Source organism: Mycobacterium farcinogenes (assembly GCF_019739075.1).
Taxonomy (GTDB): domain Bacteria; phylum Actinomycetota; class Actinomycetes; order Mycobacteriales; family Mycobacteriaceae; genus Mycobacterium; species Mycobacterium senegalense.
The window spans coordinates 3,950,119-4,062,914 of record NZ_CP081673.1 but is presented as its reverse complement, the minus strand read 5'-3'; the positions used below and the strand labels follow the sequence as shown (position 1 = coordinate 4,062,914).

Annotated in this window: 112 protein-coding genes and 5 tRNA genes (2 of these 117 only partly in view); 70 read left to right on the top strand and 47 right to left on the bottom strand. The window is 67.8% G+C overall.

Features of this window, described 5'->3' with window-relative positions:
• Positions 1–196: the 5' end (the start) of an acyl-CoA dehydrogenase family protein gene (locus tag K6L26_RS19285; RefSeq protein ID WP_221851204.1), read on the bottom strand. It extends 818 nt beyond the left edge of the window; the window shows 196 of its 1,014 coding nt (coding positions 1–196); the start codon lies at positions 194–196; its stop codon lies off the left edge, out of view.
• Between the two features lie 74 nt (positions 197–270).
• On the opposite strand from K6L26_RS19285, the gene K6L26_RS19280 reads away from it, so the two are divergent.
• Positions 271–1,368 carry an acyl-CoA dehydrogenase family protein gene (locus K6L26_RS19280; protein WP_019345465.1) on the top strand — a complete coding sequence of 366 codons (1,098 nt, stop codon included), beginning with the start codon at positions 271–273 and terminating at the stop codon, positions 1,366–1,368.
• A gap of 9 nt (positions 1,369–1,377) precedes the next feature.
• Here K6L26_RS19280 and K6L26_RS19275 read toward each other — a convergent pair whose 3' ends face one another.
• A complete protein-coding gene (locus tag K6L26_RS19275) occupies positions 1,378–2,256 on the bottom strand; it encodes an IclR family transcriptional regulator (protein WP_019345464.1) in 879 nt (292 codons plus the stop codon).
• Between the two features lie 143 nt (positions 2,257–2,399).
• On the opposite strand from K6L26_RS19275, the gene K6L26_RS19270 reads away from it, so the two are divergent.
• Positions 2,400–3,467: an acyl-CoA dehydrogenase family protein gene (locus K6L26_RS19270; RefSeq protein WP_085141336.1), complete on the top strand. Its 1,068-nt coding sequence runs from the start codon at positions 2,400–2,402 to the stop codon at positions 3,465–3,467.
• Between the two features lie 5 nt (positions 3,468–3,472).
• On the opposite strand, the gene K6L26_RS19265 is transcribed toward K6L26_RS19270, so the two are convergent.
• The gene (locus tag K6L26_RS19265) at positions 3,473–4,264 is read right to left on the bottom strand and encodes an SDR family NAD(P)-dependent oxidoreductase (protein ID WP_064894459.1); all 792 of its coding nucleotides are present in this window, start codon (positions 4,262–4,264) and stop codon (positions 3,473–3,475) included.
• Between the two features lie 5 nt (positions 4,265–4,269).
• On the bottom strand, positions 4,270–5,046 hold the full coding sequence (locus K6L26_RS19260) for a glucose 1-dehydrogenase (protein WP_019348521.1): 777 nt from the start codon (positions 5,044–5,046) through the stop codon (positions 4,270–4,272).
• Positions 5,047–5,304: 258 nt separating this feature from the next.
• Between K6L26_RS19260 and K6L26_RS19255 the strand changes: the two genes are divergently transcribed.
• Complete coding sequence (locus K6L26_RS19255) at positions 5,305–6,951, top strand: flavin-containing monooxygenase (RefSeq protein ID WP_047038159.1); 1,647 nt, start codon at positions 5,305–5,307, stop codon at positions 6,949–6,951.
• A gap of 114 nt (positions 6,952–7,065) precedes the next feature.
• Here K6L26_RS19255 and K6L26_RS19250 read toward each other — a convergent pair whose 3' ends face one another.
• Both K6L26_RS19250 and ppgK read right to left on the bottom strand, forming a co-directional pair.
• Positions 7,066–8,547, bottom strand: coding sequence for an RNA polymerase sigma factor (locus K6L26_RS19250; protein WP_174683016.1), 1,482 nt, complete (start codon positions 8,545–8,547; stop codon positions 7,066–7,068).
• 167 nt (positions 8,548–8,714) lie between these two features.
• Positions 8,715–9,536: a polyphosphate--glucose phosphotransferase gene (gene ppgK / locus K6L26_RS19245; protein ID WP_047038165.1), complete on the bottom strand. Its 822-nt coding sequence runs from the start codon at positions 9,534–9,536 to the stop codon at positions 8,715–8,717.
• Positions 9,537–9,690: 154 nt separating this feature from the next.
• Between ppgK and K6L26_RS19240 the strand changes: the two genes are divergently transcribed.
• A complete protein-coding gene (locus tag K6L26_RS19240) occupies positions 9,691–10,524 on the top strand; it encodes an inositol monophosphatase family protein (RefSeq protein WP_019344624.1) in 834 nt (277 codons plus the stop codon).
• On the opposite strand, the gene cei is transcribed toward K6L26_RS19240, so the two are convergent.
• The gene (gene cei, locus K6L26_RS19235) at positions 10,498–11,148 is read right to left on the bottom strand and encodes an envelope integrity protein Cei (protein WP_019344625.1); all 651 of its coding nucleotides are present in this window, start codon (positions 11,146–11,148) and stop codon (positions 10,498–10,500) included. The genes K6L26_RS19240 and cei overlap by 27 nt on opposite strands.
• 165 nt (positions 11,149–11,313) lie before the next feature.
• Between cei and K6L26_RS19230 the strand changes: the two genes are divergently transcribed.
• Positions 11,314–11,616, top strand: coding sequence for a DUF4193 domain-containing protein (locus K6L26_RS19230; protein WP_019344626.1), 303 nt, complete (start codon positions 11,314–11,316; stop codon positions 11,614–11,616).
• Between the two features lie 63 nt (positions 11,617–11,679).
• Here the strand turns inward: K6L26_RS19230 and K6L26_RS19225 are convergent, their stop codons facing one another.
• A complete protein-coding gene (locus K6L26_RS19225) occupies positions 11,680–12,159 on the bottom strand; it encodes a DUF3093 domain-containing protein (protein WP_036389865.1) in 480 nt (159 codons plus the stop codon).
• Positions 12,160–12,184: 25 nt separating this feature from the next.
• On the opposite strand from K6L26_RS19225, the gene dut reads away from it, so the two are divergent.
• On the top strand, positions 12,185–12,649 hold the full coding sequence (gene dut / locus K6L26_RS19220) for a dUTP diphosphatase (RefSeq protein ID WP_019344628.1): 465 nt from the start codon (positions 12,185–12,187) through the stop codon (positions 12,647–12,649).
• Positions 12,649–13,434, top strand: coding sequence for a DUF3710 domain-containing protein (locus tag K6L26_RS19215; RefSeq protein WP_221851202.1), 786 nt, complete (start codon positions 12,649–12,651; stop codon positions 13,432–13,434). Before dut ends, K6L26_RS19215 begins: the two co-directional genes overlap by 1 nt.
• Before the next feature lie 7 nt (positions 13,435–13,441).
• On the opposite strand, the gene K6L26_RS19210 is transcribed toward K6L26_RS19215, so the two are convergent.
• Positions 13,442–14,161, bottom strand: coding sequence for an alpha/beta fold hydrolase (locus K6L26_RS19210; protein ID WP_036387939.1), 720 nt, complete (start codon positions 14,159–14,161; stop codon positions 13,442–13,444).
• A 134-nt stretch (positions 14,162–14,295) separates the two neighbouring features.
• Between K6L26_RS19210 and K6L26_RS19205 the strand changes: the two genes are divergently transcribed.
• Both K6L26_RS19205 and K6L26_RS19200 read left to right on the top strand, forming a co-directional pair.
• Complete coding sequence (locus tag K6L26_RS19205) at positions 14,296–14,667, top strand: OB-fold nucleic acid binding domain-containing protein (RefSeq protein ID WP_019344631.1); 372 nt, start codon at positions 14,296–14,298, stop codon at positions 14,665–14,667.
• A 98-nt stretch (positions 14,668–14,765) separates the two neighbouring features.
• A complete protein-coding gene (locus tag K6L26_RS19200) occupies positions 14,766–15,368 on the top strand; it encodes a DUF3159 domain-containing protein (RefSeq protein WP_043368204.1) in 603 nt (200 codons plus the stop codon).
• Here the strand turns inward: K6L26_RS19200 and K6L26_RS19195 are convergent.
• The gene (locus K6L26_RS19195; protein ID WP_019344633.1) at positions 15,365–16,033 is read right to left on the bottom strand and encodes a potassium channel family protein; all 669 of its coding nucleotides are present in this window, start codon (positions 16,031–16,033) and stop codon (positions 15,365–15,367) included. The genes K6L26_RS19200 and K6L26_RS19195 overlap by 4 nt on opposite strands.
• The gene (locus K6L26_RS19190; protein ID WP_085980373.1) at positions 16,033–16,707 is read right to left on the bottom strand and encodes a potassium channel family protein; all 675 of its coding nucleotides are present in this window, start codon (positions 16,705–16,707) and stop codon (positions 16,033–16,035) included. The genes K6L26_RS19195 and K6L26_RS19190 overlap by 1 nt, the downstream gene beginning before the upstream one ends.
• A gap of 97 nt (positions 16,708–16,804) precedes the next feature.
• On the opposite strand from K6L26_RS19190, the gene K6L26_RS19185 reads away from it, so the two are divergent.
• Positions 16,805–18,808: an APC family permease gene (locus tag K6L26_RS19185; RefSeq protein ID WP_221851200.1), complete on the top strand. Its 2,004-nt coding sequence runs from the start codon at positions 16,805–16,807 to the stop codon at positions 18,806–18,808.
• Positions 18,805–20,034, top strand: coding sequence for a class I SAM-dependent RNA methyltransferase (locus K6L26_RS19180; protein WP_221851199.1), 1,230 nt, complete (start codon positions 18,805–18,807; stop codon positions 20,032–20,034). The genes K6L26_RS19185 and K6L26_RS19180 overlap by 4 nt, the downstream gene beginning before the upstream one ends.
• Before the next feature lie 27 nt (positions 20,035–20,061).
• Here the strand turns inward: K6L26_RS19180 and K6L26_RS19175 are convergent, their stop codons facing one another.
• A complete protein-coding gene (locus K6L26_RS19175) occupies positions 20,062–21,147 on the bottom strand; it encodes a GGDEF domain-containing protein (protein WP_036387933.1) in 1,086 nt (361 codons plus the stop codon).
• A gap of 188 nt (positions 21,148–21,335) precedes the next feature.
• On the opposite strand from K6L26_RS19175, the gene nhaA reads away from it, so the two are divergent.
• Positions 21,336–22,628 carry a Na+/H+ antiporter NhaA gene (gene nhaA, locus K6L26_RS19170; protein ID WP_076215495.1) on the top strand — a complete coding sequence of 431 codons (1,293 nt, stop codon included), beginning with the start codon at positions 21,336–21,338 and terminating at the stop codon, positions 22,626–22,628.
• A 27-nt stretch (positions 22,629–22,655) separates the two neighbouring features.
• Positions 22,656–24,569, top strand: coding sequence for a 1-deoxy-D-xylulose-5-phosphate synthase (dxs, locus tag K6L26_RS19165; RefSeq protein WP_076215493.1), 1,914 nt, complete (start codon positions 22,656–22,658; stop codon positions 24,567–24,569).
• On the opposite strand, the gene K6L26_RS19160 is transcribed toward dxs, so the two are convergent.
• Positions 24,566–25,072 (bottom strand): phosphate-starvation-inducible PsiE family protein, encoded by a 507-nt coding sequence (locus tag K6L26_RS19160; protein ID WP_076215492.1) that lies wholly within the window; start codon positions 25,070–25,072, stop codon positions 24,566–24,568. The genes dxs and K6L26_RS19160 overlap by 4 nt on opposite strands.
• Before the next feature lie 88 nt (positions 25,073–25,160).
• Between K6L26_RS19160 and K6L26_RS19155 the strand changes: the two genes are divergently transcribed.
• The gene (locus K6L26_RS19155) at positions 25,161–26,060 is read left to right on the top strand and encodes an alpha/beta fold hydrolase (RefSeq protein WP_019346537.1); all 900 of its coding nucleotides are present in this window, start codon (positions 25,161–25,163) and stop codon (positions 26,058–26,060) included.
• A gap of 3 nt (positions 26,061–26,063) precedes the next feature.
• On the opposite strand, the gene K6L26_RS19150 is transcribed toward K6L26_RS19155, so the two are convergent.
• Together K6L26_RS19150 and K6L26_RS19145 are read right to left on the bottom strand one after the other, a co-directional pair.
• Positions 26,064–27,314, bottom strand: a complete 1,251-nt coding sequence (locus K6L26_RS19150) for an HRDC domain-containing protein (RefSeq protein ID WP_019346536.1) — start codon at positions 27,312–27,314, stop codon at positions 26,064–26,066.
• 1 nt (position 27,315) lies between these two features.
• The gene (locus K6L26_RS19145) at positions 27,316–27,897 is read right to left on the bottom strand and encodes a DUF3000 domain-containing protein (RefSeq protein WP_221851198.1); all 582 of its coding nucleotides are present in this window, start codon (positions 27,895–27,897) and stop codon (positions 27,316–27,318) included.
• 111 nt (positions 27,898–28,008) lie between these two features.
• On the opposite strand from K6L26_RS19145, the gene hemE reads away from it, so the two are divergent.
• The 3 genes from hemE to hemQ are packed head-to-tail and all read left to right on the top strand — an operon-like array spanning position 28,009 to position 31,122.
• Complete coding sequence (gene hemE / locus K6L26_RS19140) at positions 28,009–29,070, top strand: uroporphyrinogen decarboxylase (RefSeq protein WP_221851196.1); 1,062 nt, start codon at positions 28,009–28,011, stop codon at positions 29,068–29,070.
• Positions 29,067–30,422, top strand: a complete 1,356-nt coding sequence (locus K6L26_RS19135) for a protoporphyrinogen oxidase (RefSeq protein WP_085141328.1) — start codon at positions 29,067–29,069, stop codon at positions 30,420–30,422. Before hemE ends, K6L26_RS19135 begins: the two co-directional genes overlap by 4 nt.
• A 4-nt stretch (positions 30,423–30,426) precedes the next feature.
• Positions 30,427–31,122 carry a hydrogen peroxide-dependent heme synthase gene (gene hemQ / locus K6L26_RS19130; protein ID WP_019346532.1) on the top strand — a complete coding sequence of 232 codons (696 nt, stop codon included), beginning with the start codon at positions 30,427–30,429 and terminating at the stop codon, positions 31,120–31,122.
• 97 nt (positions 31,123–31,219) lie between these two features.
• Here hemQ and msrB read toward each other — a convergent pair whose 3' ends face one another.
• Entirely contained in the window at positions 31,220–31,636 is a 417-nt protein-coding gene (gene msrB, locus K6L26_RS19125; protein WP_019349076.1) for a peptide-methionine (R)-S-oxide reductase MsrB, read from the bottom strand.
• A 57-nt stretch (positions 31,637–31,693) separates the two neighbouring features.
• Positions 31,694–32,440: a helix-turn-helix transcriptional regulator gene (locus K6L26_RS19120; protein ID WP_221851195.1), complete on the bottom strand. Its 747-nt coding sequence runs from the start codon at positions 32,438–32,440 to the stop codon at positions 31,694–31,696.
• Between the two features lie 89 nt (positions 32,441–32,529).
• On the opposite strand from K6L26_RS19120, the gene K6L26_RS19115 reads away from it, so the two are divergent.
• The gene (locus K6L26_RS19115; protein WP_036387915.1) at positions 32,530–33,102 is read left to right on the top strand and encodes a class I SAM-dependent methyltransferase; all 573 of its coding nucleotides are present in this window, start codon (positions 32,530–32,532) and stop codon (positions 33,100–33,102) included.
• Here K6L26_RS19115 and aftC read toward each other — a convergent pair.
• From aftC to K6L26_RS19100, 3 genes are read right to left on the bottom strand one after another with little or no spacing between them, the layout of a single operon-like run.
• Positions 33,094–34,386 carry an arabinofuranan 3-O-arabinosyltransferase gene (aftC, locus tag K6L26_RS19110; protein WP_221853429.1) on the bottom strand — a complete coding sequence of 431 codons (1,293 nt, stop codon included), beginning with the start codon at positions 34,384–34,386 and terminating at the stop codon, positions 33,094–33,096. The two genes, K6L26_RS19115 and aftC, sit on opposite strands and share 9 nt — an antisense overlap.
• A gap of 33 nt (positions 34,387–34,419) precedes the next feature.
• On the bottom strand, positions 34,420–36,000 hold the full coding sequence (locus K6L26_RS19105; protein ID WP_047038240.1) for an alpha/beta hydrolase: 1,581 nt from the start codon (positions 35,998–36,000) through the stop codon (positions 34,420–34,422).
• A 60-nt stretch (positions 36,001–36,060) separates the two neighbouring features.
• On the bottom strand, positions 36,061–36,831 hold the full coding sequence (locus K6L26_RS19100; protein ID WP_036387913.1) for a pyrimidine reductase family protein: 771 nt from the start codon (positions 36,829–36,831) through the stop codon (positions 36,061–36,063).
• Between the two features lie 34 nt (positions 36,832–36,865).
• On the opposite strand from K6L26_RS19100, the gene zapE reads away from it, so the two are divergent.
• Entirely contained in the window at positions 36,866–37,903 is a 1,038-nt protein-coding gene (gene zapE, locus K6L26_RS19095) for a cell division protein ZapE (RefSeq protein ID WP_019348890.1), read from the top strand.
• Here the strand turns inward: zapE and K6L26_RS19090 are convergent.
• Genes K6L26_RS19090 through K6L26_RS19075 form a run of 4 tightly spaced genes read right to left on the bottom strand, consistent with a single transcriptional unit; the run spans position 37,900 to position 40,208 of the window.
• The gene (locus K6L26_RS19090; RefSeq protein WP_064894458.1) at positions 37,900–38,421 is read right to left on the bottom strand and encodes a GNAT family N-acetyltransferase; all 522 of its coding nucleotides are present in this window, start codon (positions 38,419–38,421) and stop codon (positions 37,900–37,902) included. The two genes, zapE and K6L26_RS19090, sit on opposite strands and share 4 nt — an antisense overlap.
• Positions 38,418–38,951 (bottom strand): hypothetical protein, encoded by a 534-nt coding sequence (locus K6L26_RS19085; protein ID WP_064894401.1) that lies wholly within the window; start codon positions 38,949–38,951, stop codon positions 38,418–38,420. Before K6L26_RS19085 ends, K6L26_RS19090 begins: the two co-directional genes overlap by 4 nt.
• Positions 38,952–38,996: 45 nt before the next feature.
• Entirely contained in the window at positions 38,997–39,422 is a 426-nt protein-coding gene (locus K6L26_RS19080; protein WP_221851193.1) for a PPOX class F420-dependent oxidoreductase, read from the bottom strand.
• A gap of 39 nt (positions 39,423–39,461) precedes the next feature.
• Positions 39,462–40,208, bottom strand: a complete 747-nt coding sequence (locus K6L26_RS19075) for a Clp protease N-terminal domain-containing protein (protein WP_019348886.1) — start codon at positions 40,206–40,208, stop codon at positions 39,462–39,464.
• Positions 40,209–40,377: 169 nt separating this feature from the next.
• Between K6L26_RS19075 and K6L26_RS19070 the strand changes: the two genes are divergently transcribed.
• Positions 40,378–41,721 carry a sensor histidine kinase gene (locus tag K6L26_RS19070; protein WP_036389861.1) on the top strand — a complete coding sequence of 448 codons (1,344 nt, stop codon included), beginning with the start codon at positions 40,378–40,380 and terminating at the stop codon, positions 41,719–41,721.
• 2 nt (positions 41,722–41,723) lie between these two features.
• On the opposite strand, the gene K6L26_RS19065 is transcribed toward K6L26_RS19070, so the two are convergent.
• From K6L26_RS19065 to K6L26_RS19055, 3 genes are read right to left on the bottom strand one after another with little or no spacing between them, the layout of a single operon-like run.
• A complete protein-coding gene (locus tag K6L26_RS19065; RefSeq protein ID WP_036387906.1) occupies positions 41,724–42,095 on the bottom strand; it encodes an ArsR/SmtB family transcription factor in 372 nt (123 codons plus the stop codon).
• Positions 42,040–43,314, bottom strand: coding sequence for an MFS transporter (locus tag K6L26_RS19060; RefSeq protein WP_245008615.1), 1,275 nt, complete (start codon positions 43,312–43,314; stop codon positions 42,040–42,042). The genes K6L26_RS19065 and K6L26_RS19060 overlap by 56 nt, the downstream gene beginning before the upstream one ends.
• A gap of 53 nt (positions 43,315–43,367) precedes the next feature.
• Positions 43,368–44,030 carry a FadR/GntR family transcriptional regulator gene (locus K6L26_RS19055; RefSeq protein ID WP_019342849.1) on the bottom strand — a complete coding sequence of 221 codons (663 nt, stop codon included), beginning with the start codon at positions 44,028–44,030 and terminating at the stop codon, positions 43,368–43,370.
• A 139-nt stretch (positions 44,031–44,169) separates the two neighbouring features.
• Between K6L26_RS19055 and K6L26_RS19050 the strand changes: the two genes are divergently transcribed.
• Positions 44,170–45,330: a CynX/NimT family MFS transporter gene (locus tag K6L26_RS19050; protein ID WP_051752505.1), complete on the top strand. Its 1,161-nt coding sequence runs from the start codon at positions 44,170–44,172 to the stop codon at positions 45,328–45,330.
• Positions 45,331–45,406: 76 nt separating this feature from the next.
• Positions 45,407–46,543, top strand: a complete 1,137-nt coding sequence (locus tag K6L26_RS19045) for a TDT family transporter (protein WP_245008614.1) — start codon at positions 45,407–45,409, stop codon at positions 46,541–46,543.
• A gap of 64 nt (positions 46,544–46,607) precedes the next feature.
• On the opposite strand, the gene K6L26_RS19040 is transcribed toward K6L26_RS19045, so the two are convergent.
• Positions 46,608–47,555 (bottom strand): LysR family transcriptional regulator, encoded by a 948-nt coding sequence (locus K6L26_RS19040; protein WP_064894457.1) that lies wholly within the window; start codon positions 47,553–47,555, stop codon positions 46,608–46,610.
• 266 nt (positions 47,556–47,821) lie between these two features.
• Between K6L26_RS19040 and K6L26_RS19035 the strand changes: the two genes are divergently transcribed.
• Positions 47,822–48,880, top strand: coding sequence for a 3-deoxy-7-phosphoheptulonate synthase (locus K6L26_RS19035; RefSeq protein ID WP_221851192.1), 1,059 nt, complete (start codon positions 47,822–47,824; stop codon positions 48,878–48,880).
• Here the strand turns inward: K6L26_RS19035 and K6L26_RS19030 are convergent.
• The 4 genes from K6L26_RS19030 to K6L26_RS19015 all read right to left on the bottom strand — a co-directional run bounded on the left by K6L26_RS19030 (position 48,877) and on the right by K6L26_RS19015 (position 52,974).
• Positions 48,877–49,689 (bottom strand): hypothetical protein, encoded by an 813-nt coding sequence (locus K6L26_RS19030; RefSeq protein WP_036387898.1) that lies wholly within the window; start codon positions 49,687–49,689, stop codon positions 48,877–48,879. The two genes, K6L26_RS19035 and K6L26_RS19030, sit on opposite strands and share 4 nt — an antisense overlap.
• Positions 49,690–49,805: 116 nt before the next feature.
• A complete protein-coding gene (locus K6L26_RS19025; protein ID WP_221851190.1) occupies positions 49,806–51,389 on the bottom strand; it encodes a PPE family protein in 1,584 nt (527 codons plus the stop codon).
• Positions 51,390–51,627: 238 nt separating this feature from the next.
• Complete coding sequence (locus tag K6L26_RS19020; RefSeq protein ID WP_221851188.1) at positions 51,628–52,284, bottom strand: biliverdin-producing heme oxygenase; 657 nt, start codon at positions 52,282–52,284, stop codon at positions 51,628–51,630.
• Between the two features lie 123 nt (positions 52,285–52,407).
• A complete protein-coding gene (locus K6L26_RS19015; RefSeq protein WP_221851186.1) occupies positions 52,408–52,974 on the bottom strand; it encodes a TetR/AcrR family transcriptional regulator in 567 nt (188 codons plus the stop codon).
• A gap of 209 nt (positions 52,975–53,183) precedes the next feature.
• Between K6L26_RS19015 and K6L26_RS19010 the strand changes: the two genes are divergently transcribed.
• From K6L26_RS19010 to K6L26_RS18920, 19 genes are all read left to right on the top strand, one after another.
• Positions 53,184–53,951 (top strand): AfsR/SARP family transcriptional regulator, encoded by a 768-nt coding sequence (locus K6L26_RS19010; protein ID WP_131805791.1) that lies wholly within the window; start codon positions 53,184–53,186, stop codon positions 53,949–53,951.
• Between the two features lie 187 nt (positions 53,952–54,138).
• A complete protein-coding gene (locus tag K6L26_RS19005) occupies positions 54,139–54,363 on the top strand; it encodes a hypothetical protein (RefSeq protein ID WP_019342859.1) in 225 nt (74 codons plus the stop codon).
• 114 nt (positions 54,364–54,477) lie between these two features.
• Positions 54,478–56,172 (top strand): phage tail sheath C-terminal domain-containing protein, encoded by a 1,695-nt coding sequence (locus K6L26_RS19000; RefSeq protein WP_221851184.1) that lies wholly within the window; start codon positions 54,478–54,480, stop codon positions 56,170–56,172.
• A gap of 21 nt (positions 56,173–56,193) precedes the next feature.
• Positions 56,194–56,565, top strand: coding sequence for a hypothetical protein (locus K6L26_RS18995; protein ID WP_019342861.1), 372 nt, complete (start codon positions 56,194–56,196; stop codon positions 56,563–56,565).
• 8 nt (positions 56,566–56,573) lie between these two features.
• Entirely contained in the window at positions 56,574–57,719 is a 1,146-nt protein-coding gene (locus K6L26_RS18990; RefSeq protein ID WP_064894393.1) for a hypothetical protein, read from the top strand.
• Positions 57,716–58,393, top strand: a complete 678-nt coding sequence (locus tag K6L26_RS18985; RefSeq protein WP_064894392.1) for a hypothetical protein — start codon at positions 57,716–57,718, stop codon at positions 58,391–58,393. Before K6L26_RS18990 ends, K6L26_RS18985 begins: the two co-directional genes overlap by 4 nt.
• Positions 58,393–59,412 (top strand): hypothetical protein, encoded by a 1,020-nt coding sequence (locus K6L26_RS18980; RefSeq protein WP_221851182.1) that lies wholly within the window; start codon positions 58,393–58,395, stop codon positions 59,410–59,412. The genes K6L26_RS18985 and K6L26_RS18980 overlap by 1 nt, the downstream gene beginning before the upstream one ends.
• Complete coding sequence (locus tag K6L26_RS18975) at positions 59,409–60,065, top strand: phage baseplate assembly protein V (RefSeq protein WP_019342865.1); 657 nt, start codon at positions 59,409–59,411, stop codon at positions 60,063–60,065. The genes K6L26_RS18980 and K6L26_RS18975 overlap by 4 nt, the downstream gene beginning before the upstream one ends.
• Entirely contained in the window at positions 60,065–60,466 is a 402-nt protein-coding gene (locus K6L26_RS18970) for a PAAR domain-containing protein (RefSeq protein ID WP_019342866.1), read from the top strand. The genes K6L26_RS18975 and K6L26_RS18970 overlap by 1 nt, the downstream gene beginning before the upstream one ends.
• 4 nt (positions 60,467–60,470) lie before the next feature.
• A complete protein-coding gene (locus tag K6L26_RS18965) occupies positions 60,471–61,016 on the top strand; it encodes a GPW/gp25 family protein (protein ID WP_052773228.1) in 546 nt (181 codons plus the stop codon).
• Positions 61,013–62,737 (top strand): baseplate J/gp47 family protein, encoded by a 1,725-nt coding sequence (locus K6L26_RS18960; RefSeq protein WP_221851181.1) that lies wholly within the window; start codon positions 61,013–61,015, stop codon positions 62,735–62,737. Before K6L26_RS18965 ends, K6L26_RS18960 begins: the two co-directional genes overlap by 4 nt.
• Complete coding sequence (locus tag K6L26_RS18955; protein WP_076212477.1) at positions 62,734–64,002, top strand: hypothetical protein; 1,269 nt, start codon at positions 62,734–62,736, stop codon at positions 64,000–64,002. The genes K6L26_RS18960 and K6L26_RS18955 overlap by 4 nt, the downstream gene beginning before the upstream one ends.
• A gap of 14 nt (positions 64,003–64,016) precedes the next feature.
• Positions 64,017–64,520, top strand: a complete 504-nt coding sequence (locus K6L26_RS18950) for a hypothetical protein (protein WP_221851179.1) — start codon at positions 64,017–64,019, stop codon at positions 64,518–64,520.
• A gap of 28 nt (positions 64,521–64,548) precedes the next feature.
• Entirely contained in the window at positions 64,549–65,502 is a 954-nt protein-coding gene (locus K6L26_RS18945; protein ID WP_076212476.1) for a hypothetical protein, read from the top strand.
• A gap of 3 nt (positions 65,503–65,505) precedes the next feature.
• Positions 65,506–66,990, top strand: a complete 1,485-nt coding sequence (locus K6L26_RS18940; RefSeq protein ID WP_221851178.1) for a hypothetical protein — start codon at positions 65,506–65,508, stop codon at positions 66,988–66,990.
• Between the two features lie 9 nt (positions 66,991–66,999).
• Entirely contained in the window at positions 67,000–67,902 is a 903-nt protein-coding gene (locus K6L26_RS18935) for a hypothetical protein (protein WP_221851176.1), read from the top strand.
• Entirely contained in the window at positions 67,899–69,476 is a 1,578-nt protein-coding gene (locus tag K6L26_RS18930) for a hypothetical protein (protein WP_221851174.1), read from the top strand. Before K6L26_RS18935 ends, K6L26_RS18930 begins: the two co-directional genes overlap by 4 nt.
• Positions 69,476–72,754 (top strand): hypothetical protein, encoded by a 3,279-nt coding sequence (locus K6L26_RS18925; RefSeq protein ID WP_221851172.1) that lies wholly within the window; start codon positions 69,476–69,478, stop codon positions 72,752–72,754. Before K6L26_RS18930 ends, K6L26_RS18925 begins: the two co-directional genes overlap by 1 nt.
• Positions 72,755–72,761: 7 nt before the next feature.
• Complete coding sequence (locus K6L26_RS18920) at positions 72,762–78,542, top strand: RHS repeat protein (RefSeq protein ID WP_221851171.1); 5,781 nt, start codon at positions 72,762–72,764, stop codon at positions 78,540–78,542.
• Between the two features lie 28 nt (positions 78,543–78,570).
• On the opposite strand, the gene K6L26_RS18915 is transcribed toward K6L26_RS18920, so the two are convergent.
• Positions 78,571–78,643: transfer RNA gene (locus K6L26_RS18915), tRNA-Gly, on the bottom strand.
• Between the two features lie 134 nt (positions 78,644–78,777).
• Here K6L26_RS18915 and K6L26_RS31895 point away from each other — a divergent pair.
• Positions 78,778–80,439 carry a serine/threonine-protein kinase gene (locus K6L26_RS31895; protein ID WP_221851169.1) on the top strand — a complete coding sequence of 554 codons (1,662 nt, stop codon included), beginning with the start codon at positions 78,778–78,780 and terminating at the stop codon, positions 80,437–80,439.
• A gap of 99 nt (positions 80,440–80,538) precedes the next feature.
• On the opposite strand, the gene K6L26_RS18905 is transcribed toward K6L26_RS31895, so the two are convergent.
• The 4 genes from K6L26_RS18905 to K6L26_RS18890 form a co-directional block, all read right to left on the bottom strand.
• Positions 80,539–80,613 (bottom strand) — tRNA-Val (locus K6L26_RS18905).
• A gap of 17 nt (positions 80,614–80,630) precedes the next feature.
• Positions 80,631–80,704 (bottom strand) — tRNA-Cys (locus K6L26_RS18900).
• Between the two features lie 31 nt (positions 80,705–80,735).
• Positions 80,736–80,808, bottom strand: a tRNA-Gly gene (locus tag K6L26_RS18895).
• Positions 80,809–80,917: 109 nt separating this feature from the next.
• Positions 80,918–81,277, bottom strand: coding sequence for a DUF6636 domain-containing protein (locus K6L26_RS18890; RefSeq protein ID WP_019346620.1), 360 nt, complete (start codon positions 81,275–81,277; stop codon positions 80,918–80,920).
• Between the two features lie 262 nt (positions 81,278–81,539).
• Between K6L26_RS18890 and K6L26_RS18885 the strand changes: the two genes are divergently transcribed.
• Together K6L26_RS18885 and K6L26_RS18880 are read left to right on the top strand one after the other, a co-directional pair.
• Positions 81,540–81,614, top strand: a tRNA-Val gene (locus K6L26_RS18885).
• Between the two features lie 261 nt (positions 81,615–81,875).
• A complete protein-coding gene (locus tag K6L26_RS18880) occupies positions 81,876–84,254 on the top strand; it encodes a Tex family protein (protein WP_221851167.1) in 2,379 nt (792 codons plus the stop codon).
• Positions 84,255–84,257: 3 nt separating this feature from the next.
• Here the strand turns inward: K6L26_RS18880 and K6L26_RS18875 are convergent, their stop codons facing one another.
• On the bottom strand, positions 84,258–84,977 hold the full coding sequence (locus tag K6L26_RS18875) for a TVP38/TMEM64 family protein (RefSeq protein ID WP_221851165.1): 720 nt from the start codon (positions 84,975–84,977) through the stop codon (positions 84,258–84,260).
• A gap of 28 nt (positions 84,978–85,005) precedes the next feature.
• Positions 85,006–85,362, bottom strand: a complete 357-nt coding sequence (locus K6L26_RS18870) for a MerR family transcriptional regulator (protein ID WP_221851163.1) — start codon at positions 85,360–85,362, stop codon at positions 85,006–85,008.
• A gap of 57 nt (positions 85,363–85,419) precedes the next feature.
• Here K6L26_RS18870 and K6L26_RS18865 point away from each other — a divergent pair, with 57 nt between their 5' ends.
• Positions 85,420–86,289 carry a polysaccharide deacetylase family protein gene (locus tag K6L26_RS18865; RefSeq protein WP_221851161.1) on the top strand — a complete coding sequence of 290 codons (870 nt, stop codon included), beginning with the start codon at positions 85,420–85,422 and terminating at the stop codon, positions 86,287–86,289.
• A gap of 12 nt (positions 86,290–86,301) precedes the next feature.
• Here K6L26_RS18865 and K6L26_RS18860 read toward each other — a convergent pair whose 3' ends face one another.
• Together K6L26_RS18860 and K6L26_RS18855 are read right to left on the bottom strand one after the other, a co-directional pair.
• Complete coding sequence (locus K6L26_RS18860) at positions 86,302–87,324, bottom strand: ketopantoate reductase family protein (RefSeq protein WP_245008613.1); 1,023 nt, start codon at positions 87,322–87,324, stop codon at positions 86,302–86,304.
• Positions 87,321–88,253, bottom strand: coding sequence for a LysR family transcriptional regulator (locus K6L26_RS18855; protein ID WP_221851159.1), 933 nt, complete (start codon positions 88,251–88,253; stop codon positions 87,321–87,323). The genes K6L26_RS18860 and K6L26_RS18855 overlap by 4 nt, the downstream gene beginning before the upstream one ends.
• A 298-nt stretch (positions 88,254–88,551) precedes the next feature.
• Here K6L26_RS18855 and K6L26_RS18850 point away from each other — a divergent pair, with 298 nt between their 5' ends.
• The 3 genes from K6L26_RS18850 to K6L26_RS18840 all read left to right on the top strand — a co-directional run bounded on the left by K6L26_RS18850 (position 88,552) and on the right by K6L26_RS18840 (position 91,333).
• Positions 88,552–89,493, top strand: a complete 942-nt coding sequence (locus K6L26_RS18850) for a TauD/TfdA dioxygenase family protein (protein ID WP_221851157.1) — start codon at positions 88,552–88,554, stop codon at positions 89,491–89,493.
• Between the two features lie 86 nt (positions 89,494–89,579).
• Entirely contained in the window at positions 89,580–90,377 is a 798-nt protein-coding gene (locus tag K6L26_RS18845) for an NADPH-dependent oxidoreductase (RefSeq protein WP_221851156.1), read from the top strand.
• 155 nt (positions 90,378–90,532) lie between these two features.
• Entirely contained in the window at positions 90,533–91,333 is an 801-nt protein-coding gene (locus K6L26_RS18840) for an SDR family NAD(P)-dependent oxidoreductase (RefSeq protein WP_435405342.1), read from the top strand.
• Here the strand turns inward: K6L26_RS18840 and K6L26_RS18835 are convergent, their stop codons facing one another.
• Positions 91,334–92,398, bottom strand: a complete 1,065-nt coding sequence (locus tag K6L26_RS18835; protein WP_221851152.1) for an NAD(P)H-dependent amine dehydrogenase family protein — start codon at positions 92,396–92,398, stop codon at positions 91,334–91,336.
• 45 nt (positions 92,399–92,443) lie between these two features.
• Complete coding sequence (locus K6L26_RS18830) at positions 92,444–92,941, bottom strand: DUF1990 domain-containing protein (RefSeq protein WP_085141302.1); 498 nt, start codon at positions 92,939–92,941, stop codon at positions 92,444–92,446.
• A gap of 31 nt (positions 92,942–92,972) precedes the next feature.
• On the opposite strand from K6L26_RS18830, the gene K6L26_RS18825 reads away from it, so the two are divergent.
• From K6L26_RS18825 to K6L26_RS18765, 13 genes are all read left to right on the top strand, one after another.
• A complete protein-coding gene (locus K6L26_RS18825) occupies positions 92,973–93,593 on the top strand; it encodes a PaaI family thioesterase (RefSeq protein WP_221851150.1) in 621 nt (206 codons plus the stop codon).
• Positions 93,590–94,021, top strand: a complete 432-nt coding sequence (locus tag K6L26_RS18820) for a TIGR02611 family protein (RefSeq protein ID WP_019344679.1) — start codon at positions 93,590–93,592, stop codon at positions 94,019–94,021. Before K6L26_RS18825 ends, K6L26_RS18820 begins: the two co-directional genes overlap by 4 nt.
• A gap of 74 nt (positions 94,022–94,095) precedes the next feature.
• Positions 94,096–96,150, top strand: a complete 2,055-nt coding sequence (gene thrS / locus K6L26_RS18815) for a threonine--tRNA ligase (RefSeq protein WP_221851149.1) — start codon at positions 94,096–94,098, stop codon at positions 96,148–96,150.
• Between the two features lie 34 nt (positions 96,151–96,184).
• Positions 96,185–96,748 carry an ATP adenylyltransferase gene (locus K6L26_RS18810; protein ID WP_019349191.1) on the top strand — a complete coding sequence of 188 codons (564 nt, stop codon included), beginning with the start codon at positions 96,185–96,187 and terminating at the stop codon, positions 96,746–96,748.
• Positions 96,745–97,431, top strand: coding sequence for a phosphatidylinositol phosphate synthase (gene pgsA, locus K6L26_RS18805; protein WP_221851147.1), 687 nt, complete (start codon positions 96,745–96,747; stop codon positions 97,429–97,431). The genes K6L26_RS18810 and pgsA overlap by 4 nt, the downstream gene beginning before the upstream one ends.
• Positions 97,428–98,339, top strand: a complete 912-nt coding sequence (locus K6L26_RS18800; RefSeq protein ID WP_036387851.1) for a phosphatidylinositol mannoside acyltransferase — start codon at positions 97,428–97,430, stop codon at positions 98,337–98,339. Before pgsA ends, K6L26_RS18800 begins: the two co-directional genes overlap by 4 nt.
• A 34-nt stretch (positions 98,340–98,373) precedes the next feature.
• Positions 98,374–99,498 carry a glycosyltransferase family 4 protein gene (locus tag K6L26_RS18795; protein WP_085141298.1) on the top strand — a complete coding sequence of 375 codons (1,125 nt, stop codon included), beginning with the start codon at positions 98,374–98,376 and terminating at the stop codon, positions 99,496–99,498.
• 2 nt (positions 99,499–99,500) lie between these two features.
• Positions 99,501–100,559: an NUDIX hydrolase gene (locus K6L26_RS18790; RefSeq protein ID WP_221851145.1), complete on the top strand. Its 1,059-nt coding sequence runs from the start codon at positions 99,501–99,503 to the stop codon at positions 100,557–100,559.
• 64 nt (positions 100,560–100,623) lie between these two features.
• Entirely contained in the window at positions 100,624–101,535 is a 912-nt protein-coding gene (gene pdxS / locus K6L26_RS18785) for a pyridoxal 5'-phosphate synthase lyase subunit PdxS (RefSeq protein ID WP_221851143.1), read from the top strand.
• 9 nt (positions 101,536–101,544) lie between these two features.
• Complete coding sequence (tesB, locus tag K6L26_RS18780; protein WP_076212446.1) at positions 101,545–102,393, top strand: acyl-CoA thioesterase II; 849 nt, start codon at positions 101,545–101,547, stop codon at positions 102,391–102,393.
• Positions 102,390–102,971, top strand: coding sequence for a pyridoxal 5'-phosphate synthase glutaminase subunit PdxT (gene pdxT / locus K6L26_RS18775; protein WP_047038214.1), 582 nt, complete (start codon positions 102,390–102,392; stop codon positions 102,969–102,971). The genes tesB and pdxT overlap by 4 nt, the downstream gene beginning before the upstream one ends.
• Before the next feature lie 51 nt (positions 102,972–103,022).
• Positions 103,023–103,520, top strand: a complete 498-nt coding sequence (locus K6L26_RS18770; protein WP_221851141.1) for a hypothetical protein — start codon at positions 103,023–103,025, stop codon at positions 103,518–103,520.
• Between the two features lie 83 nt (positions 103,521–103,603).
• The gene (locus K6L26_RS18765; RefSeq protein ID WP_221851139.1) at positions 103,604–105,475 is read left to right on the top strand and encodes an ArnT family glycosyltransferase; all 1,872 of its coding nucleotides are present in this window, start codon (positions 103,604–103,606) and stop codon (positions 105,473–105,475) included.
• 25 nt (positions 105,476–105,500) lie between these two features.
• Here the strand turns inward: K6L26_RS18765 and K6L26_RS18760 are convergent, their stop codons facing one another.
• On the bottom strand, positions 105,501–106,391 hold the full coding sequence (locus K6L26_RS18760; protein WP_221851138.1) for an NAD(P)-dependent oxidoreductase: 891 nt from the start codon (positions 106,389–106,391) through the stop codon (positions 105,501–105,503).
• Complete coding sequence (locus tag K6L26_RS18755) at positions 106,388–106,774, bottom strand: carboxymuconolactone decarboxylase family protein (RefSeq protein WP_221851137.1); 387 nt, start codon at positions 106,772–106,774, stop codon at positions 106,388–106,390. The genes K6L26_RS18760 and K6L26_RS18755 overlap by 4 nt, the downstream gene beginning before the upstream one ends.
• Before the next feature lie 152 nt (positions 106,775–106,926).
• On the opposite strand from K6L26_RS18755, the gene K6L26_RS18750 reads away from it, so the two are divergent.
• The 3 genes from K6L26_RS18750 (at position 106,927) to K6L26_RS18740 (ending at position 108,484) form a co-directional block, all read left to right on the top strand.
• Entirely contained in the window at positions 106,927–107,250 is a 324-nt protein-coding gene (locus tag K6L26_RS18750) for a hypothetical protein (protein WP_221851135.1), read from the top strand.
• Between the two features lie 77 nt (positions 107,251–107,327).
• Complete coding sequence (locus K6L26_RS18745) at positions 107,328–108,083, top strand: YebC/PmpR family DNA-binding transcriptional regulator (protein WP_221851133.1); 756 nt, start codon at positions 107,328–107,330, stop codon at positions 108,081–108,083.
• Complete coding sequence (locus K6L26_RS18740; protein ID WP_019347936.1) at positions 108,083–108,484, top strand: hypothetical protein; 402 nt, start codon at positions 108,083–108,085, stop codon at positions 108,482–108,484. The genes K6L26_RS18745 and K6L26_RS18740 overlap by 1 nt, the downstream gene beginning before the upstream one ends.
• Here K6L26_RS18740 and K6L26_RS18735 read toward each other — a convergent pair.
• Complete coding sequence (locus K6L26_RS18735; RefSeq protein ID WP_221851131.1) at positions 108,453–109,112, bottom strand: NAD(P)H-binding protein; 660 nt, start codon at positions 109,110–109,112, stop codon at positions 108,453–108,455. The genes K6L26_RS18740 and K6L26_RS18735 overlap by 32 nt on opposite strands.
• 94 nt (positions 109,113–109,206) lie before the next feature.
• Here K6L26_RS18735 and ruvC point away from each other — a divergent pair, with 94 nt between their 5' ends.
• From ruvC to K6L26_RS18710, 5 genes are all read left to right on the top strand, one after another.
• A complete protein-coding gene (gene ruvC / locus K6L26_RS18730) occupies positions 109,207–109,764 on the top strand; it encodes a crossover junction endodeoxyribonuclease RuvC (RefSeq protein WP_036387819.1) in 558 nt (185 codons plus the stop codon).
• Positions 109,761–110,348 (top strand): Holliday junction branch migration protein RuvA, encoded by a 588-nt coding sequence (gene ruvA / locus K6L26_RS18725; protein ID WP_036387818.1) that lies wholly within the window; start codon positions 109,761–109,763, stop codon positions 110,346–110,348. The genes ruvC and ruvA overlap by 4 nt, the downstream gene beginning before the upstream one ends.
• A gap of 2 nt (positions 110,349–110,350) precedes the next feature.
• Positions 110,351–111,406 carry a Holliday junction branch migration DNA helicase RuvB gene (gene ruvB, locus K6L26_RS18720; RefSeq protein WP_221851129.1) on the top strand — a complete coding sequence of 352 codons (1,056 nt, stop codon included), beginning with the start codon at positions 110,351–110,353 and terminating at the stop codon, positions 111,404–111,406.
• Between the two features lie 5 nt (positions 111,407–111,411).
• Positions 111,412–111,795 carry a DUF1304 domain-containing protein gene (locus K6L26_RS18715; protein ID WP_221851128.1) on the top strand — a complete coding sequence of 128 codons (384 nt, stop codon included), beginning with the start codon at positions 111,412–111,414 and terminating at the stop codon, positions 111,793–111,795.
• A gap of 93 nt (positions 111,796–111,888) precedes the next feature.
• Positions 111,889–112,650 (top strand): MerR family transcriptional regulator, encoded by a 762-nt coding sequence (locus tag K6L26_RS18710; RefSeq protein ID WP_221853425.1) that lies wholly within the window; start codon positions 111,889–111,891, stop codon positions 112,648–112,650.
• A 99-nt stretch (positions 112,651–112,749) separates the two neighbouring features.
• Here K6L26_RS18710 and car read toward each other — a convergent pair whose 3' ends face one another.
• Positions 112,750–112,796, bottom strand: partial view of a carboxylic acid reductase gene (gene car / locus K6L26_RS18705; protein ID WP_221851126.1) — the 3' end only. Its footprint extends 3,424 nt past the window's final position; only the last 47 of its 3,471 coding nucleotides appear in the window; its start codon lies off the right edge, out of view; the stop codon is at positions 112,750–112,752.

The following is a 112,796-nucleotide window of genomic DNA, read 5'->3' as shown; positions in this document are numbered from 1 at the left end:
ACCCGAGCGATCCGTCGCGCTCGGCGAGGGTGGCCACCGCGGTGACGAAATCTGCTGCCTCCGAGGTCGATCGAGACATCGCGCGGCCACCGTAACGGGCCGGCTGCAACAGCCGGTACGAAGGCTCGCGCAGGAGTGCAACCGATTCGGTGATCGAGGCAGCGGGGTCGACGCCAGATGCCGGCGACTCGGCCATATGACCTCCTGGGAGGGGCGACGAATGGTATCCACGATGGTGACATACCCGACGGTCAGGATAGGGCGGCAGTGATGACGCAGAATGTGCGCGCCGCGGTGCGTCAGGCACTGCCGGTGATCGCCGCAGCCGCTGCCGATGTCGATCGCACCGGGGCCGTGGATCCGTCGGTGATCAGTGGTCTACACGATGCGGGTTTCTTTGCGATGCTGCAACCCAAGGCGTTCGGCGGGATCGAGGCCGCGCCCGCCGACTACCTGGCCGTCACCCGCGAGCTGTCCGCGGCATGTACCTCCACCGGCTGGCTGGCCGGGTGGTTGGGCGTCAACACCTGGCACCTTTCGCTGTTCGACGAGCGGGCCCAGCGCGACGTGTGGGGGCCGGATCCGCGGACCCTGCTCTGCGAGTCGTACGCCCCGACCGGCCGCCTCGAACGGGACGGGGACAATTTCCGCTTGTCCGGCCGGTGGAGTCGGTGCACCGGCATCCTGCACTCGTCGTGGCTCATGGCCGCCGCGGTGCTGGTCGGTGAGGACGGTGCCGCCCAGGACTTTCTGGTGGCCCTGGTGCCGCAAGCCGACTATGTCGTGGAATCGAGTTGGAACAGCGTGGGATTACGCGGCATCGGCGCGCACGATGTCGTCGTCTCGGGTGCTGTCGTGCCGCGGTACCGCACGTTCGGCTGGGTCAGCGACGAGCAACTCGGCAGGCTGGCGCCGCTGTACCGCCTGCCGCAACCGACGATGTACACCCACACCGGCACGGCTCCTCTGCTCGGTGCCGCGCAGAACATCCTTTCGGCGCTGGGGCCCCGGGCCACCTCGTCGGTGGATCCGGTTGCCATGGCGCGCAGCGATCTTGAGTTGTCGGTCGCCCAGATCGACCGCAACCTGGGCGATCTGATGGAATCGGTGAGTGCCGGCCTCGCCGCCGACCCCGACCTGGTGCTGCGGTCGCGGCGCGATCAAGTGTTGGCCTCGGAACGCGCCGTCGCGGCGATCAGGACGTTCATCGCGCACGCAGGTGGCCGCGCTGCCGGCGACCTGATCGTGGAGCGAGTGTGGCGCGACGTCCAGACCGCGCAGACCCACGTCGCCAGCAATGTCGAACAGGTGCTGGCCCTGGTGGGCCGCCACTCGTTCGGCATGGAGGTCGACGAGATCCTTTGGTAGCCGCCGGCTTCAGACCCAGGCGTCGGAGGTAAGCGTGCGCAATACCCGTGACAGCAGGTTGTCGGTCGCCTGTGTGCGAGCCGGGGAGACCGCGACGGCACCGCGTCCGGTACCCAGCTGCTCGGAAATGTGCCGGGCGGCCCGGATCACGAACGGCGCGGTTCGCTGCAACCGGTGCAACGGCACGGCCCCGGTCAGGGACAGGCCCGCCACCTCGCCGTCGGCCGACCGCAGCGGGGCCGCCACGCTGGTCAACCCGATCGCCAGTTCCTCGTTGTCGTAGGCGAGCCCGTGCCGGGACCGGATCCGGGCCAATTCCCGGTGCAGGGTTTCCAGATCGCTGATGGTCGACCGGGTGGACCGGCTCAGCTTCGGCCCCAGGACGGCGTCCACTTCCTCGGCCGGAAGTTGGGCCAGCATGGTCTTTCCCAGTGCGCTGGCGTGCGCCGGCGAGTGGCCGGCGACGCGGGTGGGCACGACCGCGCTGTTACGGCCGGCGACCTTGTCGAGGTAGACGACATCGCCGCCGAAGAGCACTCCCAGGTGCACCACCAGTCCGGTGTCGGCATGCAGGCGAGACAGGATCGGCGATGCCGCGCTGCGCAGTTGCGAGTGGTCGACCATCCTGGTCACGGGTAGCGGGGAGGCGGCCAGCGCGTAACCGTCGGGGCGGTGTTGCAGAAGCCCGGCGCTGTGTAACTGCTTGAGAATTCGGTGTACCGACGACCGGGGCAGGCCGGTGCGGCCCGCGATCTGATCCAACCGTAGGTGTTTGCCGGGTTCGTCGAAGACATTGAGGATCAGGGCCACGCGATCCACCATCGACACGGCCGTGTCGCGTTGTTCGGCGCGTGGTCGTGATGTCGCCTTGCTGGTGGATGTCGGCACCTGCGCCCCCTGGGACGTCGGACTGTGAGTCACCCACGATCTCACTGAGCGGGATGCTGCCGCAACCAGTTGTGCGGTTGCGGCGACGATGGTGGCTGGCACGCGGTATGCGCGACAAGGGAGTTTTGATGCGTGGTGTTGAGATGACCAGGGACGTCCTGGACGGTATCGATGAAAATGCCGGCCGGATACAGGCACTCGGCCTCGTCAACGAGACGCTGGGCCGGCTCGACATCCGCACGGTCGACGCGCTGCGTGATTCCGGCGTGATGCACATGTTGCAGCCCGCCGAGTTCGGCGGTATCGAGACCCATCCCGGTGACTTCGCCGAGGCTGTGCTGGAAATATCCCGTCTCGACGGGGCGGCGGGCTGGGTCGCCGGCTCCGTCGGTGTCCCGCCGTGGGCGCTGGCCTCGGCCGACCGGCGGCTGCGCGACGAGGTGTGGGAGGCCGACTCCGACGTCTGGATCGCCTCGGCGCACCCGCCGGCCGGCGTGCTGCTGCCGGTCGACGGCGGTTACCGCCTCTCCGGCGAGTGGCCGTCGGTAGCGGCCATCGACCATTGCGACTGGGTTGTCGTCGGTGCCCGCGTGGTCGGCACCGGTGAGGCCGACGGTCTCGGGTATTCGCTTGTGCCGAGGGCAGATCTGCATATCGTCGAGGGATCCGGCGCGGCGATCGGACTGATCGGTACCGGTAGCAAGAGCATTACCATCGACGACGTCTTCATCCCCGGACATCGGTTGCTCAACCACAACAGCATCGTCGACGGCACCGCGGCGGCCCACGCGGGGTTGCGCAATCCGATCTATCACATTCCGCTGAGTACCATTGCGCCGCTGGGGATCGCGGCTGCGGTGATCGGGATGGCAGAAGGCGCGCTGGCCCACCGTATCGATGCGGCCGGTGCGGAAGGCCCCGTCGAGGAACACGCGGCCGCCGAGATCAGGGCGTCGCGGTTGGCGTTGCTCGACACGCTCACCGCGTCGTTCAACCGGGTGCTGGACGGGCCGATCGACCCGGGTATGCGCGCGCGGGCACGCCGCGATCAGATCGCCGCAGCCCGCCGCGCGGTGCGAGCGGTCGATGAGATCGTCTGTCAGTCAAGCGTCGACGCGCTGCACCGCACCAATCCGGTGCAGCGGTTCTGGCGGGATGCCCACGTCGGCTTTGCGATGGTGGTGGGCGAGTCGAAGACCGTGGCCCCCTAGGTCGGTCAGGCGTGGGTGCCGCCGTCGATACGGATCTCGGTACCGCTGATGAACGCACCGTCGTCGGATACCAGCATCGCGATCACGCCCGCGACGGCGGACGGGTCGCCCATCCCGGCGCCGCCGGAGCTGAGGTCGGTCGGCATGATCGGCGACAGTTTGGCGAACAACGACCAATCGGCATCGGCGGGGATGAGTCCCGGTGTGGCGTCGGTGATTCCGGACTTGATGCTGCCCGGCGCGACGCTGACCGCCCGCAGTCCCTGCTTGCCGTATTCCAGGGCGAGCGCATGAGTCATCGACTGAATCCCGCCCTTGCTGGCGGCATAGGCCGCCATGTACGGATGAGCGAATGCGGCCGAGGTGGAACTGAAGTTCACGATCGTGCTGCGCGGATTCTGCAACAGCGCCGGCAGCGACTCGCGGATCACCAGAAACGTCCCGGTGAGGTTCACCGTGATGATCTGGTTCCATTCCTGCAGGCTCATTTCGTGCGTGTGCACCGCGCGCAGCATGCCGGCGGCGTTGACCACCGCATCCAGGCCGCCCAGTGTCTCGACTGAGCTCCGCACGCCCACCACCACCGATGCCTCGTCGCCGATGTCCATCGTCAGTGAGTTGAAGCGGTCTGCCGTGCCGGCGTCCTGTGCGCTCTGCCGCGTGGCCGCCAAACCCTCGGCGGAGATGTCGGCGCCCACCACGACAGCACCCTCGCTGAGCAATCGCAGCACGGTGGCCTGCCCGATACCTGATCCCGCGCCGGTCACCAGGATCCGGCGGTCTTCCAGTCGGTTCATCACGGTCATTGTCCCATCACGTATTTCACGGTCGGGCCGGCGGTCCAGCCGCCGTCGACGGCGATCTCGGCGCCGGTGACGTAGCTGGAGGCGCCGGAGAGCAGGTAACACACCGCACCGGCGATCTCGTCGGCCTCTCCCACACGGCCCATCGGGGTGTTGGGGTAGTTGCCTTCGCCCGGTTGGATGCCGATCTGGGCGGTCATCGGCGTGTAGGTCATGCCGGGATGGACCGAGTTCACCCGGATCCGGTCCGGGCCGAGCTCGACCGCGGCGATCTTGCTCAGCCCGCGCACGCCCCACTTGGACGCGCCGTATCCGGCGGTGAGCGCCAGGCCCATCAGGCCGGCGGCCGATGAGATGTTGACGATGGAACCTCCGCCCGCGGCGCGCATCGGGGCGATGGCCGCCTGAAGGCCGTTGAAGACGCCGACCAGGTTGATCTCGAGCACCGTGCGGAAGTGATCGAGCGGTTCGTGCTCGATGAACTGGCCGGTCGAGATACCGGCGTTGTTCACCAGGCCGTTCAGCTTGCCGAATTCGGAGAGCGTCAGCTCGACCGCGGACTTCCACTGTGCCGCGTCGGTGACGTCGAGATGGACGTAGCGGGCACTGTCACCCAGGTCGGCGGCCAGCGCGGCGCCGTCGTCATCGAGGACGTCGGAGATCACCACTTTGCCGCCGCGCGTGACGATGTGCTGAGCGAACGACGCGCCGAGGCCGCGTGCGCCGCCGGTCACGATCGCGACGATGTCCGACAAGCTCTCCGAATCTGCTTGCATCCCAACAACTTCCTCTCGGGTGAATCTGGCTGGATTCAGTGGTCCATCCTGGCTGCCGTACTGCCGGTGGTGTGACCGCAACGATAATCACGACGGGGCCGGCGTGTCCGAAAGTCCCGTTCAGCGGGAAAGCGGTGCCGCTCGGCCGGTGCCTACCGCCCCGGGCCGCCGAGTACCGGTGAGTGAGACAAGCGGTGTTCGCCCCACCCGGTCGTTCGTAACGTCACGCACGGAACATTGAAGCGAAAGGCATCGACAGTGACAGCCCAGCCAGCTCCGTCAGGTACCGCCGAGAAGACCACCGCCGCGGTGGATGCGGTGGTGGTGGGAGCCGGATTCGCCGGGCTGTACGCGTTGCATCGCCTTCGGAAGCAAGGCCTTTCGGTGCGAGTGTTCGAGGCTGCCGCCGGGGTGGGCGGGGTTTGGTACTGGAACCGCTATCCCGGTGCCCGGTGCGACGTCGAGAGCGTCGACTATTCGTACTCGTTCGACTCCGAGCTTGAGCAGGAGTGGAACTGGACCGAGAAGTACGCCACCCAGCCGGAGATCCTGGCCTACCTCAACCACGTGGCCGACCGATTCGACCTGCGGCGCGACATCTCGTTCGAGACCCGGGTGACCGACATGGTGCTGGACGAGAACACGCTGCGCTGGGAAGTCCGCACCGACCGTGGTGACGCGGTATCCGCGCGTTTCTGCATCTTGGCGGTCGGCCCGCTGTCGAACGCCAACATCCCGGCGATCGAGGGTCTCGATTCGTTCGAGGGCCAGGTCTACCACACCGCGCACTGGCCGCACGAAGGCGTCGATTTCACCGGTAAGCGGGTCGGCGTGATCGGTACCGGATCCTCTGGCATCCAGGCGATCCCATGTATCGCCAAAGAGGCCGAACAGCTCTTCGTCTTCCAGCGCACCCCGAACTACAGTGTGCCGGCAGGAAACATCCCACTCGACGACGAGACGCGGGCCGCGCAGAAGGCCGGTTACGCCGAGCGACGCAGGCTCTCGATGCTCAGCGGCGGCGGCTCACCCCACCAGCCGCACCCCAAGTCCGCACTCGAGGTCTCCGCCGAGGAACTGCGGCAGACCTACGAGCGGCGCTGGGAACTGGGCGGGGTGCTGTTCTCCAAGGCATTCCCGGACCAGCTGGTCACCATCGAGGCCAACGACACCGCACGGTTGTTCTGGGAGCAGAAGGTGCGCGCGGTGATCGACGACCCGGCTGTCGCCGAGGTGTTGATCCCGAAGGACCATCCGATCGGTGCCAAGCGAATCTGTACCGACGACAACTACTTTCAAACCTTCAATCGGGACAATGTCTCGCTGGTGAATCTGCGCGCCACGCCGATCGAGCGGGTCGACCCGTCGGGAATCCACACCACCGACGCGCATTACGACCTCGACGCCCTGGTGTTGGCCACCGGATTCGACGCGATGACTGGTTCGGTCCAGAAACTCAACGTGGTAGGCCGGGGTGGCCGGACCCTCAACGAGGCGTGGGCCGAGGGGCCGGTGACCTACCTCGGTCTCGGTGTTCCGGGCTTTCCCAACCTCTTCAACATCGCCGGTCCGGGCGCACCGTCGGTGCTGGCCAACATGGTGCTGCATTCGGAGCTGCACCTGAACTGGGTGGCCGACGCGATCGCCTACCTCGACGCCCACGGCGCCCCGGCGATTGAGGCCCGGGCGGACGCCGCGGCCGAGTGGGTGGCCGAATGCACCCGACGTGCCGCAGCAACGCTTATGCCGCAGGCGAACTCGTGGTACCTCGGGGCGAACATCCCCGGCAAACCGCGCGTTTTCATGCCGTTCGTCGGAGGTTTCGGCGTGTACGGCGAGATCATCGCCGATGTCGCCGCGGCCGGTTACAAAGGTTTCGACATCCACCAGGAACTGCCGGCCTGACGGTCGAGCACGTGCCGGATGAATGCAGACCGGTGGAGTTCCCGGCCGGTGAGACGAGATTGGCCCCCTCCGGATCCCGGAGGGGGCCAATCTCGTTGTGATTGTTGAAGCGGACTAGTCCAGGTAGTCCCGCAGCACCTGCGAGCGGCTCGGGTGCCGCAGCTTGCTCATGGTCTTGGACTCGATCTGGCGGATACGCTCACGGGTTACGCCGTAAACCTGGCCGATCTCGTCGAGCGTGCGGGGCTGGCCGTCGGTCAGGCCGAACCGCAGCCGCACCACGCCGGCCTCGCGCTCGGACAGCGTCTCCAGCACGGACTGCAGCTGATCCTGCAGCAGCGTGAACGAGACGGCGTCGACGGCCACCACGGCCTCGCTGTCCTCGATGAAGTCACCGAGCTGGCTGTCGCCCTCGTCACCGATGGTCTGGTCCAGCGAGATGGGTTCACGCGCGTACTGCTGGATCTCCAGCACCTTCTCCGGCGTGATGTCCATTTCCTTGGCCAGCTCTTCGGGCGTGGGCTCGCGGCCCAGGTCCTGCAGCAGCTCACGCTGGATCCGGCCCAGCTTGTTGATCACCTCGACCATGTGCACCGGGATACGGATGGTGCGGGCCTGGTCGGCCATGGCGCGGGTGATGGCCTGGCGGATCCACCACGTGGCGTAGGTGGAGAACTTGTAGCCCTTGGTGTAGTCGAACTTCTCGACCGCGCGGATCAGGCCCAGGTTGCCTTCCTGGATCAGGTCGAGGAAAGCCATGCCGCGGCCGGTGTAGCGCTTGGCCAGCGACACCACCAGGCGCAGGTTGGCTTCCAGCAGATGGTTTTTCGCGCGGTCGCCGTCACGGCAGATCCACTGGTAGTCGCGCCGCACCTGGGTGGTGAGCTTCTCACCCTTCTCGGCGAACTCGGCCATCTTCTGGGTGGCGAACAACCCGGCCTCGATGCGCTTGGCGAGCTCGACCTCTTCCTCTGCGTTGAGCAGCGCGACCTTGCCGATCTGCTTCAAGTACGCGCGGACCGAGTCGGCCGAGGCCGTCAGTTCGGCGTCCTTGCGCGCCTGGCGCAGCGCCTCGGACTCTTCCTCATCCCACACGAAGTCGCCGGACGCCTTGTCCTTCTCCGACGGCTCGGGGTGCTCCTCGTCGGCTTTCGCCGCCTTGGCCGGGGCGGCCTTGGCGTCCTTGCCTTCCTCGGCCTCCGCCTCGTCCTCGTCGTCCTCGTCGTCGCCGGAATCCTCGACGTCCTCATCGGTGTCGAGGTCGTCGTCGAGCTCGAGGTCGGTGTCGTCGACGTCGAGATCGTCGCCGGGACCTGCTTCCAGGTCGTCGGTGGTCTCGAGTTCGTCGTTGAGGTCTTCGGGCTTGCTCGCCGCGGCCTTTGCGGCCTTCTTGGCGGGCGCCTTCTTGGCGGGAGCCCGCTTGGTGGCGGTGCCGCCCTCAGCCTTGGCCGCGGTGCTCTTGGCTGCCCGCTTGGCCGGGGCCTTCTTGGCGGGAGTCTTGGTAGCGGTGCGCTTCACCGGCTCGTCTGTCGCCGGGCTTGCCTTTGTCGCTGCCACGTACACCCTTTCGGTCTCGCGAAATTTTCCGGTGGGCATGGGCATACTCCACCGAAAGCGTCTGCTATCGAATGTTGGCGTTCTTATCGGCTGGGATATTCACCGCTATTCGGTAGGCGGCCGCCGAGGACCATTGTAACGACAGTGTGGGTGTTCACCGTCCCGAGCGGCAAATTTCGGCACGTGGCGGGCCGAAAGCGGCAAAGTTACCCGGCGGTAGCCGGCGTGCCGGCGGCTCCCAGGTTTTGACTGGCCATGGCCGCGCCCACGATGCCCGCGGTGTTGAGCAAGGCCGCCGGGACGATCGGGGTGCGGATGTTCAGCAGCGGCAGCCACTTGTCGGACTTACGGCTGATGCCGCCGCCGGCGATGAACAGGTCGGGCCAGATCGCGTTCTCGATCGTGACCAGTACCTTGTTCACCTCTTCGCTCCACCGCGCGTAACTCCAGTCCTTGCGTTCCTTCACCGAGGACGCGGCACGGTGTTCGGCCTCCTTGCCGTCCACCTGCAGGTGACCAAATTCCGTGTTGGGCAATAACACTCCGTTATGGATCACCGCAGAGCCGATACCGGTGCCGAAGGTCAGCAGCACCACGACACCGGAGTTGTCCTTGCCTGCCCCGTAGTGTTCCTCGGCCAGGCCCGCCGCGTCGGCGTCGTTGAGCACCCGCACCGGCTGGCCGCCGAGCGCGGTACTGACGACCTCGGCGGCGTTCACGCCGATCCACCCCTTGTCGACGTTCGCCGCCGTGCGCACGATGCCGTCGGTGACCACGCCCGGGTAGGTGACGCCCACGCTGCCCGTCCAGCCGAACTCGGCCACCACCGCAGCCACCGTTTTAGTCACCGCTTCGGGAGTGGACGGCTGCGGCGTGTCGAGCTTGAACCGTTCACCGATGAGTTGTCCGGTGTCGAGGTCGACGATCCCGCCCTTGATCCCGCTGCCGCCGACGTCGACGCCGAATCCGCGGCGCTGGGCCGCGACGGCGGGAGCGGGATCTGCCGTTGGTGCATCGGCTGCGGTCATGGGTGCTCCTTTGTGGGACAGGCGGTGCGGCTGTCGGACAGGGCGAGGACGAACCAAGGCGCGCCCCCACCCTAGTCGTTGAACATGGCACCCGCGTGAGGTCCGCCGCCGATCGCAATGCGACTTTTCGGGCGGAAGATGTTGCGATAGGGCAGTGACCGACAACAGTTTCGATGCTCCCGCCTTGCGGCTCGTGGCCGAGCAACTGGCTGCTGAGGCCGCCGAGTTCGTCGCGCGCCGGCGGGCCGAGGTGTTCGACTCCGGACAGACGGCGGCGTCCGCCGTGCGAACCAAGAGCACACCGACCGACCCCGTGACGATCGTCGACACCGAAACCGAGCGATGGTTGCGTGAGCGGCTGGCGGTGCTGCGGCCGTCCGAGCCGGTTCTGGGCGAGGAGGAGGGCGGTCGAGCGGACGGCCGGGACGGGCTGAGTTGGGTGCTCGACCCGATCGACGGCACGGTCAACTTCGTCTACGGGATCCCGGCCTATGCGGTGTCGGTAGCTGTGCAGTACGACGGGCGATCGGTGGCCGGAGCGGTGGCGAACGTGGCCGGCGGTGAGGTGTACTCGGCGGCCCTGGGGCAGGGTGCGGCGGTGGTGCGTGGGGGCGTGCGCACGCCCCTGCGGTGCAGCGGGGTCCAGGACCTGTCCCTGGCGCTGCTGGGCACCGGGTTCGCCTATGACCCCGGCAGGCGCGCGCGCCAGGCCCGGGTCCTGGCCCAGGTCCTGCCCGCGGTGCGTGATGTGCGCCGCATCGGGTCGTGTGCGCTGGACCTGTGCATGGTCGCCGCGGGCCGGCTCGACGCCTACTACGAGGAGGGTGTCCAGGTCTGGGACTGGGCCGCGGCGGCGCTGATCGCCGCCGAGGCGGGGGCGACGGTGCGGCTGCCCATCACGCCTGGTGACGAGCAGGTGATCGCGTCGGCGCCGGGGGTGGCCGACGCCTTGCGCGACGCACTAGCAGGTGCCGGTATGGATCTTTGACAGCAGTGCCGAATCCGACGGAGCGGTGGCGTCGGGCCGCAGGCTGGCCAGCACGGCCTTGATGTCGTCATTGCTGGCGAGTTCGCTGAATTCGGTACCCAACGCCAGATCGACTGTGGCGTCCGGCCTTTCGTCCTGGAACAGTTCGGTGCACGGCGCTACCAGCCACACTGCGGCGGCGGCGGTCCGGCCTGACGGGCCGAAGCGGATCTGGCCTTGGCATTCCAGCCGCGTGGTGGAGTAGATGGGGTCGTTCGCGGCCTCGGGTTGGGCGAAGCCGAGATCGCGCAGCGCGCCCGCCACCTCGCCGGCCTGACCGCCCTGCCCGCTGGCGTTGAGCACCCGGATGCGGGTCTCGGCCAGGGGAGCCGGCGTGACGTCTGTCATGGCCGAGCTGGCCACCTGCTCGCCGAGTTTGGGGGCTGCCGGATCGGTGGCCGGCGGCGGGTTGTTGCAGACCGTGGCCTCGTGCACATCCGCGGGCTGGCTGAGCGCGATGATCCAGACGGTCATCGTCACCACCGCCAGTACGACGAAGAGCACGATGCCCGGAACGAAACTGCGCCGACGGAACGGCCGACCGTGCCGGTCGAATGCTGTGCCATCGGTGATTTGCGCGACCACACGTGCACTCTAAGCGCAAAGGTGTTCGCTGACGCAGCAGAGCTCAGACGGTAGTGTGATGTAAATCACACTGAAACGTGTGGCAATACGGGCACGAATCATTTGGGGAATGCGTTCGACGCTGGTACAAAGCTCTGCTGCAAGGTAAGGGAGGGGACACAGACGATGGCTACCGACTACGACGCTCCACGACGTTCCGAGGCAGACGAGGTTTCTGAGGATTCGCTCGAGGAGCTCAAGGCACGGCGCAACGAGGCGCAATCCGCTGTGGTGGATGTCGACGAATCCGAATCGGCCGAGTCGTTCGAGCTGCCGGGCGCAGACCTGTCCGGCGAGGAACTGTCCGTGCGGGTGGTCCCGAAGCAGGCCGATGAGTTCACCTGCTCCAGCTGCTTTCTGGTGCACCACCGCAGCCGGCTGGCAAGCGAGAAGAACGGCGTGATGATCTGCACGGACTGCGCCGCCTGACGGCGGCCCAGTCAGCCGCGGCAGCTTGATTCGCGGCTCAGCCGACGCAAGTTGATTCGCGGCTCAGCCGCGGAGCGCGGCGAGGACGCGCTCCGGACGACGAGAACTGATGAGCCAATACGGGGTGGGATCATCTGGATCGTCGAGAACTACCAGCACCATCGGGCCCACCCAGGCCCGGTGGACGACGAAAGCGGCCGGATCGAGCTGACGGCCCAACGCAGCCGACTTGGCTGACCGCGGCACTTCCGCGGTCCGCGAGATCACGCTGGTCGGCAGGTGGGCGTCGCCGATCCACAACTCGGTGTCGCCGCTGCCGTCACGCACCACCTTCAATTCGGTCTTGCTGAACCACATCAGCACGGCAGCCGCCACGCCGAAGAGCAACACGTACGGCAACCATGCCGGGATGGCCGGCGCGGCCAAGCCGATCTCGAATGCGATCACCCCTGCCAGCACCGCAGCCGGCAGCGACCACCACCAAGGCACCCACAGACGTTCGCGGTATGGAACGCTTCGGGTGGTTGCGCGCGTGTCTGACACGCGGCTCAGAGTAATCTGTGACGTCGTGTCCACCTCTCTGGCGGTCGTCCGATTGGACCGCGAACTACCGATGCCCAGCCGGGCGCACGATGGGGACGCGGGCGTAGACCTCTACAGCGCGCGTGATGTCGAGCTGGCCCCCGGGCAGCGCGAGCTCGTCCCGACCGGTGTCGCCGTGGCCATTCCGCACGGAATGGTGGGACTGATCCATCCGCGCTCGGGTCTGGCTGCCCGCGTGGGCCTTTCGATCGTCAACAGTCCGGGCACGATAGACGCCGGTTATCGCGGCGAGATCAAGATTTCGCTGATCAACCTCGATCCCCATACCCCGATCGTGGTCAAGCGCGGTGACCGGATTGCCCAGTTGTTGGTACAGCGGGTAGAACTGCCCGAGTTGGTCGAGGTGACCTCGTTCGACGAGGCGGGCCTGGCTGACACCTCCCGTGGCGACGGCGGCCACGGTTCCTCCGGCGGACATGCGAGTTTGTGATGGCATTCGGAAAACGCAAGAGCAAGGAAACGGCTGACGAGTCGGTTCGTCACGACGACGAGCAGGTCGTCGACCAACCGGACCCGGCTGACATCGAAGAGGGCTCCGACGACGGACCGTTCGACATCGAGGACTTCGACGATCCGGAAGTGGCGGCGCAGGGCAGGCTGGACCTCGGCTCGGTACTGATCCCGATGCCCGACGGCGGACAGGTGCAGGTCGAGCTCAATGAGGCGGGAGCGCCCAGTGCGGTGTGGGTGGTGACCCCGAACGGGCGGTTCACCATCGCCGCCTATGCCGCACCCAAGAGCGCGGGCCTGTGGCGTGAGGTGGCGGGTGAACTCGCCGAATCGCTGCGCAAGGACGCCAGCTCGGTGAACATCCAGGACGGGCCGTGGGGCCGCGAGGTGGTCGGCGCGGGTAACGGCGGTGTAGTGCGCTTCATCGGTGTGGACGGCTACCGGTGGATGGTGCGCTGTGTCGTCAACGGTGCCCCGGAAACCATCGACGCGCTGACCGACGAGGCGCGGGCCTCGTTGGCGGACAGCGTGATTCGGCGCGGTGAGACGCCGATGCCGGTGCGCACACCGCTGCAGGTGCAGCTGCCCGAACCGATGGCTGCCCAACTGCGCGCCGCAGCACAGCAGGCCGCGATGCAGCAGGCCGCGCAGCAGCTCGCCGCGGCACAGGCGCAGCCGCAGGACCAGCCGCCGGCCGAGCCGGTGGCCCGCCGCAGTGTGCAGGGTTCGGCGATGCAGCAGCTGCGGACCATCACCGGCGGATAGACCAGCCTCAACCCGCCACGGCTTCGCTGGCGGCCTCCTGCAGCGCCGCCAGACAGGCCGCGCCCAGCACACCGGTGTCGGCACCCATCTGTTCCAAAGTGACCGACCGCAACGCCGCCTGCGGCGCGGCGGCCACCCACTCGTATCCGACCTCAGCCGGATGCACCGGATCATCGGTGGCCACCGCGACGCCCATGGGCACCCCGAGTTGTTCGAGTTCGGCGCTGCCGGGCGCGCGGTAGCCAGCGGCTTCCTCCATCGCATCCGGCAGCATCGGCCACTGGCCCACCCACGAGCGGGCCAGCTCGTCGGCCAGCCACGCCGGGCTGGAGGCGCGCATCTGCGCGACCGTGGCGGCCAAACCGTCCCGGCGCAGCAGCTCGGCGGACTGGCGCGCCAACGTCGCGGCGGGGGCGTGCTGAGACGATCCCGTCCACGGCGGTAGGGCCGCCAGCACCGCCACGGTCCGGCTGGGATGGTCCAACGCCCAACGCGCCGCCACGACCGCGCCGATGGACACGCCGCCCACCGCGATCGGCCCCGACCGGGCGGCGTCGTCGAGGGCGTGCAGATAACCCTCGACGAGTCGCTCCGGAGTCGGTGCCGGGGTCACCACGAGTGCGTCCGCGCCGTGCAGCGCATCCGAAAAAGCCCGGTAGACGTAGTTGTCGTCGGATCCGGTACCGGGCAGCAAAACGGTTGGGACACCGTGGAGGATGACGCTCATCACATGATCGTGCCTGCCCCGTCAAATCGTCGGCGTGCCGACCCGCACCCCACGTGGCATTCGCTCAACAAGAGGTCTACCGTGGCGTTGGTTGGGCGGATTCACAGTGGATCCGCAGAAGGTCAGGAGAGGCCATGGCTACGGCCGAAGGGTATCTGCGCCGGCTTACGCGACGCCTGACGGAAGACCCCGAACAACTTGATGTCGAAGAGCTCAGTGACGAAGCCGTCAATACCGGCGCGCTGAAGGCGATCGACGCCCAGCGCGGCCAGGAAGTGACGATGGTCGGCACCCTGCGCAGCGTCGAATGTAACGGCAAGGGGTGTTCCGGCGGCATCAAAGCCGAACTGTTCGACGGAACCGACACGGTGATGTTGGTGTGGCTCGGCCAGCGCCGCATTCCCGGTATCGAGTCCGGCTGCACTCTGCGGGTGCACGGTCGGGTCGGCAAATTGGAGAACGGCGCCAAGGCGATCTACAACCCCCGCTACGAAATCCAGAAGTGAGCCAGGCCGAAGAGCCCACAGGCAACCCACCTCAGTCCCCCGAGAGTGATCCGGAGTCACCCCCTGCCCACGGAGGCGGCCGGGCGGTGCTCGAGCAGATGGGCGGCGTCAGCGGGCTGATCTACTCGTCTCTGCCGGTGGTGGTGTTCGTCCCGGTGTCGACGGCGTTCGGGCTGATGCCCGCGATCGCCGCCGCGCTCGGGGTGGCGACCCTGATCCTGATCTGGCGGTTGATCCGCCGGGAATCCGTTCAGCCCGCGGTGTCGGGATTCTTCGCCGTCGGCGTCAGCGCACTCATCGCCTATCTGGTGGGGGAGTCGAAAGGCTATTTCCTGCTTGGCATCTGGAGTTCACTGCTGTACGCGGTCCTGTTCGGGGTATCCGTGGTGATCCGCCGTCCGGTGGTCGGCTACATCTGGGGCTGGGTCAACACCCATGACCGCGCCTGGCGTGACGTCCGTAAAGCCGTGCTGGCGTTCGACATCGCCACGCTCACCTGGGTCGCGGTGTTCGCGTCGCGGTTCCTGGTGCAGCAGTACCTGTACGACTCCGATCAGACGGGTTGGCTGGGCTTCGCCCGGATCGCGATGGGCTGGCCGCTGACCGCCGTTGCGGCGTTGGTGACGTATCTGGCCATCCGGGCCGCCCAGCGCGCTGTCCACGCCCAGGACGCCGGTCAGGCCGTGGACGGAGCGCGTTAGCGCGGCGCCGGGCGCAGCAGCAGCTCGCGCAGTTCGTCCTCGGACTCGGTGACGGCGACGAACAACAACTCGTCGCCACCCTCCAGCGGCTCGTCGGATTCGGGCACGATCACCCTGGACCCGCGCAGGATCGTCACCAGAGCGGTGTCCCGTGGCAGGTCGAGGCGCTTGACCGGGCGTCCACCCCACGGAGTGTCGTCGGGCAGCGTGATCTCGACCAGGTTGGCCTGCCCCTTGCGAAATTCCATCAGGCGCACCAGATCGCCGACGGCAACGGCCTCCTCGACCAGTGAGGCGAGCATGCGCGGCGTGGAGACCGCGACATCCACGCCCCAATTCTCGTCGAACAGCCACTCGTTGCGTGGATCGTTGACCCGGGCCACCACCCGGGGTACCGCGAATTCGGTCTTGGCGAGCAGGCTCACCACGACGTTGACCTTGTCGTCACCGGTCGCCGCGATCACCACGTCGAACTCTTCGAGCTTGACCGACTCGAGCATGGTGATCTCACAGGCATCGCCCAGCAGCCAGTGCGCGGCGGGGATGGCGTCGACGTCGATATGGTCGGGATTGCGCTCCAGCAGCGTCACGTCGTGATTGCTGTCGAGCAGTTCTCGGGCGATGGAGCGGCCGACGGCCCCGGCCCCGGCGATGGCAACTTTCATCAGTGCGACTCCAAGTCCTCGCTCGGCGGCAGGGCCGCGATGGCCAGTGCCTCGGCGATGTGCCCGGACACCGCGGCCACGTACACCTGGTCGCCGGCCTGGATCACGGTCTTCGGTTCGGGCAGATAGCCGTTGCCGAACCGGATCATGAAGGCCACCCTGCCGCCCGTGGCCGCTTCCAGATCGGTCACCAGATGCCCGGCCCAATCCTGGTGCAGCGGAAGTTCGGCGACTCCCACATTGCCCGACGGATCCCGCCATTTGGTGGTCTCGGTCTCTCGGGTCAGCACATTGAGCAGACGATCTGTGGTCCACGGCACCGTGGCCACCGTGGGGATACCGAGGCGCTCGTAGACGGCGGCGCGCTTGGCGTCGTAGATGCGGGCCACGACGCGTTCCACACCGAACGTCTCGCGGGCCACCCGGGCCGAGATGATGTTGGAGTTGTCGCCCGAGGAGACCGCGGCGAAGGCGCCGGCCTCCTCGATGCCGGCCCGCAGCAGCACGTCGCGGTCGAAGCCCATGCCCAGCACCCGCTCACCGGTGAAATCCGGCGAGAGCCGGTGGAACGCAGTGCTGTCGCGGTCGATGACCGCGACCTCGTGGCCGATGCGGGCCAGGCTGTCTGCGAGGGAGGCGCCCACCCGGCCGCACCCCATGACCACTACACGCACCCGAAGGTCCTTTCCGGTGGCAGAAAAGCAATATTGCTCTATCCGTGCACCCGGAACGCTACAGCTTTGTGACGACTTTTCGTGTTCGGGCTTAGTCTTGGCTCTCGTGTCCAAGCTTTCGACGGCAGCGCGCCGGTTGGTTCTGGGGCGGCCGTTCCGCAGCGACAAGCTCTCTCACACGCTGTTGCCCAAACGCATCGCGCTGCCGGTGTTCGCCTCCGACGCGTTGTCGTCGGTGGCCTACGCGCCGGAGGAAATCTTTCTGGTGCTGTCGGTGGCCGGGCTGACGGCCTACTCGCTGACGCCCTGGATCGGTCTCGCGGTGGCCGGCGTGATGCTCATCGTGATCGCCAGCTACCGGCAGAACGTGCACGCCTATCCGTCCGGCGGTGGCGATTACGAGGTCGTCACCACGAACCTCGGGCCCACCGCGGGGCTGACGGTCGCCAGCGCGCTGATGGTGGATTACGTGCTGACAGTTGCGGTGTCGATGTCGTCGGCGATGTCGAACATCGGCTCGGCGGTGCCGTTCGTCGCGCAACACAAAGTGCTGTTCGCGGTGGCGGCGATCCTGCTGCTGGCGTCGATGAACTTGCGCGGCCTGCGGGAGTCGGGCACCGCGTTCGCGATTCCCACCTACGCCTTCATGATCGGCATGTACATCATGCTGGGCTGGGGCCTGTTCCAGATCTATGTTCTGGGCCATCCGCTGCGCGCCGAGTCAGCCGGTTTCGAGATGCATCCCGAACACGGTGAGGTGCTCGGCTTCGCGCTGGTGTTCCTGGTGGCCCGGGCGTTCTCTTCGGGTTCGGCGGCGCTGACCGGTGTCGAGGCGATCAGCAACGGTGTGCCGGCCTTCCGTAAGCCCAAGTCGCGCAACGCGGCGACCACCTTGCTGCTGCTGGGGGTGATCTCGGTCACCCTGTTCATGGGAATCATCCTGCTGGCCAAGGCGACGGGCGTGCAGATCGCTGAACGGCCCCACGAGCAGCTGATCGGCGCGCCGGCCGACTATCACCAGAAGACCTTGATCGCGCAGCTCGCCGACGCGGTGTTCCACAACTTCCCGGTGGGTCTGTACCTGATCGCCGGGGTGACGGCATTGATCCTGGTGCTGGCCGCCAACACCGCGTTCAACGGGTTCCCGGTGCTCGGGTCGATCCTGGCCCAGGACCGCTTCCTGCCGCGTCAGCTTCACACCCGCGGTGACCGGTTGGCCTTCTCCAACGGCATCCTTTTCCTGGCCTTCGCGGCGATCGCTTTCGTGGTGGCCTTCCGTGCCGAGGTGACGGCCCTGATCCAGCTCTACATCGTGGGCGTGTTCGTATCGTTCACGCTCAGCCAGATCGGCATGGTCCGGCACTGGACCCGGTTGTTGCGCACCGAAACCGATCCGGCGGTGCGGCGGCACATGATGCGCTCGCGCATCATCAACGCGGTCGGTCTGACCGCCACGGGGGCCGTGCTGGTGGTTGTGGTGGTGACCAAGTTCGCCGCCGGTGCCTGGATCGCGATCCTGGCGATGAGCGCCCTTTTCGTGATCATGAAGATGATCCACAAGCACTACGACACCGTGGCCCGTGAGCTGGAGACAGAGGACGAGGACGCGGGCGACATCGTGCTGCCGAGCCGCAACCATGCGGTGGTCCTGGTCTCGAAGCTGCATCTGCCGACCAAGCGGGCGCTGGCCTACGCGCGGGCCACCCGGCCTGACGTGCTGGAGGCGATCACGGTCAGCGTCGACGACGCCGAGACCCGGGCGTTGGTGCATCAGTGGGAGGACAGCGACGTCAGTGTCCCGTTGAAGGTGATCGCCTCTCCGTATCGCGAAATCACGCGCCCGGTACTGGACTACGTCAAACGGGTCACCAAGGAGTCTCCGCGAACAGTGGTGACGGTGTTCATCCCCGAGTATGTCGTGGGGCACTGGTGGGAGCAGGTACTGCACAACCAGAGTGCGCTGCGGCTCAAAGGTCGGTTGTTGTTCATGCCCAACGTGATGGTGACATCCGTTCCGTGGCAATTGAATTCGTCGGAGCGGTTGAAGGCGCTGCAGCCGCGCGCCACTCCGGGCGACGCGCGTAGGGGATTCCTGGAATGACGGAACTGACGCTGACCGTCGGGGCGGCCGCCAACGGTGGCAGTTGCGTGGCCCGACATGACGGGCGAGTGGTATTCGTCCGCTATGCCCTGCCCGGAGAGACCGTGCGGGTCAACGTGTTCGACGAGCGTGGGTCGTATTGGCACGCTGAGGTTGTCGAGGTCGTGGAACCGTCCGATGACAGGATCGCATCGCTGTGCCCGATCGCCGGGGTGGACGGTGCCGGATGCTGTGACCTGGCATTCGCCGAGCCGGAGGCGGCGCGGCGGCTCAAAGGTTCGGTGGTGGCCAACCAGTTGGCGCGGCTGGGCGGATTCACCTGGCGCGACGAGCAGCGCGACGAGCCGCCGGCGGCCGAACCGGTCGGCGCCGGTGACGTCCTCGGCTGGCGCACCCGCGTGCGCTTGGACACCACCGCCGACGGCCGGGCCGGACTGCACCGCTACCACAGCGCCGATCTGGTCACCGACCTCGCGTGCGGACAACTGCCCGCCGAACTGACCGACGGCCTGGCCGAGATGCGCTGGACGCCCGGTGCGCACGTGCATGCGGTGCTGGACTCCGACGGCCGCCGCCACATCGTGCAATCGGGTCCCAAGGCGACTGTTCGCAAAGGTGGCCGCACCTCTGGTCCGAAGAATCCGACGCGGGTCATCGAGGGTGACTACGAGGCGGTGCAGCGCGTCGGCCAGCGGCGGTGGATGCTGCCGGTCACGGCGTTCTGGCAGGCCCACCGTGATGCCGCCGCCCTCTACAGCGGGCTGGTGGCCGGCTGGTCCGGGCTGCGGCCGGGCATGACGGCATGGGATCTGTACGGCGGTGCCGGGGTGTTCGCCGCGGCGCTGGCCGAACAGGTCGGGCCCGACGGCCGCGTGCTCACCGTCGACACCTCACGCGGGGCGTCCCGCGCGGCGCGCAGCGCGCTGGCCGACCTGCCCTGGGTCTCGGTCGTCACCGACTCGGTTCGACGCGCCCTGTCCGCCGAGTCGGGGCGTCCCGACGTCGCGGTGCTCGACCCGCCGCGCACCGGCGCCGGCCGCGATGTGATCGATGCGCTGGCCGCCACCGACGTGCCGAGGGTCATCCACATCGGTTGCGAGGCAGCGTCCTTCGCCCGAGATATCGGGCTGTACCTGGGCCACGGCTACGCCGTGGAGGAGCTGCGGGTGTTCGATTCCTTCCCGCTGACCCACCACGTGGAGTGCGTCGCGGTGCTGACCCGCTGACAGCCCGGCCCCGCTGATCGGGGTCTGTCACTCCTGGGCGTCGGGGCCCATCGTCGGGGTGGGGAAGTGCGCGTAGGTGGCGCGGTTGCCGCCCTCGGCGCGTGACTGGTTCATCGCGGTGTCGGCCAGCGCCACGAGGGCGTCGACCACCTGCGGGGTGGGGAGTTCCGTCAACGGGCGCAGCTGACTGCAGGCCGTGCCGATGCTGGCCGTCAGGCGCATGGGCGTGGTGGTGATCGCCATCCGGATCCGGTTGACCAGCGGCGAGGGGTCGTTGGTCTTGAACACGTCGGCGATCAGGAACACGCTGTCGGAGACGTGGGCCAGCGGCACCTTGTGGCGCACTGTCTCGCGGATGGCCTGGGCCACCGCGACGCGGGCGTGCAGCGTGCTGTGAGTGCCGTCCATGTCGCTCAGCAGCGCCATGTCGTCGATCCCCACCGCCACGATCACCAGGTATTGGTCGTCGTGTCGGCTGTGCGAGCCCAGCATCGTGGCGGTGTGCATGTCGAAGGCCTCGCGGTTGAGCAGACCGGTGAGCGGGTCGATCTCACTGGGGTGCTGGACGTCGGGCTCGATCAGTTCGACGGCCGTCCGGCACAGCGCCGAGGTGCTCACGATCACCAGCACCGCTACCAAAGTGCCCGCCGCCGCGAGCCAGGGATCCATCAGGGCCACCCGGACCGCCAGGAACGCCACCACAACGCCCGAGGCCGCCCAGGTCAAATGCAGCACCCGCCGGCTGTGCAGGAATGCCGTATAGCCGGTGATCAGGCTCAGCGAGCTGGCGCCCAAGAGGCCGATGACCGGGTCGACCAGCAGAATGCAGGTGATTGCGATACAGGCCGTCCCGATGGACACCACGATCCACGACTGGGTGCGGCTGGGCCATTGGCGCCGCCACCACCACTGCGCCATGGTCAGACCGCCGATGCTCATGGCGACCGCGACATACCGGAGGGCGCCGTGCGGCCCCACCGGGCTCATCAGCAGCAGCAGCGGCACCAGGCCCAAACCGACGATGGTGATCCCGATGAGACGCTGCATCAGGGTGCGCTTGCCCTGCGCAGCAAGCAGGGCGGTACGCGCGTAATAGTGATCGAATGGACTCAACCCGCACCCCGGACTAATCGACTTCGTCTACACCCTACGTAATCATGCGGGTCTCAGTTTTGTCGCCGGTTTGACGCGCTGCCAAGGACTTCGTCGGTATTTGCTCATCCGTCTCGCCTGTTAGCGTTATCCGCGGGTGTGCCGGGAAGTCTGGTCGGCGTTGGATGAATGCTGACCACAGGAGCCCGATGAGTAATCGCCGTCAACCCGCCAGCCGCCGTCTGCTCGTTCGCGGCTCGTGGCCGGAGTGGCAGCGGGTCTCCGATCTGCTGCGTACCGAGACCGTCGGCGGCGCGTTGTTGCTGGCGGCCGCGGGTGCGGCGCTGGTCTGGGCCAACTCGCCGTGGTCGGGCGGATATGACCGGCTCTCGGAATTCGTCATCGGCCCGGAGTCACTGCACCTGAACCTGAGCCTGTCGGCGTGGGCCGCCGACGGGCTGCTGGCGGTCTTCTTCTTCGTCGTGGGAGTTGAGCTCAAACGCGAATTCGTGGCCGGTGACCTACGTGATCCCGCCCGCGCGGCGCTGCCCATCGCGGCGGCGGTGGGCGGCATGGTGGTGCCCGCGGCGATCTTCGTCGGGATCAACCTGTTCTCGGGGCATCCGGAGAACCTCGCCGGGTGGGCGGTGCCGATCGCCACCGACATCGCCTTCGCGCTGGCGGTGCTGGCTGTGGTCTCCACCCACCTGCCTGCGGCACTGCGGATCTTCCTGCTCACCCTGGCTGTGGTCGACGATCTGCTCGCGATCACCGTCATCGCGGTCTTCTTCACCGATCACGTGGCGCTGGGGCCGCTGGCCGCTGCCCTGATCCCGATCGCGTTGTACGCGTTTGCCGTGCAGCGGGGTGTGCGGCAGTGGTGGATCCTGATGCCGCCGGCGATCGTCGCCTGGGCGCTGGTCCATGCCAGCGGTGTGCACGCCACGGTGGCCGGGGTGGTGCTCGGGTTCACCGTGCCGGTGCTGGGCCGGCACGCCTCGGCCAAGCATTTCGAGCACATCGTGCGGCCGCTGTCGGCCGGCTTCGCCGTGCCCGTCTTCGCTTTCTTCGCCGCGGGCGTGACGGTCGGCGGCTGGTCCGGTTTCGCCGACGCCCTGACGCACCCGGTCACACTTGGGGTGATCGTCGGGCTCGTGCTCGGCAAGCCCATCGGAGTGCTGGGGACGACGTATCTGCTGGCCCGTTTCACCCACGCGACCCTCGATGAAGATCTGGCCTGGCGCGACGTGCTCGGCGTCGCGATGTTGGCCGGTATCGGCTTCACGGTGTCGCTGCTCATCGGCGAGCTGGCCTTCGGACATTCCACCGTGGCCGATGACGATGTGAAGATCGCGGTGGTCACCGGTTCGGTGGTGGCAGGCCTGCTGGCCTCGGTGGTTCTGGTGTCGCGCAATGCCGTTTACCGCCGCATTCATCAGCTGGAAACCGTCGACGCCGACAATGACGGGGTGCCTGACGTCTATCAGCCTCGACAGGACTGACCCCCGATGCGTGCGTACACTGGCGGGATGCTTGAACAGGTCCGCGGTCCCGCCGATCTGCAGCACCTGTCACAGTCTCAGTTGACTGATCTGGCACAGGAAATTCGTCAGTTCCTGATCCACAAGGTGGCTGCAACCGGCGGACATCTTGGCCCCAATCTGGGTGTCGTCGAACTCACGTTGGCGCTGCATCGCGTGTTCGATTCGCCCCATGATCCGATCATCTTCGACACGGGTCACCAGGCCTACGTCCACAAGATGCTGACCGGGCGTGCACAGGATTTCGACACCCTGCGGTGCAAGGACGGTCTGTCGGGGTATCCGTCGCGCAACGAGAGCGAGCACGACTGGGTGGAGTCCAGCCACGCCAGCACCGCGCTCTCGTATGCCGACGGTCTGGCCAAGGCGTTCGAACTCACCGGGCACCGCAATCGCCACGTGGTGGCCGTCGTCGGTGACGGCGCCCTCACCGGCGGCATGTGCTGGGAGGCGCTCAACAACATCGCGACCGGCGGTCGCCCGGTGGTCATCGTCGTCAACGACAACGGGCGCAGCTATGCGCCGACCATCGGCGGGTTCGCCGATCACCTGGCGGGCCTGCGGTTGCAGCCGGCCTATGAACGGATCCTGGAAGAGGGCCGCAAGGCCGTGCGGGGGCTGCCGGTCGTCGGCGAGTTCTGCTACCAGTGCATGCACAGCATCAAGGCCGGCATCAAGGACGCGGTCGCCCCGCAGGTGATGTTCACCGACTTGGGCATCAAGTACGTCGGGCCGATCGACGGTCACGACGAGCATGCGGTGGAGAGCGCGCTGCGCCACGCCCGCGGGTTCAAGGCCCCGGTGATCGTCCACGTGGTGACCCGCAAGGGCATGGGCTATGCGCATGCCGAGAACGACGAAGCGGATCAGATGCACGCCTGCGGCGTCATCGACCCGGAGACCGGGCTGCCGACGAAGGTGTCCGCGCCGGGTTGGACGTCGGTGTTCTCCGACGAGCTGATCAAGATCGGGGCGAAAAGGCGCGACGTCGTCGCGATCACCGCGGCCATGCCCGGACCGACGGGCCTCAGCGCATTCCGGGATCGGTTCCCCGACAGGTTCTTCGACGTGGGTATCGCCGAGCAGCACGCCATGACATCGGCGGCCGGCCTGGCCATGGGCGGCCTGCATCCGGTGGTGGCGATCTATTCGACGTTCCTCAACCGCGCGTTCGACCAACTGATGATGGACGTGGCGCTGCACAGATTGCCGGTCACCATGGTGCTGGATCGGGCCGGTGTCACCGGGCCGGACGGGGCCAGCCACAACGGGGTCTGGGATCTGTCGGTACTCGGCATCATCCCGGGCATCCGGGTCGCCGCGCCCCGCGACGGTGCGACCTTGCGCGAGGAACTGGGCGAGGCGTTGGCGGTCAACGACGGCCCGACGGCCCTCCGGTTCCCCAAAGGTGATGTGGGTGAAGACATTCCGGCGCTGCACCGACGCGGGGGTGTCGATGTGCTGGCCGTCCCGGCCGCGGGGCTGACCGAGGACGTGCTGCTGGTCGCCGTGGGATCTTTCGCCTCGATGGCGCTGGCGGTCGCCGAGCGGCTGCGTAATCAGGGCATCGGTGTCACGGTGGTGGATCCGCGTTGGGTGCTTCCGGTTCCCGAGATCGTGGGTGAGTTGGCGCGTCAGCACAAGCTGGTGGTCACCGTCGAGGACAACGGTGTGCACGGCGGGATCGGTTCGTCGGTGTCCGCGGCGTTGCGCCACGCGGAGATCGATGTGCCGTGCCGGGATCTCGGTGTCCCGCAGGTCTTCCAGGAGCATGCCTCGCGTGGCGAGGTGTTGGCCGCGGTCGGCCTGACCGACCAGCACATCGCCCGTCAGATCACCGGCTGGATCGCCGCGATCGGTGCACCCGTGGGGGAGCAGGAAGTCGGCCAGCAGGTCGACTAGGAGTCGTCGTCCGGTTTGTCGCGCATGTGGTCGGCGGCGAACGGGTGTAGCCGCAGGACGAAGATGGCGGCGGCCAGGACGAGCACCAATCCGCCCAGCACGCCGACCTGAACGATGGCGCGCGCGAACTCCGGCCCCTTGTCGAACAGCTTGGCCGCGTCCACGGACACCACCACGATCTCTTTGATGCAGGCCAGGATGCCGACGATCAGGAATGGTTCGGCAACCAGCTCGCGGGATCGCAACGAGGTCCGCACGGCATAGAGCAATTCCACGAATATGAAGACCAGCAGCAGGCCGTCGAGCAGCTCCAGCATGATCTGCGCGGCCGGAGCGCTCCTCAACCGCAGCATGAGGTGGACCTGCGCGGCGATCAGCACCACCGATCCGGCGAGCAGCAGGATCGCGATCGACCAGTAGACCGCGTCCTCGGCGATCCGCAGGATCCGGTCGGCGAAGCGCTCGCGTTCCTGCTCGGCTTCGGTTTCTCTCGACTGCGCCACGCACTGACGTTATTCCGGTCGGGCCCGCCCCGGGGACGAAACGCCATCAGCACGCCGGCAGAGATCGATTCTCAACTAGGTTGCAGAGATGGACGCCGAATTGAAGAGCTGGAAGGACGCCGGGCAGTTCTTCGACTACCTGGGATTCGACATCTTCTACCGGGCCGCGGGCAGTGGGCCGAATCTCCTTCTCATTCATGGCTATCCGTTCAGTTCATGGGACTGGTCGCTCATCTGGCCCACCCTGACAGAGCGGTTCACCGTGATCGCGCCGGACATGATCGGGATGGGTTTCTCGGACAAGCCGGTCGCCTACGGATACTCGGTGCCCGACCACGCCGACATGCACGAGGCGCTGCTGGATCACCTCGGGGTCGGCACCGCCCACGTTCTGGCCCATGACCTCGGTGATTCGGTGGGCCAGGAACTGCTGGCCCGCCACGAATTCGGTGGCCGGGCTTACGGTGCGCTGAACATCGCATCGATCACCTGGCTCAACGGCGGCCTGTTCAACGAGGCCTACACGCCGCGGCTGCTGCAGAAGGCGATGTCGCGAACCCCGTTGGGTGACATCATGAGTCCGTTGCAGGGCAGCCGGTTGTCACGTCGACTCGTGGAGCCGACCATCAACGAGATGTTCGGTGTGAACACCAAGCCGTCACCGGAGCTCATGGAGAAGTTTCACCAGATTCTGGAGTACAACGACGGTAAGCGGGTCCTCCACAAGGTCGGCCGGTTCGTCAACGACCGCTACACGTACCGGAATCGATGGGTGCGGGCGATGCGGGAGACCAAGGTGCCGATGCGGCTGATCGACGGGCCGTCGGATCCGAACTCGGGGCGTCACATGGCGCAGCGCTATCTCGAGGTGATTCCCGATCCTGACGTGGTGATGTTGGCCGACGACATCGCACACTGGCCGCAGATCGAGGATCCTCAGTCGGTGCTGACTCATTTCCTGGCCCACATAGACCAGGTGAGCGGGTGAGCGTCACTCGGCAGAGCTGAGCGCCTTGGTGAGTACCGGCACCGTCAGCTCACGCTGCCAGGGCCGGACGTTGGCCTCGACGAGGAATTCCTCCACGGCGGTGGCCACGTCGGCGACCGGATGCCAGTCCCAGCACAGCCGGCGCACCACCTCGGGGGTGATCAGATTTTCGGCGGGCACCGAAACACGCTCCGAGAGTTCGGCCAGGCCGGCCCGGGCGGCTTCGAGCCGGGCCGCGGCTTCGGGTTTGCGTCGGGCCCAGCGGGCGGCCGGCGGCGGGCCGCTCTGGGTTTCGTTGGCCTCGGGCGGGTCGGTGGTATCCCTGGCCCGGTTCAGCGCGTCCAGCCAGACCTTGGCGCTCTTGCGCTGTTTGGAGCCTCCGAACACCGGCAGTGCGATGAGCTCGTCGACGGTTTTGGGGTTGGCGGTGGCCGCGTTGATGATCGCCGCGTCGGGCAGGATGCGCCCGGGGGCGATGTCGCGGCTACGAGCGATGGTGTCTCGGGTCGTCCACAGCTCGCGGACGGCGGACAGCGCCTGCGGGTTGCGGACCTTGTGGATGCCCGAGGTGCGTCGCCAGCGGTCACGTCGGGTGGGTTGGGCGACATAGGTGCGGAGGTACTCGAATTCCTGTCTGGCCCATTCGGTTTTGCCCTGATCTTCGAGAACCGCGGCGATCGCGTGGCGCAGCTCCAGCAGCACCTCGACGTCCAGGGCGGCGTAGTTGAGCCATTCCGCCGGCAGCGGCCGTTTGGACCAGTCGGCCGCGCCGTGCCCTTTCATCAACTGCAGGCCGAGTAGCCGTTGCACCATCGCGGCGAGGTTGACCCGCTCGAAACCTGCCAGCCGGCCGGCCAACTCGGTGTCGTAGAGCTTGCCCGGGCGCAGGCCGATTTCCGACAGGCACGGCAGGTCCTGGTCGGCGGCGTGCAGCACCCATTCGTCGGCAGCCAGGGCCTCGGCCACCGGCGCCATCGCATCGATGGGAGAGCCGCCGTGGTTGACCGGGTCGATCAGCGCCGTCCCCGAACCGGCACGACGGATCTGCACCAGGTACGCGCGGTTGGAATAGCGGAAGCCGGAGGCACGTTCGGCATCGATCGCGAAGGGCCCGCTGCCTTTGGCGAGGGATGTTGCCGCGGAAGAGATTTCATCGGAAGTGACACAGACTTCGGGCACCCCGTCGACGGGGGAGAGCAGTGGGGTTGCTTCGGCCTCGTCCGGCTCGGCGGCGTCTGGGTCTACTTCGGTCATCTCACGCGCGGGTACGGGAACTCAGGTCGGTCACGCCCGCCGGCGGCAACCCTGCAGCGTGCTCGAGCACTTCACAGAACGCCTCCACGTGCGGTCCCAACTCCAGATCGGTCGCGGTCCAGGAAGCCCGCAGCTCGAGCTGGTGTGCCCGCGGCGGGCCGGATATGTCACCGTAGCGCACCGAGGTGGTGGCGGTGACGGTGCCGCCGAGTGCGGTGACGTGCTCGGCACGGGATTCCAGGGCGTCCACGAGCCAGCTCCAGGCCACCTCGGGCAGCAGCGGGTCGACGGCTTCACTGGAGTCCAGGTCCGCCTGGATGTAGGCGACCAAGCGCATGGTGCCGTCCCAGGCTTCGGCTCCGTCGGGGTCGTGCAGCAGGATCAGCCTGCCGAACGCGTCGCCTTCGGAGCGCTCCGGGATGACCGCTGTTTCGGGATGTCGGACCTCGGCGCCCAGCGCGTAGCTGTAGGGCGCCAGCCGCTGAGGCGGGCGTATCGGACCCAGCTCGATTTCCGGCCGTACGGTGGTGGCGTTCATCGCCGCCACCGCCGTCCGGAACTGGGCCGGTTCGGCAGAGGTCACGGCGTTTGACGCTAGCGGATACTGCCAGGACGGGACGCAGGCGCGCCGTAGCGGGGGCGTCACGAACCGGCAACGGTCTACGCGCGCGGGCACGTGGCACCATAGGAGCCGATGAATACCCGCCGGGAGCTGCCCGATTCCCCATATCTAGCCGCCGTGAGCGGCCGCATCCCGCGCCGTGTGCCGGTGTGGTTCATGCGGCAGGCCGGCCGCTCGTTGCCGGAGTACCGTGCGTTGCGGGCTCAGCACCGCATGCTGGAGGCCTGCTTCGACCCCGAACTGGTCTGCGAGATCACCCTGCAGCCGGTGCGCAGGCACGGCGTCGACGCCGCCATCCTGTTCTCCGACATCGTGGTGCCGCTCAAGGCCGCCGGGATCGGGCTGGACATCGTCCCCGACGTGGGGCCGGTCATCGAACATCCGATCCGGTCGCGGGCTGACGTCGAGGGGATGAAACCGCTTGAGCCGGCGCAGGTCTCGCCGGTCACCGATGCTGTCGCGATGTTGGTGCGGGAGTTGGGCGACGTGCCGTTGATCGGCTTCGCCGGCGCGCCGTTCACCCTGGCCTCCTACCTGGTCGAGGGCGGGCCCAGCCGGCACCATGAGCGCACCAAGGCCATGATGCTGGGGGAGTCGGCCACCTGGCATGCGCTGATGGGTGCGCTGACCGACCTGACCATCGCCTTCTTGCAGGCCCAGGTCGACGCCGGCGTGGACGCCCTGCAGGTGTTCGACTCCTGGGCCGGGACGCTGTCGTTGGCCGACTACCGCAGCTATGTGCTTCCGCACACCACCCGGGTGTTCGCCACCATGGCCGCCGCCGGTGTGCCCATGACGCACTTCGGCGTCGGTACCGCGGAGCTGCTGGGGGCGATGTCCGAGGCCCTGGGCGCTGCCCCGGCCACGATGGTCGGCGTGGACTGGCGCACCTCGCTGGTCGACGCCGCGGCCCGGGTCAAGCCCGGCACCGCCCTGCAGGGCAACCTCGATCCGGTGGTGCTGTTGGCGGGCTGGCCGGTGGCCGAGGCGGCGGTGCGCCGCGTGGTCGACGACGGGCGGGCCGCGGTGGCGGCGGGGGCGGCCGGTCATGTCTTCAATCTGGGCCACGGTGTGCTGCCGGCGACCGACCCCGGCATCATCACCGAGGCGGTGAGTCTGGTGCACTCACTGTGAGTGCGTCCTATTGCGTTGTCGGCGGCGGCATTTCAGGTTTGGTCGCCGCCTATCGGTTGCGGCTCGCGGCCGGACCGCGGGCTCAGATCACGCTGCTCGACCCCGCTGACCGGCTCGGCGGGGTGTTGCGCACCGAACGGGTCGGCGGGCAACCGTTCGACGTCGGTGCCGAAGCGTTCGTGGTGCGCAGGCCCGAGATGCTGGACCTGCTCGCCGAGCTCGGCCTGGCCGGCCGTCGGCTCAGCCCCACCGGCACCCGGCCCCTGATCTACAGCGGTGCCCGGCTGCACCAGCTACCGCAGGGCACCTTGCAGGGCATTCCCGCCCAGGCGTCGTCGCTGCTCGGGTTGGTCGACGACGAGACCGTCGCCCGGATCCACGACGAACGCTCCCGGCCGCTGCGGTGGACCCCGGGTGCGGACCCGTCGGTCGCCGAGGTGGTCGGTGACCGGTTCGGTGCCCAGGTGGTGACCAGGTCCGTGGACCCGCTGCTCACCGGTGTGTATGCCGGGTCGTCGGCGACGATCGGGTTGCGTTCGGCGGTCCCGTCGCTGGCGGCAGCCCTGGACCGCGGAGCGCGAAGCCTCACCGAGGCGGTGCGCGATGCGCTGCCGCCGCCCTCGGAAGCGCCGGTGTTCGGCGCCGTCGACGGCGGCTACACGGTGCTGCTGGAGGAACTGCGTCGTCGCGCCGATGTGCGGTGGGCTCAGGTCGCCGCGGTACGGGTGGACCGGCGTGGCCGGGGCTGGTCGGTGCTCGACGACGAGGGCGCCAGTTGGTATGCCGACGCGGTCTTGTTGGCGGTACCCGCCCCGCATCTGCCGTCACTGATCGAACAGGTCGCCCCGCGCACCGCGGCCGCGGCCCGGCGGATCCGGGTGGCCTCGGCGGCGGTGGTAGCTCTGGCGCTGCCGGGCGGTACGCCGTTGCCGCAGCAGTCCGGGGTGCTCGTGGCCGCGGGGGAACGGCTCAACGCCAAGGCGATCACGATGTCGTCGCGCAAATGGGGCCGGCGCGGGAACGTCGAGATGGTGCGGCTGTCGTTCGGCCGCTATGGCGACGACATGGCCCGCAGTACCGGTGACGAGGATCTGCTGGCCTGGTCGGCGCGCGATCTGAACACGCTGTTCGGGGTCGCGGTGGAACCGGTGGACAGCCATGTGCATCGCTGGATCGACGCGATGCCGCAGTACGGCCCCGGCCACCTCGATCTGGTCGCCGAACTGCGTGCGGGCCTGCCCGCAACGCTGGCGGTGGCCGGCGGTTACCTGGACGGGATCGGGGTGCCCGCATGTGTGGGCACCGCCACCCGGGCGGCCGCGGAACTGGTGTACAGCGGCGTGGCACGATAGGCGCATGGCCAAGCTCGACTATGACGAACTGAACTCCACCATCCGCTACCTGATGTTTTCGGTGTTCGCGGTGAGCCCCGGAGAGTTGGGCGAGGAACGCGCCCAGGTGACCGACGAGGCGACGGCCTTCTTCAAGACGCAGGAAGAGCGCGGGGTGGTCGTGCGCGGCCTGTACGACGTGGCCGGCTTGCGGGCCGACGCCGACTTCATGGTCTGGACCCACGCCGACAACATCGAGGCGCTGCAGGCCACCTACTCGGACTTCCGCCGCACCACCGCGCTGGGCCGCATCAGCGACCCGGTGTGGAGCAGCGTGGCGCTGCACCGCCCCGCCGAGTTCAACAAGAGCCATGTCCCGGCGTTCATCGCCGGTGAGGATCCGGGCAATTACATCTGCGTGTACCCGTTCGTGCGCTCCTACGAGTGGTACCTGCTGCCCGACGAAGAGCGTCGCCGCATGCTGTCCGAGCACGGTATGGCCGCCCGTGGTTACAAGGATGTGCGGGCCAACACGGTGCCGGCGTTCGCCCTCGGCGACTACGAGTGGATCCTGGCCTTCGAGGCGCCCGAGCTGCACCGCATCGTCGACTTGATGCGTGATCTTCGGGCCACCGACGCCCGGCGCCACACCCGCGAGGAGACGCCGTTCTTCACCGGCCCGCGGGTCAGCGTCGAGGATCTGGTCGCCAAGCTGCCCTAGTTCTTCCTGCGCGAGCAGACGCAAATGCCCCTGTACACCCGGCGTGTCGGGGGCATTTGCGTCTGCTCGCGCAAGGTGGTTGACCCGTGGGCCGGCATCACACCGGCTTGGGCACCAGCTTCAGGGAGATCGAGTTGATGCAGTACCGCTGATCGGTCGGCGTGGGATAGCCCTCGCCTTCGAACACGTGCCCCAGGTGGCTGTGGCAGTTCGCGCACAGCACCTCGACTCGGCGCATCCCCAGTGATGTGTCCGACCGCAGAATCACCGCGGCGGAATCGGCCGGGTCGAAGAACGACGGCCAACCGCAATGGGATTCGAACTTCTCGGTGCTGCGGAACAACTCGGCACCGCAGGCCCGGCATTCGTAGACGCCTTCGGTCTTGGTGTCGGTGTACTCGCCGGTGAAGGGCCGCTCGGTGCCCGCGCGGCGCAGCACCGCGAACTCCTCGGGGGTCAGCTTCTCGCGCCACTCGTCATCGGTGAGTTGCAGCTTGGGACCGTCGGTTGTCATATACCCAAGTTACGTTCTGCTCGGCGGTCAGCGCCACTGACCTCGGGCGGAGCGCCGCTACGCCCACACCAGGTCGCGGCTCGCCGCACTCGGTGAGAGACCGAACATCTCATGGCACACCCGATTGGCGTGGGCGCTGTCGGTGAAGCCGGCCGCATGAGCGGCATCGGTGAGTGACGCGCCATCCCGCACCGCCTCGACGGCGCAGCGCAACCGTGCCCAGCGCACGTACGTCGGAAACGACTGCCCCACCTGATCATTGAACAGCCGGCCGAGCCGGCTCGGCGACAGTGCCACCTGTCGTGCGACCTCGGTGAGCCGGACCTGGCCCGGAAGCAGGCGCGGAATCAGCTCGACCGCGGCGAGCACGCTGGGATGCCAGATGTCCGCCGTGGGCCGGGTATAACCGGTGGGCGGCGTGGCGATCAGCTGCCCGAGTAGTTGTTCTGGTGGCAAAGGGCTTGTCCAGCAGGGGAGTTGGTGGCCCGCCGCCACCCATGTGGCTAGCTCGTCGCTGTCGGCGGCGATGCGGCTGAACACGCTCGGGTCGAGAAAGGCCAGTATCCCGGAGGTCGGTTCGAGGATGCGGATGCCGTGGTCATGTCCGGATGGGATGACCGCGGCAGAGGTGACGACGCGGCGTCCGTGTGCATCGGACAGTTCGAATGCACCTGAGAACGTCCGGACCACCTGCGTGGCCACATGGTGGTGTTGGCGCGCATCGGACAAGGTGCCGGTGTAGCAGAGCGCGCCCGCGACGACGGCCACTGCGCCCGACCATGTCCCGTCGCGATTGCCGCTCACCTTCCCAATCTCCCATACGGCCGATCTGTACAAGCCGCCTCTGCCGGGGATCGGCCATGCTGGAAATCCACGAGGACAGGGGAGCTCACATGCCGGCGATGTCACAGATCGAACGCGCCTTCTGCAAGACTGCGCTGTGGCGCGGCGGGACCGGGCAGGCGGTGCTCGGCAGTCTACCGTTGGATCGCCTCGGCCACGATGTGCTTGAAATCGGTTCGGGTAGTGGTGATATCGCGGCCCGGCTGCGGCAGGCCAATCCTGACTTGGCGATCACCGCGACCGATTTCGACCCGGCGATGGTGCGCACCGCGGCCCGGCGGCTGCAGGCGTATCCGGAGGTGACCGTGCGCGGGGCCGACGCCACCGACCTGCCGTTCTCGGCCGACTCGTTCGATTCGGTCCTGAGCTGCCTGATGCTGCATCACATCGTGGAGTGGGAGCGGGCGATCGCCGAGATCGCCCGGGTGCTGCGGCCCGGTGGAGTGTTCACCGGCTACGACCTGACCCGCACGCCGATGGCGACGGCGATCCACCGGCTGGACCGGTCACCGTTCCGGCTGGTCAACCCCGACGAGCTCGAGGAGGTCTGTGCACGGCACGGCCTGGCGGTGCGGACCCGGACCCGGCTGGCGGGCCAGGTCATGCAGTTCAGCTCAGACTGATTCGGCTTCTTTGGCCCGGCTCAGCCACGGCGGGTCGATGCCCTCGTCGAGCCTGCCGTCCTGCTTGGCGTCCAGATAGCGGAAGTACAGCACGCAGAACACCACGACCAGCATGAGCGACCAGCCGTAGGTGATCTTCATGTATTCCAGGAACCGGCCGGTGGTGGGCCAACGCCACAACAGCCAGCGGTCCATGGTCATGAACCCGTAGACCGCCAACCACGCCGGCCAGTTGCGGATCACCGAGTTCGGCAGCACCACCGTCATCAGGAACGGGAACAGCATCATCGAGTAGTAGCCCTGGGCGAGTCCCAGCACCAGCCACGAACCGATCAGCAGCACACCCGACGAGGTGAGCATCCAGAACAGCTGGTCGCGTTCGCGGTAGTAGCGGTACAGCAGCCACAGGCTGATGACCGTGAGCGCCACCGCCGCCACCCGCAGCACGACGATCAACCACATCGGCAGCCCGTAGTAGATGCCGTTCCCCAGGATCGACGAGTTGAAGTAGTCGCGCGTCTCAAGGATGTAGGGCGCGGTGTTGCGCACGAAGCCCATCGGATCGGCCGACAGCGGCCAGGCCACTGCGTTGAACACCAGCGGCACCGCGAATGCCGTGACCAGGGCGCGCCATTGCCGGTTCAGCAGCGGCAGCAGCAGGAGCACCGCGAGCAGGGGTTTGACCACCAGAGTGAGCCCGATGGCCGCGCCGGCCCACCACTGATGCCCCACCTTGCCCGACAGCAGCCAGGTGAAGAACAGCACCTCACCGAGGAGCACGCAGCCGTTGATGTTGGTGAAAACCAATGTGTTGGTGACGGATTCGGTGCAGAACATGGCCAGCAGCAGGGCGGGCAGCGCCACCGAGGTGAGCGAGAACTTGAAGAGCCGAACCAGAAGTGCGGCTGCGATGACGACGGCCACGGCGTTGATCGCCACGAACCAGAACCGGGAGGCGAACTCCGGCAGGAAGCCGAACGGCGCCAGGAGCAACGTGCCGCCGGGCGGGTACAGGTAGTGCGGGTCGACGTAGCTGAAGTGCTCGTTGTAGATGGCCCAGTGCCGCCGGAAGTTCGACACGGCGCGGTACACCGGACCGAAGTCGTCGGTGATGTAGCCGTTGGTGGCCAGCACATAGCTGCGGTGGATGATCGACAGGATCGCCAGCGGCCACAGCACCGAGCGCAGCACCGTGACGGTGCTCGGCGGAGAGGTGCGGGGACGGAACAAGTTCAGAAGACCGACTTTGACGGCATTGGTCGGGGATTCTGCTTCGGCCACCAGCGAACCTTATACCGAGGCCGATCAGGCCCGGCGTCAGGCGGGACAGTACGTGTCGGTCTCGGGCAGCTTGCCGCTGTCGAGGTAGCCCGTCAACGGGGGCAGCGCGCACGGGGTGTAGATGCTGGCGCCGTGGCCGATGCCCTGCCACATCACCCGACGGTTGTTGGCGCCGGCGTTGATGACGGTGGCGGCCACGGCCGCCACGCCCTCGTTGCCGACGATCGGGTCGTTGCGCACGCCGAGCAGCAGTACCGGAATCTTGAGATCCTGCGGGTCTTTGGGTGCCGTGCTGCTGGGCCAGTTGAGGCATTTGACGAGGTTCAGCGCGCCCACGGCGCCGAACTGCGGGTAGAGCTTGCCCCAGGCGACCACGAGCTCGCGGACCCGGTCGGGGGTCGGTCGGTTTAGCGCGTCGCTGCAGGAGTTGACGAACTGGCCGTCGGTCTGGCGCAGGTTGTCGGCCTGGGTGATCAAGCCGGAGATCGGGCCGGTGTCACCGGCTCGGGCCGCGGCCAATGCCGTCGCCAGATTGTTGGTGGCGGCCACCCGGTCGCCTTGCGGGAAGCCCAGGCCGGTGGTGATCGCGTCGGTCAGGGTGGCCACCGAGGCGCCGCCGGGTCCGCGGCCGGCGCGCGCATCGGCCAGCAGGGCGTCGACGGCGCCCTTCGGGTCCGGTGCCAGCGGGCAGTTGGTCGCCACACATTGCGCGGCGAACGCGTCGAGCGCGGCCTGCTGGCCCTTGACGCGTTGCTCGGCGGCCGCCTCGGCGCCGACTGCCAGCGGCAACGGGGAGTCCAGGACCAGTCGCGACACCTTGTTGGGGTGCGAGCCGGCGTAGGCCAGGGCCACCTGAGCACCGTTGCCGACACCCAGCAGGGCCAGGGTGGGCACGTCCCAGGTGCTGCGCAGCCGTTCCAGATCTTCGGCGGCGTGCGCGTTGTCGTACGCCGAGTCGCCCGGGGCGATGGTGTCCGTGCAACTGGTGGTGGCGGTCATGGTGACCGCGCCCAGGTTGGCCACCGGGTCGTCGCCGGCCTGAAACTGGGTCTGGTCCAGCATTTCCTGGCGGTCGTAGACGTCGCGGCAGTCGATCGCGCCGGACATGCCCATGCCGCGCCGGTCCACGGCCACGATGGGATGGGTCTTGAGGATGTCGGTTCCCGAGCGCGCCAACCAGGTCGGCAGCTGCACGGAGGTGGGGATGTCGGATCCGGTGGTCATCACCAGCGGGCCCGCGTCGGGCGGCGTCTGCGTCGAGCGGGCCCGCACCACGCCGATGCTGACGGTACCAGTGGCCCCGTTGATCGAGTCGAGATCGGCGTCGTAGGTGGCGCAATCCAGCGTGACGTCGGCGGGCGGCTGCACGCCGGCGCTGCTGAACAGCCGAGGCGTGCAGTCCCGCCAGGACAGGTCGTTCTTGGGCGCGTCGATGCCGGGCGGACCGGGCGGGGCGGCGGCGGTGGTCACGGGTTGACCCTGCGGGTGAGCGCCGGAGTTGGTGGCATATCGCGGATCTGCGGCGAACAGTGGTGCGCAAGCGGTGAGCACTCCCAGTGACAGAACGGGCGCGGCGACCGCGGACCTTCTCAGGGCTTTCACCAGCTGATGACGCATGCTGACCACAGTAGCGACAGACAGCGCCGATGCTCCTCGCGCCAGCGCTCGTCGGCGCATCTACCCGCGGACGTAGCGGGTGTACAGGTAGCCGTCGTCGTCGGTGAGCAGGTGCGCCGGCCGCATCCGGGTGTGTGCGTGGCCCGGGCCGGTGGCGATGCGCCGTGCCACGCCGCCGACCAGGATCGGCGCCACGGTCAGGCACAACTCGTCGAGCAGGTCCTCCTCGATGAGCAGGCTCAGTAGTTGCGGTCCGCCCTCGGTCAGCACCCGGAAGAGCTTGCGTTCGGCGAGGATTCGCAGGGCCACCGCAGGGTCGACCCGGGTGGGATCGGCACCGGAGGCGTCGAGTACCTCGGCGACGGCGCCCAGCCGGTGCCGCGCGTCGGCGACGGTCTTGGTGGTGGTCAGGATCAGCGGTGCCACCTCGGTGCGGGTGAAGAACTTGGCGTCGGGCTCGAGGTCGGCCGACGCGGTGATGACCGCGATGGGCGGCACTTCGTGCTGCCCGCGACGTTGCCGCTGCTGGCGTTGTGCGACGGTCAGTTGGACGCCCGAATAGTTCTCGATCCGCACGGTGGCGGCGCCCATCAGGATCACGTCGGCGGTGTGGCGCATGAGATTGAACACAGCCCGGTCGCCCGGACCGCCCAGCCCACCGGACTTGCCGTCCTCGGTGGCGCCGCCGTCGAGACTACTGATCATGTTGCCGCGCACCCAACATCTCTGCAGGTCATCGGGGTAGGAGTAGTAAGCGGCCAGCTGGCCGTCGGTGATTGTGTCGACATTTCCCAGCACGGTCAGGTCGGTTCCGGCGGTGTCATCGGACATGAACTGAATTGGAGCACGTCGTTACGCTGCCTCCATGCACGGGTCCAGCGGCGTCGCTCATCTCGCCGATCGTCATCCCACCGTCACGCCGGAGCGGCTGGTCGCACAGTTGGTTCCGCCGCCGACGTTCGCCGATGTCAGCTTCGACAGCTATCGCCCGGACCCGTCCGAACCGTCTCAGGCCGCCGCGGTGCAGTCGTGCCGCGATTTCTGTGATCAGGCAGCGCTGAGGCGGGCGGGCAAGAAGAAGCTGTTCGGCAAGCGTGAGGTGCTGCCGGGGGTCGGGCTGTACCTGGACGGTGGGTTCGGCGTCGGCAAGACCCACCTGTTGGCCTCGACGTATTACACGCTGTCGCAGGGGGATGCTCCGACCGCGTTCGCCACGTTCGGCGAGCTGACCCAGCTTGCCGGGGTGTTCGGCTACAACGAGTGCATCGACCTGCTCTCCGAATATGTGGTGGTGTGCATCGACGAGTTCGAGCTGGACGATCCGGGCAACACCACGCTGATCTCACGGTTGCTCTCGGCGTTGGTGGAGCGTGGGGTGTCGATCGCGGCGACCTCGAACACCCTGCCCGAACAGTTGGGTGAGGGGCGGTTCGCCGCCCAGGACTTCCTGCGCGAGATCAACACGCTGGCCCAGATCTTCACCACTGTGCGCATCGAGGGACCCGACTACCGGCATCGTGATCTGCCGCCGGCTCCCGAGCCGCTCTCCGATGCGGAGGTGGCGCAGCGGGCCGAAGGAGTTGCCGGGGCGACGCTCGACGACTTCGACGCGTTGTGCGCGCACCTGGCGACCATGCACCCGTCGCGCTACCACGCGTTGATCGAAGGGGTGACCGAGGTGTTCATCACCGGGGTGCACCCGATCGAGGATCAGAGTGTGGCACTGCGGCTCGTGGCGTTGACCGACCGCCTGTATGACGCGGGAATCCCGGTGCTGGCTTCGGGAACCAAGCTCGACACCATTTTCAGCCCGGAGATGGTGGCCGGGGGATTCCGGAAGAAGTACCTGCGGGCCACCTCGCGTCTGCTGGCCTTGACCGCCGCGGCGCAGAAGGCCGTCTAGACCGGCCGGACCATCACGTAGTCGTCCTCGATGCGGGTGCCGAGCCGGAAGGTCTTGGTGCCGCTGACGGTGAAACCGTGCTTGGTGTAGAAGCGTTGGGCGCGGTGGTTGTGCTGGTTGACCCCCAGCCAGACGGAGGCCGCACCGGATTCGCTCCCGGCATCCAAGACGGCTGACATCAGTGCCTGGGCCACCCCTGCGCCGTGCCGGCCGGGCAGCACGTAGATCTTCGACAGTTCCAGCGCGGGCCGCAGCGTCACCGCCCGCTGGACATCGTCGTCGTCGGGGACACCGTGAATCAGCATGGCGTATCCCGTGATCGAGTCCTCCCTCGCCACCAGCACGATCCGACCGGGGTCGGTGAGGTATTCGGCGAAGCGTTCCTCGGACAGGGTTTCGGCGATGAAGGCGGCGACATTGTCCGGCGTCACCGACGGGGGACAGGCCAGGGGGAAGGTGGCGGCCGCGACCGCGGCCAGCTCCGGGAGGTCAGCTGCCGTGGCGGGCGCTATCTTCACGGCAGCGGCGCGCCCGGCTGCCACAGGTTCCACTGCGCCAGGTGCTCTCCGGTCTTGGTGTCGGTCAACACCACATTGGTGACCAGTGCGCGGTAGACATCCCAGTAGACGTCGCCGTTGACGGTGGCCCCCGGCGGCGCGTTGCGCAGCGCCGCTTCGAGTCGGTTGGGCGCATCGGTGTGCTTGGGCGCGTATGCGTCGGCGTAGGGGGTGACGCCGTTGAACGTGAACGCCAGTGCCATCGCGTACGGGTTGGGGGCGGCGACGGTGGTCACGGTGACCGGGGCGCGCCACGGACCGCCTTGGGCCCGCCAGCGCGGCGAGCCGTTCCAGCCCCAGCCGGGCGGGACTTCGCTGGCGAGCACATCGTGCACGGTGACGTCGGCGACGATGCCGTTGGCCGTCTTGACCCGCAACGTGTCGCCGATGTTGCCGATCGGAGTCCCTTCGGCCGAGGCCGCCGGCGGGCCGACGAGGGCGGTAACCGACATCACCATGGCCGTGAACATGAGCGCAAACCAGCGAGGCATGCCAGGCATGATCGCACAGACTGAAACGTGTTACAGCCGGTTGGGTCAGGACACCCAGGGCCCGACGCCGCCCACTTTGTCGATCCGGATCCGTGTCAGCCAGCCGGGCGGCGCATCCTTCGGCGGGAACGGCACATCGGGCGCGGCCAGGGTTTGCGCCAGTTGTTCGAGGAGTTCCGGTGCGCCGCCTTCGACGATTCGGGCGGTACCCGTGATCGCCAGGTAGGGCCGCATCGCCTCGCCCACCCGACCGGGATCGAGGATGGTCAGGGCAACCCGAGGATCGCGGCGCACGTTGCGGACCTTCTTGTGCTCGGCCAGATGTGCGGTGACGAGTTCGTCGCCGTCGGCGCTGGACTGCAGCGCCACCCAGACCAGCGTTGCCTGCGGACTACCGTCCGGATTCAGCGTGACCACCGTGGCATCGGCTCCGGCGCCGATCAGCTCGCGTGCGGCGTCATTGAGTTTCACGATTGCTTCTACGGTTGGGCGGGAGCTTTCATTCCCGGTTCACTCTTCGCCGCCGGCCTGTTCTTTGGCCATGAACGGGGCCAGGGCGGCGGCGAGTTCGGTTTCGAACCGTTGCGGGTCGGCGCCGAGGCGGTGCAGCGGTCCGTCCTCGTCCTCGGCTTCGGCCAGGGCGAGCAGGATGTGTTCGGTGCCGATGTAGTTGTGCCCCAGCCGAAGCGCTTGGCGGAAGGTCAGCTCGAGGGCCTTCTTGGCCCCGCCGTTGAACGGGATGAGGGCCGGCACCTCACCGGCTCGCGGCGGCAGCGTGATGGCCGCGCGGGTGGCTTCTTCGGTGATGCCCTGGCTCACAAGGAGTTTGGCGGCCAAGCCGTCGGGTTCGGCGTACAGGGCCAGTAGCAGGTGCTCGGGGGTGATCTCGGCGTTGCCGGCCGCGTGCGCGGTGTTCTGTGAGACCACGACGACATTGCGTGCCCGCGGGGTGAACCGGCCGAATCCGGCGTTCGGGTCGAGTGCGGCCGGGTCGAAGTCGGGGACCTTGGGCACGAAGCGCTTCTGGGCCGCCTGCTTGGTGACCCCCATGGCCTTGCCGATGTCGGTCCAAGAGGCGCCGGAACGTCGGGCCTGGTCGACGAAGTGCCCGATGAGGTGGTCGGCGATGTCGCCGAGGGCGTCCGCGGCGATGACGGCATCGATCAACTGCTCAAGCGGTTCGGTGTGGGCTTTCTTGATCGCGCCGATGAGGTCGTCGAGACGGACGGGGTTGGTGAGGTGGACTGGCTGGCTCATGCGTCAACTCTAAGTTGACGATGCCCGGGCGTCAACCCTGGGTTGACGAATGTCGGGTGACGGACGAGACGGTGCCGGGAATACCTGCACGGGCGGATCGGGCAAGATAACGCCGGTGAATCTTGAAGAGCGCGTGCTCAACCTGTTGCGGCCTGTGCTGCGGCCGGTGATGCGGGTGCTGTCGCTGCGCACCATCGTCATCGTCGGTGCGCTGTCGGTCGTGGTCACCGTCATCACGCTCGGGACCTGGGTGTGGCTCGGCGTCACCAACGATCAGTACAGCCAGCTGGACCGGCGGTTGGACTCGCTGAGCAGCCTCGGCGACGTCAGTACGCTGCTCACGGCGACCAAGCAGGGCTCCGCCGACAAGTCGATGCACGACGACGGCGGCCTGGTCCGCACCGCGCACATCGGTGGCGTCAGTGTCTCGGTCCCCAGCGACATCGTCTTGCCGAGGCTGGAGAACGGTTACGCCAACACCACCATCGACGGGGTCGAGTACCGCGTGCGGACGTTCACCGCCGGCCCGGCCAGCATCGCCCTCGGGGCGCCGCTGGCCGAGACACAGCGCCGGATCGACGAGCTGCACCTGCGGGTGTTGCTGATCTGCGGCGGCGTCATCGGCAGCACCATCGTGGTGGGTTGGATGATCTCGTTGGTGATGATCACTCCGTTCCGGCTGCTGGCGCAGCAGGCGCGGGCCATCAACGCCCAATCCAAGCCCGACGAGGTGCAGGTGCGCGGTGTGCGGGAGGCGGTGGAGATCGCCGAGGCGGTCGAGGGCATGCTCGCGCGCATCGGCAATGAACAGGAACGCACCAAGGCCGCGCTGGAATCGGCCCGGGACTTCGCCGCGGTCGCCTCCCACGAGTTACGCACCCCGCTGACGGCCATGCGTACCAACCTGGAAGTGCTGTCCACCCTGGACATGACCGCCGACCAGCGGCAAGAGGTGATCGGCGACGTGCTGCGTACCCAGAGCCGGATCGAGGGCACCCTCACCGCTCTGGAGCGGTTGGCTCAGGGGGAGCTGACGACCGTCGAGGATTTCGTGCCGATGGATGTCACCGAACTTCTCGACCGGGCGGCACACGACGCGCTGCGCACCTATCCCGGGTTGCGGGCCACGTTGATGCCCTCGCCGACGGTGCTGATGCTGGGGATGCCCGCGGGTCTGCGTCTGGTGATCGACAATGCCATCGCCAACGCCGTCAAACACGGTGGTGCCACCGAGATCCGGCTCAGTGCGGTCAGTTCGGCCGACGACGTGCAGATCGTGGTGGACGACAACGGTTCCGGGGTGCCCGAGGCCGAGCGTGCCGAGGTGTTCGAACGGTTCGCCCGCGGCTCGACGGCGTCGCGTTCGGGATCCGGGCTGGGCCTGGCCCTGGTGGCACAACAGGCCGAATTGCACGGTGGCACAGCGGCTTTGCTGGAAAGCCCGTTGGGGGGCGCACGGCTGTTGTTGCGGCTGCCGCTGAGGCGGGCGCGGGTGGAGGATGCGCCGTTCTGAGTTCAGGGGTGGGAAGGCTCGCCGGTGACGCGGTGGTCGGCGTGGTTGAGCCCTTCCTGGACCAGGCGGCTCAAGTGGCCGTCTCGCAGCCGGTAGTAGACCCGCCGTCCCTCTTTGCGGGTTTCGACCATGCGGGCGAAGCGGAGTTTCGCCAGGTGCTGGCTGATCGAGGTGCGGGATCCTCCGGTGGCCTCGGCCAGTGCGGTGACGTCGGCCTCGCCTTGGGTCAGGAGCCACAGCAGGTGTAGCCGCGTGCGGTCCGACAACATTCGGAACGTCTCGCTGGCGACGTCGAGCCGCTCCTGGTTGGGCGCACCCTCATGAACGAGGCTGTCCTGCGACCGCGACGATGGGCGCCCGGGCTGCGGTGCCATGGAACTCCCTCCCGTGACGCGGCCACATCGTGACTGCCGCCAGTGTCGCGAGTGTAGCCAGTGCGGTCAGCAACAGCGCGGCAACGGCCTGGTTGAGCGTGGCGCCGACCCAGCCGGCCACCGGGTACGTGAGCAGGAACGCGGCGTGTGACAGCGAGAACTGCGCGGTGAACACGTTGGTGCGGTTCTCGACTGTCGAGTTGCGGCGAAGCAGGCGGGCCGACGGTGTGTTGATCATCGAGGTGCCCGCGCCGGTGATCGCCCACAGCGTGCACAGGGTGACCCAGCCGAATGCTCCGGGCCGCGCGGCTGCGATGAAAACAGTTGTGGCGCTGAGTGCTCCGACGCAGGCGGCGGCTCCGATGAGCATCACCGAGCGGTCCGAGATCGCGGTGAGCAGCCGCGGCAACGTCAATGCGACCAGCATCGAGCCTCCGCCGAAGCAGGCCAGTGCCAGCGCGAGTCCGCTGTCCTGACCGCCGAGCAGGGTCCGGACATAGACCACGGTGTTGACCACCACGAGCGCGGTCGCGGCTGCGACGACGACGTTGAGGGCCAATAGGGCACGCAGTTCCGACGATGGCCACATGACGCGGAAGCCGCCCAGGGTGCGATCGCGAAACCGTGACCTGCGCCGGGCCCGCGGTGTGTGGAGGACGCGCACCGACGAGATCGCGGTTGCCGACGAGAGAAATCCGGCGACGGTGCCGAGGAACAGGGTGGGGTAGTCGACGAAGGTCAGCAGGGTGGCCGCCAGTACCGGACTGGCAAGCGATTCCAGGTCGTAGGCGAGGCGGGACAACGACAGCGCCCCGGTATAGGTGCGCTCGTCCTCCAGTGCTGACGCGATCACCGCCTGATAGGCAGGTGTGAACGTGGCGGACGCGGCCTGTAGTGCGAACACCAAAAGGTAGATCTGCCAGATGGATTCGACGAAGGGCAGGGATAGTGCGACCGCGGCCCGCATGATGTCGGTGGTGATGAGAACCGACCGCGGCGGTAGCCGTGAAGTGGCCGCGGCCGTTATCGGAGCGACGAACACGTAGGCGACCATCTTGATCGCCAGCGCGGTGCCGAGCACTGCCCCGGCGTCGTCGCCGGCGATGTCGTAGGCCAGCAGGCCGAGGGCGACCGTCAGCAGGCCGGTGCCGAGCAGTGCCACGACCTGTGCCGCGTACAAGCGTCGGAACAGGCGGATGCGCAGGGGATGGGTCGCCACCCCGCCAGTATGTCAATATGTGCGCAGTTGCGCACCTATAAACTGGGTCCTGCTCAGCAGTCCGGCATCGGTGCTCGCGCCAGGAGTTCGTCGAGGAAGCCCGCGGCCTCGCGGCCGGCGCGCTCGACGTCACCGGTGGCGATCGCCTCGACCAGTTCGTCGTGTGCGAACATGCCGCCCGGGGCGGCGCTCGTCGTGGCGACGCTGGCGGTGATGGCCTCGAGGAGCCCGCGGTAGATCTCGATCAGCACCGGGTTGTGCGATGCACGCACTACCGCCAGGTGGAACTCCGTGTCGGAGCGGGTGAACTGCGCATGGTCGGTGGTATCGGTGTGGGCCAGAAGTCCGCGTAGCTCGGCGAGGTCTTCGTCGGTGCGCGCGACGGCGGCCAGCCGGGCGCCCTCGACTTCCAGGCAGCGCCGGACCTGCAGCACGTCGCGCAGCTCGGATCCGCACAGCCGGCGCAAGGCAGCCGATACCTCGCTGGTGGCGCGTACGTAGGTGCCGTCGCCCTGTCGGACTTCGAAGATGCCGTTGTGCGCCAGCGCCCGGATCGCCTCGCGCACCGTGTTGCGGCCGACCCCGAGTGCCTCGACCAATTCGGGCTCGGTGGGTATCCGGCTGTCCACCGGCCATTCGCCGGAGGTGACGAGGGTGCGCAGCTGCTCGATGACCTGGTCTACGAGGCCTGTGCGTCGCGTTGTGGCGAGAGGCACTTAAAGTCCTTTCATCCAATCATGGGATGTATGGCATCATAGCCGGGTGAGTGGGACCCTGCGCGACGAAACCCGGAACAATTACGAGCACGACCTGGAGCTCGAGCTCGACGGTGCCGTAGAGGTCCGCCCGGGGGCGATGGCGGCAGGCGGGGCGCTGCTGGTCGTGGCGGTGATCCTGACCGCGCTCAACTTGCGCCCGGCGATCACCAGCATCGGCCCGGTCCTCGGGGAGATGCGGGAATCGCTCGGCGCCTCGGCGGTCTGGGCCGGTGCGCTGACCACCTTGCCCGGGCTGTGCTTCGCCGCGGCGGGGCTGACCGCGCCGTGGCTGGCCCGCCGGATCGGGCTGGGCCGGGCGATCTCGGTCGCCCTGGTGATCCTCAGCATCGGTCTGGTCACCCGGGTGCTGGACGGCCCCTATGTGGTGATCGGCGGGACGCTGGTGGCCACGGGCGGAATCGCGCTGGTCAACGTGCTCATCCCGGTCGTCATCAAGGGTTCGTTCCCGGCTCAGATCGGCCTGATGACCGGTGTCTACACCGCTGCGCTGCAGGGCGGCGGGGCGTTGGGATCCGCGGTCACTCCGCCACTGGAACCCCTGCTCGGCGGCTGGCGCGGGGCGCTGGGTTCATGGGCGTTGGTGGCCGTCGTCGCGCTGCTGTTCTGGCTGGTGGGGGCTCGAGGAATCAGCCGGGCCCGCACCGAGCAAGCTGCCTCGGGTGGGTCCGCTCGGTCCCTGCTGCGTAGTCCGCTGGCCTGGACCGTCACCTTGTTCTTCGGCTGCCAGTCGTTCCTGGCCTACATCATGATGGGCTGGCTGCCCGAGGTCTTCATCGACAGCGGGGTCAGCAAGACCGACGCGGGGCTGTTGCTCGGGCTGGTGTCGATCCTCGCGGTGCCGATCAGCCTGATCGTGCCGCCGCTGGCGGCCAAGCAGAAGAACCAGAGCGGCTGGATCGTCGGCCTCGGTGTGATCGGCACGGTCGGCATGGTCGGTCTGCTCGTCAATCCGGGTGCGGCGCCGCTGCTGTGGAGCTTCTTCGTCGGCATCGGGATGAGCGTGTTCTCCTTGGCGCTCACCGTGATCGCGCTGCGGGCCCGCAATGCCGAGGACACCGCGAGGCTGTCCGGGATGGCGCAGGGCTTCGGCTACCTGCTGGCCGGCGTGGGGCCGTTCACCTTCGGGTTGCTCCATGACATGACCGCCGGCTGGACGGCGCCGTTCGTCATGGTTCTGGTGGTCTACCTGGTGCAAATGGTGGCAGGTGCGCTCGCCGGACGTAACCGCTACGTCTGAGTCACAAGCCCGGCTTGTGGGGCCACAACATCCCGGCGGCTACCGGTGATCGGAACGCCCCACCACCATTGTCGAGGTGACCACCTACGCAGCCGCCTATACCGCCGAAAGGCCGTTCCACACCGCGCTACTGGCCGAATTGGACAGTGCGGGTTCGGCCTTCCGGCACATCACGCCGAACTGGTTCGCCTCGGTCATGGGTACCGGCATCGTCGCGACGGCCGCGGCGACTCTGCCGCTGCACCTGCCGGGCCTGCACGGATTCGCCACCGCGGTGTGGGTTCTCGCCGGCACCGTCCTGGTGGTGCTGACCGGCGCCTTCGCCACACACTGGATCCGGCACCGCGAGCAGGCGAAAGCCTATGCCGCGCACCAGGTCGTAGGTCAGTTCTACGGTGCACCGGCCATGGCACTGCTGACCGTCGGTGCTGGGGCGCTGCTGTTCGGCGCCCCGATCATCGGTCAGCCCGCGGCGCTGGCCCTCGACGTGGTGCTGTGGATCGCCGGTACGGCACTCGGATTGGTTGTCGCCCTGTGGCTTCCGTTCGCGATGATCACCCGTGAGGATCACACCGATGTGGAGGCGGTCCCGGCCTGGATGATGCCGGTGGTATCGCCCATGGTCTCGGCGTCGACCGGCGCTCTGCTGCTGTCACACCTCGGCCCCGGGCAGGCCGGGATGACCCTGCTGGTGGTCTGCTACGCCATGTTCGGCCTGAGCCTGCTGGCCGGGCTGATCACCACGACCATGGTGTACTCGCGGCTCATGCACGGCGGCTTCAGTCAGGTGCAGGCGGTCCCCACGGTGTGGATCGTGCTCGGTGTCGTCGGCCAGTCGATCACCGCGGCCAATCTGCTTGCCGCCCATGCCGGCTCGGTCCTCGCGGACTCTGCCACCGTGTCGGCGCTGCACGCCTTCGGCATTGTGTACGGCCTGGTGATGGGCGGCTTCGGAGCGTTCGTGTTCTGTCTCGCCACGGCGCTGACGGTGCATGCCGCGCGGCGGGGTTTGTCGTTCAGCCTCACCTGGTGGAGCTTCACCTTCCCGGTGGGCACCTGCGTGACGGGTGCCTCCGCGCTGGGTGCGGCCACCGGCGCAGTGGCCATCTCCTGGCTGGCGGTCGCGTTGTACGTGCTGCTGCTCGGTGCGTGGGCGACGGTCGCCACCAACACGGTGCGCGGAGTGCGGTCCGGCCGGCTGTTGCGCGGCTGAGGCCTGCCGGCTGCGCCGAGTGCGACGCAGGCGTCGTTCATCCGTTGTGGAAACGACTTTTGCGTCACTCTCGGCGGTGTGGATGGGACGCGATGTGGCTGAGCAGCTCGCGCACCGCCCCCGCCGGCGGGGTTCGGCCTCCCGACCAGATCGCACGCAGTTCGCGACGCAGATCCAGCCCGGCGACGGGCACTTCGCGCAGCCGGCCGAGGGCCAGGTCGTCGTCGACGGCCAGCCTGCTCATCACGGCAGGCCCGGCGCCGGCCAGAACCGCGGCGCGCATGGCGGCCGCCGAGGACAACTCGATCGCCGGATCGGCCTGCCGGCTCGACGGTCCCAACGCCGATCGCAGCGCAGAGGTGAGGGCTTCGCGTGTGCCCGAACCTGGTTCGCGGGACACCAGCGCGGTCCCGTTGAGCTCGGCGGGGTCCACCGGCGCCGACCGGCGGGCCCATTTGTGCCCGGGAGGTACCACGGTGACCAGCTCGTCACGGGCGATCACCCGGCTGTGCAAACCCGATGGGGCACCGGGAGTTTCGATGAACCCGAGGTCGGCGGACCCGTCGCGCACCGCAGCGACCACCTGATCGCTGTTGGCGGCGGTGAGGATGACTTGCGGTGCGGTGACACCGCGGCGCGCCGCGTCGGCCTGCAATGACACCAGCCATCGCGGCATGAGCTGCTCGGCGATCGTCAAGCTGGCCGCGACGGTGATCCGTGTGCGGCTTTCACTGCGCATCGCGGCCAACCCTGCGTCCACCCGTCCGGCGACATCGAGCAGTTGATCGGCCCACTCGGCCACGACCGCCCCGGCCGCGGTCAGCCGCGAGCCACGCGGGCTGCGCTGCACCAGCCGCACCCCGGTCTGGGCTTCGATGGAGGCCAGGCGCGCGGAGACGGCCTGCTGAGTGAGCCCCAGCTCCCGGCCCGCCGCGCCGAGGCTGCCGGTGCGCGCGATCGCCAGCAGCACTTCGAACGCTGCCAGCTCGGGCATCCGGGCGCTCAGCGGCATGCCAGGATCGTAGGTCGCGGCCACAAACCACGCTTGTGAACGCCCGGTTGTGGGCGGCGGGGGACAGTGGTGTAGCCTGGCCGACGTGACTATCGGTGTGTGTGCCGCCTATTGGCGCTTTATCAAGGCTCCGGGCGGAGCCGATAAAGCGCAGCACTAAGCACGCATCCACCCGGAGCCCAGGCAGTGACCATCGGTCGCTGCCTTTCGTCGTTACAGGGCGCCGGAACTCTCGCAGGTGCCCACCACCAGGAAGGCACCTGAAAATGAATTTGGCGCAGATCGCCAACGCCCCCGCCACATCAGACCGACGGGTCCGCAGCTTCAGCGCGATCCCCAGCCCGCACGACGTGCTGACCGAGTTCCCGCTCGGTGAGCGCCGCGCCGAGCGGGTGGCGCGAGACCGCGACGAGATCGCCGACATCCTGGCCGGCCGTGACCAGCGGCTGTTGGTGGTCGTCGGCCCATGTTCGGTGCATGACCCCGAAGCCGCGCTGGAGTACGCCAGCCGGCTGGTGAAGGTGGCTGACGAGCTCAAGGACCAGCTCAAGATCGTGATGCGGGTGTACTTCGAAAAGCCGCGCACCACGATCGGGTGGAAGGGCCTGATCAACGATCCCGGCATGGACGGCACCTTCGATGTCGCCCGCGGATTGCGTATCGCACGTCAACTGTTGCTCGACATCATCGACATCGGCCTGCCGGTCGGGTGCGAGTTCCTGGAACCGACCAGTCCGCAGTACATCGCCGATGCCGTGGCGTGGGGCGCTATCGGTGCCCGGACCACCGAATCCCAGGTGCACCGCCAGTTGGCCTCGGGCTTGTCGATGCCGGTCGGGTTCAAGAACGGCACCGACGGCAACATCCAGGTCGCCGTCGACGGCGTGAAAGCCGCTGCAGCTCAGCATGTCTTCTTCGGGATGGATGACCTGGGCCGTGGTGCGCTGGTGAGCACAGTCGGCAACGAGGATTGTCATGTGATCCTGCGCGGGGGCACCGGCGGCCCCAACTACGGGGCCGACGCGGTGGCCGAGACCGCAGCCAAGCTGGCTGGTGCCGCGCTGCCCGGACGTGTCGTGATCGATTGCAGCCATGCCAATTCCGGTAAGGATCACGTGCGCCAGGCGTCGGTGGCAGCCGAGGTGGCCCAGATGGTGCGGGACGGGTTGCCGATCAGTGGTGTGATGCTGGAGAGCTTCCTGGTCGCCGGTGCGCAGTCGCCCGACGCCCGGCCGCTCACCTACGGCCAGTCGGTCACCGACAAGTGCATGGACTGGGAGGCCACTGACGTGGTGTTGCGCGAACTGGCCAGGCGGGAGAGCTAGCTCCCGCTCGGCTTGCGGAACCGGCCGCTCGGATCTCGGTCGAACTTGGGCGGGTTGGCCGGGTCGAGTTCGATGAGGACGTCGTCGTCTTCCTGGTGAGGCGCACTGAAGACGATGACTCGTGAGCCTGCCAGCGGCACTCGGGCGTGGTCGGCGACCATGTTGGCGGTCACCACCCGCCGGCCGGTCGGCCCTTCGAATGCGACGGAGACGCTGAACTGCGGGTCATCGGCGGTCCAGCGCTTGAGGAACTCCACGTTGCGCAAGACGCCGGGGCAACGAACACCCTGGCTGCGCAGCGTCGCCAACCGGCATTGGCGCCGGCGGGTGTACCGCGCTCCCCGCCAGGCCATGAGTATGGCGGTCGTCGCGCCCACCGAGCAGGCCACACTGGCCACGGCCATGACTCCGCCGCTGAAATCCCTGAACCACAGGGCCGCGCCGAGCAATCCGACTGCGGCGCCCGAGAAGGCGGGTATCAGTGCGATCCAATTGCCGGTTCTGCGTTGACCGAACGTGTCGCGCGCCTCGTCGGCAACGATGCTCGCGAGGATGAGCGGCAAGAACGAACCCACGATCGCGGTGAGGCCCCACCACGGCGACGGGTCGTGGTGCTGCAGGCTGCGAAACCATGCCGCGGCCGCGACGGCGATCGGCACCCACAGGGTGAAGGTCAGCACGGCGAAGAATCGGAGCGTCTGCGACGGCTGCGACGTCGGCACCGTGATGCGGCTGTGCTTCTCCACCGTCGAGAAGTGGGGGAGCGAACTTTCCCAGCTGCCCGGCTGCACGGTGGTATCGCCGGTCATGCGGTGCTCCCTTCGTTCGGAGCTACCAGTATCGCCGTGAGATCTGCCCGCGGGGGTCTGAGCCGCCCCGCGCGGTGCAGTTCTCACCAATTGTTCACAGCGGCAACATGGTTCGGTTAAGTGGGCGAGTCATCGTGAAGGTCGCCGGCTTCGCGCTGCCAGCTTCCCGGCATCATCGGGGTGGTGGCACCGGTGCCGAAAGTGTCATCGGCGAGCGTGGTCAGTCCGGCCGGACCGGTAACACTGGATTTCCCTGCGGTACCGGTGAATCCGATGTTTCCCGCGCCGTTGATGGAGGCCGCGGAGGCGGGTTGTTCGGGCGGGGCCGGGGTGGCTTCGGCGTCGGCGGTCATGAACTCGTACCGGTAACCACGGTCTTTGGCCGTCCCGCCGCGACGTTTGCGGGCCTGCGCCCGTCGCTTGTCGACCGCGGCCGCTGTCGCGGCGGCAGCAGCTGATGCCCCGACCGAGCCCGAGGCCTGGGCGGTCGCGCTGTGTCGCATGGTCGGGCCGAATCCGAACCCGGGTCCTGCGCCGGGGACCGCGTACATGCCGGGTTCGGCGCCGGCGGCCATCGGCGCAGGGGACGGCGCCGGGGTGACCGGCGCCGAACCGGGCCCAGGGGCAGCTGTCGTGCCCGCGGCGACCGACGGCGCCGACGGGCCCGGGAGTGCGGCGATTGCGGGGTGCTCGGCCGGTTGGGAGAGGGCCTCGGCCCCTGGGTCGATCGGAACGTCGTAGGCCTGCGCCAACCCGAGCAGCCCGAGCATGCCCAGCATCGCAGGCGAGGCCGCGGCGACGGCAGCGGCGTACAACGGAGTTCCGAGGACGGCGAACACCGCCGTGTAGGCGCCGAGGAAGAACACGTTGATGTAGGTGCTGAACAACAAGGACGGATCGGCGATGATCTCGGCGAGAATCTGAGGGATTCGCCATGGCTCGAGGATGAATTCCCTGAGCTGGTCGTACATCCCGTAGAAATGGTCAGACTGGCCGGCCAGCCAGTTCCCGATCGGATCGTTGGCTTTGACCCACTCGATGAACTCCTCGTAGGAACTGATCACGTCGCTCAAGCGCAGCGACGAGCCGGACTCGGTGGCCCGCGCGAGCGCCGCGGATTGCACCATGGTGGCCGACGCCGAACTGACCGCGGACGCCCCGGGAGCCATCAGCGTCGGTGCCGCGGTGGAGGGCGGTGTGGTGGCCACCGCGACTTCGGTCGCGGCCTGGTAGACCGTCATCGTGGTGGCGGCCTGGACCCACATGCGGACGTAGTCGGCCTCGTTGACGGCGATGGGGACTGTGTTGATCCCGAAAAAGTTCGTTGCCACCAGCACGCCGAGGGTCGTTCGGTTGGCGGCCAACTCGGCCGGCGTCGGCATCGCCGCGAGTGCGGCGGTGTAGGAGGCGGCGGCGGTCTCGATCTGCGCGGCCACCCCGGCGGTGCTCGCGCTGGTCTCGGTCAGCCAGGCCAGATAGGGCAGGTGCGCCGAGGTGTAACGCTCGGCGCTCGGGCCTTCCCAGGCGGCGGCCTGCACGGTGCCTACCAGGGCGGTCAATTCGTTTGCGGCCAAGGAGTATTCGTTGCTCAGCGAGTTCCATGCGCCGGCGGCGGCCAGCAGCGGCCCGGCGCCCGGGCCGCTGCTGAGAAGTGCCGAGTGGATTTCGGGCGGAACGGCCATCCAGACCGGGGCGGTCATCGCGCACCTCGCGAGAAGTCGCGAAGCGGCGTGGCGGGGTTATTTGCTGTGACGGGGTTGGGGTCGCAGATGGTCATCGGTGTTGTCCCGGGTGCGATGCGCGCAGGCGGCCCGGTATCTCCTTTCGATCACTTCGCCCCCCGGTAGCTAAGTTTGGTTAGCATAAGCTAACTTCAGCGGATTTGGGGTATGAATTTCCTATGTCTCGGCGGATCCGTGGTTGTGGGTAGGCGGTCGCTCAGCGACGGTAGGCGGGCAGCTTCTCGGCGAGCTCGTCGAAGACCCGCTGGTTGAGCGCAAAGGCGAGTTTCACCTCGTCGACCACGCGGTCGATCTCCAACGCGTCGAGGTCGAGTCCGTCGAGACGGGCCCGGTAGGCGTCCTTGTACGGTTTCGGCCGCATCGGAAAGTCATAGAATGCAAGACCTTTGGATTCCAGGCCGAACGAACGGCCCAGTATGCGTCCGATGGCCTGGCCGCCGGACAGGTCGCCGAGGTAGCGCGTGTAGTGGTGGGCTACGAGCGCGCCTCCCCATGGGGAGTTGGCGAACCGATCGCAATAGGCACGCACTGCATCCGAATCCACGTCACGATCCGCCTCGGGTGCCCAGTGGGCCAGGTCGGCGTCGATGGCATCCAGCCGCTCGAGGGCCGGGTCGTACACGGCGCTGACCAGTGGGTCCTCACGGTACTCCCGCACGGCGGTCTCCAGCGCGGCGTAGATCGCCCGCAACCGCAGCAGGTAGTCGACGTAACCCTGCTCGTTGACCCGGCCGTTCAGCAGCTCGGTGACGAACGGCGACTGCTCGGCGGCGTCGTGCTGGTCGGTCGAGTCCTGACGCATTGCCACCGAAAGCGATCGGGCGGACGGGGTTGCGACGGCGCTCGGCGGCATACTCGGCTCCACTTGGTAGGGCTCAACTTTGACAGGTTGTCAGCATGATGCTGACAACCTGTCGGAAACCTAACACGGGGCCGACGGGTTCGGGGGCCTACGGATTCGAGAGGCGGGTCACTACTAGGCGGTGGCGCCCAGGGCCCGCAGGACAAACCGTTCGATCGCCTCGACCGGGAGATGCCGGGGCGCCAAGCATGCGTGAATCAACGACACGGTGGCGGGCTCATCGTCGACGACGAACTGTCCGGTGGCCACCCCCTGGGTCAGAATCTCGCGCAGTACGTCTTCGACCGCCACCACGTGGTCGCGGATGGCGAGCATCGTTTCGGTGGTCAATGCGCCGTAGAGCTGCATGCCCATGCCCATGTGAAATTCCTGCCCCGCCTCCAGCTGATGGCGGATGTAGACGCCCAGCCGCCCGACCGGATCGTCGACCTCGGACAGCGCGGCCCGCAACCCGTCGAGGTACCTGGTGGTCTCGTGGGAGGCGAAGGCGATCACCACGGATTCCTTGTCGGGGAAGTGGTGATAGATCGCGGTCCGGCCGATGCCGGCTTCGGCCGCCAGCTTGGCCATCGTGATCGCGTCGAAGCTGTGCTCGGCCATGAGCGTCGCGAACGCCTCGAAGATGCGCTGTTGGACCAGCTCGCGGTGTTCTTCGACCGATGAGGCGCTGATCCTGGGCACGCTCGACTCTAACGCCCGCCACGAAATCCGAAGCTGTCGGTCTGAGAATTTCCGAGTAGGTCACTACTCTATTGCGGCCGCGGCCACCGGACGATGATTCGATCAGTCGACAGGTACCTACGAGCGGGGTGGCGGATGAGGGTGGCGAGCACGGCTGACCGTCGCGGGGCGCATTGCGTTGTCCGCCACATGTGCGGTGGGTGATCGGCATGGACGACGCCGGTGTTGCACTACGGGTACTGGGCCCGTTCCAGGTCTGCAAGTGGGGCAGGCCGATACCGCTGCGATCCGGGGGCAAGGCCGAGAAGCTGCTGAGCAGTTTGGCGATTCGGCACCGTTGCGGGATCGGCCGTGAGGCGCTGATCGAAACGATCTGGCCGGACAGCCCGCCCGAGCTGTCGACGCAGTGCCTGAACACTCTGATTCACGGGCTCAAGACCCAGTTCGCCGATGCGCTCGCCGGCCAAGCGCCCGTGGTCCACCAGCACGGTCACTACGTGCTGAATCTGGACGGCGGGCTGAAGGTCGACTCGCTGGAGTTCGAATCCGCCGTCGATACCGGACATCGCCTGCTCTCGACCGGGGCCACCGAAGCGGCCATCGAGGCGTACGAGCGTGCGGTCAACTTCTACCGCGGGGATCTGTCGTCGGAGTCGGGAATCGCGGGCCTGTTGGAGCGTGAGCGATTGCGTACGGTCTGCCTGGCCACGCTGGCCCGGTTGGCCGACGCCCATTTCGAGCTGGCCAACTACGAGCAGGCGCTGGCCTACGCGGCGCGGCTGCTCGAGGTCGATCCGTGCCGTGAAGATGCGCACCGGATGACGATGCGGGCCTGCGTCCGCATGGGCGCCCGCTCGCAGGCGCTGCGTCAATACTCGGTATGCCGCCGGCTTCTGGCCGATGAGTTCGACGCGGTGCCCGAGCCCGCCACCGAGCAGTTGTTCGCGGTCATCCGCACCGATCCGGGCGCCATCTAGCCCACCTCAGCCACTGCCGCGCATGCCATTTCGGCATGCGCGGCTGTGCTGTGGGCGCCTCCGTCCGCGCCCTCAGTGGAAGCTCAGTCAAACCTCATCGGTGGCTCACCGCCGGGCCGGGAAGTCTCATTCGACGCTGAGTGCGCACGGCTACAACTGAATTGCCAAATCAATTCTATGAGGACATATGACGGAAGGTGAACAGGCCGACAAGCTCTCTGCCACACGTCAGTTCGTCGTCGTGGTGCGTGTCGCCATCGAGGGCAACGGGGAAGTGACGGGTGAGCTCGTCGACCCGATCTCGGAGCAGCGTCGCCGCTTCACCGAGCTCTCCGTTCTGGTCGATGAAGTCCGCAACTGGATTGAGGACGTCGTGGGAAAGGCCATCGATGATCAGCACCACACCGAGTAACGGACCGGTCGGTATGGCCCGTCGCGCCCTCCCGCCCGAGAGCCCCCACCGCGTCGCAGAAACACGCCCACGCCGCACCTCAGCCACGGAACATCAAGCCCCACGGAGGATTTCATGCCTGTTCTAGTTGTCCCAGGAGTGTCCGTCGAGGCCAACTTCGATGTGCTGCCACCGCTACCAGCCGCGGCGGGCATCGTCGGTGTGGTCGGCATCGTCGATCGGCCCCCGGCCACGCCGCGTCTGGTCGGCGTCACCCGCGTCTCCGAACTGCAGGACCTGTGCGGTCCCGGAACCCTGGCCTCGATGCCCGACGCCGTCGCCGCGCTGTCGACCGGGGCCCGGGAGCTGGTGGTCTCGGCGGTGGCCGGTGGCGCCGCCGCCAGGGCCAGCCTCGTCAACTCCGACAACACCCCGGTGGTCCGGTTGCGGGCCAGGGCGGCCGGGGCGTGGGCCAACCAGCTGACCGCCGACGTGCGGACGGTGACCAATGCCACCGGCGCCGTCGTCCGGGTCACGCTGCGGATCCTGCAGAACAACGCCGAAGTGGAACGGTTCGACGATCTGATCGTCGAACCCGGCCAGCCGCTCGACCTCTTCTCGGTCGTCAACTCTCAGTCCAACTACGTGGTGGCGGTCGAACCCGGCTTCGAAGGCGACGATCCCGCGCCCGGGGACTACCCGCTCACCGCCGCGGGCACCGCCGAGGTGGGCCAGGACGGCGCCGCGGGCACGGTCCTCATGGATCTGCGACTGATCCCCGGTGCCAGTGGCGACGGGGTGGTGGTGCGAATCAGTGGGGCCGACGACGAGATCACGCTCGAGGTGTTACGCAACGGCGCCAGGCAGGAGATCTTCGAAGACCTGACGATGGACCCGGATTCGGCGAACCACCTGCCCGCCGTACTGTCCCGGCAGAGCCGGTTCGTCCGTGCGGTGCCGCGCAGTTCCTTACCCGCCGAGGCCCGGTTGCCCAGGGCCACACCGGCGCCGGTCGCCTTCGCCGGCGGATCCTCACCCAACGTCAACGCCTACCGCAACGCCATCGATCTGCTCACCGACGATCCGCGGATCGACCTGGTGATGGCCAGCTTCGACCCCGCACTGGAGACCGCGGATGTGATCGCGATCCACCAGGCTCTGCTCGCACACGCGCTGGTGGCAAGCGATGCCGGTGCACCGCGGATCGCGTTCGGTTCGATCCGTGCTGCCGATGCCGCCGACCTCGACGCGATCCGCGATCACGCAGCCGCGGTGCGTAACCGGCGCTTCGTACTGGTGGCGCCGCCCGGAGCCACCGGTGCGGTCATCGGACTCATCGGCCGCCTGAACCCGGAGATATCGCCCACCTTCTCCTCGGCGCAACTACTCGGAATCCCACCGTCGCGGTACCGCGAGAGTGAGCTGAACGTCCTGCTGGGCCCGGCGGTGAACCTGCTGGTCGTGCAGCAGCGGGCGGGGCGCGGAGTGATCGTCCTCAAGGGCATCAACACGATCGGTGACCAGATCTCGGTCACCCGGGTCGCCGACCGCTGCATCCGGGAGACCAAGGCGATCAGCGAGAACTTCATCGGCCGGCTCAACTCTGCGGACGCGCGAGAAGCCTTGAAGCAGCAGCTGATCGCCACCTTCACCCGACTGGAACGCTCCGGTGCCCTGGTGCCGAGCACCGACGGGTCCGACCCGGCATTCATCGTCGACGTCTACTCGACCCAGCAGGACTTCGCCCAGGGCATCGTCCGCGTCGACATCGCAGTCCGGCCGGTCCGGGCAATCGATTACGTCTACGCAACCATCCGCGTCAAGAACTAGATCGGCCGAGAGGACTCCACCATGCCGACCATCTACGCCGCCTCCGAGAGCACCGTCCTGGTCGACGGTGAGCCCATCGAAGGAGTGCAGGGAATCGACTACCGGACCCGCCATGAGCGCACCAACATCTACGCGCTCGGCAGCACCGAACGCGTCGGTGTCGTCTCGGGTGCCTACGAAGTCCAGGGACGCATCCGCGTCACCTCCGCAAGCGCCAAACTGGATGCGCTCGGTGGTGAGCAAATGTTTCAGATCATCGCCAACCTGCGGCACGGAGACACCGAGGCAACCGTCACCTTCGATGATTGCTGCCTCACCGAGAAAACCTTCGACCTTTCGGTCAACGGTCAGGGCGCGGCGGTCTATGCCTTCAGTGCCGCCCGGATGCGGTAGGGCCGAAGATGGCCGATCCGATCGTTTCGCTCGACCTGGCCGCGTGCCGGGCCTGGGTTGCCGGCGTCGCCGTGGCGGTGCAGCCGCGGCCCGGTGGCGGACTGGTGTTCGGCCAACGCATCATTCGGCCGCTGCGCTTCGGTGAACGGTGGCGACTGCTCGACGCGGCAGTCAACGCGGGCAACCGGATCGGGGCGACGGTGCTGGCCTGCGCCACCGAGGTCGCGTCGACTCCGGAAACCGACACGATCGCCGAAGTTCTGGCCCTGCATCTGGCGGGGGCTCGCCCGGAGCGCAGCACTCCCGGATTCACCGCACAGCTGGCGACGCTGACGGCGGCGGGGTGGGAGCCCCGTGCGGTCTTCGACACCGACGCGGATCTGATCGACCTGCTCACCAGCGAGGTGCCCGGCGGCACCGCTGACGGGTGGACGAGCATCGTGCTCACCGCTGCCGACGGCGGGGCGGGTTCAGCTGCGGAGGCGCTGCGCGTTCTCGAAGGCGAGTTGCTGAGCCGGTTGATGCCGACAGCGGCCGATGTGCCGACAATCGCCTTGGTGCGCAACGAGTTTCGCTCAGCTGCGGACGCTGTCACCGAATCGGTTGTGCCTGTCGACCTTCGACGGCCGGCTGCGGATCCCGCCCCCGCCGGTGTGGCGGCACCGGCCTGCGCCCCGGGTAAGGGCACGGATGCGGCGGCGCCGGCAACAGCCGTTCCGTTTTACATCGAGGCACAAAATCGCTTGGGTGCCAAAAGGTCTGGCGTACCGGGACCCGGGACAACGCCGGCCCCGGGCCCGGCCGTATCGCCGGCGTTCCCGGTTCCCATCCGTGCCGCCCGGTCAGCCGGGTGGCCCGCGGCGAGTTCACCGTTGCCACCGGTTGACGCCCCGGACGTCGACCACCGCGCCGACCCGCACCCGGTGCCACCCTGGCCGGCGGATCAGGGCTCGCACGCGTGGGCGCAACGGCCGGCTTACCGGGCCTCCGTGCCGGCCGCTACCGAAGCGACCGTCGTGCAAAACGAGCGCTCCGCGTCGCGCGCACAGCGGCTCGCCGCCCCGGAAGCCGCCGACATCGACCCGTTCGACACGGCGAATCTCGTTGCCGTGCTGCTGAATGAGGAATCCGACCTGCGAGGTCTGTTGCCATGACCACGCCGGCCGCACCACCTCCGCCGATGCCGCTCGTCGGCGACATCACCCTGAGCTCGGTGCAGCAGATCGACCATGTGATGAGCGCCGGGTTCCAGCGGGTCGCGGTACCCGGTCTGGACGGTGACGTCCTGCAACGGGCGGGCCGCGGATCTCACGGCATCTGGATCCGCGGGCTGCTGTCGGGCGACGCCGCGCTGGCTGACCTGGCCCGACTGCAGAAGCTGGCCGCAGACGGTACGCCGGTGCCGTTTTCCGCCGACATCACCAGTGCATTGGAGCTCGAGCAGGTGGTGGTCACCGACCTGCGGGCGCAGGCTGTCGCCGGCACCACCGGCATGGTCGGCTACGAGCTCTGCCTCGTCGAAAGTCCGCCGCTGCCACCGCCGGCCGAGGTCAGTGGTTTCGGTGGCCTCGACGACTTCGGTGTCGGGGATCTCGGTTTCGACGCCGACATCGTGGGCGATCTCGCCGCCGTGGCCGGCGATGTCGCCGCTGCGGTTGACGCGGTGATGGAGGTGGCCGACCAACTCACCGCATTGGCGGCCATGGCCGACATCGACGTCGGCGGCCCGCTGCAACCGCTGACCAAGGCCGTTTCCGGGGTCAGCGCGGCCGTCGGTACCTATACCGAGGTTTCCAAGTCGCTGAGTCAACTGCTCGGTGGTGGCTGATGTCCGTGCTCAGTTTCGGTGCCACTGCCACGATCGGCTCGTTGCGCTACGACGCCGGAATCGCCCAGGTCCGGATCGTGCAGTCGCTGGGGCCCGGAGTGGGATCGGCCCGCATCAGTCTGCCGCGCGACCTGCGTGCCGACGCGGTACCCGGAGACGAGGTGGAGGTAGCCCTCGTCGGCGAAACCGCAACGCCGTCAACGGTGTTCACCGGGACCGTACTCGCAGTGCGCCGCGGTCTGGACCAGACCACGGTGCACTGCGGCGATGCGTCCGCCGCGTTGGCGGCCGCTCGCAGCGGCAGCACGTTCGAACAGCAGAGGGTCAGCGCGATCATCACCGCACTCGCGGAGGAAGCCGGTGTACGCACCGGATCTGTCGAAGTCGATCTCGACCTGGTTCGCTACACCGCCGACCAGGGCCGCACCGCCTGGGAGCACATCAGCAGACTCGCCGACTGGGCGGGCGCACTGGCCACCACCACCGCTGACGGCTATGTCGAGGTGCGGCCCGCTCCGTCGCCCCCGGCGGCTGTCGCGCTCCGCTACGGCCGGGAGATCGCCGAACTCGGTGTCCTCGTCGCGGCACCCACGCCGGCGTTGGTGTGGACAGGCAACGGGCCGGCCGGCAATGCCTCGGATGCGAGGGCGCCGCTGCAGACCACGGGTACGCTGCCCGAGTCCGCGCCCGGACCTGACACCCACACCATCCGGGTGCCCGCCGCTGCGCTGCGGACCCCGGCCGGCGCCGAATCGGCGGCCAAGTCCTACGGCCGGCGCAACGGTGCGCCACGGCTTCGGGCGGCATGCTGGCTGGTTCCGCAGGTGCGGCCCGGGGTCACCGTTCAGATCACCGATGCGCCGACTCCGCAATCGAGTGGCCCGTGGCTGATTACCCGGGTGACCCATGTGGTGGGTCCGGGACCGGCGGGGCGGACGGCATTGGAAGCGCTGGGCATTACCGGCGCCAGTGGCGGCCTGGCGGATGAGGTGGCCGGGGCCATCGGGAGCCTGCCGTGACCGCCGCGTTGTTCGATTCCGTCAGCCGCATCGCCCGCCATGAGGCCGCAGCCCGCTCGATCGCGGCGATCGGCGTGGTGGTCGACGTGTTCGACGGCACCGCCGAACCTCCCGATCATTCGGTGACCGTCGAGCTTCGCGAAACCGGACTGGTGTTGCCGCGGGTGCCGATCGCGGTGTCCGCCTTGGGACACGCTGCCACCCCTGGCGCCGGGGACCTGGTGGTGGTGGTGTTCGCCGACGGTGACATCAATGCTCCAGTGGTGATCGGCAGCTTGTACCACGCCGACCTGGCCCCGCCCGAGCACGGCGACGGCGACGTGGTTTTCGCGTTGCCCGCCGGCGCGCAGGATCCGGCCTTCCGAGCTGTGCTGCGCGGGGGAGACCCGGCGCTCACCATCACCATGGGCGCTGTGGAGCTCACCGCGGATGACACGAAGCTGCGCGTCAAATCCGGTGATGCGGAGGCCACCGTCGATTCGGCGGGCGGCGGCCGCATCGAACTGACCATCGGCGATGCCAGCCTCACGGTCACCGGGCGCGGCGACATCGTCTTCAAAACGTCCGGGAAACTGAGCTTGCGGGCCACCGACATCGAGATCAAAGGCGATGGCGCGGTGACCATTTCAGCGCCTCAAGTGAAGGTGAACTGATGGGACAGCCAGCAGCCAACGGGGCCGCCGCGGTGGTGGCGACCGATACCCACATCGTGATGGTGCCGACACCGGGCGGGCCCGTCCCGACACCGTTGCCGCATCCGTTCACCGGGCGATTGTCCGCCGGCCTCGTCAACACCGTGCTCATCGCGGGCCAACCGGCCGCAGTCCTCGGCTCCATCGCCGCCAACCAGCCACCACACCTGCCCACGCCGCCCGGGGTCGCATTCCAGATACCGCCGGCCAATACCGGCACCGTTCACCTGGGCAGTACCGGGGTGCGCATCGGCGGGCAGCCGGCCGCCCGCAACGGCGATCCCGTTCGCACCTGCAATGACCCCGTCGAGGCGCCGGTCGGCCAGATCGTCGCCACCGTCCCCAATGTGCTGATCGGCTGATGCGATGACCACCACCGAATCCGTGCTCGGCACCGACCTGCGGGTCGTGGCCGGACCACCCGGAATGGCGGCTCACGATGCCGCCGGGCTCGACCTGCGCAGCCGTCCGACTCCCGTGCAACACGCGGCGCCGCGGCCGAGTTTCGCGGCGGTCAAACCCTCCACAGCCGCATCACAGGGGTGGCAACCGGAACCAGACGGGGTCACGGAATTGAGCGATCTGGACACGGTGAGCGGACGTGAGAACCTGGCGCAGGCGATGATTCTGCGCCTACTCACCCCCAAAGGTGCGCTGGCCGAGTTGGGGCATGCCGGATACGGGTCGCGGCTCGCCGAGCTGATCGGACAACGCAAGTCCGAAGCCCTGCGGGGATTGTGCCGCGCATACATTCTCGAGACCGTCCGTGAGGAACCTCGCGTCCAGGACAAGCCGTTGGCCGTGGAATTCGACCCGGCACGAGAGCATCTCGATGACTTCGTCGTAGAGATCACGGTGGTGCCCACTGCCGGTGGCGACCCCGTCACACTCGATCTGGAGGTCGCATTGTGAGCGACCTGGAATACACCCCGCGGCCGTACCCGCACATCGTCCGAGATCTGCTGACCACTCTCACCGGCGGGACGGTGCGCGAAGCGGTGACCGCCCCGGTGGCCGGGCCACTGCAGCTGAACCAGTTGGCATCCCGCCCGATCCGGCGCATCTCGCATCTCGAAGGGGTCACCGACGTCGCCGGAACCCCGGTGCCGGTGCGGTTCACCAACGCCGACTTCGACTTGGCCGACGCCGACAACGACGGCTTACCCGACGTCGTCGTGTTTCGGGACAACGGCCGCAAGCCGATTCCGGGAACCACCCTCACGGTGAACTACTATCCGACGCAGATCGCCCGGCCGGTGCCGCTGACCGACCTCAACGTCGGCTCGGTGGCACGCACCGTGCTGGAGACGTTTGCTCGCGAAATCGCCCAGGACGAGCAGTATCTCAACCTCATCTACCGTTCGGCGTTCCTGGACACCGCCGAAGGGTCCGGTCTGGACAAAGTGGTGGCACTCATCGGCGTCACTCGGTTGCCCGCGCGCCATCCGCTCGTCGAGGTGCGGTTCAGCCGCAATGCGACAACGGGCGGCAAGATCACCATCCCCACGGGCACCGTCGTCACCGATGCGGCGACCCCACCCGCGCGTTACCGCACGGTTGCCGACCTCACCCTCGAAGCAGGCGAACAGTCCCGCAGCGTGCTGGCCGCGGGAGCCACGGTCGACACCGCGATGGTCGCCGCCGGTGCCCTGGACCGGTTGGAGACCACCATCGGCGGCATCTCGACCGCAAGCAATCCCGCCGCGGCATACCGAGAGTCGGCGGCCGAGTCCGATGACGCGCTGCGCGTACGGGCCAGGGGAGCGCTGCACGGAAGCGTGTGCGGCACGCTGGACGCTCTGCGCTTCGGCATCTTGTCGATCCCCGGTGTCAAGGCGGTGGAACTCACCGAGTGGCCAGACGGCCAGGCCGGTGTCGTGCGCGCCGCTGTCGCCTACGTCCGTCCCGACCCGGCGGTCGAGAAAGAGGTTCGCCGCCGTATCGACGAGTTACGGCCGGCCGGAATCCGAGTCGATACCCGCACGGCAGGACGGCGTTCCGTACGGGTCAGCGTCGCGCTGGTGCTGGGTGGGACCGGGGTCGGCGGCGCCGAACTGGACCGGGTGACCGATGGTGTCGAGGAACGCGTCGCGGCCAAGCTCGCCGCGCTGGAACCCGGGGCGCTGATCCGACCCGCGGCGCTCAGCGCGGCCGCGCTGGCCGATCCGTTGATCGCCGACGCCGCGATCACCCTGAGCGACCCGTCCGCGCCCGGCGGGCCGGTAGTCCTGCAGCCCGGCGAAGTGCTCGATGTGTTGCGCCCCTTCGAGTTTCCGACACCGCAGGCCGAACGCACCCCGACCGGTGTCGTGGCAACCAGCGGTGAGGTCGACCTGGTCCTGCCAGTGCAGTTGCAGACCGGCGTCACGCTCGACGATGCGACGACCGCGATCCGGCTGGCGGTCGAGGCCTACCTGGCCACGCTCGGCACCGGTGCCTCGCTGACGCTGGTCGCGGTGGCGTCGGCGTTGCAGTCCAGCCCGCTGTTCGGTCTGGTCCGCGAGCAGGCCCGCATCGTGGTCGAGTCGGCGGGACGGTTCGTCCAACTGCTCGACGGACAGGGCAGCTACACCGTGGCCGCGGGTGAGCAGTTGCGGCAGCGGACCCTGGATGTCTACGAGGTCGTGTCATGACCTCGCACGCCGACGCCATTGCCGCTCGCCTGCCCACGCTGTACCGCGACGGGGAGTTGGTCAGGGGGCTGGCCGAAGTGGCCGGGCTGCAATTGGACGTCATCGACGAGATCGCACGGATCATCCAGCGCGCACACTGGTTTGACACCACAGTCGAGCTGTCGGAGGCCGCCGCCCTTGGTGCGTTGCTGGACATCCCGCCGCAACCCTGGCAGGGCCTGAACGAGTACCGCGCCTGGCTGCACGCGTTGCGCACCGCGAGGCTGGAGCACGGCGCCGTGAGCGTTCCCGCTCTCATGGCGTTCACGCGGCTGTATACCGAGGATTTCGAGCGGGCCAATGCGATCGACGTGCTACCGCCGTTCGGTGCCTGGGCGACCGAGTTCACCCGCGGCGGGCACGCGTTCATCGAGAACCAGCCGCAGCTGCGCACGATGCGACTCGGTGGACCCGGGTCGGCCGAACCGCTGACCCGGCAGGTCTGCCACGGCGGCTTGGATTCCGCTGCGCTGTCGGTGCTGTACGTCGGAGGCCGGCACAGTGAATACGTTCCCGTCCTCGTCAACGCCACCACGGGCGAGGGCCTGGCCTTCCTCGGTGAGTTGCGCCTCGGCGATCGGTTGTGGCTGCAGGCTCGCCCCGACGGTTCGATCACCGCGCAGCTCAACCGATCCGACGCCACCGCCCAGCTGCACGGCATTCGCCAGGTGGTTGCCGGTACCCCGTGGACGCCGGCCGATGTGGGCGCGCCACGAGCCTTGACCCTGCGGCCCGGGCCCAACGATCTGTGGTTTCTGCCGGTCGCCCACTTCGACGCCCCCGGACTCGACCGAGCGCTGCTTGCGCTGGCCGGGCTGGATCTCTCCGAGGGGCGTTGGGACACATCACATTTCGATCACGCCCTGTTCTATCTCGACCCGGCCGCCTACCTGGATCTGAGCTGGTTCGAGCGCCGTCCCGCCACGATTCGGCTCGACTTGGACGCCGCCGCTCTGGTCAGTGACACCGGTCGCCTCGAGGCCGCCCTCGAGGCACGCGAGCAGCTGTGCGGATCGGTCGGTACCGGTATCCGTGAACTGGCCGCTGCCGGGGTGAACGCCGAGGCGCGGTTCCGGCCGCTGCACGACAGCCAACGTCAACTCGATCACCTGGCCGGGATCAGCGGGCTGGCGCAACACGAAATCGGCACCGTCGGCATCGACCGGCTGACCGACTCCGGCGGCCTGTTCGGCGTCACGGCATATGACGACAGCACCTACGGATAGGGACAGGAGACGACATGCGAGCGCAGTTGAGGATCGAACTCGTCGACCGCTACGGGAGCGTGTTACAGGCGCGCGAAGCCCACAACACGGTGTTGCGCACCGGCGGCCAGCTGATCGCGGAGTTGTTCACCGGTGCCGGCGCCCCGATCACCCACATGGCGGTCGGCACCAGTGATGCCGACCCCACTGCCGTCGCGGTGGCGGCGCTCGGAAACGACGACGGCACCGGCCAACCGGGAATCACCGGCGACACCGTCGCGGCGATTCCTGCCGAGGCGTTCACCACCTCGGTCGACGAGACGAGAAGTCGGGTTCTGGTCAAGGTGCGGGCCACCCTGCCCAACGCGGCCGGGGTCGGAACGCTTCGTGAGGCCGCTCTGATGTCCCGGCGGGCAGGTGGTGACGTGCTCTACAACCGGGTCGTCTTCCCGCCGGTTACCAAGGCGGCCGACCACGACCTGACCTTGTTCTGGGAGGTCGAATTCCCGTTCGGAGACCTGCAGTGGCTGGCCCGCTGAGGGCCGCGCCGAGACAAAGGAGACGCTGATGCCAGTCGCCAAGAGCAGCCTCAGCATCAGGCTGCAAAACTATCCGCCGGCCAACCGGGATGCCGTGGTCACACTGACCAATCCGGTCACCGGCCAAACGCTGGAACGCAAACCGTTCCTGGACGGCACCCTGCTGGTCCGCGACCTCGATCCGGGTCAGTGGCAGATCGCGGTCAAACACCCCAACGTGATATCGCCGTTGTTCACCGGCGTGGTCACCACGTTGCCGGTGCCACTACCGACCTTCGTCCCGATCCCGATCCGGCCCGATGACTTCCGGGACACCCCGATCCAGGATGTGCCGGATGCCGACCTGGGACCTGTTCAGCAGACGGTGACCGCGGCCCGCACGAGCGCGACGGCGGTCGGTGGGAAGGCGCCGGGGGAAGCGATCCGCGCCGGCGACTGGAATCAGTTGGTGAATGCGGTGGCGGATGTGGCCGGGGCAGTGCTCGAGCTGACCGCGCTGGTCAGCCCGCGTGGACATGACCACCCCGAGATCGCCGCCAAGATCGATGAGGTGCAGGGCAACCTGCGCCGGTTCATCACCTCGTTCGGCAACAGCATGCTCGAGCTGCGGCGCGACATCGAAAGCCAGAACCTGCGCCGGATCACCACCAAGGTGCTCGACGTCGGGGGAGTCGTCGGCGCCGACCGCGACCGGATCCTGGCACGGGTCGACGACCTCGAATTGGCCCGGCAGAGCAGCACTTTGGAGTATTCGCAGAAGCTGGCCGATGCGGGCGCGGTGCTGTCGGCCGAGGTGCAGCACATCGCTCAGGCACAGGGCGCCGATGCCGACGCGTTCCTGAACAACGACAACGTCAAGACCATGGTCGGTATCACGCAGGCCTTCGCCGCCGGCGGTGGCGCCCTGAGCGCCGACCAGGAACTCGACACCTATCGGCGTACCAGCCTGCTGCAGCGCACCACCAAGCTCGGGGGGAGCTAGGCGATGGCCACCGTTGCCGACATCGAGCGGCTGAAAGCCCTCACCGACCGGTTGTTGCCGCTGTCGTCGCGGGCTCGTGGCGAAGTGATCGCCGCCGCCGACTGGAACACTGTGGTCGGCGCATTGCTGGAAGTGGCTCGCGCGGTCGTCGCCGCCGGCGTGCCGACCGCGGTACCCGCCCATGACCATCCCGACCAGGTCACGCTGGGCTGGCTGGATCCGCGGCTGCGGGCACTCATCGAAGGTGGACCGCTGTCCGATCCCGGGGCTACGGCCCGGGTCACGTCGATCGAACGTCAGGCGGCGCTCGTCAGCGGGCGGCTCGATGACGTGAGCCGTGAGGTGCGCGAACTGCGGACGGTCACCGGCCGGCAGGAGACCAACGATCTGGACCGCGCCTCGGCCCTGACCGTGTTGTCCCGCACCGTGTCCGGAATGAAGGACCCGCGCAACGAGATCGCCGCGCTGCGCTCGTCACTGGACGCCATCGCCACCAATGTGTCGGCAGTCAGCGCCTTCGCCACCGGGCTCGGGGACCTCACCCCGGCCGCCTTGCTCGACGGCCTGAGCCAGATCGACCAGCTCAGGCAACGCCTCACCACGCCCGCCGGAACACTGTTGGATGCCGCCGAGTTCGAACGCCGCCTTACCGAGCTGCAGACCACTTTGGTGACCGAGCAGGAACTCACCGACGCGATCAAGAGCCGGCCGGCGCGGCTGACTGCCGCCGTCAAAGCAGAGTTGTTGGACGAGACCAGGGTTACCGCGCAACGTCAGGCCGAAGACAGTGCACGGACGCTGACCGAGGCGATGCAAACCCAGCTCAGCACCCGCATCGACGAGGTGATCCTGTCCGCGGTGCAGGCCGCCCGCGACGCCGCCGCCGACTTCCGCGGCGAGTTGCAGACGAGGATCACCACCGACCTGACCGAGCTGATCAAGCAGGGGCAGACGGCCAGTGACGACAGGCTGACCGAGCGTTTCGACGCCGCCGCCTCGGCCCTGCGCGCCACGGTCGATCAGCGGATCACCGAACTGCAAGGGTCGTTGGATGACCGGGTGAGCGCCGCGATCACCGAGGCGCGCCCCGAGCTGTTGGCCGCGTTCACCGCGACCGTGGACGACCGGATCAGCGGACTCACCAGGCAGCTCAGCACTTTTCAAACCGGACTCGACGACATCCGGGTCGGGCTGAACGCTACGAACACCGAGCTGGCCGCCGTCCAGCAGCGCACAACCGCCACACTGGACAGCCGTGACGCCGCCCTGCGGGCCGAGATGGTAACCGAACGGCGCCGGGTCGACGGGCAGCTGTCCGAGCTACAACGTCAGGTCACACCGCGGCCGACCGGGATCACCCGTGAAGAGCTGCTGACCGAGCTGGGTCGCAACAACGACCAGTTGCGGTCGGAGATGACCAGGCTGGCAACACATGTGGATCCCGGGCCTGGCATCGTGCTGGGCCCGATCGTGCGGCCGCGCGGATAAGGCCAACACATGATCGCCGACTTGGAGACCCGACTCGCCGACGTTCTCGGCAGCCGTCTCGCCGCGCCGCTGGCGGGCCGGGTGTTCGTCACGCCGGGACCGGCCAACGCCAACCAGATCACCGCGCTGGTGGGTGTCAGTCGAGCCGAGGTGGTCGCCGAGAAGTTCGGGGCCGGCCGTCGGCCCGAGCAGGTTCCCGGCGCCGACGACCCCCGTCGGGTGGTGCGGCTGAGTTGCGGGATCCGCGTCGAGGTCCGGTCCGGCGCCAACGGAACCCGTGCGCAGACCGCGACCGCACTCGACGCACTGCTGTACGAACTGGACAGCCAGGACCTGCGCAGCGGCCGCGCTCTGACCGCGCCGGGAGACCCCGGTTTCGTTTTGGATTGTCTACTGCCCGAGTCTGTTTCGATTCTGCCGAGTTCGGACCCCGATGCGCTGCCTGCAGTCGAAATGCGTGCCGACGGCTGGTTCTGGCCACGGAACACGCCCGGTATCACCGGGGTCGAGATCACCGCCGCGCTGGTACGGACCGCGACATTGCCGGTGGCGCTGGAACCGTGGCCGCTGCTGATCCGGGCCGGGGATCCGTTGGTTCCGTTGACTGTCCGGGTCGGCGCTGCGGGTACGTCACGGCTGACCGGTGACGCGCCGACGGTCAGCCCGTTCGGTGAGCTCGCGGTGCGAGTGGTCGATGCCGGCGGGCGACCCGGCGCGGGGAACCTGTCCGGAGGGGCGGTGGGGCCGGGCGGTACCCGGTTGATCACCCTCGTCGGCGACGCCGCGGAGTTCGGTTATGAGCCCCCGGCCGGGCCCGCCGAGGACCAGCTGGTGGTCTGCGTGGCCCACGCCGGTGCCGCCCCCGCTGTGGGCATCGAACTGGCCCGGTTCCCGCTGGCGGTGACCGGATGATGGCGGCGCTCGACGTGCTCACCTTGCTCTCGCCGGAGCAGAAGACGGTTCGGTTGGACACCGTCGCTGTCGTCGGCGCGCAGACCCAGCAGATCTTCGTGCTGCCCCCGATCGTGGAAGTCCCCGCCGAGGGGCTGGAGTTCGGATTCGACTGGGGGCCAATGTTGTCCGGGGCCGACCGGGTGGAATTGGACCCGGTGACGATCGAAGTGCAGGCGGTCAGGGCAGCGGACTTCGCAGGCTATCCGCTCGGCGAGCTCGCCACCGGACCGGGCACCGAGCTGACTGTGAACGTGCCTGCCGGACGGCGGATCCGGGCGCTCAAGCTCACCGGGCTGAAGGCCGACGGGCGGACCTTCGGGTCCGCGGACAACCTGAAAGTCAAGGGTTATCGGATCATGGTCAGTCAGCGCGGCTCGCAGGGTACTTGGACGCCGGCGGTGGCTGTACCGCCCGTAGACGGGAGCGGTCCGATACCGCCGATGCTGACCGGGGCCACCTTCGACAATGCCGTGCTGCGCGTACCGGACCTGCCGGGCCCGCTGCGCATAGCCGTGGTCAAGGGCGCCGACCCGGCCGAGTTCGAGTTCCTTCCGTTGACCGTGCAACACGTCTACGGGTGGGCCGCGCCGGTCCCGGTCGATCTCACCTTGACCGGTCCGGACGGTGCGACGTTGTGGAGTTTTCCGGGTCCGTTGCCCGAGGGCAGCGCACAGCAGCAGGACGTCACAGTGGCGCTGTCCGCCGCGGTCGAGAAGTTGCGGGCCGCGGCGTCACCAGTGGCCGGCAGCATCAAGCTCACCAGCAAATTCCCGTGCCAGGTGCGGTTCCGGCTCACCCCGGTGACCGGTGAACTGATTCGCGAACTCCCAGGCACCGCCACTGTCGAATTGGCCGGCGAGCCGGTCGGGTTGCCCGTTGATTCGCCGTTGCCGCAGGCCGCCCCGACGACGGTGGTGGCCGATGTGCGGGTCACCTATAACGGCAGTCGGCTGGCCGAGGTGTCCGATCCGATGCCGGCCGTGGGGGCCCAGCGTGGCGTAGTGGTCCGCCAGGATGCGGTGCTGCGGGTCCTGCCGCCGCTGGCATTGCGCGGTGAGCAGATCAGCCGTATCGGTCTGGTCGGCTACTGCCCGCAGCCGAGCGCGCTGTTGGTGCGCCTGGTGGCAGCGGCCCCCACTGTGGGCGGAACTCCCGCGAAGGTGCTCGGCGCACCCGGCACTGTCTCCGTCGACGCGTCCACCGCCCTCGGCGTGATCTGGATCGACCTGCCGCAGCCGGTGCGCGTCGAGGAATCCGCTGCGATCGAGGTCAGCGCCGGCACCGGGACGCTGTACTGGGTCGCCGACCCGGATCCGCTGGTCCGCATCGTGGTGGTCGATCCAGATCCCGCCGGTCGCCCTGTGCGGTTGGGCGGCCACACCTTGATGACCGTCGATCAGCTGGCGATCGCGACGGTGCGGGCCTCATTACCTGCCGAAGCGTTCCTCGGCGCGGCACCGGTGTTGGCCAGCGCCCTGTTCTGCACCGTCGAAATCACCGACGCCCGGCTGAGCTACCCGCGGGGGACATGATGGCCACCTTCGAAGCCGAGATCAACGCCCTGGACTTCGCGGCGGTCGACAGTGCGCTCAGCCGGGCCAGAAACGCGTTCGAGCAGGCCCAGCAGCTGTCGCTGGCCGACCTCGACCCGACGGTCCTGCTGGGCGACCTCGGGCCGGCGCTGACTGCGGCCGGCGCGGTGAAGTTGGATGCAGCTGTCGTCAATGACCTTGGCGGACAAGCTCTTCACGCGTTGTCCGGCTTGATCGAGCTGCCCGACTTGAGCGGCGTGGCAGACATTGTCGGCGGGTTCGAGCAGATCACCGCGCGGCTGAGGATCCTGACCGAGGCGTTCAGCGGCGGGGGTGACGGCACCGTGGTGCTGGACCGGATCTTCGCCGCACTGGGCGGTTCACTGAACCTCGAGACGATGCTGCGGGAGGTCACCGACCAGGCCGCGCGCACGCTGCAGGTCGAGATTCCCGACGAGTTCGCCGCCCCACTACAGGCGTTGTCGGCATTGGCCGACGATCCGGGCCCCGCTGAGCTTCTCCACGTCCTCGGCACCGTGCTGACGGGGTTGGACCTGACCGCGGTCCAACGGCTGGTGGACGGGGCCGGGCGCATACTCACCCTGGTCACCGACGCCGGCGACGCCCGTCCGCTGCAGTCGGCCATCGCGACCGTGGAACTGCGGCTGGACGTGGGCTACGCACTGATGGCGTCCCCGACGCCGGACATCCCTGCGCTGCTGGCGGTGATCGATGAGGTTGGGATCGCGCTCGACGCCGTGGGCGTCGCTGTGTCCGGATTCGCCGACGGGCTGGCCACCGATCTGCGCACGGCCGCCAACGCGCTGCCCGAGCTGGACCTGGCCGCCGCGCTGGACCGGCTGGCCGCAGCCCTGCCGTTGCCGGGCGAGGATATCCCGCGCCAACTCGTCGAATCGTTGGACGGGATGGCCGATGCGCTCGACCAGCTCACTCCGGAAGCCGCGGCAGCCGCCATGGCGGCGATGAAGGATGAACTGTTGTCCGCCTCCGGGCTGGACCGGCTGGACGATCTGCTCTCCGGACTGGATCGGGGATTCGACGAAGCCGCAAGGTTTTTGGAGCGGTTGCCGGTCCGTGCGCTGCGCGACGATGCGGTGGCCGCGGTGGTCGCCGCCCAGCAGAAGGTGCTGGCCTTCGACGGGTTCGATTTCCTCGACGAGGCGATCACTCCGATCCGCGAGTTGAACGCCGCGATCGCGGCCCTGGATCCCGCGACGGTCACCGACGGCGTCGACGCCGTGGTGGCTCAGGTGAACGGACTGCTCGCGGACATCGATATCGCACCGGTACGCGATGCGGTGGACGCCGTCATCGAACCGCTCGGCGGCATCGTGGACCGGCTGGTGCCGTTCGTGCAGCAGGTCGCCGAACAACTCGCCCGAGTCGTCGACGAGCTGAACGGCATCGACTTCCAGGCGGCGGGCACCGCGACTCTGGACCTGCTTCACGGTATCCGCAATCAGGTGACCGAGGCAGTCGGCGGCGGAGACGTGCCGGAACCGGTCAAGGTCGCCGTCTCGACCGCCGCCGCCGTGCTTCGTGAAATCGACGTCGCGGGCGAGATCACGCATCCGTTCGAGAAGTCCGTCGCGGTCATCGATGTCGGCGCGCTGATCAGCCCTGTCGAAGGCATCTGGCAGGTGGCCGGTGATGCGCTGGCCAAGGCGACGCCGGCGGCGTTGATCGCCGAACTCGACCCGCCCTACGAACAATTCGTCGGTGCGGTGGACCGGCTCAGCCTGCAACCGTTGATCGACGCCGTCCAACGGTTGTTCGACGAGGTGATCGCGCGACTCGGTCATCTCGATCCCCGCGCCTTGGTCGCGCCGCTGGAGCGCGAATTCCAGGATGTGATCGGCGGCTTGACCGCCGCGCTGGACCCAGCGCCACTGTTCGCACCGCTGCGGGAGGCGCATGGCGAACTGCGAGATACGTTGGACGGCATAGACATTGCGGCCACGCTGCGGGCTGTGCTGGGCGGGCTCGCCGACATGCCCCATCAGATGTCCAGCCGCTTGGGGCAGCGGCTGCAGGGCGGCCTGTCCGGTGCGGTCCCGGTGCCGGTACCCGGTGACGGATTCCGGCTCGGCGACGTGCTGCGCCCGCTGGCGCTGTTTCTCGGTGAGGTGCGGGATCGGCTGGCGGACCTGTCCGGAGATGCCCTGGAACCGGCGCTGTCCGGACTTGCCACGGCGACAAGGGGTTTGCGCGCGTTGACCGACCCGGCCGACGGATTCGCGGTCAGGCTCGGCGACGCCCTCGACGCGCGGCTGGCCTGGCTGGACCCGAACGCCGGTGACGGCCCGCCGGCGCGGCTGCGCCGTGACCTGGAGTCGTTCCGGTTGGCGGTGGCCGCGCTCGACGTCGACGCCGCGGCGAGCGTTCAGTTGAACGCGGCGACGAGCGGCGTGCAGCTCGACACCCGGGTCAGCGCGGCGGTTGACCCGCAGCTCACTTCGCACGTCGCTCGGTTGCGGCAGACTTCGGATTCGGCCACCTTGGGCCGGAGCCTGCGGGTGCTGGCCCGCGCGCTCGACGCGGCGCTTCCGGTCGAGCTGGTGTCCGGAACCCTGGACCCGACGACCGCCACTGCGGCGTTCCTCGATGCGGTGTTCGATCGGATCGATCCCAGCGCGTTGGCCGACCAACTCGACGCCATCGGCTCCCGTATCGAGTCCCGGTTCGTGGCGTTGGCCGACGCGCTGGCCGACGGCTTGTTCCAACTGGTCGACAGCCTGTTCGCCGGGATCGAGCAGTTGATGCCGGAGGCGGTCATCGACCGGTTGCAGGCCGGCCTGGACCGAGTGCTCGCGAATGTCGAGGTGTTCGACCCGGCCGTGGTCGAGGAGGCGGTGCGCGGCGTCATCCACGCCGCGATCTCTCTCCTCGGGCTGCACTCACCGGCGGCGCTGGCGGCCGAACTCGGGCACGTGTTCGACACCTGTATCGCGCAGCTGCGATCGGTCTCGCCGGCCACCTTGTTCGCTGACACCGATCCGTTCGCGCCGATCAAGGCGCAACTGGAAACCATGCGACCCAGCGCCGTGCTGGCTCCACTGGTGGCCAAGACCAAATCGTTTGGGACGGCGCTGGATACCATCGCCGCCATCGATCTGCAGTTCGCGCTGGGAATCGTCGACGAGATCAGGCAGACGTTCACCGCCGTGCTCGACGGTGTGCAACGTGAGTGGGACGCGCTGCTCGACGAACTGGCCCGGATCTCCGACGGAGCGTCGGTGAGCGTGAGCGTGGGATGAGGTCGAGATGACGACGATGGACGACCGGGCACACGAGGCTCTCGTAGAAGTCTTCGACGATCCCGCGCGCGGGCGCCGACGTGTGTGGCACAACGGCGAGGGCCACCCGGTACGAGTGGAACTGGCCGACGGTACGACGTTGAGGGTGCACCGCGATGACGCCAACGGGACCCTGCGCATCGTCGGCGACGACGGCACTGCGCTGGTCGGACTGGCCGCCGGCGGTGCCACCGTGCCCGCAGCCTTGCGTGCCATGGGGCTGACACCGGCGCAGGCCGCCGAGATCGACCGCACCCACCGGTTGACCGCAACCGATCCGGGTGGAGTCACCCGCACCGAACTGCGCGAACGGACCGTGCGCGTGCAGCGCGGTGCGGCGGTGCTTCGGATCGATGCCGATGAACACGGCCGGCCCCGCCGAGTCACCGTGCCCGGTTACGACGATCTGATCTACGGGTGGTCCGACGGCCACTGGTCGGTACACCGGCTCGACGGCCGGAAACTGGTGACCGTCAACGAATCCCGCGATGCGGTGCAGTTCGAAACGGCGGTGCTGCGGTGGTCGGAGCGGGTCACCGAACGTGGCACCCGATGGGCGGATGCGGCTGAAAACCCGCTTGTCGATACCGAACTGGATCTCGCCGGCCGCGTCACCCGCCGCACCTGGCACGGCGGGCGGACCATCGACTACACCCGTGACGGTCAGGGCGCCTTGTCCGGATGGACGGAAAGCAATGACGGGGGACGGATTACGCACAGTCGGCAGTACCGCGCCGGCGAGCTATGCGCTCAGGTCACCGACGGTGTCCGCACCGTGGTGCGCACCGATGACGGCGGCCGGATCCGCAAGCTGATCGGGCCACAGCAGACCGTGGCCTACGACTATGACGCGAACGGCCGGCGCACCGCCCGGACCTGCCGCGGGTACCGCACCGACTACCGGTACGACCCGCTGGGGCAGTTACGTGCGGTCATCACCCCGCAGCGCACGGTCGAGTACGGCTGGGACGGGTTGGGTCGACGTATCTCGGTCACCGTGGACGGCACCGAGTTTCGCGAGCATCGCGATCCGACCGGGCGACTGTGGTCGGTGACCACCGCCTCGGGCGACCCGGTGTGCCGATTCCTATGGTGGAACGGCCGGGTGATCGCCCGCTGTGATGCCGACGACGACGTCGACGAGCTCTATCTCACCGATCCGCTCGGCACGTTGCTCGGGGTGGCGAGTGCGGCGACCGGCTGGTGCTTGGAGGATGCGATGCAGCCGCCGTTCGGTGAGGTCGAGATCGGCGCCGGATGGCGGCCGACGCTGTTCGGGCACATCGCCGACGGTCGCAGCGGCCTGATCTGTTTCGGCGCACGCGAACTGGATCCGGAGACCGGGAGTTTCCTGACCCCCGATCCGTGGCATGGTGACCCAGACGATCCTCGCCGGCTTGCGGGCCAGGCCGCTGCGACGTTGCCGGTCGAGGTGCCGGCCGCCGGCGTTCACGCCTATGCGCTGAGCCAATACGACCCATTGGGCCGGCCGGACCGTGACGGTCATTTCTCGTGGGTCAACTTCTTTCTCACCCTCTTCCTGGCACCAACCTGGGGCGCACCGCTCACCTCGCTGTCGGTATTCCTGTTCGCCCCACTGAACTTCTACTTCGAAATCATCGGCCTCTTCGGGCTCTTCTGGCCGCAGCACTCGATGTTCGACATGCGCGGGCTCAGCGGCAGTTCCCGGTTGGCCACTACGGCCCTGGCGCTCAACGGCTTCTTCCCGCGCTGCGTCACCGGCGTCAGCGGGGACCGGTGCATCACCATCGGTCACGTGGTGTGGGAGAGCCGGCATTACTTCCACATGCTCGACCGGCCCCGCATGATCGAACTCGACGACATCGGCGGGACCCCCGGTCCGGACGGTAGGCCGAGCCTCGACGCGCGACGATTCTCCGGCCAGGCCGGCGGTTCCATACTGGTGATCACCAGCACCGACGACGACCACCGGGAATGGGTGCACGCCAGCTTCTGGACCCGCGGCCCGGGCAACGCCGTAGGGACCCGCGGTCCGCTGCAGACCTTCGAGGACCGAGTGAAACCCGGTGTGGCGCATGCCCGCGGCACCGTCGTGCTGGCGACGCCGATGCCGCCCGTGATGCCCGCACCCACCGAGGACGACGATGACGAAACGCTTCGGGTGGACGAATATCTGGGGACCGGCGGCCAGACCAGCACCGCCGATCTCATCCCGCAGGTGTGGTTCGCGATCAATGTGCCCGATGCTTCGGGCATTTCGACCGGCACGGTGATCGGGGTTTCCGCGGACACCCTCACCGCGGCGTACGGCGCGGTGCTGACCGTCGTCCCAGGCGCACATCCGGTCGCCGTGCTCGACCACGATCTACCGTCCCGGTTCACCGCCAAACCCGACCTGCGTGACGACATCACCGTGCAGATGTTGACTGCGTCGACGGCCACCAGTGCGGGCTGGGCGGTTCGAGCCGGGGCGACCGGGGCCCAGCAGATAGACCTCGCCGCGCCAGGACACACCGTGGCCGTCGGCGATGTGTTCCGCTGCGCACCAACAACACCCGACCCGGCAACCCCCGAACGTCCCGACGCCTACACGCAGGTGGAGGCCGTGTCCGTCGCGGTCACGGTGGCACCGACTCTTGGCGGCGCCGCCGTTGCCGGGGCCACCGTGTACCGGCTGGCGCCGGACGGGACCGCGGCCAACGGGCAGTACCCCGGGCCGCCGGAGCAACCGGCGCAGTTGACCTTCAGCGGCGATCAGCCGTTCGCCGTGGGTGACCTGGTCCAGGTCATCTCAGGTTCGGCCTCCGGGTACGGCCGGGTGAGCAGGGTCGACGCTGCAGTCCCGGCCGGCCCGCCGGGCCCGGAGGGGCAGCCCGGCACTGCGGCGGTTCCGGCGTCGATCACCCTGGACGAACCACTCGCCGGGCTGGCTGTCGGCGCCGTCCGGGTGGCCCGGCTCAAGGAAACGAACCGGGACATCGACAAGGGGACCGGGGTAACGCAGGCCGCCGACGTGCTGACGGTCAAGGTCACAGACACCGCGCTGATGGCGATGAACCAACCGGTGCTCATCGAAGACGGTGCGGCCCGGCGAGTTCGGCAGATCTCAGCTATCGGCACGGTCGCCGTGGACACCGTCGACCCGCTCGTCGGAACCGGGCCGTTCACGTTGACCCGTTATGCGCCGGAAGGCGGCTCGGTGGGCACAAAGATGTGCGCGGCGCGGTTCATCCGGCACACCGGCAGCGGCCTGCCGTCCGCTTACGGCGCCTGGCCGGCGTCGATCATGGGCGTGGTGCCGGTTGACGGGACCGGCAACTACAGCCTCGCCCGACAGCCCAGCGGCTGGCGGTACTTCCTGCACGCCACGCCGCGACCGGCCGCCATGCACCCCGACTTCAACGATTACTGGCAGCCGGTTACGGTCGCCGGGAGTCACTACTGGCTGTTGTCCTCACAGTTGAAAATCGTCGAAGAGGACGGCAAATTCTATTGGGAGCCAGACGCTTTCGACAGTAGACCCCGTCGGTACCGGCAACAGATCACACCCGATGCCACCGGGGCCTTCCAGGTCGTGGTGCGGGATTTCGTCAAAGGTGCGGTCACCCGCCCGGACGCCGGCAGCGGGAAGGTGTTTGCCTTCCCGGGGGAGGTGCAGGTGCCCGAGGAACCGCGGGCCCGCTGGTCCATGGCCGACGCACTGGCCGATCACGAACTCGTCCACACGTTGCAGAACACGTGGTGGGGACCGATTCTCGGCGCGCTGCCGCTGCAGGGAGCGTTCCGCAGCATCCGCGACGTGTTGGTTGCCAACGACGCCGATCGAGACGACGTCCATTGGATGGACCATGGGCCAATCGATGTGGACGGGCCTGCCGGCCTCGACGCCAACTGGTTCGAGCTGATCAGCATCGGCGGTCTGATGCAGATCATCTGGAGCTTCGTCATCCTCGGCCCCGCTCTGCCGCACGACGACGCACGAAAGGCGATCCTGTCCACCAACTTCGACGACTGGGCGTCCGTGTTCAACCCGGTCAACCAAGCGATCATCAACAAGATTCCCAAAGTCCGTGCCTCCGATGACGAGTCGAAGGACTGGCGGGTAGTGCTCGGCCGGGTGCTTACCAGGGCGCTGGACCTGAAGGCGTGGACCCCGCTGGTGGGGTTCATCAAGCTGATCCTTCCCGACAGCGAGCGAAACTTCCTCGAACAGCAGGCGAGCCGGAAGAGCGGCAACCTGTACTCGAACATTCTCAGCGTCGACGACAAGTTCAACGCCGACCTGACCAACATGCCCGACATTGCCGATGCGAACGTCACGGCCCCGCTGGGCGATGCGGTTCGGCTGATGTCGTTCTACGACGGCTGGCAGAGCCGCAACACCGCGATGGGTCGCTGCGACGCCGACGGTTCGGGCCTGGTGGCCTGCATCGATTACTACGACAGCTCCGATTTCTACGGCATCCTGCAGTTCACGCCCGCCGCAGGCACGCTGCTGCTGCCGGCCCAGCTCTACGAAACGGTAAGCGGCACAGCGCCGAGCACCTTGCGGGTCGACGGTCCGCCGATAGCCGGTGGCGGGGCCCCTACCGTCACCGAACTGCTGGAGGTCCCGGCAGGCACCGTCATGCGGCCGCACCTGCGGGCCATCGTGCCCATCCCGCCGCGGGTATTCAGCGGGCTCGGGTGCTACCTGGTCTGCGCGGGGCCGGGCACCTGGCAGGCGACCATTCCGCCGGTCCGGCTGCCGCTGCCCGCAACTCCGTCTGAGGACCGGGCCAACACCGATATCGCGACCATCACCGTCGAATCCACCGTCACCCTCGGTGACGATCCGGTGGCCTGGAGCACCCCCGCCGCCAGTGGCGCCGCGCCGACGGGTCCGGGTATCGCGCGGTTCATCACCGAGAAGCAGATTCTCAAAGTTGCCGGACACAACACCACGGCCTGGGAGGCCGCTGCGGGGGCTGGCGTCACCGTCACCGCCCGGCCCGCCGGAGCCGGTTGGGACCTGACCGTCGACCCGCCGGCGGCCGGTGCGACCTTGCCGGCCGACGTGCGGGTCCGCATCTGGGCGCCGGTCCGGCCCGCCGACGCGGACCTGTTCGACCTCGACCACCCTGACGTCCCCACGCTGGCCGGCAAACGTACCTACATCGACGACGCGTTCTGGATTCCGGTGCGCGACTTCCTGATCACCGTCACCGACCTGCCGGCGCTGCCGCCCGGCGGTGGCCCGGCGACGATGACCGCCGCCGGTTCCTTCGATCTCGAGCTACCGATCAAGGTGGCCGGACCGGCCAGCATCGTCCCGGCCGGAAACCTGTTGCAGGTCAAGCGTGAGGCCGACGTCGCGCCGCGAGGCGAACGATGGAGGTTCACCGCCGCGAAGGACAAGTTCGTGGAGTCCGCCCAGAACGTCGACGTGGTGGTGCGGTTCGGAGCCGGTGTCGAGCGGAAGTTCACCATCACGGTCAACCCGAACTTCACCTTGGATGCCGCTGCTTTCGACGTGACCCCGGCGGCGCCGCTCGACTTGACGATCACCGGGGGGAGCGGGCCGTTCGAACTCGTCGATGACCCGCCTGAGGCGTCGCGCGCCCGCGTCGGCATCACCGGAACCACCGTCACCGTCACGATCGCGCAGCCGCCACCGGTACCGCCCCATGCGCCGGCGCCCCCGGCGGTTGCACCGATCACGTGGCGGCTCAAGATCCGTGACCACGACGGCAAACTCGGCGTGCGCACCTTGACCCTGCGGCCGTAGGGGCCCGACGGGGCAGGTAGGGCCGTCGAGCGGATGACGGGATTCGAACCCGCGACCCTCACCTTGGCAAGGTGATGCGCTACCAACTGCGCTACATCCGCGCGCCACGAGCGAGATCGTCGCCCGTCGCGATGCGGAACATTAACCCACCGGCGCGGGCAGACACAAATCCCGCCTCTGACTTGCATTGTGGGGCAACGTAAACAGTGCACCGGGCAGTTCGTAGGATTCGTGGATGCCGCTCAGCGTCGACGAGACGTTCTCCGTGTTCCGCATCGTTCGACTGCTGGGGTCGGACGCAGCGGTGCAGGTCTACCTCGCGCAGCACCCCAGGCGGCCTGACCGTGAGGCGCTGACCGTACTACCGGTCGAGTGGGCCGAAGATGCCGACTACCGGGAGCGGTTTCACCGCGAGGCCGATGTCGCCGCCACGTTGTGGCATCCCAGCATCGCCAAGGTTCGCGGCCGCGGGGAACACAACGGTCAGCTCTGGGTCTCGACCGACTTCGTCGACGGTCGCGATCTCGCCGCCGTCCTCGAACAGCGATATCCCAACGGCATGCCGCGCGAACAGGTTTACCGCATCATCCTCGCAGTCGCCGGGGCGCTCGACTACGCCCACAAGCACGGTTTGCTGCATCGCGACATCAGCCCGGCCGACATCATCCTCACCGACGGCGACGATGCTCAGCCGCGTGCCGTTCTGGTCCGCCTCGGCGTCGCACGCAACGTCGACGTTGCCGAGAGTCCCGGCTACGCCGCACCGGAACAACTGGTGGGGGAGCACGTCGACGGACGCGCCGATCAGTACGCCTTGGCGTGTACCGCGTATCACCTGTTGACCGGAACGCAACTGTTCGAGCACGCCAATCCCGCTGTCGTGGTCAGCCGCCACGTCAACTCGAAGCCGCCGGCGCTGGCTGACACCCGGGCCGAGTTGGCCGATCTCGATCCGGTGTTTGCCAAAGCCCTCGCCAAGAACCCGGCTGATCGTTTCGCCAGCTGCGGTGCCTTCGCCCACGCCCTCGCCGATGAAACACCGGTGCCCACAGTGAGTTTGGCATCGCCACCGGCAGCACCGGCGCCTGGCCAAAACGTGGCCGGCTACCGGGTGCCGGAGCTGCCCGTCTGGGCACCGGTGGCGGCGATCGCCGCTGTCGGTGTCGTCGTCGGCCTCGGTGCGTGGCAGCTGTGGCCGTCCTCCGGGGCCGCCGCCGGTGAGCCGCCGAGCCCATCGCCGAGCCCCGCCATTGCCAGCGCCACCAACGCCGCGGTCGCCCCGCCGCCTGCCGAGCCGGTCTTCGACGGCCTCTACCGCCTCGACTACGACAACCCGCACGCCACTCTCAACGCCAACCCGTGGCCGGCGGCGGGAAACCAGATCGCAAGCTATTGGTGGGCATTCCGGTCGGCCTGCAAGCCAACGGGTTGCGTTGCGACGTCGACGCGCATGGACGGCACCAATCACGCCGTGGCCTACACCGAGGCCGGCGGCATGACAGCGGTGTTCCGGTTCGTCAACAATGCGTGGCAAGGGGATTCCGGGAAAGGCTCGCTGCCGTGTGACGCGCCGAATCTCGGACAAGCCCAGGCGATGGAAACGGCGTTGGCGTTGACCCCGCAGCCGGACGGCGGGCTGGCCGGCGCGCAAACCACCACGATCCAATCCAACGAGTGTGGACTGCAGGGTGCGGTGATCACCGTGCCCGTATATGCCACTCGGCTCGAGGAGGTTCCACCGGGCAGCCCGATCGTCGACCCGATCGCGGTCGCCGACCCGCTGCCACCGGCTCCGCAGGTGCCCCCGCCGCTGCCACCCGGCCCGCCGGTTCCTGCGCCGCCGCTGCCACCCGCTCCAATGCCGCCGGCTCCGGCGGGGCCGCTCCCGCCGGCCTAGGTACTGCGAACGTCGGCTTGTGTGCGAAAAATCAGCGGATCATCGCACACAAGCCAACGTTCGGCGGGCAAAAAAATAGCCCCTGAACAGGGGCTATAGTGGTGCGCGATACTGGGATTGAACCAGTGACCTCTTCCGTGTCAGGGAAGCGCTCTCCCGCTGAGCTAATCGCGCGGGTCGAAATTCTTTCTTGGAGGTGGAGACGGGAATCGAACCCGTGTGCACGGCTTTGCAGGCCGTTGCCTCACCACTCGGCCACTCCACCACTGGGGTTGATGCCACAAATCGCACCTTCGAGCGGATGACGGGATTCGAACCCGCGACCCTCACCTTGGCAAGGTGATGCGCTACCAACTGCGCTACATCCGCGCGCCACGAGCGAGATCGTCGCCCGTCGCGATGCAGAACATTAGTCCACCGACGTGCGCAGACACAAATCCCCATTACGGGAGGGCAAAGCGTGGCCAAAAACGGTGTTTCAGAACAGGTGGTAAGCCTGCCGGGAGAGGGTGAATCCGTGGCGCGTCTTCGTGTCGCGACAAGTGATGCCGGTGTCGGCGCTCTCGCATCGCAGGGTCCCGGCCGTGATCGAATCTCCGTATCCCAGTTCGGCGCCCACGCCCAACGCGCTGTCGCCCGAGCAGACGAACTCCGCCGGCCGTCCCGGGCGCAGTGTCATGCCCTGCCCATAGGCGAACTCGCAACTCGCGGGGCGCAGTGGCGGCGCCCAGCTACGTTCGCGGATATCGCAGCGCGCCACCGAGGCGTCGAGGTGGCACCCCACATTGCCCGACGGCGAGGTGAACGCCGTCGGCTCCTTGACCTGCCGGTTCACCACCTCGGCGACGCTGTGAAAATTCGACGTTACAGGCGCTGCCCCATCTGTCATGGGGGCCGGGGCGCTGTGGCAGCCCGAAAATAGGGCGCTAGCAGCAAAAACTGCGCCGCCGACGGCCGGCCAGCGGACCCGCAGGTGAACCATGACGGGTGACCATACGCCCGCATCGGCGTGCATATTTGGCAAATCGGACAAGTCCATCCGGCGGATACCGATTCGGGTCTGGCGCGGTACGCGTGCTAGTGTTCGACGTCGTTCCCACGGTCTCGTAGCTCAGTGGGAGAGCGTCCGCCTCACACGCGGAAGGTCGCTGGTTCGAACCCAGCCGGGACCACCACAAATTCGTCGCCCAGGCGCCAAATCGGCGCCATTCGGCATTTCGAGTCGTTCCAAGACTCAGGCCTTGAAAGCCTTCACCTCGCACCTGATCACACTGATGGTCTGTACGCGCTGCCGTTATGTCCTGCACTTCTACGATTCGCACTCGATCTTCGATTTCGAGTGACGCGCCGGCTGTGATGTTGTCCACGCCCGAGTGCCGGACACACGCCGCGTCCCCGCCGGGGGTTGTCGCCGCGATTCGGTAGGGTCCTCCGACGTGACTCAGAGCGTGACCGTCGGAACCGTCAAATCCGTAACCGCCCGTCTGGCCGAGGAACTCGCCGTAGGCGAGGGGCAGGTCGCCGCCACGGTGGCACTGCTGGACGAGGGTGCGACGGTCCCGTTCATCGCCCGGTACCGCAAGGAGGTCACCGGCGGCCTCGACGACGGGCAGCTGCGCACGCTCGAAGAGCGCCTCGGCTACCTGCGTGAGCTCGACCAGCGCCGTGAGGCGGTGCTGGCCTCGATCGAGGAACAGGGCAAGCTCACCGATGAGTTGCGGGCCGCGCTGATGGCCGCCGAGACCAAGGCCCGGGTCGAGGACATCTACCTGCCGTACAAGCCCAAGCGGCGCACCAAGGCGCAGATCGCCAAGGAAGCCGGGCTGGAACCGCTCGCGGACCGCCTGCTGGCAGACCCGACGCTGGTACCCGACGAGGTGGCCGGTGAGTTCCTGAACGACGACGTCGCCGACGCGTCCGCGGCGCTGGAAGGTGCCCGCCACATCATCATCGAGCGGGCTTCCGAGGACGCCGAGCTGGTCGGCGCCACCCGCGAGAAGTTCTGGGCCGACGGCTCGCTGCGCACCGGCCCATGGTCGGAAGAGGCCGCCAAAAGCCCTGCCGCCCAGAAATTCCGGGATTACTTCGAGTTCTCCGAACCGTTGGAGAACATGCCGTCGCACCGCGTGCTGGCCGTGCTCCGCGGCGAGAAGGAGCAGGCGCTGTCCCTGAACTTCGACGGTGGTGAGGACGAGCAGTACCAGGCCATGATCGCCCGGTCTCTCGGCATCGACATGACCGCCAAGGCGCCCGCCACCCCGTGGTTGGCCACCACCGTGCGGCTGGCGTGGCGGGCCAAGCTGATGATCTCTGCTGCCGTCGATGCGCGCGTCCGGCTGCGTCAGCGCGCCGAGGAGGAAGCCGTCGCGGTGTTCGCCCGCAACCTCAAAGACCTGCTGCTGGCCGCACCGGCCGGCACCCGCGCCACCCTGGGCCTGGACCCGGGGTTCCGCACCGGTGTGAAGGTCGCCGTCGTCGACGCCACCGGCAAGGTCGTCGACACGTGCGCGATCTTCCCGCACCAGCCGCAGAAGCAGTGGGACCAGGCCAAGGCCACGCTGGCGGCCCTGATCGCCCGGCACAACGTCGAGTTGATCGCCGTCGGCAACGGCACCGCCTCGCGTGAAACCGACGCGTTGGCCGCTGAGCTGATCGCCGACATCCGCGCCGCCGGCGCCAAGGCACCGGCCAAGGCCATGGTCAGCGAGGCCGGCGCCTCGGTGTACTCGGCTTCCGAGTACGCGGCCCGGGAGATGCCGAACCTCGACGTGACGTTGCGCGGTGCGGTCTCGATCGCCCGTCGCCTGCAGGATCCGCTGGCCGAGCTGGTGAAGATCGACCCCAAGTCGATCGGCGTGGGGCAGTACCAGCACGACGTGACGCCCGGCTCGTTGGCACGCAGCCTCGACGCGGTGGTCGAAGACGCCGTGAACGCCGTCGGCGTGGACCTCAACACCGCCTCGGTGCCGCTGCTGGCCCGGGTGTCGGGCGTGACCGAATCTCTGGCCGAGGCCATCGTGGCCTATCGCGAGAGCACGGGCGCGTTCCGCAGCCGAAAGGCCCTGCTGGACGTTCCGCGGCTGGGGCCCAAGGCATTCGAACAGTGCGCAGGGTTCCTGCGCATCCGCGACGGGGAGGACCCGCTGGACGCATCCGGCGTGCACCCCGAGGCCTACCCGGTGGTGCGGCGCATCCTGGACCGCTCCGGGGTGACGCTGGCCGAGTTGATCGGTGACGAACGTACGCTGCGGAAGCTCAAGCCCGCCGAGTTCGCCGACGAGCGGTTCGGTGTGCCGACGGTGACCGACATCCTGGCTGAGCTCGAAAAACCCGGACGTGACCCGCGGCCGGCGTTCTCCACCGCCACCTTCGCCGCCGGGGTCGAGAAGGTCGCCGACCTCAAGCCCGGCATGGTGCTCGAGGGCGTGGTGACCAACGTCGCGGCGTTCGGTGCCTTCGTCGACGTCGGCGTGCACCAGGACGGCCTGGTTCACGTCTCGGCCATGGCAGACCGGTTCATCTCCGACCCGCACGAGGTGGTGAAGTCGGGTCAGGTGGTGAAGGTCAAGGTCGTCGATGTCGATGTGGAACGGCAGCGGATCGGACTGAGCCTGCGGCTCAACGACACTCCACAGCGCGAGCAGGGCAAGCGGCCCGGTGGAGGCGGTCAGGGTGGCCAGAACCGTCGAGACGGCGGCAATCAAGGACGTGGCGGGCGAAACCAGAACCGCGGCAACAACTCCGGTCAGCGCGAGTCGAATCAGCCGATGGGGTCGATGGCTGAGGCGTTGCGCAACGCCGGCTTCGGCAAGTAACGGCTACGAGGTCTGCTCCGGGGCCTGATCGGCCCCGGAGTGGTGACGGCGCCAGGACCGGTAGCCGCGGTGGGCGGCGAACGCCCCGATGACCGCCGTGACGCACCACACCCCGATCGCGGTGTAGGCCAACGGTGCCGACAGGTCGCCGATCGACGCGCCGAGTGCGGTGTAGACGAACGCGCGTGGCACCGAACCGATGAACGCGCCCGCCGCCATCTGCCACCACGGCACGCCGAACGCGCCGAAGGCGTAGGAGGCGAGCGCATCGGAGAGCCCGGGAACGAATCGCTGCCCGACCACCGCCCACAAGCCGCCCCGCTCGATCTGGTGGTCCAGCCGGTCGGCGCGTTGCGCCCCGAGCAGGGCCCGGGCGCTGTCGCGGCCCGCACGCCGGCCGATCAGGCTGGCCACCACCGCGGTGCCCACCGTGGCGCCCAAGGTCACGAAGGTGCCCAACACCGGACCGAACAACACTCCGCTGCCCGCGGCCAGGATCGGACCGGGCACGAACAGGGCGCCGAGGCAGGCCGACACCACCACGTACGCCAGGGGTGCGGCCGGGCCGGTGGAATCGACCAGGGCCCGGATGCCGCCGACATCGATGACCCGGGCGACCGCGACCAGATAGAACAGCACCAGCAGGAACACCGCGAAGGCGACCAGTCGCAGGATGTGCGGTCGCCGGTTGGTGGGGGCAGGCGGATCGTCGTCGTCAGTCATCGCGCCCACGATTGTTCCGTACCGAAGCTCACCTCGACGCCGCGTCGATCACCCCGTCGAGAATCTCGCGCGAGGTCGCCAACTCCCGGATCGCTTGCTCGATCCGGTCGCGTTCAGCCGAGAGCTCGATGAGCAGTCGGGGCGTGGCCTGCGGGGCCGGGCCGCCGTCGGCATCGCGCATGCACGGCAGCAGCGACGAGATGGTGCGGCTGCGCAGGCCGGCGGCATAGAGCTCCTGGATGCGGATCACCCGGTCGACGGCCTGCTCGGGATACTCGCGTTGGCCGCCGGGCGTGCGCTCGGAGGTGAGCAGACCCTGTTCTTCGTAGTAGCGCAGCGACCGCTGACTGACCCCGGTGCGGCGTGCGAGTTCGCCTATACGCATATGCCAGTTATACCGACGACTTGACCCTCACATCGGTGTGAGCTCTTACCGTTCGGCATGACCATGTCGCAGCCACCTTTCGCCTACACCCCCATCACCGAACGCGTACCGATCCATTGGCCTGGGGGAGCGCGAGTCGCGGTGTACCTCGGGCTCAACGTCGAACATTTCCTGATCGACCGGCCCGCCACGAACATCTGGCCGGGTACCGCGGACCTGGTTCCCGACGCGCTCAACTACGGATGGCGGGATTACGGTGCCCGAGTGGGGATCTGGCGCACGATCGAGGCCCTCGACCGGCACGGCATCCGTCCCAGCGTCCTGCTGAATTCGGCCGTCATCGAGCACCATCCGCAGATCGTGGCCGCCGGCGTGGAACGCGACTGGACCTGGTTGGCGCACGGACGGACCAACTCGATCCTGCACACCGGGTTCACTGTCGACGAGGAACGGCGGTTTCTCGCCGAGATCGCCGATGATATCGCCGAGGCGACCGGCCGGCGTCCGCGCGGCTGGATGGGGCCGGGTCTCACCGAAACCGCTCACACCCCGGAACTGTTGGCCGAACTCGGTTTTCACTATGTCCTCGATTGGACCAACGATGACCAGCCATATCCGCTGACCGTCCCGGGCATGCTCAGCGTGCCGTACTCGGTGGAACTCAACGACCTGCTCATCTTCGCGAAAGGTTTCACCGGAAGCGAATTCGTGCAGATAGTGATCGACCAGTACGAGCAGCTGCGGGCAGATTCGTCCGTAGGCGGCCGGGTTATGGCTCTGGCATTGCACCCGTTCGTGATCGGGCAGCCCTTCCGACACAAGTACTTCGACCAGGTTCTGGAGTATCTGTCCGCGCAGCCGGACGCGTGGCTGACGACCAGTGACGAGATCGCTGACGCCTGGCGGAGCGCTTGCGAACGCCGCTAACTCCACGGCTGTCTAGGGGGATGCCACCGGCACGTCGTGAAGACCCGGTGGGCTGGTGGCGGGTCCGAGTTTCTTGAGCGCGGCGGCCGCGTCGAGGGACCGCACCGGGCGACCCACCCGGGCATGGTCGGCGGTCACCCGCTGGATCAGCTCGTTGACGGGTGCGTGCAGACCGTGGCTGCGGGCCTGTAACACGATTTCGCCGTTGAACCAGTCGGTTTCGACCTGGGTGTGCCCGCGGGCCACGCTCTGCCAGGTGGAACTGAAGTAGTCGTCGTGCACCCGGCCTTGCAACAGATCGCCGCGACGCTGTGCGTCCTGCTCGGCAGTCACAAAGGGAATCCCGGCGACGGTGAGCACGTGTTCGGCCTCGGTGCGGGCCCGGGCGATCAGCTCGTCGGCGTCGGGCCCGGGGCGGTACGCCGCGATCACACCGTTCCCGAGATTGGCGATCAGTTTGCGGTGCTTCCATGCCATGACGTCATCGCGGACCTGCGACTGGAACCCGGCGGCGCGCAGCGTGGCGGCGACGTGTTCGGTCAGCGCGTCGTGGCCGGTGGGGTAGCGGCCGAGGTCCAGGATGCCCGCTACCGGACCGCTTTGTTGGATGACCACGCCGGGGTCGAGGTGCGCTGCCGGGAGCATCACGGTGACGCCGTACACATCGGCGAATCTCCGCAGGGCGGCGGCCTCGTTGGCCACGCCGTTCTGGGCGATGAACACCGGTGTCTCGACCGGCGCGTGAGCACTGAGATCGTCCAGGGCGGAGAAGGTTTGGTGGCTCTTGACTGCGAGGATGACGACCGGCCTGGCGGACCAGTCGACCTCTGCGGCGCCCGCGGCGGCCGGAAGGCTCACGGTGTCGCTGCCGGCCTGCGTCACCAGGGTGAGACCGTGGGTGCGGATCGCGGTGAGGTGCGCACCGCGGGCGACGGCCGTCACGTCGAAGCCGGCCAGCCGCAATCGGGCGGCGATCACGCCGCCGATCGCTCCCACCCCGTAGACCACGAGCGGTCGGGTCAGGATCGCCGTCACGATGCGACACCGAGCGGTTCGGCGGAGTGCGGAGGCAGAGCCCGCTCGGCGATCGTGCGCAACGCATCCAGGATCAGCGCGATGTTGGGGTCACGTTGCCGGCCGGCGCGCACGACGGCACTGATGGCGCGCCCGCCGAGTTGGAGGCCTCCGACGATCAGGCCTTCGAGGTTTGCGGGGACGGACAAACGGGGCACGATGGCCGACGCTACCTCGGTGGCGGCCAACTCGCAGATGTTCTGCGCCCCGATCAGCCGATGCTTGATCTGCGGCGTGAAGCCGGCGCCCTCACAAGCATGCACGGCGGCGATTTCGAGCCCGGAAGCCTGCGGCCCGGTCACCCAGGATCCGTCGGCCAGGGCGGACAGGCCTTGCTTGCGGATTCTCCGATGCGAATGGGTCGGTGCCAACAACACCAGTGGTTCGACCAGCAACCCCACGGTGGTCAGCCCGCCGCTCAGGTCCGGACCGAGGAAGTCGTAGTGGCAGGTGATCGCGATATCGACGTCGCCTTGGCGCAGTAGGCGAACGGCCGCCGCGCTTGTCTCCTGTTGAACCTGCACTCGCAGATTCGGCTCCTTGTTGCTGAGGTGTTGCATGAGGGGAACGGCCAGGATCGGAATGCCCATGTTGAAGGTGGCGATCGCGACCTGCCCGGACACCCGGTCGCGGGTCTCTGCGACTGCACTCATGGCCTCGTCGACGGCGACCAGGACGCGGCGGACATGCTCGGCGAGCACCTGGCCGCTGCGGGTCAGCCCGAGGGTGCGTCCGTCTCGGCGGAACAGCACCGCACCTGCCTCGTCTTCGAGGACGCGGAGTTGTTGGGACACCGCAGAACTCGTGATGTTGCGATGCTCGGCCACGGCGGTGACCGAGCCCAGGTCGGCCAGGTCGACCAACAGCATCATCCGACGCAAGTCCAGCATCTCCCACCTCCTGCGAGGTGATGATCGCAGAACCAACGGTGGGCAAGGCTGCGGTATGCGCCTCCGGGCATTTGCCGCTGTGGCCCTGAGCAGGGCTTTGAGCGGTCCCGGTGGGCAGGAATCACGCCGGTTGTAATTCTCGCGTCGTCAAGGTGGTGGCTGAGATGTTAAGGCGCGCTGAAAGGTTCCGGTAGCCAAAGACTGTTGTTCACGGCCGTCGTCGCGTCGACGCTGACCACAGCGAGTCAGCTCGGCTGCCTCGCCAGCCCATCGCCGAGCCAATACGAGGAGTCCGCAGATGACCGATCTCACCGAACGCAATACGCTCACCGACACCGGCCTCGATGTCGTCCCACAAGCGGGCTACATCGGCGCCGAAATCCGCGGCGTCGACCTCCGCGAAGAACTGGAAGCCGGCGTCGTCGACGAGATCCGTAACGCCCTGCACACCTACAAGGTGATCTTCTTCCGCGATCAGCAGATCGGGCACGCCGAGCAGATCGCGTTCGCCCGGAACTTCGGAAAGGTGACCCCGGCCCATCCGCACGAGGAGGAACCGCCGCAGGGATTTCCCGAGATCCTGCCGATCGACAGCCGCCGCTACGAACGCCAGTTGGGTCGCAAGCGCACCTCCTACGACAACAGCTGGCACACCGATGTCACCGCGCTGATCAACCCGCCCGCCGCCTCGATCCTGCGCGCGCACATTCTGCCGCCGTACGGAGGTGACACCGCGTGGACCAATCTCGTTGCGGCGTATGAGAACCTGCCCAAGGAGTTGCGTGAGTTCGCCGACAAACTCGACATCAAGCACCAGTTCAACGCCCGGGCGGTGGCCGGCAGCCAGCGGGACCGCAAGGTACGGGAGGCGAACCTGGTGACCTATCACCCCGCCGTCCGGGTGCATCCGGTGACGGGGGAGCGCGCGCTGTTCGTGAGTCCCGGCTTCACCCGTGGTGCCCGCGAGATCCGCGGTTACACGCCGACCCAGAGCGAGGCGATCCTCAAGCTGCTGTGGGACGAGGCGACGCGCACCGAGTACACGGTCCGGTTCCGCTGGGCTCCGGGCAGTATCGCGTTCTGGGACAACCGGGCCACCGCGCATCTGGCCATCGCCGACGCCGGCCACCTCGACTATGACCGCGTGCTCTACCGCGTCACCCTCGAAGGAGACGTTCCCGTGGGTGTCGACGGACGGACATCCGAATCGGTGTCCGGCGAACCGTTCTACGGATCCTGATCACCACTACGTCACAGGGAGCAGCCAACCATGACAGATGCATCACCGCGGATCGAACGTCGCCGGCTGGCAGTGGCGGCCGCGGCATGACCGTCATCGCCCGCTACGGCGATATCGATGCGGTGCTGGCCGTGCACAACGAGACACTGGCGCTGCAACTCGCACACCGGTCCGTGCGCAAGTTCACCGCGGAACCGGTGACTGATGAGCAACTTTCGGCGCTGGTGGCCGCCGCGCAGTCGGCGGCGACCAGCTCGAACCTGCAACCGTGGAGCGTGATCGCCGTCCGTGATCCGCAACGCAAGGCGCGCTTGGCCACCCTGGCCAACAACCAGCAGTTCATCAACGAGGCACCGTTGTTTCTGGTCTGGGTGGCCGATCTGGGCCGTGCCCGCCGACTCGCGCAGCGGGCGGGGACCGCACTGGACGGTGCGGACTACCTGGAAACCACGATCATCGGATTCGTCGACACGGCTCTGGCAGCCCAGAACGCCGTGATGGCCGCCGAATCATTCGGACTGGGAACGGTTTTCGTCGGCGCAATCCGCAACCACCCCGAAGAGGTGGCGGCAGAATTGGGGCTGCCGCCGCACGCCGTGGCGACCTTCGGTCTGGCCGTCGGCAGCCCGGATCCGACGGAGAACGCCGGCATCAAACCGCGCCTGCCCCGGGATGCGGTGCTGCACCGCGAGCGTTACGACGTACAGGCGGCAGACGCGCATGTGCCCGCCTACGACGACCGGCTGGCGGTCTACAACAACCGCTACGGGTTGTCGGGCAGCTGGAGTGAGCGGGTGCTGAGCCGGCTCGCCGGTCCGCATTCGCTGTCCGGTCGACACCGGTTGCGGGAACAACTGGAGCGCCTGGGCCTGCCTTCGCGCTGAGCCATTGTCACGCTGGCGTGGCTCTCGGGTTCGACAGCCACGCCAGCGTGACAAAGCTCAGGACATGCCGCACCGTGGCCGACGTTGACCGAGCACCGCCGTGACGTCTTACCCGCCAAGCAGCTTGATGGGCGCAGAGAAGTACGTTGATGCCCATGGATAACCCGATCGCTGTCGTCACGGGGGCGAGTCGCGGCGCCGGCCGCGGAATCGCCGCGGCCCTGCTCGCCTCGGGTTGGCGGGTGTATGTCACCGGACGGACGGTGACCGATCCGGGGGAGGGCGGCATCGCCGTGCAACTCGACCACGCCGATGACGCGGCCGTGGGTGCGCTGTTCGAGCGGATCGGCGAGCAGGAGGGCCGGCTGGACCTACTGGTCAACAACGCCGCCGCGATCCACGACGACCTGGTGAACCCGAAACCGTTCTGGGAGAAGCCGATCGAGTTGGCCGACGTGCTGAACGTCGGGTTGCGCTCGGCCTATGTGGCGTCCTGGCATGCTGCGCCGCTGTTGGTCGCCGCGGACAGGGGACTGATCGCGTTCACCTCGTCGCCCGGATCGGTCTGCTACATGCATGGCCCCGCCTACGGCGCCCAGAAGGCCGGGGTGGACAAGCTGGCCGCCGACATGGCGGTCGACTTCGCCGACACCGGGGTGTCGACGGTGTCGATCTGGATGGGCATCCTGCTCACCGAGAAATTCAAGGCCGCCTTCGCCGGGCATCCCGACGCCCTGGCCAAGACCGCTGAGCACGCCGAAACCCCCGAGTTCACCGGCTACCTGATCGACGCGCTGTACCGCGACCCGGAGCTGGCGCAGCTGTCCGGGCGCACCGTGATCGGCGCCGAACTCGCGGCCCGCTACGGCATCACCGATGAAGGCGGTCGGGTACCCCCGTCGCACCGGGACATGCTCGGCGCGCCGAGAGAACCCAGCTCGGCCGTCGTCAGGTAGTCAGCGCCGAAACCCGGTGTGGCTGCGGATCAGTGGCAGCGTCGCGAGGGTGGCGAACCCCGGCTCGGCCTCACACACCTCGGGTACCGCGTTGAGGACCTGCATCGCGGTGGCCACGTTGGCCGCCCGCACATGCTCGGCCATCGTGGCCTCGCGGGTGAAGCTGGCCAGGCTGAAGAAGTGCGTCTGCATCGATGGGTCGCCCTCGATGGTCAGGGTCCAGCCGTGTTTGGGCCGCGGCCAGTGATCGGGATATTCGTTGCCGACCGTCCACAGCGTCTCGATCTCGATGAGCGCCTCACCGTCTCGCACCCCCACCCAGTTCCACCGCTGCCCGGCAGTTGTTCCGGCCGCCAGCAGGTGGTCGAAGATCTGGTGGTCGTGACGGGCGGGAACCGCCTCCACCGACGAGGTGACCTCGTCGATGTCGGCGCCGAGGGCATCGGCCAGAAGCCACGCCTGCTCGGTGAACAATTCGTTGTTGAAGGCCAGGAATTCGGTGGCGTTCACGCCGATCTCGTCCACCGGACGGCCGAACGACATGTTGTCGAAAGTGATGTGGGTGCTGTCGTACTCCGACCAGTCGGCACGCTCCTGCAGGGTGATCTTGTCGATCCGGCGGCTCATGCCGGACAGCACCAGCGGCAGGGCACCGGACAGGTTTCCCGGGTTGAGCCCGCTGCCGTGGACCGTCGTCCCACCGGTCTCACACGCCGCGAGCAGCCGGTCCCGGTCTGGCGCGGGCATCCGCTGCGGATGGAAAAGGAACGCCGTCGTCACCACGTTCTTGCCGCTGGCCAGCAAGGCGCACACGTCGTCCAGGTCCGTGGTCCGCGGGGTGTAGACGACGCAGTCGGCATCCAGGGCGAGGATGGCCCGCACGTCGGTGGTGGCGCGAACGCCGATCGGCGCCCGGCCCAACAGGTCTCCGACGTCGACGCCGTCCTTGTCATCTGAATACACCCGGACCCCGACCACGTCGAGGTCCGGACGGTCGTAGAGGGCCGCGCCCAGCGTCTCGATCCCGACCGCCCCGGTTCCCCACTGAATCACCCGATAAGTCATAGGCCGCAATTGAAGCCGATCGCGGCCGGTTACGAGGCGAGCACGCTAGATGCCGGTGAGATAGCGGCGCGTCACCACCCGCTGCAGCAACCGCGTCACCGGTCCGCCCAACCGGCTCCACCAGGTGGCCGGCCGGGAGAATGCGACCACTTCGGCGAGCACCTCGTCGGTCGACGGGTCGTAGCGGACCGAGAACAACTCCTCTCCGGACTCGGGATGCCCGACCAGGGTGCCGTAGGCGAAACCCCGTCGATCGGGTTCGTCGAGCACGTACACCACGCGGCAGGGCGCCGGTACCGGACCGAGGCGGACCAGCAGGTCGGTGCCCACGGCGGCGGCTTCGGCGGCGGCCTGCACCCGCAGGCCGGCGCCGCGTTGCATACCCCAGCGCAAGACGGAATCGGCGGCCCGTTCGAAGCGGGCCCGGCCGGTGCCGATCACCTCCGAGGCCTGGATATGGCGGTAGCCGGCGGGCGGGTCGCCGGCAGTGGCACCCACCTCCGGATAGCTCAACGACAACCGTGCCAGGTCGTGCAGTTTCACGTCACCACCATGGCACTAATACGGTGGCTTCGTGGCCACACCAACAGCGCACCCCGGCGGAGGGTTCAACCCGCCCGAGCCCACCGATCGCGGCGGCCCCGATTACGGGCGCTTCATCGAGGCGGTGCGCACACTGCAGGACCACGCACGCAGCGCCGACGCCCCGGACGAGGTGATCACCGAGGCCGCCGACCTGATCGAGAAGGTGTCGGCGTTGCTGGCCCCGTACGAAGCCGACGAATGGAATTCACCGTCCGGTCGGCGAATGGACCTGCCCAACCGTGGCAACGTCAACAACGTGCCGGTGCAGCTGAAACGGACCGACGACGACCGGATCGCCGGGACCGCCCGCTTCCGGCGTTTCCACCTCGGCCGCAACGGTGCGGTGCACGGCGGCTCGCTGGCACTGCTGTTCGACTCACTGCTCGGCTACACCGCGGCCAAACTGACCGGCAGCATGTATCAGCGCACCGCATACCTGCACGTCAACTACCGCAAGATCGCCCCGATCGAAAAAGAGTTGCAGGTGCAGGCCGGCATCAACCGCATCGAGGGGCGCAAGATCTTCGTCGAAGGACGTCTGCTCGACGGCGACGACGTCCTCACCGAGGCCGAGGCGCTGTTCGTGCGGCTCAAGCCGGGGCAGCCATGAGCCTGGCGACCAACCTCGCCGAGGTGAAGCGGCGCTGGACCAGCTGGCGGGAAAGGCTGCGCGCGCGCCCGGCCGTCGAGTTCACCTACCGCATCGTCGTCGGTGTGGTGGGCACGCTGGTGCTGGCGGTCGGCATCGTGGCGATCCCGTATCCAGGCCCGGGCTGGGCCATCGTGTTCCTCGGACTGGCGATCCTGGCCAGCGAGTTCGACTTCGCCAAGCGGGCGCTGCGCTATGTCCGGGCCCGCTACGACTCCGTGATGGCCTGGTTCGACCGCCAGCACATCGCGGTCAAAGGTGTCAGTGCCGCTTTCACCGGCCTGGTTGTGGTCGGCACGCTGTGGCTGTTCGGCGTTGTCGGTTTCGCGGCGGGCCTGGTCGGGTTGGAGCAGGAGTGGCTCAAAAGCCCTCTCGGGATGGGGTCCTGATCAGCAACACCGATAGCCCACACCGATAGCATGACAGCGTTCGCATCAGCCCACGCATGGTAGGAGACTCCCCGATGAGCGCCGCCCTCAGCCCAGCCCCCGCTGCACCGATCCGGGTCGCGGCCGGGACGACCGCCGGTGCGGCGGTGCGCGAGGCGGGCTTGCCCAGCCGCGGGACCCCCGACGCGATCGTGGTGGTGCGTGACAGCGAGGGGCGTCTGCGCGACCTGTCGTGGACCCCGGACACCGACGTCGAGGTGACTCCGGTGGCCGCCAACACCGAGGACGGCCGCAGCGTGATCAGGCACTCCTGTGCTCACGTGCTCGCCCAGGCTGTGCAGGACCTGTTTCCGCAGGCCAAACTCGGCATCGGCCCGCCGATCACCGACGGCTTCTACTACGACTTCGACGTGGCCGAGCCGTTCACGCCCGAGGATCTGGACAAGCTCGAGAAGCGCATGGCCAAGATCGTCAAGGACGGTCAGCTGTTCTCCCGGCGAGTCTACGAATCCAAGGACCAGGCGCGCGAGGAGCTGGCCGGCGAGCCCTACAAGCTGGAGCTCGTCGACGACAAGTCCGGCGCCGACGACCCCGAGGTGATGGAAGTCGGCGGCGACGAACTGACCGCCTACGACAACCTCAACGCCCGCACCAAGGAGCGGGTCTGGGGGGATCTGTGCCGCGGCCCGCACATCCCGACCACCAAGTACATCCCGGCGTTCAAGCTGACCCGTAGCAGCGCCGCGTATTGGCGGGGTGACCAGAACAACGCCAGCCTGCAGCGGGTCTACGGCACCGCATGGGAGTCGCAGGAGGCCCTCGACCGCCACCTCGAATTGATCGAGGAAGCGCAGCGCCGCGACCACCGCAAGCTCGGCGTCGAGCTGGACCTGTTCAGCTTCCCTGACGAGCTCGGCTCGGGCCTGCCGGTGTTCCATCCCAAGGGCGGGGTGATCCGCAAGGAGCTGGAGGACTACTCGCGGCGCAAGCACTCCGAGGCCGGCTACGAGTTCGTCAACACCCCGCACATCACCAAGGAACACCTCTACATCACGTCCGGTCACCTGGAGTGGTACGCCGACGGCATGTACCCGCCGATGCACATCGACGCCGAGTACAACGACGACGGCACCGTGCGCAAGCCCGGGCAGGACTACTACCTCAAGCCGATGAACTGCCCCATGCACCACCTCATCTACCGGGCGCGGGGCCGCTCCTACCGCGAACTTCCGTTGCGGCTGTTCGAGTTCGGCTCGGTGTACCGCTACGAGAAGTCCGGCGTGGTGCACGGGTTGACCCGCGTGCGCGGCATGACCCAGGACGACGCGCACATCTACACCACGCGTGAGCAGATGCGCGACGAGCTGACCTCGCTGCTGCAGTTCGTGCTCGATCTGCTCTCGGATTACGGCCTGGACGACTACTACCTGGAACTGTCCACCAAGGATCCCGACAAGTACGTGGGCTCCGACGAGATGTGGGACGAGGCCACCGAAACTCTGCGATCGGTCGCCGAGGCCTCCGGTCTGGACCTGGTACCGGATCCGGGTGGAGCGGCGTTCTACGGCCCCAAGATTTCCGTTCAGGTCAAGGACGCGCTGGGCCGCAACTGGCAGATGTCGACGATCCAGCTGGACTTCAACATGCCGGATCGCTTCGAGCTGGAGTACACCGCCGCCGACGGAAGCCGGCAGCGTCCGGTGCTGATCCACCGGGCCCTGTTCGGCTCGATCGAACGGTTCTTCGGGGTGCTCACCGAGCATTACGCCGGCGCGTTCCCGGCCTGGCTGGCGCCGGTGCAGGTGGTCGGGATCCCGGTGGCCGACGCGCACCTGGACTACCTGTACGACGTTGCGGCGCAGCTGAAGTCGCGGGGGGTGCGGGTCGAGGTGGACGGCAGCGACGACCGGATGGCGAAGAAGATCGTCAACCACACCAATCAGAAGGTGCCGTTCATGTTGCTGGCGGGGGACAAGGACATAGAAGCGGGAGCGATCTCCTTCCGCTTCGGCGACCGCACCCAGATCAACGGCGTGCCGGTCGATGAGGCCGTGGAGGCCATCGTGAAGTGGATCGCCGACCGTAACAACGCGGTGCCGACGGCGGATCTGGTACCGGTGGGCTCGTGATGAGCGCTCGCGCGAAGAACCGACGGGTAAGCGAATGACGGGGGACGAGCGGTCCATCATCGACCATGGTGTGGGCGAACCCGACCATCTGCAGCGGCTGTGGACCCCGCACCGGATGAGTTACATCGTCGATGCGGTCAAGGGCGACAACAAGGTCGGGTCGGCCGGCTCATCCCAACCGTTCACCGACATTCCCGAGATGTCCGACGAGGACGGGCTCATGGTGGCCCGCGGCGAGCTCGTGTACGCCGTGCTCAACCTCTACCCGTACAACCCGGGTCATCTCATGGTGGTGCCCTATCGACGGGTGTCCGAGCTCGAGGATCTGACCGAGGCCGAGAGCGCCGAGTTGATGGCATTCACCCAGAAGGCGATCCGCGTCATCAAGGCCGTCTCTCGTCCGCACGGCTTCAACGTCGGGTTGAACCTGGGCACCTCGGCCGGCGGGTCACTGGCCGAGCACCTGCACATGCACGTGGTGCCGCGGTGGGGCGGCGACGCGAACTTCATCACGATCATCGGTGGTGCCAAGGTTATTCCGCAGCTGCTGAGCGAGACCCGGCAGCTGCTGGCCTCGGAATGGGCCCGCCAGCCGTGAGCAATCTGTTCCTGATGAGCCGGGCGGCCTACACAAAACTGTCGAGGCCGGTGGCCAAGGCGGCGCTGCGCGCGGGCCTGACTCCCGACATCGTCACCATCGTGGGCACCGCCGGGTCGGTCACCGCCGCGCTGACGTTGTTCCCGATCGGTCAGCTGTTCTGGGGCGCGTTCGCGGTGTTCCTCTTCGTGCTGGCCGACATGCTCGACGGAGCCATGGCGCGTGAACGCGGCGGCGGCACGCGGTTCGGCGCGGTGCTGGATGCGGCATGCGACCGGATCGCCGACGGCGCCATCTTCGCCGGCCTGCTGTGGTGGGCGGCTTTCGGTCTGCACGACCCGACGCTGGTGGTGGCGCTCCTCATCTGTCTGGTCACCTCACAGGTGATCTCTTACATCAAGGCCCGGGCCGAGGCGAGTGGGCTACGGGGCGACGGCGGCATCATCGAGCGGCCCGAACGCCTGGTGATCGTGCTGGTGGGCGCGGGGCTCTCGGGCGTGCCGTTCCTGCACGCGCCCTGGCTGCTGCACGGTGCCGTCTGGCTGCTGGCGCTGGCCAGCGTGGTCACGGTGGCACAGCGGATCCATGCCGTGCGCACCTCGCCGGGCGCCATGGATCTGCTGCAACCGCTGCAGCCGTCCCAGCCCGAGGGCGGCGACACACAGGAGCCGGGAGCCTCGTGAACATTCCGCTGTCCGGGCAGGTGACCGATCTGGGTTATGCGGCAGGCTGGCGGCTGGTGCGTGCGATGCCGGAAGTCCTGGCGCGCAACCTGTTCGACGCAGGTGCCGCCTATGCATCCCGCGGCGGCGGACCGCGGCAACTGCGCAAGAACCTGGCCAGGGTGACCGGGGTTCCCGCGGCCGAGGTGCCGGACGAGTTGATGCGTGCTTCACTGGCCTCGTATGCCCGGTACTGGCGGGAGGCGTTCCGGTTGCCGTCGATGGATCTGAGCACTGTGGCCAAACGTGTGGACGAGGTCTTCGTCGGCGCCGACAAGCTGCGGGCCGCCCATGAGGCCGGACGCGGCGGTGTGTTGGCCTTGCCGCACAGCGGCAACTGGGACATGGCCGGGGTCTGGCTGGCCCAGCAATTCGGCACTTTCGCCACGGTCGCCGAGCGGCTCAAGCCCGAATCGCTGTACCGGCGCTTCATCGATTACCGGGAGAGCCTCGGGTTCGAGGTGTTTCCGCTGTCCGGCGGTGAGCGGCCGCCGTTGGAGGTGCTCTCGGAACGGTTGCGGGACAACAAGTTCGTCTGCCTGATGGCCGACCGGGATCTCACCCGCAACGGTGTGGAGGTGAAGTTCTTCGGCGAGCTCACCCGTATGCCCGCCGGTTCGGCCAAGTTGGCCATCGAAACCGGTGCCCCACTGCACCCGGCGCACGTGCACTACGACGGTGAGGACTGTGTGGTCGAGGTGTTCGATGCGCTCGACACGTCGTCGAAGGACGTCGCGGTGGTGACCCAGGCCCTGGCCGACCGGTTCGAGGCGAACATCGCCGCACATCCGGCCGACTGGCACATGCTCCAGCCGCAGTGGCTGGCCGATCTGTCCGACGAACGTCGCGCCCGGCTGGGTACCACCTGATGAGCGCTTGCGTGAAGAGGCGACGGAGCTAGCCATGCGTATCGGGATGGTCTGCCCGTACTCGTTCGATGTTCCGGGCGGTGTGCAATCCCATGTGCTGCAACTCGCCGAGGTGATGCGCGCCGGCGGGCATTACGTCAGTGTGCTGGCCCCGTCGTCGCCGCATGTGAAGCTGCCGGAGTACGTCGTCTCCGGTGGTAAGGCCGTTCCGATTCCCTACAACGGATCGGTGGCCCGCCTCCGGTTCGGGCCGGCCACCCACCGCAAGGTCAAGAAATGGATCGCCGAGGGGGACTTCGACGTTCTGCACCTGCACGAGCCCAACGCGCCGAGCCTGTCCATGCTGGCGCTGCAGGCCGCTGAGGGGCCGATCGTGGCGACGTTTCACACCTCGACGACAAAGTCGTTGACGCTCAGTGTGTTTCAGGGAATTCTGCGCCCGTACCACGAAAAGATCGTTGGCCGCATCGCGGTGTCGGACCTGGCTCGGCGCTGGCAGATGGAGGCGCTCGGCTCGGATGCGGTGGAGATCCCCAACGGCGTCGACGTACCGCACTTCGCGAATGCGCCTCGCCTCGACGGGTATCCGCGTCCGGGCCGCAGCGTGCTGTTCCTCGGGCGGTTCGACGAGCCGCGCAAGGGCATGCCGGTCCTGCTCGGTGCACTCCCCAAGCTGGTGCGCCGGTTCGCCGACATCGAGATCCTGATCGTGGGCCGCGGTGACGAGGAGGCGCTGCGCGAGCAGGCCGGCGAATTCGCCGAGCACCTGCGGTTCCTGGGCCAGGTCGACGACGACGGCAAGGCCGCGGCCATGCGCAGCGCCGACGTGTATTGCGCCCCCAATCTGGGCGGTGAGAGTTTCGGGATCGTGCTGGTGGAGGCGATGGCGGCGGGGACACCTGTGGTGGCCAGTGAACTCGACGCGTTCAACCGCGTTCTCGATCAGGGGCAGGCCGGCCGGCTGGTTCCGGTCGGCGATGCCGATGCGCTGGCCGATGCGCTGATCGAGGTGCTCGACGACGACGCGTTGCGCGCGCAGTACATCGACAAAGCGACCGAGCGGGTGGCCCGCTACGACTGGTCGGTGGTGGCCGGTCAGATCATGCGGGTTTACGAGACGGTGGCCAGCACCGGGGTCAAAGTTCAGGTGGGTGACTAGACGTGCCGACCTGGTTGGTGATCACGGCGCTGGCCGTACTGGTGGTTCTGCTGCTCATCGGAGGGTGGGCGTACCAGACCGCCAATCGACTGGACCGGCTCCACGTGCGCTATGACCTGTCGTGGCAGGCACTCGACGGTGCACTGGCCCGCCGGGCGGTCGTGGCCCGTGCCGTCGCGGTCGACGCCTACGCGGGCGCTCCTGCGGGCAAGCGGCTCGCGGCGTTGGCCGATGCCGCCGAGCGGGCCCCGCGTCCGGCACGTGAAGCCGCTGAGAACGACCTGTCGGCCGCGCTGTCCGCAGTCGATCCGGCGGACCTACCGGTGGCGTTGGTCGCCGAACTCGCCGATGCCGAAGCCCGGGTCCTGCTGGCCCGGCGGTTCCACAACGACGCCGTCCGCGACACCCTGGCGCTGCGGGAACGCCGCGCGGTGCGGGCGCTTCGTCTCGGCGGAACCGCCGCATTGCCAACCTATTTCGAGATCGTCGAGCGTCCGGAATCCCAAGCTGAGGTGAATCCGGTCAGCCGGAGGACGTCCGCGCGTGTGGTGTTGCTCGACGAGACCGGGGCGGTATTGCTGCTGCGCGGCAGTGACCCCGCGATCGACGACCCGGACAAGCCCGCGCCGCGGTGGTGGTTCACCGTCGGCGGTGCGGTCCAGCCCGGCGAAGATCTGGCCGCCGCTGCGGCCCGCGAACTCGCCGAGGAGACCGGGTTGCGGACGGCGCCGGCCGACCTGGTCGGGCCGGTGTGGCGACGCGACGCCGTCATCGACTTCAACGCCTCGGTGATCCGCAGCGAGGAGTTCTTCTTCATCCACCGGACGGCCCGGTTCGAGCCGTCGGCGACGGGGCGCACGACCCTGGAACGGCACTACATTCACGGCCACCGCTGGTGCGATGAGACAATGATCGCCGAGTTGGTTGCCGGCGGGGAGGCCGTGTATCCGCTTCAACTGGGTGAGCTGCTGGCTCAGGCCAATGAACTGGCCGAACAGTCGGCGGCACCGCTGGCGAATACGCGTGGAACCGCGCATCGCGAGCTGCAAGCCATCCGGTGATTGCGGATTTAATGGATTTGGCGGCTCCACTAGACTGAATCAGTAGCAATTGGAGGAGATAGCAGTGGAAACCGCGGCGCAGAACGGTTCGAGCAACCAGACCGGTACCGCGCGCGTCAAGCGCGGGATGGCTGAGATGCTCAAGGGCGGCGTGATCATGGACGTCGTCACCCCAGAGCAGGCCAAGATCGCCGAGGGTGCGGGCGCGGTGGCCGTGATGGCCCTGGAACGGGTGCCCGCAGACATCCGCGCCCAGGGCGGGGTGTCGCGCATGTCGGATCCCGACATGATCGAAGGCATCATCGAAGCGGTCACCATCCCGGTGATGGCCAAGGCACGCATCGGGCACTTCGTCGAGGCGCAGATCCTGCAGAGCCTCGGGGTGGATTACATCGACGAGTCCGAGGTGCTGACCCCGGCCGATTACACCAACCACATCGACAAGTGGCGCTTCACGGTGCCCTTTGTGTGCGGGGCGACCAATCTGGGTGAGGCGCTGCGGCGGATCACCGAGGGCGCGGCGATGATCCGGTCCAAGGGTGAGGCGGGCACCGGAGATGTCTCCAATGCCACCACCCACATGCGCAAGATCGGCGGCGAGATCCGCCGGCTGACCTCGATGTCCGAAGACGAGCTGTATGTGGCGGCCAAGGAACTGCAGGCCCCGTATGAGTTGGTGGCCGAGGTGGCCCGGGCCGGCAAGCTGCCGGTCACGCTGTTCACCGCCGGTGGGATCGCCACCCCGGCCGATGCGGCGATGATGATGCAGCTCGGTGCCGAGGGTGTGTTCGTGGGCTCGGGCATCTTCAAATCGGGCAACCCCGCCCAGCGCGCCGCGGCCATCGTGAAGGCCACCACCTTCTACGACGATCCCGACGTGTTGGCCAAGGTGTCGCGCGGTCTGGGCGAGGCCATGGTCGGTATCAACGTCGAGGAGATCGCCCAGCCGCACCGGCTCGCCGAGCGCGGCTGGTAAATACCTCCTATGGCGATTGAAGAGATCCTCGATCTGGAACAGCTCGAGGTCAACATCTATCGCGGCGGGGTGTTCAGCCCGGAGTCGGGTTTCCTGCAGCGAACCTTCGGCGGTCACGTGGCCGGCCAGTCGCTGGTGTCGGCGGTGCGCACGGTCGAGCCGACGTTCCAGGTGCACTCCCTGCACGGCTACTTCCTGCGGCCCGGCGATGCCCGCGCGCCGTCGGTGTACACCGTCGAGCGCATCCGTGACGGCGGCTCGTTCTGCACGCGCCGGGTGAGCGCGATCCAGCACGGTGAGACGATCTTCACGATGTCGGCGTCCTTCCAGACCGACCAGTCCGGCATCGAGCATCAGGACGTGATGCCCGAGGCCCCGGGCCCCGACGACCTGCCCGGGTTCCGGTCGGGTGGAGCGTTCGACGACGCCGGTTTCGCCCAGTTCGACGAATGGGATGTCCGGATCGTGCCCCGGGACCTCGTGGCGCGGATTCCCGGCAAGGCGTCTCAGCAGCAGGTGTGGTTCCGTCATCGCGACCCGCTGCCCGACGATCATGTGCTGCACATCTGTGCGCTGGCCTACATGAGCGATCTGACCTTGCTGGGTTCGGCCCAGGTCAACCACCTGGATGTGCGTAAGCACCTGATGGTGGCCTCACTCGACCACGCGATGTGGTTCATGCGGCCGTTCCGGGCCGACGAGTGGTTGCTCTACGACCAGTCCTCGCCCTCGGCCTGTGGCGGGCGTTCCCTGACCCAGGGGAAGATCTTCAACCGCTACGGCGAGATGGTGGCCGCGGTGATGCAGGAGGGGCTGACCCGCTACCAGCGCAACTTCGCGCCACCGGAAGGCTCGTGAGTCCCCGGGTCGGGGTGCTCGCGCTACAGGGGGACACCCGCGAGCATCTCGCTGCGCTGCGTGAGGCGGGCGCCGAAGCAGGCACGGTGCGGCGACTTTCCGAACTCGACGCGGTCGACGCGCTGGTGATCCCCGGCGGCGAGTCCACCGCGATGAGCCACCTGCTTCGTGAATTCGAACTGCTCGAACCGCTGCGGGCCCGCATCGCCGACGGACTGCCGTGCTACGGCTCGTGTGCCGGGATGATCCTGCTGGCCGGTGAAATCAACGACGCAGGCACGCCCGGACGCGAGGCCGTTCCGCTCGGTGGTATCGACATGACGGTGCGGCGCAATGCTTTTGGCCGTCAAGTCGATTCCTTCGAAGGTGACATCGACTTCGAGGGCCTCGACACCCCGGTACACGCGGTGTTCATCCGGGCGCCGTGGGTCGAGCGGGTGGGCGACGGCGTCAAGGTGCTGGCCCGCGCCGCCGGCCACATCGTCGCGGTGCGCCAGGGCTCGATGCTGGCGACGTCGTTTCACCCGGAGATGACCGGGGACCGCCGCATTCACAAGCTGTTCGTCGACTCTTTGTAGTTCCCGCGACACCTGTGATCGGTAGCCGCCGCCGGCCCGAAGAATCGGGGTGTGACCATCCGACACCACGTGAGCACAGGCAAGTACTACTGGAAGACTCCGCGGGAGGGCGGCTGGCTGCCGAGGGAGTGGGCGTACACGCCAGAAGAACTCGACGCGGTATCCGCGCTGACCGCCACGGAGCGGATGAGCCGGTGGGTGATGAGAACGCTTCTTCGCGCCGACGCCTTTGCCGCACGAGCGGCCTGCGAGCGGTTGGCGATGACGGCGGTGCGCCGGCACGAGCAGGCCGACGCGCTGGGCTTCGCGGGCAATTGCACCCGTACTGCCACGGTCGTGTCCGTTGAGGACACCGGGATCTCCGTCGACGGTGGCTCGTCCCCGCAGATGCTTGCCGACGCAGCGGTGATTGTCGTGACGATCGAGATCGACGGTGGCCGGTCTGATGCGGTGACCCTGGTGCCGCGGACCACTGCGATCGCGCCGGCACAGGATTTTCGGATTGTCGATCACCCGGACGATCCGATCCCGCTCTGGGTAGGGCGATAGCACCGACCCCCGCGCTGATGCATCACAGCAAAGCCACGGCGGCCCCATAGCTCGGTCACATCTGGCGCCGACTTAATGGTCCTGTGACGACGACGTTGGAGGATGCCTCCGCCGAGCCTGCCCTCGAAGTCCCGCCCAGCAGCCCGTGGATCGCTCGCGAGCGCCTGGCGCTGCCCGCTCTGCTGGTCGCCACGGCGCTGGCCTACCTGTGGAACATCACCGTAAACGGCATGGGCAACCAGTTCTACGCGGCGTCTGTCTGGGCGGGGTCGCTCAACTGGAAAGCGTTGCTGTTCGGTTCGCTGGACCCGGCCAATTTCATCACCGTGGACAAGCCGCCGGTGTCCCAGTGGGTGATGGGTCTGTCGGGTCAGCTGTTCGGGTTCAGCAGCGCCGGCATGCTCATCCCCGAGGCGCTCATGGGCGTCGGCTCAGTGGCATTGCTCTACGGTGCGGTCCGCCGGATCAGCGGACCGCGGGCGGCCCTGCTGGCCGGCGCCGTGCTGGCGCTGACGCCGGTGGCAGCGTTGATGTTCCGCTTCAACAACCCCGACGCGGTGATGGTCCTGTTGATGACGGCCGCCGCCTATTGTGCGGTCCGCGCACTGGAACACAACGGAGCCCGCTGGATGGCGCTCGCCGGCGTCGCCCTCGGCTTCGCGTTCCTGGCCAAGATGCTCGAAGGGCTGATGGTGATGCCGGCGATCGGGTTGGTGTACCTGATCGCCGCACCGGCAGCGATGCGGGTGCGCCTGCTGCACCTGTTGGGCTCACTGACCGCGTTTTTGGCGGCGTCCGGCTGGTTCGTGCTGCTCACCCTGGCGTGGCCGGCGTCGTCACGGCCCTACCTGGCGGGGTCCACCGACAACAACTTCATGAATCTGGTGTTGGGCTACAACGGGTTCGGCCGCGTTCTCGGCCACAACCACTACGGCATCAACCCCGACGCCCATCCCGCCGCCGGGCCACACCATGGCGGTTGGGGCGATCAGACCCAGGGCCTGCCACGCCTGTTCACCGGTGAGTTCGGTTTCGAGATCGGGTGGCTGCTGCCCGCCGCCCTGGTCGCAGCGGTGTTGGTACTGATCTCGCGGCGCGGCCGCCCCCGAACCGACCTCGTGCGGGCCGGCACCATCCTGTTCGGCAGCTGGCTGTTGATCGACGGGCTGGTACTGAGCTTCATGAAAAGCATGGTCCATCCCTATTACTGCCTATCCCTGGCTCCGGCCATGGCGGCGATGTTCGCGATCGGCGTGGCCGAGATGTGGCACCGACGCGATGACCGGCTGGGCCAGATCGGTTTGGCCACCATGCTTCTGGGGGCCGCGGTGTGGGGCTTCTGGATCCTGGGCCGCAACGCGTCGTGGCTGCCGGGCCTGCGGTGGGCGATCCTGGTGTCGGCCGTGGCCTCCGTTGCGGTCCTGCTCGCGGCGCTGCGCGGTGGGCACCGCGCCGTCGCGATCGTCGCGCTGGCGGCAGCGCTGGCGGGTGGACTGGCCGGGACGACCGCCTATACGGTGGCCACCCTGGGCCAGCCGCACACCGGAGGTGGTCCGAGTGTGGGGCCGGCCGATCCGGACGACAACCACGGGCACGGATGGACTTCGGACAATCCCGAGTTGAACGCGATGCTCCGGGGCACCAGCACCACATGGTCGGCGGCGATCAACCGGTCAGGGGCCGCGTCCGGGCTCGAATTGGCCACCCACACCGCAGTAATGGCGATCGGCGGCTTCACCGGAACCGATCCGGTGCCGACGCTCGAGCAGTTCCAGAACTACGTCGCCGACCGTCAGATCACCTACTACATCCTCCCCGAGTCCAAGAACGACCACGGCGGCTTCTTCGGCAACAACTCCCACACCGACATCTCCGACTGGGTGAAAGCCAACTTCACCTCGACCAAGATCGGTTCGGACACCGTGTACGACCTGCGCGCACCACTCAGGAAATAGCCGCGGCAGGTCTTGCCGCGCATGCTCATCGCCGGGCGCCCTCGACGATCACCCCCGCGGCCTTCTCCATCGGTTTGACGACTGAGGTGAAGTCGGAGTCGGGGCCCTCGGCGTGCAGTGTGTTCTCCCAGATCCGCTGCACGGTCTCGGCCATCTCGACGGGCAGGCCCAGCGAGGTGGCCTCAGCCAGGTACAGCCCGACATCTTTGGCCATCAGGCCGGTGGCGAACCCGTAGTCGAACGTGCGGGGGAGTACCGCTCGCGGGAACTTGTCGCGGCTGGCGTGCGTGCCACCGGATCCGGCGTTGAGGACGTCGATCATCACGTCGGCACTCAGACCGGCCTTGACACCCATCACCATCACCTCTGCGGTCGCGGCCAGGGTGGTGGCCGCCATCAGGTTGTTGATCAACTTCATGGTCTGTGCCGCGCCGGGCTGTTCGGACACGAAGATGGCCCGGCCGAGCACTTCGAAAACCGTTGACAGCGAATCGAATTCGCTGCGCGGTCCGGACACCATGATGGCCAGGGTTCCGGCCTCGGCGCCGTGCATTCCACCGCTGACCGGGCTGTCGAGCGCCGCGATGCCCTGCGCGCCGAGGACTGCGTGATTGCGTTGCGCGGCTTGTCCTCCCACCGTGGACAGGTCGACGAACCGCTGAACCCGCGACCCTGCCGCGACTTCGGCCACCACGGACTCGGAGATCTGCGGGGTGGGCAGGCTGGCCAGTAGCGTCGCGGCCCGGTCGGCCACCGCGCACACCGAATCTGCGGGTTGTGCGCCCAGCGCGGTCGCCTCCGCCAGAACAGCCGCGCGCACGTCGAAGGCCACCACGGGAAATCCGGCCGTCAGCAGCCGGTTCATCATGGGCCACCCCATGTTGCCCAGGCCGATGAAGCCGATCGCGGGATTCACGCGGGCTCCTGGTCGAGGTCGGCGAACACGGCGCGGGCCGCCCGGAAGCTGTCGACCGCCGAGGGGATGCCCGCGTAGACGCCCACCTGCAGGAATATCTCGCAGATCTCCTCGCGGGTGACACCGTTGGTGAGGGCGCCGCGGATGTGTGTGCTCAACTCGTTGGGCCGGTTGAGCACCGCGATCATCGCGAGGTTCAGCATGCTGCGGGTTTTCAGCTCCAGACCCTCGCGGCCCCAGACCGCGCCCCAGCAGTACTCGGTGACCAGGTCCTGCAGTGGCTTGGAGAACGCGTCGACGTTGCCGGCCGCCTTGCGGACGTAGTCCTCACCGAGCACCGCTGTGCGGATCGCCAGTCCCTTGTCGTACGTGTCTTGATCCATGTGTCTCTCTCCGTGGTTCGTGGTCGACCGGATTCCGAGATCGGCCGGCGGACTCTTCGGTCCGGTACCGACGTCGATCACGGTAGGGGTGACCAATACGGCGCTGCCGATTGGTGCCGGGTAAAACCGGCGGATCGGCGTACGCTCCGTGCATGTCCGTCTCGTCCCCAGCGTCGGTTCGGCGGCCAGGCGTCGTCGAGTCGGTGATGAGTTGGGCCGTATGGGCCCTGGTTGGCCTGATCGCCCTGTTGCTGGCGTTGGCGGCAATCTTCCCCGTGGGCTTCAGCGGGGCGGTTCCTGAACAGGCCGGTGAGGCCGCGACGGTGACGGGCTGGGCGATGCTGACCGTGGCGAGCGTCGTGCTCGCGCCCGTCGGCATGGCGATCGGACATTGGCGGCACTGGCACATCTGGTACTGGCCGGCCCTGTGCGGTGCCGCCGCGGTGACGACGATGGTCTTGCTGCAGGGACTGTAGGCGTCGTATCGAACGCGGGGAGACCGGCCACGTAAACTGGAGGGCCGGAGTTTTAACCGGAAAAGGGGCGTACCTGCATGAGCGGCCATTCCAAGTGGGCCACCACCAAGCACAAGAAGGCCGTCATCGACGCCAAGCGCGGCAAGATGTTCGCCAAGTTGATCAAGAACATCGAGGTCGCGGCACGTGTCGGCGGGGGAGACCCGGCCGGCAATCCGACCCTCTACGACGCCATCCAGAAGGCCAAGAAGAGCTCGGTGCCCAACGACAACATCGAGCGGGCCCGCAAGCGCGGCGGTGGTGAAGAGGCCGGCGGCGCCGACTGGCAGAACATCACCTACGAGGGTTACGGCCCCAACGGTGTGGCGGTGCTCATCGAGTGCCTGACCGACAACCGCAACCGCGCGGCCGGCGAGGTGCGCGTCGCGATGACCCGCAACGGCGGAAATATGGCCGATCCGGGCTCGGTGGCCTACCTCTTCTCCCGCAAGGGCGTGGTGACGCTGGAGAAGAACGGCCTGACCGAAGACGACGTGTTGATGGCCGTACTGGAGGCCGGCGCCGAGGAGGTCAACGACCTCGACGACTCGTTCGAGATCATCTGCGAGCCGACCGACCTGGTCGCGGTGCGCACCGCGCTGCAGGAAGCCGGCATCGACTACGACTCGGCCGAGGCGAGCTTCCAACCGTCGGTCACGGTGCCCGTCGATCTGGAAGGCGCCAGCAAGGTGCTCAAGCTCGTCGACGCGCTGGAGGACAGCGACGACGTGCAAGAGGTGTACACCAACATCGACATCCCTGACGATGTCGCCGCGCAGCTCGACGAGGAGTGATGGCGGGCGTCCTCGACCCTGAGGGCGTCAAGTGGACGGTGCGCCGGCGCTGGGTGCCGTGGCGTCCACGCCGAAAGATGCCAGACGAGTGGGGTTTTGGCGACGCGTCCTTCACCGACGGGGACGACATCATCAGCATCGTGCTGAACATCGCGCTTGTGGTGCTGTTGGTCCCGGCCCTGGTGTTGGCGCTGCTGGTGGCTGCCGAGTTCCTGCTGTTGCTGCTCCTGCTGCCGCTCTGGGTGCTGGCCCGTTCACTGTTCGGCACACCGTGGATCATCGTGATTCGCCGTGACCGCAAGATCGTCAGTGAGGAAGCCGTGCGTGGCTGGGGCGCGACCAGCGCCCGCATCGATCAGATCAAGTCGTTCATCGCGTCGGGTGCAGCGCTGCGTCGATAGGAGTCTGACCGGAGATCACCTCGAAGGTCCGCCCGGCGGTCTCAGGCTCGTGCAGGACGGCGAGCAGCACCTGCGCGACGTCGGCGCGCGGAATGGTGCCGCGGCCCGTCGATTCGGCGATGGTGACCTTTCCGGTGCCCGGTTCGTCGGTGAGCCCGCCCGGGCGCACGATCGTGGTGCGCAGTGCGGTGCGCGCCCGCACATCGGCGTCGGCCTCGGATTTGGCGTGCATGTAGGCCAGGAACACCTCGTCGTAGCCGGCGTCCAGCGACCGGTCGTCGGCGGCCATGGCCGAGACCATCACATACCGGCTGACTCCCGCGGCTTCTGCCGCATCGGCCAGGAGGATCGCGGCATCACGGTCCACGGTCTGCTTGCGGGCCGCGCCGCTGCCCGGCCCGGCGCCGGCCGCGAACACGACGGCGTCGGCCCCGCGCAGCGCATCGGCCACCTCATCCACCGACGCTCGCTCCAGGTCCACAACGACGGCCTCGGCCCCGGCGGCCCGCAGGTCGTCAGCCTGATCGGGGTTGCGGATGAGGCCGGCCACGTCGTCGCCGCGTGCGGATAACAACTGCTCGAGAATCAGGGCGATCTTGCCGTGCCCGCCGGCTATCACTACGCGCATAGCTTCGACCCTACGGATGTGAGCGTGTCCCTGCGGCGGGCCGGCGCCGGCTCACGCTAGGCTCTCGAACAGATGTTCTGACGAAGGGGTTCGTGTGCGGGTGATGGGAGTGGATCCCGGGTTGACACGCTGCGGCCTGTCGGTGGTCGAGAGCGGTCGCGGCCGGCAGGTCACCGCGCTGGATGTGGATGTGGTCCGCACCCCGGCCGACGCGCCGCTGCAGAAACGGCTGCTGGAGATCAGCGACGTGGCCGAGTACTGGATGGACACCCACCGTCCCGACGTGATCGCCATCGAACGGGTCTTCGCCCAGCAGAACGTGTCGACCGTGATGGGCACCGCCCAGGCCGGCGGGGTGATAGCACTGGCCGCGGCCCGCCGCGACATCGAGGTTCACTTTCACACGCCGTCAGAGGTCAAGGCGGCGGTCACCGGTAACGGCCGCGCCGACAAGGCGCAGGTCACCGAGATGATCACCAGAATTCTTGCGCTGCAAGCCAAGCCGACGCCGGCGGACGCCGCTGACGCGCTGGCCCTTGCCATCTGTCACTGCTGGCGCGCGCCGATGATCGCGCGGATGGCCGCCGCCGAAGCGCTGGCCGCCGAACAGCGCCGCAAGTACGCGGCGAAGCTCAAGGCGGCCCGGGCATGATCGCCTCGGTGCGCGGCGAGGTCATCGACATCGCCCTCGACCACGCGGTGATCGAGGCGGCCGGAGTCGGCTACAAGGTGATGGCCACCCCGTCGACTCTGGCCACGCTGCGCCGCGGCGCCGAATCCCGGCTGATCACCGCGATGATCGTGCGCGAGGATTCGATGACGCTGTACGGGTTTGCCGACGGGGAAGCCCGCGATCTGTTCCTCACGCTGTTGGGGGTGTCCGGGGTCGGTCCGAAGATCGCGTTGGCCACGCTGGCGGTCTACGACCCACAGGCCCTGCGGCAGGCTCTGGCCGATGGCGACGTGACGGCGCTGACCCGGGTACCCGGCATCGGCAAACGTGGTGCCGAGCGGATGGTGCTCGAACTGCGCGACAAGATCGGGGCGGTCACTGCCGGAGCAGGCGGCGGGTTCACGGGCCACGCGGTGCGCGCCCCGGTGGTGGAAGCCCTTGTCGGACTTGGCTTTGCCGCCAAGCAGGCCGAGGAGGCCACCGACAAGGTGCTGGCCAACGATCCCGAGGCCACCACGGCTTCCGCGCTTCGGGCGGCGCTGTCCATGTTGGGTAAGAAGTAATCATGGGCCGTTTCGACGATGTCGAGGACCCGGACGAGCGGGAGGTCTCACCGGCGCTGACGGTGGGGGAAGGCGATATCGACGCCAGCCTGCGCCCGCGCTCGCTGGGGGAATTCATCGGTCAGCCGCGGGTGCGCGAGCAGCTGCAACTGGTCATCGAGGGGGCCAAGAACCGCGGCGGCACACCGGATCACATCCTGCTGTCCGGTCCGCCCGGCCTCGGTAAGACGTCGCTGGCGATGATCATCGCGGCCGAGCTGGGCTCATCGCTGCGGCTAACCTCGGGTCCCGCGCTGGAGCGCGCCGGTGACCTGGCGGCCATGCTGTCCAACCTCGTCGAGCATGACGTGCTGTTCATCGACGAGATCCATCGCATCGCCCGGCCGGCCGAAGAGATGCTGTATCTGGCGATGGAGGACTTCCGCGTTGACGTCGTGGTCGGCAAAGGCCCTGGCGCCACGTCGATCCCGCTCGAAGTCGCGCCGTTCACCTTGGTGGGGGCGACCACTCGGTCCGGTGCACTGACCGGTCCGCTGCGGGACCGGTTCGGGTTCACCGCGCATATGGACTTCTACGAACCGGTCGAACTGGAACGGGTGTTGGCCCGGTCGGCCGGCATCCTCGGCATCGAATTGGGTCGTGAGGCCGGTACGGAGATCGCTCGACGTTCCCGGGGCACGCCACGCATCGCCAACCGGCTGTTGCGCCGGGTCCGGGACTATGCCGAGGTCCGCGCCGACGGAGTGATCACCCGCGATATCGCCAAGGCCGCGCTGGAGGTCTACGACGTGGATGAGCTCGGCCTGGACCGCCTGGACCGCGCCGTGCTCTCGGCGCTCACCCGCAGTTTCGGGGGTGGCCCGGTCGGGGTGTCGACCCTGGCCGTGGCGGTGGGCGAAGAAGCGACCACCGTCGAGGAGGTCTGCGAACCGTTCCTGGTTCGCGCCGGCATGGTGGCCCGTACGCCGCGGGGCCGGGTCGCGACGCCATTGGCATGGACGCATCTGGGCATGCAACCGCCGGTTACCGGACTGGGACAGCCAGGGCTGTTTGAATAGACCGTATGGTCATCGCCGGTCTGGTGTTCGCCGCGCTCGCCGCGGCCCTGCATGTCTACATCTTCGTGATGGAGTCGCTGACCTGGACGTCACCGCGCACCCGCGCCACCTTCGGCATCAGTGAGCAGGAGGCGCAGGCCACCAGGGAACTGGCATTCAACCAGGGCTTCTACAACCTGTTTCTGGCGATCGTCGCAGTCGCGGGCATCATCACAGTGATATTGGGACACACCGCGATCGGGGCCGCTCTCGTGTTCGCCGGCGTCGGATCGATGTTGGCCGCGGCGGTAGTGCTGCTCGCCAGCTCGCCGGACAAGGCGCGGGCAGCAGTCACCCAGGGCGTCTTTCCGTTGTGTGCGGTCGGGTTGCTCGCGGTCGGCTTGCTCTAGGCCGGCTCCAGACGCGACCCCGCCGGACCATGAGCACTTGACCCTCACGCGGCGTGAGGTGCCAGTCTGTTCGACATGACGCAGGAGTTGCCGGTGGACGAGCTCACCGTCGGTCAGGTGGCTGAGCGATTTGGCATCACGGTCCGGACTCTTCATCACTACGACGAGATCGGGTTGTTGACCCCGACCCGGCGAGGCGCCTCGGGATACCGGGTGTACACGTCGTCAGACCTGACGCGGTTGTCCCAGATCATCGTCTACCGCCGGCTCGAGTTCACTCTCGATGAGATCGCGATGCTGCTGGACGAGGGTGATGAGGTCAGTCACCTGGTCCGTCAGCGCGAACGCGTCATGTCCCGCCTCGACGAGACGAAGGACCTCCTCGAGGCCATCGATCAGGCATTGGAGAAGGCAATGACGAACACCCCCATGACCGATGACGATATGCGCGAACTGTTCGGCGAGGACTTCGACGACTATCAGGCGGAGGTCGAACAGAAGTGGGGCGAGACGGCGGAGTGGCAGGAGTCGCAGCGTCGAACGAAGGCTTACGGCAAGGAAGAGTGGATCCAGATCAAAGCCGAAGGAGAAGCCGTCGAGCAGGCCTTGTCCGACGCTTTCCGCAACGGACTTCCCGCCGACTCCGACGCGGCGATGGATGCAGCCGAGCGGCACCGGCTCCACGTGAACCGCTGGTTCTATGACTGCCCGAGCGAATTCCACCGCAAGTTGGGCGACCTGTACGTGAGCGATCCGGCATACGTCGCAAGGTACGACGAATCCTTCGAACTTCCGGGCTTGGCGGCATTCTGTCGCGACGCGATTCATGCGAACGCGGACCGAGCTGATCGCTGACGCGACAACAGCTTCCGCGCCCACCCTAGATACTGATTGGCCGCGGTCCTGGTGGGACCGCGGCCGCTCAGGGGGGATCTTCCTTTGTGGGGAAGTCTGTTACAGCAATCCGAGCAGTTTCAGATCGCTGATGTACTTGACGATGA

What these genes read in the sequence shown, in the direction of transcription:
- K6L26_RS19280 (WP_019345465.1), top strand. Translation starts at nt 271, where the DNA reads ATGACGCAGAATGTGCGCGCCGCGGTGCGTCAGGCACTGCCGGTGATC.
- K6L26_RS19270 (WP_085141336.1), top strand. Translation starts at nt 2,400, where the DNA reads ATGACCAGGGACGTCCTGGACGGTATCGATGAAAATGCCGGCCGGATA.
- K6L26_RS19265 (WP_064894459.1), bottom strand. Translation starts at nt 4,264, where the DNA reads ATGAACCGACTGGAAGACCGCCGGATCCTGGTGACCGGCGCGGGATCA.
- K6L26_RS19260 (WP_019348521.1), bottom strand. Translation starts at nt 5,046, where the DNA reads ATGCAAGCAGATTCGGAGAGCTTGTCGGACATCGTCGCGATCGTGACC.
- K6L26_RS19250 (WP_174683016.1), bottom strand. Translation starts at nt 8,547, where the DNA reads ATGCCCACCGGAAAATTTCGCGAGACCGAAAGGGTGTACGTGGCAGCG.
- ppgK (WP_047038165.1), bottom strand. Translation starts at nt 9,536, where the DNA reads ATGACCGCAGCCGATGCACCAACGGCAGATCCCGCTCCCGCCGTCGCG.
- K6L26_RS19230 (WP_019344626.1), top strand. Translation starts at nt 11,314, where the DNA reads ATGGCTACCGACTACGACGCTCCACGACGTTCCGAGGCAGACGAGGTT.
- K6L26_RS19215 (WP_221851202.1), top strand. Translation starts at nt 12,649, where the DNA reads ATGGCATTCGGAAAACGCAAGAGCAAGGAAACGGCTGACGAGTCGGTT.
- K6L26_RS19210 (WP_036387939.1), bottom strand. Translation starts at nt 14,161, where the DNA reads ATGAGCGTCATCCTCCACGGTGTCCCAACCGTTTTGCTGCCCGGTACC.
- K6L26_RS19205 (WP_019344631.1), top strand. Translation starts at nt 14,296, where the DNA reads ATGGCTACGGCCGAAGGGTATCTGCGCCGGCTTACGCGACGCCTGACG.
- K6L26_RS19200 (WP_043368204.1), top strand. Translation starts at nt 14,766, where the DNA reads ATGGGCGGCGTCAGCGGGCTGATCTACTCGTCTCTGCCGGTGGTGGTG.
- K6L26_RS19195 (WP_019344633.1), bottom strand. Translation starts at nt 16,033, where the DNA reads ATGAAAGTTGCCATCGCCGGGGCCGGGGCCGTCGGCCGCTCCATCGCC.
- K6L26_RS19180 (WP_221851199.1), top strand. Translation starts at nt 18,805, where the DNA reads ATGACGGAACTGACGCTGACCGTCGGGGCGGCCGCCAACGGTGGCAGT.
- nhaA (WP_076215495.1), top strand. Translation starts at nt 21,336, where the DNA reads ATGAGTAATCGCCGTCAACCCGCCAGCCGCCGTCTGCTCGTTCGCGGC.
- dxs (WP_076215493.1), top strand. Translation starts at nt 22,656, where the DNA reads ATGCTTGAACAGGTCCGCGGTCCCGCCGATCTGCAGCACCTGTCACAG.
- K6L26_RS19155 (WP_019346537.1), top strand. Translation starts at nt 25,161, where the DNA reads ATGGACGCCGAATTGAAGAGCTGGAAGGACGCCGGGCAGTTCTTCGAC.
- K6L26_RS19150 (WP_019346536.1), bottom strand. Translation starts at nt 27,314, where the DNA reads ATGACCGAAGTAGACCCAGACGCCGCCGAGCCGGACGAGGCCGAAGCA.
- hemE (WP_221851196.1), top strand. Translation starts at nt 28,009, where the DNA reads ATGAATACCCGCCGGGAGCTGCCCGATTCCCCATATCTAGCCGCCGTG.
- hemQ (WP_019346532.1), top strand. Translation starts at nt 30,427, where the DNA reads ATGGCCAAGCTCGACTATGACGAACTGAACTCCACCATCCGCTACCTG.
- msrB (WP_019349076.1), bottom strand. Translation starts at nt 31,636, where the DNA reads ATGACAACCGACGGTCCCAAGCTGCAACTCACCGATGACGAGTGGCGC.
- K6L26_RS19115 (WP_036387915.1), top strand. Translation starts at nt 32,530, where the DNA reads ATGCCGGCGATGTCACAGATCGAACGCGCCTTCTGCAAGACTGCGCTG.
- K6L26_RS19105 (WP_047038240.1), bottom strand. Translation starts at nt 36,000, where the DNA reads ATGCGTCATCAGCTGGTGAAAGCCCTGAGAAGGTCCGCGGTCGCCGCG.
- K6L26_RS19100 (WP_036387913.1), bottom strand. Translation starts at nt 36,831, where the DNA reads ATGTCCGATGACACCGCCGGAACCGACCTGACCGTGCTGGGAAATGTC.
- zapE (WP_019348890.1), top strand. Translation starts at nt 36,866, where the DNA reads ATGCACGGGTCCAGCGGCGTCGCTCATCTCGCCGATCGTCATCCCACC.
- K6L26_RS19085 (WP_064894401.1), bottom strand. Translation starts at nt 38,951, where the DNA reads ATGCCTCGCTGGTTTGCGCTCATGTTCACGGCCATGGTGATGTCGGTT.
- K6L26_RS19075 (WP_019348886.1), bottom strand. Translation starts at nt 40,208, where the DNA reads ATGAGCCAGCCAGTCCACCTCACCAACCCCGTCCGTCTCGACGACCTC.
- K6L26_RS19070 (WP_036389861.1), top strand. Translation starts at nt 40,378, where the DNA reads ATGCGGGTGCTGTCGCTGCGCACCATCGTCATCGTCGGTGCGCTGTCG.
- K6L26_RS19065 (WP_036387906.1), bottom strand. Translation starts at nt 42,095, where the DNA reads ATGGCACCGCAGCCCGGGCGCCCATCGTCGCGGTCGCAGGACAGCCTC.
- K6L26_RS19050 (WP_051752505.1), top strand. Translation starts at nt 44,170, where the DNA reads ATGGCGGCAGGCGGGGCGCTGCTGGTCGTGGCGGTGATCCTGACCGCG.
- K6L26_RS19040 (WP_064894457.1), bottom strand. Translation starts at nt 47,555, where the DNA reads ATGCCGCTGAGCGCCCGGATGCCCGAGCTGGCAGCGTTCGAAGTGCTG.
- K6L26_RS19035 (WP_221851192.1), top strand. Translation starts at nt 47,822, where the DNA reads ATGAATTTGGCGCAGATCGCCAACGCCCCCGCCACATCAGACCGACGG.
- K6L26_RS19030 (WP_036387898.1), bottom strand. Translation starts at nt 49,689, where the DNA reads ATGACCGGCGATACCACCGTGCAGCCGGGCAGCTGGGAAAGTTCGCTC.
- K6L26_RS19025 (WP_221851190.1), bottom strand. Translation starts at nt 51,389, where the DNA reads ATGACCGCCCCGGTCTGGATGGCCGTTCCGCCCGAAATCCACTCGGCA.
- K6L26_RS19020 (WP_221851188.1), bottom strand. Translation starts at nt 52,284, where the DNA reads ATGCCGCCGAGCGCCGTCGCAACCCCGTCCGCCCGATCGCTTTCGGTG.
- K6L26_RS19010 (WP_131805791.1), top strand. Translation starts at nt 53,184, where the DNA reads ATGGACGACGCCGGTGTTGCACTACGGGTACTGGGCCCGTTCCAGGTC.
- K6L26_RS19005 (WP_019342859.1), top strand. Translation starts at nt 54,139, where the DNA reads ATGACGGAAGGTGAACAGGCCGACAAGCTCTCTGCCACACGTCAGTTC.
- K6L26_RS19000 (WP_221851184.1), top strand. Translation starts at nt 54,478, where the DNA reads ATGCCTGTTCTAGTTGTCCCAGGAGTGTCCGTCGAGGCCAACTTCGAT.
- K6L26_RS18995 (WP_019342861.1), top strand. Translation starts at nt 56,194, where the DNA reads ATGCCGACCATCTACGCCGCCTCCGAGAGCACCGTCCTGGTCGACGGT.
- K6L26_RS18990 (WP_064894393.1), top strand. Translation starts at nt 56,574, where the DNA reads ATGGCCGATCCGATCGTTTCGCTCGACCTGGCCGCGTGCCGGGCCTGG.
- K6L26_RS18985 (WP_064894392.1), top strand. Translation starts at nt 57,716, where the DNA reads ATGACCACGCCGGCCGCACCACCTCCGCCGATGCCGCTCGTCGGCGAC.
- K6L26_RS18980 (WP_221851182.1), top strand. Translation starts at nt 58,393, where the DNA reads ATGTCCGTGCTCAGTTTCGGTGCCACTGCCACGATCGGCTCGTTGCGC.
- K6L26_RS18970 (WP_019342866.1), top strand. Translation starts at nt 60,065, where the DNA reads ATGGGACAGCCAGCAGCCAACGGGGCCGCCGCGGTGGTGGCGACCGAT.
- K6L26_RS18965 (WP_052773228.1), top strand. Translation starts at nt 60,471, where the DNA reads ATGACCACCACCGAATCCGTGCTCGGCACCGACCTGCGGGTCGTGGCC.
- K6L26_RS18955 (WP_076212477.1), top strand. Translation starts at nt 62,734, where the DNA reads ATGACCTCGCACGCCGACGCCATTGCCGCTCGCCTGCCCACGCTGTAC.
- K6L26_RS18950 (WP_221851179.1), top strand. Translation starts at nt 64,017, where the DNA reads ATGCGAGCGCAGTTGAGGATCGAACTCGTCGACCGCTACGGGAGCGTG.
- K6L26_RS18945 (WP_076212476.1), top strand. Translation starts at nt 64,549, where the DNA reads ATGCCAGTCGCCAAGAGCAGCCTCAGCATCAGGCTGCAAAACTATCCG.
- K6L26_RS18940 (WP_221851178.1), top strand. Translation starts at nt 65,506, where the DNA reads ATGGCCACCGTTGCCGACATCGAGCGGCTGAAAGCCCTCACCGACCGG.
- K6L26_RS18935 (WP_221851176.1), top strand. Translation starts at nt 67,000, where the DNA reads ATGATCGCCGACTTGGAGACCCGACTCGCCGACGTTCTCGGCAGCCGT.
- K6L26_RS18930 (WP_221851174.1), top strand. Translation starts at nt 67,899, where the DNA reads ATGATGGCGGCGCTCGACGTGCTCACCTTGCTCTCGCCGGAGCAGAAG.
- K6L26_RS18925 (WP_221851172.1), top strand. Translation starts at nt 69,476, where the DNA reads ATGGCCACCTTCGAAGCCGAGATCAACGCCCTGGACTTCGCGGCGGTC.
- K6L26_RS18920 (WP_221851171.1), top strand. Translation starts at nt 72,762, where the DNA reads ATGACGACGATGGACGACCGGGCACACGAGGCTCTCGTAGAAGTCTTC.
- K6L26_RS31895 (WP_221851169.1), top strand. Translation starts at nt 78,778, where the DNA reads ATGCCGCTCAGCGTCGACGAGACGTTCTCCGTGTTCCGCATCGTTCGA.
- K6L26_RS18875 (WP_221851165.1), bottom strand. Translation starts at nt 84,977, where the DNA reads ATGACTGACGACGACGATCCGCCTGCCCCCACCAACCGGCGACCGCAC.
- K6L26_RS18870 (WP_221851163.1), bottom strand. Translation starts at nt 85,362, where the DNA reads ATGCGTATAGGCGAACTCGCACGCCGCACCGGGGTCAGTCAGCGGTCG.
- K6L26_RS18865 (WP_221851161.1), top strand. Translation starts at nt 85,420, where the DNA reads ATGACCATGTCGCAGCCACCTTTCGCCTACACCCCCATCACCGAACGC.
- K6L26_RS18855 (WP_221851159.1), bottom strand. Translation starts at nt 88,253, where the DNA reads ATGCTGGACTTGCGTCGGATGATGCTGTTGGTCGACCTGGCCGACCTG.
- K6L26_RS18850 (WP_221851157.1), top strand. Translation starts at nt 88,552, where the DNA reads ATGACCGATCTCACCGAACGCAATACGCTCACCGACACCGGCCTCGAT.
- K6L26_RS18845 (WP_221851156.1), top strand. Translation starts at nt 89,580, where the DNA reads ATGACCGTCATCGCCCGCTACGGCGATATCGATGCGGTGCTGGCCGTG.
- K6L26_RS18840 (WP_435405342.1), top strand. Translation starts at nt 90,533, where the DNA reads ATGGATAACCCGATCGCTGTCGTCACGGGGGCGAGTCGCGGCGCCGGC.
- K6L26_RS18835 (WP_221851152.1), bottom strand. Translation starts at nt 92,398, where the DNA reads ATGACTTATCGGGTGATTCAGTGGGGAACCGGGGCGGTCGGGATCGAG.
- K6L26_RS18820 (WP_019344679.1), top strand. Translation starts at nt 93,590, where the DNA reads ATGAGCCTGGCGACCAACCTCGCCGAGGTGAAGCGGCGCTGGACCAGC.
- thrS (WP_221851149.1), top strand. Translation starts at nt 94,096, where the DNA reads ATGAGCGCCGCCCTCAGCCCAGCCCCCGCTGCACCGATCCGGGTCGCG.
- K6L26_RS18810 (WP_019349191.1), top strand. Translation starts at nt 96,185, where the DNA reads ATGACGGGGGACGAGCGGTCCATCATCGACCATGGTGTGGGCGAACCC.
- K6L26_RS18795 (WP_085141298.1), top strand. Translation starts at nt 98,374, where the DNA reads ATGCGTATCGGGATGGTCTGCCCGTACTCGTTCGATGTTCCGGGCGGT.
- tesB (WP_076212446.1), top strand. Translation starts at nt 101,545, where the DNA reads ATGGCGATTGAAGAGATCCTCGATCTGGAACAGCTCGAGGTCAACATC.
- K6L26_RS18755 (WP_221851137.1), bottom strand. Translation starts at nt 106,774, where the DNA reads ATGGATCAAGACACGTACGACAAGGGACTGGCGATCCGCACAGCGGTG.
- K6L26_RS18750 (WP_221851135.1), top strand. Translation starts at nt 106,927, where the DNA reads ATGTCCGTCTCGTCCCCAGCGTCGGTTCGGCGGCCAGGCGTCGTCGAG.
- K6L26_RS18745 (WP_221851133.1), top strand. Translation starts at nt 107,328, where the DNA reads ATGAGCGGCCATTCCAAGTGGGCCACCACCAAGCACAAGAAGGCCGTC.
- K6L26_RS18740 (WP_019347936.1), top strand. Translation starts at nt 108,083, where the DNA reads ATGGCGGGCGTCCTCGACCCTGAGGGCGTCAAGTGGACGGTGCGCCGG.
- K6L26_RS18735 (WP_221851131.1), bottom strand. Translation starts at nt 109,112, where the DNA reads ATGCGCGTAGTGATAGCCGGCGGGCACGGCAAGATCGCCCTGATTCTC.
- ruvA (WP_036387818.1), top strand. Translation starts at nt 109,761, where the DNA reads ATGATCGCCTCGGTGCGCGGCGAGGTCATCGACATCGCCCTCGACCAC.
- ruvB (WP_221851129.1), top strand. Translation starts at nt 110,351, where the DNA reads ATGGGCCGTTTCGACGATGTCGAGGACCCGGACGAGCGGGAGGTCTCA.
- K6L26_RS18715 (WP_221851128.1), top strand. Translation starts at nt 111,412, where the DNA reads ATGGTCATCGCCGGTCTGGTGTTCGCCGCGCTCGCCGCGGCCCTGCAT.